This is a genomic window from Paenibacillus sp. UMB7766-LJ446, from assembly GCF_030226665.1.
GTDB classification, from domain to species: Bacteria; Bacillota; Bacilli; order Paenibacillales; family Paenibacillaceae; genus Paenibacillus; species Paenibacillus vandeheii.
In genome coordinates, this window is record NZ_JASOYM010000005.1 from 230687 (window position 1) to 346029 (window position 115343).

100 protein-coding genes, 1 tRNA gene and 1 pseudogene (2 of these 102 running past the window's edge) are annotated in these 115343 nt (G+C 48.0%); 60 read left to right on the forward strand and 42 right to left on the reverse strand.

What is annotated here, in order from left to right:
• The 3 genes from QP794_RS14945 to mglC form a co-directional block, all read left to right on the forward strand.
• A protein-coding gene (locus QP794_RS14945) for a galactose ABC transporter substrate-binding protein (RefSeq protein WP_285077826.1) crosses the window boundary here: on the forward strand, positions 1-505 show its 3' end. Its footprint begins 557 nt before the window's first position; 505 of the gene's 1062 nt are visible here — the last part of the coding sequence; its start codon lies beyond the left edge, outside the window; the stop codon is at positions 503-505.
• Between the two features lie 74 nt (positions 506-579).
• Positions 580-2085, forward strand: a complete 1506-nt coding sequence (locus QP794_RS14950) for a sugar ABC transporter ATP-binding protein (RefSeq protein WP_285077828.1) — start codon at positions 580-582, stop codon at positions 2083-2085.
• A 14-nt stretch (positions 2086-2099) separates the two neighbouring features.
• The gene (gene mglC / locus QP794_RS14955; RefSeq protein ID WP_024628818.1) at positions 2100-3119 is read left to right on the forward strand and encodes a galactose/methyl galactoside ABC transporter permease MglC; all 1020 of its coding nucleotides are present in this window, start codon (positions 2100-2102) and stop codon (positions 3117-3119) included.
• A 61-nt stretch (positions 3120-3180) separates the two neighbouring features.
• On the opposite strand, the gene QP794_RS14960 is transcribed toward mglC, so the two are convergent.
• Positions 3181-3516 (reverse strand): hypothetical protein, encoded by a 336-nt coding sequence (locus QP794_RS14960; RefSeq protein ID WP_285077829.1) that lies wholly within the window; start codon positions 3514-3516, stop codon positions 3181-3183.
• 259 nt (positions 3517-3775) lie between these two features.
• On the opposite strand from QP794_RS14960, the gene QP794_RS14965 reads away from it, so the two are divergent.
• A complete protein-coding gene (locus QP794_RS14965) occupies positions 3776-5347 on the forward strand; it encodes an ATP-binding protein (protein WP_285077830.1) in 1572 nt (523 codons plus the stop codon).
• A gap of 263 nt (positions 5348-5610) precedes the next feature.
• On the opposite strand, the gene QP794_RS14970 is transcribed toward QP794_RS14965, so the two are convergent.
• From QP794_RS14970 to QP794_RS14995, 6 genes are all read right to left on the reverse strand, one after another.
• Positions 5611-6558, reverse strand: a complete 948-nt coding sequence (locus tag QP794_RS14970; protein ID WP_285077831.1) for an iron-hydroxamate ABC transporter substrate-binding protein — start codon at positions 6556-6558, stop codon at positions 5611-5613.
• A gap of 89 nt (positions 6559-6647) precedes the next feature.
• Complete coding sequence (locus QP794_RS14975) at positions 6648-7664, reverse strand: FecCD family ABC transporter permease (protein ID WP_285077833.1); 1017 nt, start codon at positions 7662-7664, stop codon at positions 6648-6650.
• A 2-nt stretch (positions 7665-7666) separates the two neighbouring features.
• Positions 7667-8638 carry a FecCD family ABC transporter permease gene (locus tag QP794_RS14980; protein ID WP_052016823.1) on the reverse strand — a complete coding sequence of 324 codons (972 nt, stop codon included), beginning with the start codon at positions 8636-8638 and terminating at the stop codon, positions 7667-7669.
• A gap of 202 nt (positions 8639-8840) precedes the next feature.
• Complete coding sequence (locus tag QP794_RS14985; protein WP_285077834.1) at positions 8841-10559, reverse strand: helix-turn-helix domain-containing protein; 1719 nt, start codon at positions 10557-10559, stop codon at positions 8841-8843.
• Between the two features lie 33 nt (positions 10560-10592).
• A complete protein-coding gene (locus QP794_RS14990; protein ID WP_024633472.1) occupies positions 10593-11342 on the reverse strand; it encodes an ABC transporter permease in 750 nt (249 codons plus the stop codon).
• Complete coding sequence (locus tag QP794_RS14995) at positions 11324-12091, reverse strand: ABC transporter ATP-binding protein (RefSeq protein WP_285077835.1); 768 nt, start codon at positions 12089-12091, stop codon at positions 11324-11326. Before QP794_RS14995 ends, QP794_RS14990 begins: the two co-directional genes overlap by 19 nt.
• 227 nt (positions 12092-12318) lie before the next feature.
• Between QP794_RS14995 and QP794_RS15000 the strand changes: the two genes are divergently transcribed.
• Together QP794_RS15000 and QP794_RS15005 are read left to right on the forward strand one after the other, a co-directional pair.
• Positions 12319-13329, forward strand: a complete 1011-nt coding sequence (locus QP794_RS15000) for a Gfo/Idh/MocA family protein (protein ID WP_285077836.1) — start codon at positions 12319-12321, stop codon at positions 13327-13329.
• Positions 13330-13342: 13 nt separating this feature from the next.
• The gene (locus QP794_RS15005; protein ID WP_285077837.1) at positions 13343-13984 is read left to right on the forward strand and encodes a pyroglutamyl-peptidase I; all 642 of its coding nucleotides are present in this window, start codon (positions 13343-13345) and stop codon (positions 13982-13984) included.
• 62 nt (positions 13985-14046) lie between these two features.
• On the opposite strand, the pseudogene QP794_RS15010 reads toward QP794_RS15005, so the two are convergent.
• The 3 genes and pseudogenes from QP794_RS15010 to QP794_RS15020 form a co-directional block, all read right to left on the reverse strand.
• Positions 14047-14501, reverse strand: a pseudogene (locus QP794_RS15010) (IS3 family transposase); the annotation flags it as partial.
• Between the two features lie 11 nt (positions 14502-14512).
• Positions 14513-15094 (reverse strand): TetR/AcrR family transcriptional regulator, encoded by a 582-nt coding sequence (locus QP794_RS15015; protein WP_285077838.1) that lies wholly within the window; start codon positions 15092-15094, stop codon positions 14513-14515.
• 92 nt (positions 15095-15186) lie between these two features.
• Positions 15187-16197 carry a fumarylacetoacetate hydrolase family protein gene (locus tag QP794_RS15020; RefSeq protein ID WP_285077839.1) on the reverse strand — a complete coding sequence of 337 codons (1011 nt, stop codon included), beginning with the start codon at positions 16195-16197 and terminating at the stop codon, positions 15187-15189.
• Between the two features lie 165 nt (positions 16198-16362).
• Here QP794_RS15020 and QP794_RS15025 point away from each other — a divergent pair, with 165 nt between their 5' ends.
• Positions 16363-17385 carry an MBL fold metallo-hydrolase gene (locus tag QP794_RS15025; protein WP_285077840.1) on the forward strand — a complete coding sequence of 341 codons (1023 nt, stop codon included), beginning with the start codon at positions 16363-16365 and terminating at the stop codon, positions 17383-17385.
• A 222-nt stretch (positions 17386-17607) separates the two neighbouring features.
• Positions 17608-17736, forward strand: a complete 129-nt coding sequence (locus tag QP794_RS15030) for a hypothetical protein (protein WP_285077841.1) — start codon at positions 17608-17610, stop codon at positions 17734-17736.
• A 278-nt stretch (positions 17737-18014) separates the two neighbouring features.
• Here QP794_RS15030 and QP794_RS15035 read toward each other — a convergent pair whose 3' ends face one another.
• Both QP794_RS15035 and QP794_RS15040 read right to left on the reverse strand, forming a co-directional pair.
• Complete coding sequence (locus QP794_RS15035) at positions 18015-18857, reverse strand: 1,4-dihydroxy-6-naphtoate synthase (protein WP_285077842.1); 843 nt, start codon at positions 18855-18857, stop codon at positions 18015-18017.
• On the reverse strand, positions 18854-19627 hold the full coding sequence (locus QP794_RS15040) for a futalosine hydrolase (RefSeq protein ID WP_483311917.1): 774 nt from the start codon (positions 19625-19627) through the stop codon (positions 18854-18856). The genes QP794_RS15035 and QP794_RS15040 overlap by 4 nt, the downstream gene beginning before the upstream one ends.
• Before the next feature lie 590 nt (positions 19628-20217).
• Here QP794_RS15040 and QP794_RS15045 point away from each other — a divergent pair.
• From QP794_RS15045 to QP794_RS15090, 10 genes are all read left to right on the forward strand, one after another.
• Positions 20218-20607, forward strand: coding sequence for a GntR family transcriptional regulator (locus tag QP794_RS15045; protein WP_024633463.1), 390 nt, complete (start codon positions 20218-20220; stop codon positions 20605-20607).
• A complete protein-coding gene (locus QP794_RS15050; RefSeq protein WP_285077843.1) occupies positions 20600-21502 on the forward strand; it encodes an ABC transporter ATP-binding protein in 903 nt (300 codons plus the stop codon). Before QP794_RS15045 ends, QP794_RS15050 begins: the two co-directional genes overlap by 8 nt.
• Positions 21477-23498, forward strand: a complete 2022-nt coding sequence (locus QP794_RS15055; protein WP_079349844.1) for a hypothetical protein — start codon at positions 21477-21479, stop codon at positions 23496-23498. Before QP794_RS15050 ends, QP794_RS15055 begins: the two co-directional genes overlap by 26 nt.
• Positions 23499-24052: 554 nt before the next feature.
• Complete coding sequence (locus tag QP794_RS15060) at positions 24053-24847, forward strand: hypothetical protein (RefSeq protein WP_285077844.1); 795 nt, start codon at positions 24053-24055, stop codon at positions 24845-24847.
• A 162-nt stretch (positions 24848-25009) separates the two neighbouring features.
• Positions 25010-25522: a nickel-responsive transcriptional regulator NikR gene (nikR, locus tag QP794_RS15065; RefSeq protein WP_483311911.1), complete on the forward strand. Its 513-nt coding sequence runs from the start codon at positions 25010-25012 to the stop codon at positions 25520-25522.
• A gap of 317 nt (positions 25523-25839) precedes the next feature.
• Positions 25840-27483, forward strand: a complete 1644-nt coding sequence (locus tag QP794_RS15070) for an ABC transporter substrate-binding protein (RefSeq protein WP_285077845.1) — start codon at positions 25840-25842, stop codon at positions 27481-27483.
• A 41-nt stretch (positions 27484-27524) separates the two neighbouring features.
• A complete protein-coding gene (locus tag QP794_RS15075; RefSeq protein ID WP_285077846.1) occupies positions 27525-28520 on the forward strand; it encodes an ABC transporter permease in 996 nt (331 codons plus the stop codon).
• Positions 28517-29506, forward strand: coding sequence for an ABC transporter permease (locus tag QP794_RS15080; protein ID WP_285077847.1), 990 nt, complete (start codon positions 28517-28519; stop codon positions 29504-29506). The genes QP794_RS15075 and QP794_RS15080 overlap by 4 nt, the downstream gene beginning before the upstream one ends.
• A 1-nt stretch (position 29507) precedes the next feature.
• The gene (locus tag QP794_RS15085; protein ID WP_285077848.1) at positions 29508-30464 is read left to right on the forward strand and encodes an oligopeptide/dipeptide ABC transporter ATP-binding protein; all 957 of its coding nucleotides are present in this window, start codon (positions 29508-29510) and stop codon (positions 30462-30464) included.
• Positions 30454-31056, forward strand: a complete 603-nt coding sequence (locus QP794_RS15090; protein ID WP_285077849.1) for an ABC transporter ATP-binding protein — start codon at positions 30454-30456, stop codon at positions 31054-31056. Before QP794_RS15085 ends, QP794_RS15090 begins: the two co-directional genes overlap by 11 nt.
• Before the next feature lie 194 nt (positions 31057-31250).
• Here QP794_RS15090 and QP794_RS15095 read toward each other — a convergent pair whose 3' ends face one another.
• A complete protein-coding gene (locus QP794_RS15095) occupies positions 31251-32447 on the reverse strand; it encodes a MalY/PatB family protein (protein ID WP_285077850.1) in 1197 nt (398 codons plus the stop codon).
• 378 nt (positions 32448-32825) lie between these two features.
• Positions 32826-34826 (reverse strand): S9 family peptidase, encoded by a 2001-nt coding sequence (locus tag QP794_RS15100; protein ID WP_285077851.1) that lies wholly within the window; start codon positions 34824-34826, stop codon positions 32826-32828.
• 346 nt (positions 34827-35172) lie between these two features.
• Between QP794_RS15100 and QP794_RS15105 the strand changes: the two genes are divergently transcribed.
• The 6 genes from QP794_RS15105 to QP794_RS15130 all read left to right on the forward strand — a co-directional run bounded on the left by QP794_RS15105 (position 35173) and on the right by QP794_RS15130 (position 39303).
• Entirely contained in the window at positions 35173-35742 is a 570-nt protein-coding gene (locus QP794_RS15105) for an STM3941 family protein (RefSeq protein WP_285077853.1), read from the forward strand.
• 40 nt (positions 35743-35782) lie between these two features.
• Positions 35783-36649 (forward strand): aldo/keto reductase, encoded by an 867-nt coding sequence (locus QP794_RS15110; protein ID WP_285077854.1) that lies wholly within the window; start codon positions 35783-35785, stop codon positions 36647-36649.
• Positions 36650-36831: 182 nt separating this feature from the next.
• On the forward strand, positions 36832-37242 hold the full coding sequence (locus QP794_RS15115) for a GntR family transcriptional regulator (protein WP_079349832.1): 411 nt from the start codon (positions 36832-36834) through the stop codon (positions 37240-37242).
• On the forward strand, positions 37235-37933 hold the full coding sequence (locus QP794_RS15120) for an ABC transporter ATP-binding protein (RefSeq protein ID WP_285077856.1): 699 nt from the start codon (positions 37235-37237) through the stop codon (positions 37931-37933). Before QP794_RS15115 ends, QP794_RS15120 begins: the two co-directional genes overlap by 8 nt.
• A complete protein-coding gene (locus tag QP794_RS15125) occupies positions 37930-38670 on the forward strand; it encodes a hypothetical protein (RefSeq protein WP_285077857.1) in 741 nt (246 codons plus the stop codon). Before QP794_RS15120 ends, QP794_RS15125 begins: the two co-directional genes overlap by 4 nt.
• Before the next feature lie 135 nt (positions 38671-38805).
• Positions 38806-39303, forward strand: coding sequence for an LURP-one-related/scramblase family protein (locus tag QP794_RS15130; protein ID WP_285077859.1), 498 nt, complete (start codon positions 38806-38808; stop codon positions 39301-39303).
• Positions 39304-39483: 180 nt separating this feature from the next.
• Here the strand turns inward: QP794_RS15130 and QP794_RS15135 are convergent, their stop codons facing one another.
• Entirely contained in the window at positions 39484-40377 is an 894-nt protein-coding gene (locus QP794_RS15135) for a WYL domain-containing protein (RefSeq protein ID WP_285077860.1), read from the reverse strand.
• Positions 40325-41680 carry a helix-turn-helix transcriptional regulator gene (locus tag QP794_RS15140; protein WP_285077861.1) on the reverse strand — a complete coding sequence of 452 codons (1356 nt, stop codon included), beginning with the start codon at positions 41678-41680 and terminating at the stop codon, positions 40325-40327. Before QP794_RS15140 ends, QP794_RS15135 begins: the two co-directional genes overlap by 53 nt.
• A 240-nt stretch (positions 41681-41920) precedes the next feature.
• On the opposite strand from QP794_RS15140, the gene QP794_RS15145 reads away from it, so the two are divergent.
• From QP794_RS15145 to QP794_RS15170, 6 genes are all read left to right on the forward strand, one after another.
• A tRNA-OTHER gene (locus QP794_RS15145) sits at positions 41921-41989 on the forward strand.
• A gap of 6 nt (positions 41990-41995) precedes the next feature.
• The gene (locus QP794_RS15150; RefSeq protein ID WP_350338872.1) at positions 41996-42247 is read left to right on the forward strand and encodes a hypothetical protein; all 252 of its coding nucleotides are present in this window, start codon (positions 41996-41998) and stop codon (positions 42245-42247) included.
• 26 nt (positions 42248-42273) lie between these two features.
• Entirely contained in the window at positions 42274-43077 is an 804-nt protein-coding gene (locus tag QP794_RS15155) for a nucleotidyltransferase domain-containing protein (protein WP_285077862.1), read from the forward strand.
• 18 nt (positions 43078-43095) lie between these two features.
• Complete coding sequence (locus tag QP794_RS15160; RefSeq protein ID WP_285077863.1) at positions 43096-44553, forward strand: methyltransferase domain-containing protein; 1458 nt, start codon at positions 43096-43098, stop codon at positions 44551-44553.
• Entirely contained in the window at positions 44550-47228 is a 2679-nt protein-coding gene (locus QP794_RS15165; protein WP_285077865.1) for a polynucleotide kinase-phosphatase, read from the forward strand. The genes QP794_RS15160 and QP794_RS15165 overlap by 4 nt, the downstream gene beginning before the upstream one ends.
• Before the next feature lie 247 nt (positions 47229-47475).
• Positions 47476-47727 (forward strand): RNA-binding protein, encoded by a 252-nt coding sequence (locus QP794_RS15170; RefSeq protein WP_079349822.1) that lies wholly within the window; start codon positions 47476-47478, stop codon positions 47725-47727.
• A gap of 192 nt (positions 47728-47919) precedes the next feature.
• Here QP794_RS15170 and QP794_RS15175 read toward each other — a convergent pair whose 3' ends face one another.
• On the reverse strand, positions 47920-48840 hold the full coding sequence (locus QP794_RS15175) for an AEC family transporter (protein WP_024633438.1): 921 nt from the start codon (positions 48838-48840) through the stop codon (positions 47920-47922).
• A gap of 120 nt (positions 48841-48960) precedes the next feature.
• Here QP794_RS15175 and QP794_RS15180 point away from each other — a divergent pair, with 120 nt between their 5' ends.
• The 3 genes from QP794_RS15180 to QP794_RS15190 all read left to right on the forward strand — a co-directional run bounded on the left by QP794_RS15180 (position 48961) and on the right by QP794_RS15190 (position 51829).
• On the forward strand, positions 48961-49476 hold the full coding sequence (locus tag QP794_RS15180; protein ID WP_285077867.1) for a mismatch-specific DNA-glycosylase: 516 nt from the start codon (positions 48961-48963) through the stop codon (positions 49474-49476).
• Positions 49477-49674: 198 nt separating this feature from the next.
• The gene (locus QP794_RS15185) at positions 49675-50247 is read left to right on the forward strand and encodes an RNA polymerase sigma factor (RefSeq protein ID WP_079349820.1); all 573 of its coding nucleotides are present in this window, start codon (positions 49675-49677) and stop codon (positions 50245-50247) included.
• Positions 50228-51829, forward strand: a complete 1602-nt coding sequence (locus tag QP794_RS15190) for a DUF4179 domain-containing protein (RefSeq protein WP_285077868.1) — start codon at positions 50228-50230, stop codon at positions 51827-51829. Before QP794_RS15185 ends, QP794_RS15190 begins: the two co-directional genes overlap by 20 nt.
• Before the next feature lie 147 nt (positions 51830-51976).
• Here QP794_RS15190 and QP794_RS15195 read toward each other — a convergent pair whose 3' ends face one another.
• Positions 51977-53032, reverse strand: coding sequence for a LacI family DNA-binding transcriptional regulator (locus QP794_RS15195; protein ID WP_285077869.1), 1056 nt, complete (start codon positions 53030-53032; stop codon positions 51977-51979).
• Positions 53033-53516: 484 nt separating this feature from the next.
• Between QP794_RS15195 and QP794_RS15200 the strand changes: the two genes are divergently transcribed.
• Positions 53517-54836: a glycoside hydrolase family 125 protein gene (locus QP794_RS15200; RefSeq protein WP_285077870.1), complete on the forward strand. Its 1320-nt coding sequence runs from the start codon at positions 53517-53519 to the stop codon at positions 54834-54836.
• A gap of 306 nt (positions 54837-55142) precedes the next feature.
• On the opposite strand, the gene QP794_RS15205 is transcribed toward QP794_RS15200, so the two are convergent.
• Both QP794_RS15205 and QP794_RS15210 read right to left on the reverse strand, forming a co-directional pair.
• Positions 55143-56198, reverse strand: coding sequence for a Gfo/Idh/MocA family protein (locus QP794_RS15205; protein WP_285077871.1), 1056 nt, complete (start codon positions 56196-56198; stop codon positions 55143-55145).
• Between the two features lie 75 nt (positions 56199-56273).
• On the reverse strand, positions 56274-57161 hold the full coding sequence (locus tag QP794_RS15210) for a sugar phosphate isomerase/epimerase family protein (protein WP_285077872.1): 888 nt from the start codon (positions 57159-57161) through the stop codon (positions 56274-56276).
• 130 nt (positions 57162-57291) lie between these two features.
• On the opposite strand from QP794_RS15210, the gene QP794_RS15215 reads away from it, so the two are divergent.
• Positions 57292-58179, forward strand: a complete 888-nt coding sequence (locus QP794_RS15215) for a helix-turn-helix transcriptional regulator (RefSeq protein ID WP_285077874.1) — start codon at positions 57292-57294, stop codon at positions 58177-58179.
• Between the two features lie 124 nt (positions 58180-58303).
• On the opposite strand, the gene QP794_RS15220 is transcribed toward QP794_RS15215, so the two are convergent.
• Positions 58304-58987, reverse strand: coding sequence for a serine/threonine protein kinase (locus tag QP794_RS15220; protein ID WP_024632500.1), 684 nt, complete (start codon positions 58985-58987; stop codon positions 58304-58306).
• Between the two features lie 273 nt (positions 58988-59260).
• On the opposite strand from QP794_RS15220, the gene QP794_RS15225 reads away from it, so the two are divergent.
• On the forward strand, positions 59261-60178 hold the full coding sequence (locus QP794_RS15225; RefSeq protein WP_285077875.1) for a PD-(D/E)XK nuclease family protein: 918 nt from the start codon (positions 59261-59263) through the stop codon (positions 60176-60178).
• Between the two features lie 146 nt (positions 60179-60324).
• On the opposite strand, the gene ald is transcribed toward QP794_RS15225, so the two are convergent.
• Positions 60325-61458: an alanine dehydrogenase gene (gene ald / locus QP794_RS15230; protein WP_285077877.1), complete on the reverse strand. Its 1134-nt coding sequence runs from the start codon at positions 61456-61458 to the stop codon at positions 60325-60327.
• 190 nt (positions 61459-61648) lie between these two features.
• Here ald and QP794_RS15235 point away from each other — a divergent pair, with 190 nt between their 5' ends.
• The 4 genes from QP794_RS15235 to QP794_RS15250 all read left to right on the forward strand — a co-directional run bounded on the left by QP794_RS15235 (position 61649) and on the right by QP794_RS15250 (position 66085).
• Entirely contained in the window at positions 61649-63319 is a 1671-nt protein-coding gene (locus tag QP794_RS15235; RefSeq protein ID WP_285077878.1) for a PucR family transcriptional regulator, read from the forward strand.
• Between the two features lie 70 nt (positions 63320-63389).
• The gene (locus tag QP794_RS15240) at positions 63390-63581 is read left to right on the forward strand and encodes a hypothetical protein (protein ID WP_285077880.1); all 192 of its coding nucleotides are present in this window, start codon (positions 63390-63392) and stop codon (positions 63579-63581) included.
• Between the two features lie 129 nt (positions 63582-63710).
• Positions 63711-63851, forward strand: coding sequence for a hypothetical protein (locus QP794_RS15245; RefSeq protein WP_285077881.1), 141 nt, complete (start codon positions 63711-63713; stop codon positions 63849-63851).
• A 164-nt stretch (positions 63852-64015) separates the two neighbouring features.
• Entirely contained in the window at positions 64016-66085 is a 2070-nt protein-coding gene (locus QP794_RS15250) for an nSTAND1 domain-containing NTPase (protein ID WP_285077882.1), read from the forward strand.
• Positions 66086-66168: 83 nt separating this feature from the next.
• Here QP794_RS15250 and QP794_RS15255 read toward each other — a convergent pair whose 3' ends face one another.
• Both QP794_RS15255 and QP794_RS15260 read right to left on the reverse strand, forming a co-directional pair.
• Complete coding sequence (locus QP794_RS15255) at positions 66169-67863, reverse strand: sigma-54 interaction domain-containing protein (RefSeq protein ID WP_285077883.1); 1695 nt, start codon at positions 67861-67863, stop codon at positions 66169-66171.
• Positions 67864-68495: 632 nt separating this feature from the next.
• Positions 68496-69419 (reverse strand): proline dehydrogenase family protein, encoded by a 924-nt coding sequence (locus QP794_RS15260; RefSeq protein ID WP_285077884.1) that lies wholly within the window; start codon positions 69417-69419, stop codon positions 68496-68498.
• Positions 69420-69664: 245 nt separating this feature from the next.
• Between QP794_RS15260 and pruA the strand changes: the two genes are divergently transcribed.
• Positions 69665-71212 carry an L-glutamate gamma-semialdehyde dehydrogenase gene (pruA, locus tag QP794_RS15265; RefSeq protein ID WP_285077885.1) on the forward strand — a complete coding sequence of 516 codons (1548 nt, stop codon included), beginning with the start codon at positions 69665-69667 and terminating at the stop codon, positions 71210-71212.
• 122 nt (positions 71213-71334) lie between these two features.
• Positions 71335-72642, forward strand: a complete 1308-nt coding sequence (gene rpoN, locus QP794_RS15270) for an RNA polymerase factor sigma-54 (protein ID WP_285077886.1) — start codon at positions 71335-71337, stop codon at positions 72640-72642.
• 160 nt (positions 72643-72802) lie between these two features.
• Here the strand turns inward: rpoN and QP794_RS15275 are convergent, their stop codons facing one another.
• On the reverse strand, positions 72803-74236 hold the full coding sequence (locus tag QP794_RS15275) for an aspartate ammonia-lyase (RefSeq protein ID WP_285077887.1): 1434 nt from the start codon (positions 74234-74236) through the stop codon (positions 72803-72805).
• Positions 74237-74559: 323 nt separating this feature from the next.
• Between QP794_RS15275 and QP794_RS15280 the strand changes: the two genes are divergently transcribed.
• The 3 genes from QP794_RS15280 to QP794_RS15290 all read left to right on the forward strand — a co-directional run bounded on the left by QP794_RS15280 (position 74560) and on the right by QP794_RS15290 (position 77808).
• Entirely contained in the window at positions 74560-75837 is a 1278-nt protein-coding gene (locus QP794_RS15280; protein ID WP_024632490.1) for a methyl-accepting chemotaxis protein, read from the forward strand.
• 169 nt (positions 75838-76006) lie between these two features.
• Positions 76007-76852 (forward strand): hypothetical protein, encoded by an 846-nt coding sequence (locus QP794_RS15285; protein WP_285077888.1) that lies wholly within the window; start codon positions 76007-76009, stop codon positions 76850-76852.
• 248 nt (positions 76853-77100) lie between these two features.
• Positions 77101-77808: a stalk domain-containing protein gene (locus tag QP794_RS15290; RefSeq protein ID WP_285077889.1), complete on the forward strand. Its 708-nt coding sequence runs from the start codon at positions 77101-77103 to the stop codon at positions 77806-77808.
• 109 nt (positions 77809-77917) lie between these two features.
• Here the strand turns inward: QP794_RS15290 and QP794_RS15295 are convergent, their stop codons facing one another.
• On the reverse strand, positions 77918-78892 hold the full coding sequence (locus QP794_RS15295; protein ID WP_285077890.1) for a ring-cleaving dioxygenase: 975 nt from the start codon (positions 78890-78892) through the stop codon (positions 77918-77920).
• Positions 78893-79121: 229 nt separating this feature from the next.
• Between QP794_RS15295 and QP794_RS15300 the strand changes: the two genes are divergently transcribed.
• Positions 79122-79883 carry a YwaF family protein gene (locus tag QP794_RS15300; RefSeq protein WP_285077891.1) on the forward strand — a complete coding sequence of 254 codons (762 nt, stop codon included), beginning with the start codon at positions 79122-79124 and terminating at the stop codon, positions 79881-79883.
• A gap of 112 nt (positions 79884-79995) precedes the next feature.
• On the opposite strand, the gene QP794_RS15305 is transcribed toward QP794_RS15300, so the two are convergent.
• From QP794_RS15305 to QP794_RS15315, 3 genes are all read right to left on the reverse strand, one after another.
• On the reverse strand, positions 79996-80790 hold the full coding sequence (locus QP794_RS15305; RefSeq protein WP_285077892.1) for an SDR family oxidoreductase: 795 nt from the start codon (positions 80788-80790) through the stop codon (positions 79996-79998).
• A gap of 158 nt (positions 80791-80948) precedes the next feature.
• Entirely contained in the window at positions 80949-81206 is a 258-nt protein-coding gene (locus tag QP794_RS15310) for a YqkE family protein (protein WP_285077893.1), read from the reverse strand.
• A gap of 492 nt (positions 81207-81698) precedes the next feature.
• Complete coding sequence (locus QP794_RS15315) at positions 81699-82346, reverse strand: peptidylprolyl isomerase (RefSeq protein ID WP_285077895.1); 648 nt, start codon at positions 82344-82346, stop codon at positions 81699-81701.
• 257 nt (positions 82347-82603) lie between these two features.
• On the opposite strand from QP794_RS15315, the gene QP794_RS15320 reads away from it, so the two are divergent.
• Positions 82604-83815, forward strand: a complete 1212-nt coding sequence (locus QP794_RS15320) for an MFS transporter (RefSeq protein WP_285077896.1) — start codon at positions 82604-82606, stop codon at positions 83813-83815.
• Between the two features lie 169 nt (positions 83816-83984).
• On the opposite strand, the gene QP794_RS15325 is transcribed toward QP794_RS15320, so the two are convergent.
• The 3 genes from QP794_RS15325 to QP794_RS15335 form a co-directional block, all read right to left on the reverse strand.
• On the reverse strand, positions 83985-84188 hold the full coding sequence (locus tag QP794_RS15325; RefSeq protein ID WP_285077897.1) for a hypothetical protein: 204 nt from the start codon (positions 84186-84188) through the stop codon (positions 83985-83987).
• A 35-nt stretch (positions 84189-84223) separates the two neighbouring features.
• Positions 84224-84598, reverse strand: a complete 375-nt coding sequence (locus tag QP794_RS15330; RefSeq protein ID WP_285077898.1) for a hypothetical protein — start codon at positions 84596-84598, stop codon at positions 84224-84226.
• Positions 84599-84799: 201 nt separating this feature from the next.
• Entirely contained in the window at positions 84800-84961 is a 162-nt protein-coding gene (locus QP794_RS15335) for a hypothetical protein (RefSeq protein ID WP_285077899.1), read from the reverse strand.
• 146 nt (positions 84962-85107) lie between these two features.
• Here QP794_RS15335 and QP794_RS15340 point away from each other — a divergent pair, with 146 nt between their 5' ends.
• Positions 85108-85389 carry a hypothetical protein gene (locus QP794_RS15340; RefSeq protein WP_079349793.1) on the forward strand — a complete coding sequence of 94 codons (282 nt, stop codon included), beginning with the start codon at positions 85108-85110 and terminating at the stop codon, positions 85387-85389.
• A gap of 205 nt (positions 85390-85594) precedes the next feature.
• Positions 85595-87454, forward strand: a complete 1860-nt coding sequence (locus tag QP794_RS15345; protein ID WP_285077900.1) for a sensor histidine kinase — start codon at positions 85595-85597, stop codon at positions 87452-87454.
• A gap of 76 nt (positions 87455-87530) precedes the next feature.
• On the opposite strand, the gene QP794_RS15350 is transcribed toward QP794_RS15345, so the two are convergent.
• Together QP794_RS15350 and QP794_RS15355 are read right to left on the reverse strand one after the other, a co-directional pair.
• Positions 87531-87791, reverse strand: coding sequence for an NHLP leader peptide family RiPP precursor (locus tag QP794_RS15350; RefSeq protein WP_256984551.1), 261 nt, complete (start codon positions 87789-87791; stop codon positions 87531-87533).
• 36 nt (positions 87792-87827) lie between these two features.
• Positions 87828-88775, reverse strand: coding sequence for a hypothetical protein (locus tag QP794_RS15355; RefSeq protein WP_285077902.1), 948 nt, complete (start codon positions 88773-88775; stop codon positions 87828-87830).
• A 220-nt stretch (positions 88776-88995) separates the two neighbouring features.
• Here QP794_RS15355 and QP794_RS15360 point away from each other — a divergent pair, with 220 nt between their 5' ends.
• The gene (locus tag QP794_RS15360; RefSeq protein ID WP_285077903.1) at positions 88996-89730 is read left to right on the forward strand and encodes a hypothetical protein; all 735 of its coding nucleotides are present in this window, start codon (positions 88996-88998) and stop codon (positions 89728-89730) included.
• 41 nt (positions 89731-89771) lie between these two features.
• On the opposite strand, the gene QP794_RS15365 is transcribed toward QP794_RS15360, so the two are convergent.
• Entirely contained in the window at positions 89772-91034 is a 1263-nt protein-coding gene (locus QP794_RS15365; RefSeq protein ID WP_285077904.1) for an acyltransferase, read from the reverse strand.
• 156 nt (positions 91035-91190) lie between these two features.
• Entirely contained in the window at positions 91191-92180 is a 990-nt protein-coding gene (locus QP794_RS15370; protein ID WP_285077905.1) for an LCP family protein, read from the reverse strand.
• A gap of 184 nt (positions 92181-92364) precedes the next feature.
• On the opposite strand from QP794_RS15370, the gene QP794_RS15375 reads away from it, so the two are divergent.
• From QP794_RS15375 to QP794_RS15395, 5 genes are all read left to right on the forward strand, one after another.
• On the forward strand, positions 92365-92916 hold the full coding sequence (locus QP794_RS15375) for an undecaprenyl-diphosphatase (RefSeq protein ID WP_285077906.1): 552 nt from the start codon (positions 92365-92367) through the stop codon (positions 92914-92916).
• 202 nt (positions 92917-93118) lie between these two features.
• Positions 93119-94855, forward strand: a complete 1737-nt coding sequence (locus QP794_RS15380) for a methyl-accepting chemotaxis protein (protein ID WP_285077908.1) — start codon at positions 93119-93121, stop codon at positions 94853-94855.
• A gap of 332 nt (positions 94856-95187) precedes the next feature.
• The gene (locus QP794_RS15385) at positions 95188-98181 is read left to right on the forward strand and encodes a glycoside hydrolase family 9 protein (RefSeq protein ID WP_285078035.1); all 2994 of its coding nucleotides are present in this window, start codon (positions 95188-95190) and stop codon (positions 98179-98181) included.
• Between the two features lie 94 nt (positions 98182-98275).
• Entirely contained in the window at positions 98276-101551 is a 3276-nt protein-coding gene (locus tag QP794_RS15390; RefSeq protein WP_285077909.1) for a glycoside hydrolase family 48 protein, read from the forward strand.
• Positions 101552-101985: 434 nt separating this feature from the next.
• Positions 101986-102798, forward strand: a complete 813-nt coding sequence (locus QP794_RS15395; RefSeq protein WP_285077910.1) for a C40 family peptidase — start codon at positions 101986-101988, stop codon at positions 102796-102798.
• A gap of 106 nt (positions 102799-102904) precedes the next feature.
• On the opposite strand, the gene QP794_RS15400 is transcribed toward QP794_RS15395, so the two are convergent.
• Positions 102905-103813, reverse strand: coding sequence for an ArsR/SmtB family transcription factor (locus tag QP794_RS15400; RefSeq protein ID WP_285077911.1), 909 nt, complete (start codon positions 103811-103813; stop codon positions 102905-102907).
• Positions 103814-103992: 179 nt separating this feature from the next.
• Here QP794_RS15400 and arfA point away from each other — a divergent pair, with 179 nt between their 5' ends.
• Complete coding sequence (gene arfA / locus QP794_RS15405; protein ID WP_285077913.1) at positions 103993-105498, forward strand: arabinosylfuranosidase ArfA; 1506 nt, start codon at positions 103993-103995, stop codon at positions 105496-105498.
• A 387-nt stretch (positions 105499-105885) separates the two neighbouring features.
• On the opposite strand, the gene QP794_RS15410 is transcribed toward arfA, so the two are convergent.
• Positions 105886-106653: an MBL fold metallo-hydrolase gene (locus QP794_RS15410; RefSeq protein WP_285077914.1), complete on the reverse strand. Its 768-nt coding sequence runs from the start codon at positions 106651-106653 to the stop codon at positions 105886-105888.
• Positions 106654-106780: 127 nt separating this feature from the next.
• Here QP794_RS15410 and QP794_RS15415 point away from each other — a divergent pair, with 127 nt between their 5' ends.
• On the forward strand, positions 106781-107212 hold the full coding sequence (locus QP794_RS15415) for an Lrp/AsnC family transcriptional regulator (protein ID WP_090807961.1): 432 nt from the start codon (positions 106781-106783) through the stop codon (positions 107210-107212).
• Between the two features lie 13 nt (positions 107213-107225).
• Here the strand turns inward: QP794_RS15415 and QP794_RS15420 are convergent, their stop codons facing one another.
• The 3 genes from QP794_RS15420 to QP794_RS15430 all read right to left on the reverse strand — a co-directional run bounded on the left by QP794_RS15420 (position 107226) and on the right by QP794_RS15430 (position 111451).
• On the reverse strand, positions 107226-107741 hold the full coding sequence (locus QP794_RS15420; RefSeq protein WP_285077916.1) for a hypothetical protein: 516 nt from the start codon (positions 107739-107741) through the stop codon (positions 107226-107228).
• Between the two features lie 115 nt (positions 107742-107856).
• A complete protein-coding gene (locus QP794_RS15425; protein WP_483311912.1) occupies positions 107857-109716 on the reverse strand; it encodes an ABC transporter ATP-binding protein in 1860 nt (619 codons plus the stop codon).
• Positions 109709-111451: an ABC transporter ATP-binding protein gene (locus tag QP794_RS15430; protein ID WP_285077917.1), complete on the reverse strand. Its 1743-nt coding sequence runs from the start codon at positions 111449-111451 to the stop codon at positions 109709-109711. The genes QP794_RS15425 and QP794_RS15430 overlap by 8 nt, the downstream gene beginning before the upstream one ends.
• 357 nt (positions 111452-111808) lie before the next feature.
• Here QP794_RS15430 and QP794_RS15435 point away from each other — a divergent pair, with 357 nt between their 5' ends.
• Positions 111809-112732, forward strand: coding sequence for an S-layer homology domain-containing protein (locus QP794_RS15435; protein WP_285077918.1), 924 nt, complete (start codon positions 111809-111811; stop codon positions 112730-112732).
• A gap of 593 nt (positions 112733-113325) precedes the next feature.
• Here the strand turns inward: QP794_RS15435 and QP794_RS15440 are convergent.
• A complete protein-coding gene (locus QP794_RS15440) occupies positions 113326-113448 on the reverse strand; it encodes a hypothetical protein (RefSeq protein ID WP_285077919.1) in 123 nt (40 codons plus the stop codon).
• A gap of 401 nt (positions 113449-113849) precedes the next feature.
• Between QP794_RS15440 and QP794_RS15445 the strand changes: the two genes are divergently transcribed.
• Both QP794_RS15445 and QP794_RS15450 read left to right on the forward strand, forming a co-directional pair.
• A complete protein-coding gene (locus QP794_RS15445; protein WP_079351018.1) occupies positions 113850-114821 on the forward strand; it encodes an ABC transporter permease in 972 nt (323 codons plus the stop codon).
• 16 nt (positions 114822-114837) lie between these two features.
• A protein-coding gene (locus tag QP794_RS15450; protein WP_079351017.1) for a carbohydrate ABC transporter permease crosses the window boundary here: on the forward strand, positions 114838-115343 show its 5' portion. It continues 403 nt past the right edge of the window; 506 of the gene's 909 nt are visible here — the first part of the coding sequence; the start codon lies at positions 114838-114840; its stop codon lies off the right edge, out of view.

The following is a 115343-nucleotide window of genomic DNA, read 5'->3' on the forward strand; positions in this document are numbered from 1 at the left end:
GCTGAAAGGCGAACCGGGCCATCAGGATGCTGAGCTGCGGACCAAATATTCCGTTCAGGCCATCCAGGATGCAGGTATCGAAGTAGAGGCGCTGGCGGAAGATACGGCGATGTGGGATCGGGTCAAAGGCCAGGAAAAAATGCAGGCGTTCCTCGCCTCCCATGGAGACAAGATCGAAGCGGTACTGGCTAACAACGATGACATGGCACTTGGCGCCATTGAGGCGTTGAAAGCAGCCGGATACTTCAAGGACGGCAAAACGATGCCAGTTGTCGGTGTAGATGCGACCGCTCCAGCCATTCAGGCTCTTCAGGACGGAACGATGCTGGGTACGGTGTTGAATGATGCCAAGAACCAGGGCGCAGCAACGGTTGCACTCGCTTCCGTACTCGCGAAGGGTGAGACGCCAACGAAGGAAAATACGGGTTATGACATTACGGATGGCAAATACGTCTGGATTGCATACAAAAAAATTACGAAAGACAACATTGCCGACGCCCAATAACAGCAGCAAATAGGGACGTCCGTCATGAGATGGCGTCCTTTTTTTGCCGGGTTTACGGAAGGAGAGGATGAAAGATGGAATCACCTTACCTGCTGGAGATGGACGGAATATCCAAAGCATTTCCGGGTGTGCAGGCACTGAGTCAGGTCACATTGAAGGTAAAGCCGGGCACGGTACATGCGCTGATGGGAGAGAACGGAGCGGGCAAATCCACGCTAATGAAATGTCTGTTCGGTATGTATCGCCCGGATGAAGGAACGATTCGAATGGACGGCAATGAGGTGGAGATTCCGAGTTCGAAAGCGGCGCTTCAGCATGGCATATCGATGATTCATCAGGAGCTGAATCCGGTACCTTATCGACCGGTAATGGAGAACATTTGGCTCGGACGGTTTCCCAAGTGGGGACTGCTGGTGGATGAGAAACAAATGTATGCTGATACATTGAGCCTGTTCCAGGATCTCAATCTGGACATTGATCCCAAGGCTCTGGCCGGAACTCTATCCGTTTCCAAAATACAGTCGATGGAAATCGCCAAAGCGGTCTCTTTTCAATCCAAAGTCATCGTGATGGATGAGCCAACGTCCTCGCTCACGGGCAAGGAAGTGGACCAGCTCTTCGCCATTATTAATCAGCTGCGCAGTCGCGGCGTGTCCATTATCTACATTTCGCACAAGATGGAGGAAATTCTGACGATCTCGGATGAGGTCACGATTATGCGGGATGGCTTTGTGGTGGGTACTTGGGATGCTGCCGATTTAACGACGGATCTGATCATTACCCGCATGGTTGGACGTGATCTGGATGAACGGTTCCCGGAACGGACGAATGTACCTGGAGAAGTGATTTTGAAGGCAGAAGGCTTAACCTCCAGCCAGCCGAATTCATTCCGGGACGTGTCGTTTGAACTGAGAAAAGGCGAAGTGCTTGGAATCGGCGGCCTTGTTGGGGCACAGCGAACGGAATTGATTGAGTCGCTGTTTGGCTTACGTGGACTTGCTTCAGGAACGATATCAATTCATGGACGCAAGGTGAAGATCAAGTCGCCCGCCGCAGCGAAGAGGCATAACATAGCGCTGCTGACCGAGGAGCGAAGAGTCACGGGGATTTTTCCGGTGTTGTCTGTATATGAAAATACCATTATTGCGAGTCTTGGACGTTACCGGAATCGGATTGGTCTGTTAGATGAGAAGAAAGGCCGAGATGAGGCACGTGAGCAGACTCAGAAGTTCAGAACCAAAACGCCGTCGGTTAACACGCTAATTCGCAACCTTTCTGGCGGTAATCAGCAGAAGGTGCTTCTGGCTAGATGGTTGTTGACTGACCCGGAAATTCTATTGCTCGATGAACCTACACGCGGGATTGATGTGGGCGCGAAATTTGAAATCTACACCATTATTACGGAACTGGCCCGCCAGGGCAAAAGCATTGTTATGATCAGTTCGGAGATGCCCGAACTACTGGGCATGTCGGATCGAATTATGGTCATGAGCGAAGGACGGCTCACAGGAATCGTGGATGGAGCCGAGGCAACAGAGCAGGATATCATGAGGCTGGCCGCACAGCAGCGGATGGCTTAGTCAGGAGGGAATACATGAACACACAGGTTATCAATCAGGTGAAGCAGTATGTGGCGCAGCGCGCGATTTTTATTGTGCTGATCTTGCTCGTCATTGGTATTGCCATTGCCGATCCACACTTTCTTGCTTTCTCAACACTTCGGGATATATTACAACAGTCCTCCACACGGGCCATCATTGCGCTGGGTGCTGCGTTTATCCTGGTAACAGGTGGGGTTGATTTGTCGGCAGGACGGGTCGTAGGTCTAACCGCTGTTGTATCGGCATCCATGCTGCAAATCGACGAATATGCCAATCGGTTCTTTCCCGATCTGCCACACTTATGGGTGGGATTTCCGATCATCATCGGGATCATCGCTGGTCTGGCGGTTGGACTCGTTAATGGCATCATAGTAGCGAAACTACATGTTCCACCTTTTATTGCCACACTGGGTACGATGGTTGCGGTCTATGGTTTGAACTCGATTTATTTTGATACGGAGCCCAACCAGTCACAACCAATTGGTGGACTGAGACAGGATTTTACCGTTATCGGATCTGGTTACATTGATCTTGGTGGTGGTTATTCCATTCCGTATATCGTATTGATTGCCATAGCTGTTGCGCTGATCTGCTGGGTGGTCTTTAACAAGACTCGCCTCGGGAAGAACATGTATGCCATTGGTGGCAACATTCAGGCTGCACATGTGTCCGGCATTCATGTGGCACGCAACCTGATTGCGTTGTATGCCATTGCAGGTGCATTGTATGGACTGGGCGGTGTGCTGGAAGCCGCGCGTACGGGCGGGGCAACGAACAATTACGGCAACATGTATGAGCTGGATGCCATTGCCGCTTGTGTTGTGGGGGGCGTCTCCACTGCGGGTGGTATTGGTACGGTGCCTGGAGTTATGGCAGGGGTGCTGATCTTTGGGGTTATCAACTATGGTCTGACCTTTATTGGCGTAAGCCCTTACTGGCAGCTCATTATTAAAGGGTTGATTATTGTGGCCGCGGTGGCATTTGATATCCGTAAGTATATGGCAAAAAAATAGAAGTGTAGTAGTGGACATAAAGCCAGCACTCTGTCATGACCAGAGTGCTGGCTTCTTTATTTTATGAATTTACGAATCTATCTACAACATCAACCACAGGACCAACGATACAGAGGAGCAGCATAAACGCAGCTACGTTAAAAGTTACACTTGTACCATAATGCGAACGATACTTGCCTGCCATAATCACAGCAGGTATCCAGAAGATTGCTGCAGCTACAAAGGGGAAGTGAAGCCCCTGATCTCCGTTACTATAAATAGGTAAGTTCAGTTGTTCAAACAGGTAATAACCAAAACTGAAATTCTGTTCTCCCCAACCATAATTAAAAGCAAAGCCCAGAACAAGTACAAGCAAGGAAACTGTCCCGATGCCAATCGGTTTTCTTTGTTGTATCATTCAATCCCTCCATAACTAGTATGATATACCTAAATAAACCTATTAATGTATTGTAACATAGTGTTGGGCAATGTGATGTAAAATAGTTTCGTATTCTCCGTTTTCCTATAAACCGTTTGTCCTAATTTAATTATAAATTTATACATTCATGTGAATTTGACGAGTCTCCAAATATCGACAACATCAGCTAATCATAATCGATATAATACATGTAAATAGAATCCGGATGCGAGAATTATGTCAAAGGGGGCGTGGCTGTTTGCTGAGTTACACGATGAAAATGGTTATTTTCCCGCTAGGATGTCTGCTTGTAATGCTGTCCTCTTATTTTCTAGGGCTTACTTCCCATCTCGCGTTAATGATATGTGCTGGTGTGTTATTTGTAGCAAGTATATATGGGGAGAAACGTTATCCTGCACTGCGTAACGTCCACTGGGTCTTTCTTGGGATATTCCACTATTTCAGTGCATTGAACTGGTGCAATATGCTGTACTATCTGCTGATCATGTCGATGATTCAGGATAAACAACGCGTTGCCCAGACTTTGCCCATTTCGATGCTGCTTGTGCTCGAATATACAGTGATTCGGCTCACCTATGTACCGATAGCTACATATAATTTGCTGGTATCCCTGTTTGACATGTTAACTGCGATAGTCATTATATTTTTGTATCATACCTTAATTAACAGCGAGGCAGAGAAGCGCAGACTTCGAGAGAAAAATGATTTTCTGACCCTCCATGACCCACTCACCGGGCTGCTGAATTACGAAGGATACATGGATGCCCTTAATAAAACGGTGGAGGAGCACCGCTCCTTTTTGCTGATAATTCTGAATATTCAGAATCTCAACGGGTTTGACAAAGATGTCGAAGACAACTGGTGCAGCGTAATCAGAAATACGGGCGAGAGCATTACAAAACAATTTTCGGATTCGTACGGTATATCCCGCTATGCAGGAGATCGCTATGCAGTCATTTTGCCTGAGACACAAGACATTGAAGAACGCGTGACGTCACTCCTGTCAGGGGATTTGCGGGGGCTGCAGGTAAACTACAGTATTTCCCTCTATCCGGGAATGTCCGAGACGCTGCAGCACTTTATTACGGTGGCGGAGGACAGTTTATTCCAGCATCAGCGCAATAAATGGTTGAAAAACGAAGAGGAGGTCTTCCGTTCCGAAAGACTCCGGGCTGTTGGTGAACTGGCCGCTGGCATGGCTCACGAAATTCGCAACCCGCTGACGGCCATTCGCGGATTCCTGCAGCTGTCACGGGGGCAGGCCTTCAATATCGCTCCTTGGTATGAAGTCATTATGGGGGAGATCACACGGGTTACGGAACTGACGGCTGAGTTTTTGCAGTTTTCCAAACCACATACCAATCACATGAAACCTGAACGAGTGGGGCATTGTCTCGAACGAGTCATGTCGTTAACTGAGTCGGATGCAGCATCACGGGGCCATCGAATCACACTTGAAATGACCGGTGAGCCAGTCGTGGTCAACATGGATCGGGACAAGATCGTACAGGTCCTGATCAACCTGATCCGTAATGCTTTTGAAGCGATGACAGACCCGGGTGAGGTACATATTGATCTGTTGCATGATGGAGATAAGGCGCTTATCTCGATTAGCGATACGGGCAGCGGCATTCCGGAGAACTCTTTGGCCACGATCTTTAATCCATTCTATACAACTAAGGAAGAAGGTACAGGACTTGGACTGGCACTCTGTCAGAAAATCGCTCAGGATCATCATGGAAAAATTACCGTTCACAGTGAATTGGGGATTGGCTCTACGTTCACCCTTCATTTACCAATGGGAGCGTAATTCCAATCATAAAAAAACGCCGCATTCGGGTTCCAGAAGAACCGTTTGCGGCGTTTTTGGGTGTGTACTCTAATCAATCCATGAAGATGAACCCAATCAGCTAAGTTGACCCTGATGCAACTGATAATAAAAACCTTGCTGCTGCATCAAATACAAAAAACCTCTGCTTTGAGCGGGTGGAGAGAGCATGTTAGCTAACTCTGTTCCGATCTACAAAGAGAGGTTTTTTGATGTTTTATTATGGGTGGTGAGTAAGGATTATTTTATTTCTTGGAGAACATTTCTTTGGCTTCATCCATAGCCATTTTGTTGCCGATTGAAGAATAATCCAGCCAAGGCTGAGCACCGATCGGGTAGACATGGCCTGCTTTGACAGCCTTAAGCCCCTGCCAGATTGGATTGTTTTGCAGTTCTTTGAACATGTTCTGAGCTTCATCATCCGAGTTCACGACAACAAAGATCGCATCTGCATCAAAGTCGGGCAGCACTTCACGGGAAACGACCTGATAGGGTTTGGACGAATCGAATTCCTCAATGCCTTTAGCTGGGGTCAAGCCCAAATCCTCATACAAAATCGGTCCCATCGGACGGCGTTTACTGAACACACGCAATTCTTTGGCAGTAACACGGATAGCCATTACGGTGCCATCCCCAATGGTGTCATGGATTAGAGATTTCACTTCATCCGTTTCAGTCGCATAATCCTGAATGTATTGCTCGGCTTCCTTCTCACGGTTCACGAGTTTGCCAATGTCTTTCAAGTGGTCGCGCCACGTGCCATCATCTAGATTGAAGACGTGTACAGGAGCAATTTTCTCGAATTTGGCGATATCATCACCGGAAAATTCTTCGTCCAGGTAGATGACATCCGGTTTCAGGGCAAGCAAAGCTTCCATATCCGGGTCCTTAACGGGACCGAGCGGCGTTGTATTTTGAAGACGGTCAGCAACGTGGGACAGGAAGGCTTTGGCTTCCCCGCCGATTACCGAACCAACCGGAGTAATCCCGAGAGACAGCAGGTCATTGGTCAGATGGATCGACATGGATGCGATGCGTTGGTCTCCGGAAGCGGAATTGGTGTCCTGTGTAGCGTTCGAAGTGTCCGTAGTGGAACCTTCCGAAGCAGAGGATGAATTATTGGCGTTCCCGCAGGCTGCGAGTACAAGCACCAGACAGATGCTCATGAAGAGCATAAGGTTTTTCTTTAACATGGGTAATCTCAATCTCCTTGAACATCTCATGGATGTCGTTTTTATGTTGGGTATAGCGGTGGAATCATTGGAATGTTGCGGTAAAGCTATTACTTGGTTCGTACCAGCAGGTATAAAAAGTAAGGTGCACCTATCGCCGCGACCACGACGCCTGCTGGAATGGAATTGGGCTGAAAGATCGTTCGCCCGACCGTATCGGCAGCGACCAGAATAACCATACCGATGAGTCCGGCGGCTGGGATCAGATGGCGATGCATCGGGCCAACCAGTCTGCGGGCCAGATGAGGTGCCGCCAGACCAATGAATCCGATTCCACCGGCCATGGACACACTGACGGCAGATAATGCTACCGTGCACAATAGCAAAATAACACGTTGGGATCGGACGGGTGTACCAATACTGGTCGCGGCAGCATCTCCCAGATTAAAGGCATCCAGCGTTTTGGAGCGACTCCATATGTACGAGATGCAGAGTACAATCCATGGAAGCAGAGCCTGGACATGAACCCAGTCTCTGCCCCAGACGCTGCCTGCCAGCCAGCGAGCGGCGAAGGAATAGGTATCTTCATCCAAACGGAGGGACAAATACAGCGTCAAGGCATGAAATCCGGCCGCTACAGCAATGCCCACCAGAATAAGCTTAATGGGGGATACTCCGTTATGGCGATCATAGGATAGCAGCATGATAATTAGCGCCGCGGCGACACTGCCTGCAAAAGCAAACAACGGAATCAGCAAGGCCACCGAACCATTCATGGACTGGGAGAAACTTACAAATACCATCAATCCAAAAGCCGCTCCTGCATGCAAGCCGAGGATGCCCGGATCGGCTAATGGATTGCGTGTAATGCCTTGCAGTGCTGCACCAGCCACACCGAGACCCGCTCCGGCGAGTACAGTGACCAGAATACGTGGCAGTCGATAGTCGAACAATACAATCTGATCATCCGGCGTCCCATAGCCAAGCAGGGTGTGAAGCACGGCTATTGGTGACAGGCGAATTGTTCCCGAGTTGAGACTGATAACAATAACGGCACAGGCGATGCAGAGCAGCGTAACGCTGACCGCGATGGAACGTTTGCCTCGTGAGTGTGTATTGGAGTTCATCGCTACAAGGCCCTCCTTTCTTTACGGGCCAGATAGAGGAAGAAAGGTACACCGACAAAGGCGACCATAATGCCTACTGCCAATTCCTGAGGCGGATTCACAATGCGTGATCCCAGATCGGCGAGCACCAGCAAGACGGCTCCGAGCAGGGAGGACATCGGAATGATAAGTCGATAATCCACGCCAACCAATTTGCGAGAGATGTGTGGAATAACTAATCCAACGAAGCCGATCGAGCCTACAGCAGATACGGATACGCCAGCCAGCACTACAACCGCCGTCAGGGCAAACAGCCTGGTCCAGCGGAGGTTGATCCCGAGATTAATCGCAACTTCTTCCCCGAGCGACATAAGGGAGACACGACGGGCCATGGGCATGGTGAGCACGAGGGCAACCAGCAGCACAGGCAGAATCAGCTTCAGATGCCGCCATTCAATACCGCCGAAACCACCCGCATACCAGAAGGCCAAATCCTGACTCAGGTCAAAATATATGGCTACACCAGTGCTGAGCGAACTTAACATCGCTGCAATAACGGCACCCGCAACGGTAAGCCTTATCGACGTCAGTCCTCCGGGGGCGGCCATGCCCAATAGGAAAATGAGCAGAGTGCCCAGAACAGCCCCTGCAAATGACAGGAACATGATCCAGCCATAAGGTAATCCCGGCCAGAATGCGAAGCTGAGCGCCACGACAAAGGTAGCTCCTGCATTGATTCCCAGTATGCCAGTGTCTGCCAGCGGATTGCGTGTGATCCCCTGCATGAGCGCTCCGGCCACAGCAAAGGCGGCGCCAATGACAGCAGCAGCAATAACACGGGGCAGCCGCAGCTCGTGAATAATCTGATGCGGTGTCAAAGCCGGGTTGTACTGAAATATGGCAGTCCATACGGTCTCCAGTGTTAACCCCTTGGCCCCCAGAGAAATGGCGACAAACATACTAAGCAGCAGCGCGGCAATAGCCGCCAAAAACATCAAGCCCACCGTCACTGCGGATTTTTGTGATTTGGACGGACGTTGTGACAGTCCCGGATGTTGAATGAGGGTCACTCCTTTGTTACCAACAACACCTTGCTGTTGTTATTGATTATCATTATCAATTAGTGAACATTATAAAATCTTAATTCAGGCCCGTACATGGCATAAATTAAGATTATAGAGATGGACATTTTTTAGATTACAGAAATGAGGCTTTGTTCGTCAACATGGAGAGCGCTTCATCGAGCTGAATATTGATGGAATATGGAGCGTATACCACCCATGAATTCCAGTCTATGACATGCACGCGTCCGTTTTTTACTGCGGGATAATTTTTCCACAACGGATCTGTAGTAATCTGCTGCAGCAGGGCGCTCCGTTCATGCATGGATGTAACTGCAATCAGGAGCACATCTGCTTCCAGGCCATCCCATTCTCCAGGCGTGAAGGACATCCAGTTGAAACCTACACCGACAGGTTTGCCTGCCAACTCTCTCTGAATCCGATCGGGAGCGGCCAGTTGCAGGCTGCGATAAAATACATGGCCGAAGTTGCGATTGCTGTACATGCGTGGTCCTTTTGCAGTTAAAGTACAGACAGCGACGGTGACCTGACCTGCCGTTTCCCTGATCTTTTTGCGAGCCCGCTCCGCCTTGCGGTCATGCCGTTCCAGCCACTCTTTCGCCGCTTGAGTACGATCCACGATAGAGGCTATTTTCTGCAAATGACCGAAGATGTCTGTCTGATTCCAAGGAATGGTAATGATTGGGGCAACATCTCCGATATGTTCCATCGCAATAGCTGCTGCGTTATCCTTGGTTAGAATCAAATCGGGATTCACATCAAGGAATGCCTGGCGTCCCTGTTCCAAGGGTTCATAGGCATGGAACGGCAGCGTCAGCGATTTGGGAACATGGGGCAGATGGCCCTGGATCTGAGCCGCACATGGTGTGATGCCAAGCGTCATCAGGTGATCGGTGTATGGATAGGAGAGCGAAACGATATTTCGATGGACCTGCTTTGCATAGGAAGTTGGCGCATAACCGGCATGGTTCCTGAACCGTCGGCTGAAATAGAATTCGTCTCGATAGCCTACCTGGCGGGCCACATCACGAATACGCAGATCTGAAGTCATGAGCAGTTCCTTGGCCCGATTCATTCGTAAATGAGTGATATATTCGATTGGATTTTTCTGCATCCGGCTCTTGAACAGTTGTGAATAATACGACGGATGCATACCGGCCAATTCGGCCAGCTTCTCCAGCTTGATTTCGTTCATATAGTTTTCACGCATATACTGTAAGGTTGATCTGAGCCACTGTTCAGGCTCGTCCTGTCCTTCCGCATCCGACTGACCTTCCTGCGGCCAGAGCATATGAAGCAGATCGGTCAGGAGCAGCTGCACTTTCAAGCTGTTTTGTGAAGCTTCGGTTGTTAATTGTGCGGCAATTCGCTGTATCCCATAGTAAGGACCTTGAATCCACCCTGTTACAGGTGAACCAAGCTCTCGCTCATATATACGTCGTTCTTCCGTTTTCTCGGCAACCCGAAACAGATCGAAATGAATGATATATAGTTCAATTTCATGGTCAGCATCAGAGAAGAGCTCCAGAGAAGTTCCCGGAGTACACAGGAAGGCGGACTTGCGGGCAACAAGGGTTTCAATATCGTTCGCCACCAGTTTACCCGTGAATTTGTGCATGTAGACAAAGGTATGGTGAGGGAGCTCGATCTGACTCCATTGCCAATGCGTATTTATGGTGATCAACTCTGCCTGACGAAGTTCGAGCAGCGCATCGTTCAGAAAAGTACTCATTTCCGTTCGTGAAATGGATTCATCAGCGCGTTTCGGCTGATCCGGTTGGGTCAACATATGGGCGGTACTTGGGTTAGGGTTGTTGCTCGAATGAATTAACATGGTGAGACCTCCTTTCCTGACAGATTGGATGTATCATAGCGAGCGCAACCGCATATCCGATGTGAACCACTGTCGGTATGTCATCAGGCTGAGCAGGATGCTGGTAATAGCTGCTGAGCTGGTAAAAGCAAATACGATCAGAATCTGGTAACGAACGGCCTCAACCGGATCGGCACCCGCAATAATCATACCTGTCATCATGCCAGGAAGCTGTACGAGTCCTACCGTTTTCATCCCATCGATCGTGGGTATCATGCTGGATTTCACGGAACGTTTCAACACGTCCTGAAAAGCACGTCTTGGCGTTGCCCCCAATGCAAGCAGGGATTCAATCTCACCTTTGGAGGACTCGACCTCGCGTTTCATCTGGTTCAGAAACAGCCCGGACACCACCATGGCATTACCGATGGTCATGCCGCTCAATGGAATAATGTATTGGGGAGTAGGCTCCACAATACCCAGACCTAACAATAACCCCATCATGAGCAGCTCCGTAACCGTAATTGCAGCCGCAATATATAAGGAAATCCAGCGAAGTCCTTTTCCGCGTTTGCCGGCATTAATGGAAGCTACTGTAATCATGAATCCGACAATGGCAATAATCAGAGCGGGGTGGTCCGAGTTGAAAATAAATTGAAGTACATAGCCGACGAGCAACAGCTGTACAGCGGAACGAACAGTGCCTATGGCAATATCCTTCTCCAGATCAAGCTTCTGCCAGACCGAGATGAGCATGGTGAGCATTACAAATATAATGGTAAAACTCAGAGCGATGAGTGACATGAGTTCTCCTTATTCTGCCACAGGGCAGGACGCATAATGAATTGTCTGGCCAGTTCGGTGGCCGGATTGTCAAAAAAACGGGCTGTTGGCTGACGCTCCAGCAAGGTCTGGTTGCCCATGAACCAGGTGGTTGTACTGAACGATTGTGCCTGTTCCTGATCATGAGTAACCCAGACAAGAGAAGTGCCTTCCTGCTGGCTCCACCGGGTCAATTGTTCTTCCACGAGTCGAGCGTTAGTCCGGTCCAGGGAGGCAGTCACTTCGTCCAGCAGCAGCACCTCGGGCCGCAGCATCATGGAACGGATCAGGGCTATGCGCTGTTTCTCCCCACCGGAGAGCTCGCTGGCCCGCTTTTGAATATCAAGATCCTCCAATCCCATCCCTGCAAGCAGTCGTTGGGCCAAGTTCTGATCATAGGGCTGCCTGTGAAGCAAGTGCACCGTTTTCAGGTTATCTTCCACACTGCCTGCCAGCATAACAGCCTGTTGTGCCACATAAGTCATGCGCATACGCCAAGTACGTGGGTCCGAATCCCGGTAAGAGATTCCTTTCCAGATCAGGTCTCCTTCATCAGGAATATCCAGCAGGGCGAGGATGCGAAGCAATGTGCTTTTCCCCTGGCCGGATGCACCGAGTATGGCAATACGCTCTCCCTGATCCACTGCTGCGTTCACTTGTTCGAATAAAATACGCTGTTCGGTTATACCGAGACGTTTCACTAGCTTATTAATGGTTAAAAGTGTGGACAAAGTCGTGTCGTCCTTTCATCCGTGATCTGCAATTATCTTAGCAAAAATACGGAATAATTGAAATGAGAGTGGATCTCAATTCGTTTGTTGAATTTATATGATGGAATGGGGGAGATGAAACCGGTCTGACGCAAGCGGTTCTTTTTGGTAAAATAAAGAAGACTCCGTTTTGGCCTAATCAAGATCGTGATCTTTTTAAAATATTTGATATCAGGGGAGGCTTTACGATGACGAAAGTTGTTGGACGGGACAAAGTAAATTGGGGCATTATGGGCACAGGATGGATTGCATCTCAGTTCGCGCGGGATTTGGAGCATGCCGGGAACGCCGTAAAAGCAGCGGTAGGTTCACGAACAGCCGAAAGCGCAGAGAAGTTTGCAGCTGAATATGGTTTTGCACGCGCTTACGGTTCATATGATGAAATGCTGCAGGACCCTGAAGTGGATATTATTTATGTGGCAACCCCCCATCCGTTACATAAGGAAAATGTGCTTGACTGTCTGGAAGCGGGTAAAGCGGTACTCTGTGAGAAACCGTTTACGATGAATGCTCGTCAGCTGGAGCAATTGGTGGAGAAGGCGCGTGAGCGCAAGCTTTTTCTCATGGAAGGCATGTGGACACGCTTCCTGCCGCCGATCACTCAGGCCAGAGCATGGATTGCGGAAGGCAGAATCGGCGAGGTACGTCTGGTCAAAGCAGACTTTGGTTTCCGTGTAGGCTGGGAGCCGGAAGGCAGGTTGCTTAACCCGGATCTGGGTGGAGGTGCTTTGCTCGATGCAGGGGTATATCCGATTTCCTTTGCGTCCATGATTTTTGGCGAGCAGCCTCAGCATGTGTGGAGTACGGCCAACATTGGACAGACGGGTGTGGATGAACAGTTCTCCGTATTGTTGTCTTATTCCGAAGGTCGTTCTGCATCGCTGAATGGGGCCATTCGGCTTAACCTGAGTAACGAAGCGGTCATATATGGCACAGAAGGATACATTCGTTTGCCGCTCTTCCTGGCAGGCAAGGAAGCCTATCTGCACGTGAACGGTCAGGATGAACCGGAGAAATTTACCGATGACCGGACATGTATCGGATATGCGTTTGAAGCGGAGGAAGCAGGGCGCTGCATCTTGGAAGGACGTACAGAGAGTAGAACGATCCAACTGGACGAATCCCTGGAAATTATGAAGCTGATGGACACGATTCGTGGTCAGTGGGGCCTGCGTTACAAATCCGAAATAAATAGATAGGAGTGGAGAAGCGATGGTGAAAATTCTGATCTCCGGATTTGAACCTTTTGGCGGGGATGCGGTGAATCCGACAGGAGAACTGATGGAAGCACTTGCGCATGAAGTGATCGAGGGAGCGGAGTTTAAAACAGTGCTGCTGCCTGTGCACTTCGATGAATGTGCGGATCTGCTAATCGCAGAGATGGAATCCTATCAACCGGATGCCGTCATCGCCTGTGGACTGGCCAAAGGCAGGACGGCCATTACACCTGAACGGATTGCTGTCAATGTCAAAGACATTCCTCCTGGCTCCTTCGCGGACAACCAGGGCCAGCATCCCGTGGACGAGCTCATAGTAGAAGGCAGCCCGGACGGCCTATTCTCCACGCTGCCGATTCGTGCGATGGTGAATAACATGGGGGCAGCAGGCATCCCTGCTGCGGTGTCCAATACCGCAGGCACGTATATTTGCAACAATACGATGTATCGGGTGCTGGATCATATCCGCTTGAAACATCTTCCGATTCGTGCCGGATTTGTACATTTTCCGGCTTCAACAGAGATGGCTGTGCTTCAGCCTTCAGTGCCGTCACTGCCCATCCCCATGATGCTGGATGCTCTGAGAGTTATGATTCGCACGGTAGTGGCCCGAGTAATTAAGTTTGGATCGTTGTAAGACGAACGAATGAGATTACAACTGCACCCCGTCAAGTAGACAGTACAAAAAATAAAAGATAGTTAAGCGGCCTTGGTCCTAAATTCATTGGGACTGAGGCCATTTAGTTTCGCTGCAACCGTTCATAATTGTAAAAGTGTATGTGATCATCAATGTCTTTTTGGAGCTCTTTAAAGGTCCAGTAGGTATGCAAGTAGTACTTCTTACATTTGAGCGTTCCCCAGAAGGATTCCATGGGTCCGTTATCAATGCAACGGCCCACCCGGGACATACTTTGTGTGAGTTTCGCTTCATCCAACATCTCCTTAAAGCGTAAATAGGCCTTCTTTCCGTTGCCGCACTTGAATTCTGTGACATCGGTTAGCCATTTTTTATTTGGCATTTCCGCCTCAAATTTACGATTCAAGACGTTCTCTGCAACCTGCTGAGGCGTAGAGCCTACGTACTTCTTCCTCTTTCTTCGGGTGACAGACTGGATGCCCTGGAGTTTCATCAGACGGTGTACTCGCTTCGCGTTAACAACAAAGCTTATGACTGAGACAAAATTCCTTTAACAAACAATGAGACACTGTGCTTGTAGAACTCTTCCTCGGTGACGAGTTGGGACTGATATTGCCGGTGAATCAGCTCGCTCATCTGAAATCCGTAGCACATCGAGAGAAAAGACATGGCGACAAGACGCTCATTCTGTCTGGCTATAACTTTTTTCTTCTGCAAGCGTTCAAAATATTCAACCAGCAAGGAGTGAAGCTTCGCCGGCGGATCGGCCAGCACTCTGTCTAATTCGGGAAGCATTCCTTTGTCGCGGATGCCAATCAAAATGATGTCCGCATTTTTATGGAAAAATAAACGGTACTGCTGACTTACATTCAGCAGATCGACTTCCGGGTTATCGGTCGCGTCCTCTTTTAACAGCTTCTCAAATTGCGGGATATCCGAATGTCTTTCAATGATGGCTTCCAATATGCCTTGCTTGTTTCCAAATTGCCGGAAAATCGTAGATTCATTGACTTTAGCTTCCGTTGCAATGGCTTTGGTGCTTACTCCCCGATAGCCATTCATTTTGATGAGACGTGTCGCGGCTTCAATAATTCTGTCTGAAGTTTGCATTGTATTTCTCCTTTAGCATATGTTAAACCCATTTTACTACAAGTATTGCATATGCAGCAGGATCGGGGTTCATCATTTTCATAAACGTTTATTTAAGGCAAATCGCTTCTTTTTTCCCAGCGGCTTGGTTCCGTAATCTTGACATGATCAGGGACCAATTGCATGAGCGTGCCTAATTTATCAAATGTAATCTGGATTCGGTCAGAGGGTAACAGCCATTGTTCGGTCTCGATTGCGCAGCAATCCGGTATCGTCCCCATTCCTATAATCGTGCCCGGGAGCGGCGTGAAAACTTTGAGAACCTCCTCCATCACTTTTGCAGGGTGTGCAGAATACTCGGATGTGCTTCCCTTCCAGTGCAGTCTCTCCCCGATCCGTACATCCACATCCAGTGCCAGCGGATTGCCGATTTCATCGGGCGTAGCCAGAAATGGTCCTATTCCTTTGCTGCGATCAAAATCTTTGCAGCGCGTCGGTCCGGTCAGCGCCTGGAAATCCGGCCACTGCACATCGCGGAGAGTACTGTCGTTAAAAATAACATAACCTGCAATGCAGTTCCCCTTCCCTGTAACAAAGGCCAGTTCCGGCTCGATATCCAGGTAGGAAGAGTACGAAGGCCAATGAATCGTATCCCCATCGCCAATTAGTGCATTATGGTTGCACTTGTAATAACTGAAAATTACTTTATTCGGATCTTGCTGGAATTTTTCAGCAATTTTTCGTTTAAGCTCTTCTCTTTCCGGCCCTGTATATTCTCTTTGCAGCAGATTTACGCCAGCATTTCTTAGATGTCTTGGCGTCAGCCCGAAATCGATAAGCGCAGCCGGATTCGGAACTGGCGGCAGCAGTTTTACCGCTGCAATTGGGCAGATTTCATTTTCATTGAATTGATGCGACTGTTCGACAGCATATTGCATCAATTCCTTAGCGGCATCATAACTTGCCGGCAAATAATGAAGATAGCTGTCCATATTTTCAAGACTGTCAACGAATGTTCCCTGCATTTTCATGATTGCGGGAAAAGACACGACAAATTTCTCGTTAATTACAAGCCCAAACAAAGGTTCCTGGGATGTCTTGGTTTGAAAGGTTACTAGCTTCATGTTGCAGCGCCTCCATCCATGTAGTGTGATGTTGTTCTGTTACTATCGTATAGCATAGAGTATATGCATGCAAGTACTTGCTTGCATATATGTTTTCGATTCTCTATACTAAAGACATAATCAGTGTGCTTTACCCCAAAAACATATACGCAAAGGAGAATTTTCATGAAGTATGGACGTATTATCCAAAAACCTCGCGTTAAATTTTTTGAAGTCGCAAATGGCGTCTTTGCCGGTATTTCGCCGTATCGCGGCATCAGTTGGGCCAATGCCGGGTTCATCAACAAGGGTGGAGGGCTGGTGTATGACACGTTCTTCGATTTGTTCCATGCGCGGGAAATGCGGGAGGCTTTTATGGAAGTAAGCAACAGCGGCTCTCCTGCATATGTGGTGAATTCGCACTATAACAGTGACCATGCCTGGGGAAACAAAGTGTTTGAAGATGCTTGCATTATTATGCACAAGGAAGCGTCCAGAGAGCGTCTCACCGAAAATATCGCCTGGATGGACAGCGTCATCAGAAGAGGAAAGAATTCTCCGGAATCGACTTCGGGCGAGCGGTTTTTTGCAGCGGAATTTGAAGGATTCGACCTGGAAGGCGTAGAATGGGTGCTCCCGAATATTGAGATAAAGGACGATATCAACATCCGTCTTGGCGATACGGAAGTTATGATTTACAACGTAGCTCCGGCCCACTCTGACAGTGACTTGCTGCTGTGGATGCCAAAAGAAAAGGTGCTGTTCGCCGGCGATGTCGTGTTTAACGGTTGTACGGCATACAGCGAAGAGGGAACCCTCAATTGGGTTAAAGTGCTTGATCGGATTATTGATGAAATTAAACCCGAAATCGTTGTTCCAGGACATGGCACCATCTGCGGTCTGGACTTCGTGAAGGAGCAAAGAGACTACCTCCTGAACCTGATTAGCGAGTTTAACAAGCATTACAATGACGAAATTGATACCTTGTCCCTGACCAAGCAAATTGATATTTCCCGCTTCCTTCATTGGATTCAGCCAGAACGGTTGTATGTTACAGTGGATATCCTATTGAAAAGCAAACGAGGGTTACCACCCCTTCCAATTTGGAACGAGGTGCCTGCTAAGCTGGAAGACATGAAAGCTTTTTTGGCCGGAAAATATGGCGATCAGATCAAGCCATGGGACCCTATGAGTGTTTGGCAAGAATAGCAAGTTGAAGCTAGCGTACGAAAAACAAAAAACGGCCTTGTCGGAAATGATGCGAACAGCGGCCGTTTTTTTATTGTTCCACGGAATTATAATCGGCGCTTAGAACCGATTATGAAGAAAAATGGAAATGGACTTATGACTTACTAGTAGAACTCTTGCCAAACCAGCCTGCGGAAGAACGAAATAATCAACGAAGGAGTGAACGAAGACAGAAGCGATCTAATGGATCGGCCAACCAATCAACGTACCTACGGACCAATCGTTCCACATACTAACAAGCGAAGCGGCGAAATAACGAAGCTGCAGACGAGCGCTCCAGCCATCACATCTAACGAACTAGAGTCACGCTAATGAGCGGATTTTCATACCTGGAATCTAACGAATTTAAGGAGCGTTATTTCGCCGTTTCTTCTGTTTATTTTTTGTTTTCGCAGAGGTTTACCGGAATAACGTTACTGAGGTTCGTTAGTATCGCCATTCCGCTCGATCCTGCTTAATAAGGTGTTACCGATTCGTTAGCGCATTAGTCACGAAGATTATCAGCACGGAGACGGTACCCAACAGAAGTATAGGAACGAAATTTGGCACAGCCTCATTAATATTTTGCATTTCTGCCGGGCGAGCCAGAGTTAGATCCGCAATAAATCGAGATCAAACTCGGGAACAAGTCTTTCTTTCATCGCTCGTCCAAGCAACGCTGTAATTGCGCCGTAACCGTCATCGCCCAGGTTGGCACTGAACTCGTTAACATACAAGCCGATATGCTGCGCAGTTACATCAGGGTCCATCTCTTGTGCGTGTTCCATGACGTATGCTTTGGACTCTTCCGGATGTGCCCAAGCGTATTCCACCGAGGCACGTGCCCAACCTGCAAGAGCGTGAGCATCCAGGTTGCGACGGGCAATGATTGCTCCAAGCGGAATGGGCAGGCCTGTGTCGCTTTCCCACCAGTTACCGAGGTCTGTCATAAGCTTGAGATCATAGTTCTGGTACGTGAAGCGTGCCTCATGGATGACCAGTCCGGCATCAATTTTGCCATCACGGACAGCAGGCATAATTTGGTCGAATGGCATAACGACAATCTCGCCTACACCGCCGGGAACATTTTGTGCTGCCCAGAGACGGAACAGCAGGTAGGCTGTCGAACGTTCACTAGGTACGGCAACTCGGCGTCCCGAGAGGTACGCTGGATCGGTTGTGCCGTTAGCGGTCAGAACCAGTGGGCCGCATCCTCTGCCAAGTGCGCCGCCCGCAGGCAAGAGCGCATAATCATTCAGCACATAAGGCAGAGCTGCATAGGATATTTTCATGACTTCAGGTGTATCTGGTCCATCCGGATTAGCGGCAAGGCCGTTGGTAATATCGATGTCTGCATACCGGACATCCAGCTCAGGTGCACCTGGAATCAGTCCATGCACCCAGGCGTGAAAGATAAATGTATCGTTAGGACAAGGGGAAAAAGCAATTTTCATGATGTGAGTACCTCCCGTAAAATGGAACTTGCAGCCTGGAGCGCATCCAGGGCATCCTTGATGCGCCAGGCGTCGCGGTCGCGTGGACCGACCGCGTTGGATATGGCCCGCAGTTCGAGTGCAGGCACGCCGAACTGCTGGGCTGCGGTTGCCACGCCGAAGCCTTCCATGCCTTCGGCGGCGGCATCCGGCACGCGGCGCAGCAGCTCCGCGGCCGTCTCGGCAGTTCCGGTCGCCGTGGATACGGTGACCGCCGTGCCTCTGCTGACAGCGAGCCCTGCCCGCTGCAGCTCATGGCGCAGGCGCGCGGCAAGCGCCGCGTCCGCCGCCACTCGGGACGAGCCGAAGCCGAGCTCGTCCACGCTTAGGAAGCCGTCTGGCGTCTGCGAGCCCAGATCGGCGGCAACCATGGCGTCGGCTACCACGAGGGAGCCGACGTCCGCCCGGCCGGGGAACCCGCCGCCGATGCCGGCACTGACCACCAGCGTGTACGCTGGGGTCAGTCCGGTCCCGGCAAGGGGCCCCGGCCTTGAGAATGCGGCAGATGCCTGTGCCGCATCGGGTTCGCTTGGCGCGGCGGAGCCTTGCGCCAGCGCATTGGGGCCGGCCGCCGCTGAGGCAAATGCCAGCGCGGCAGCGGTCCCTGCTGCGGCAGAGGCAGGGCCTACGCCCGCAGCAATCACATCAAAGTGCGCAGCTTGGTCACCCAGGCCGCGCAGTACAGCCTCTTTTTCCGCATCAACGGCGGTTACGATTAATACACGCTTTATCGCAGCTGCTGATGCCGAGTATGTTTCTGGGCTGCTTGCCAAGCTTGCAGTTTCTTTGTGATTAAATTCTATAGAATCATTCTGTTTCTGTTCATTCATGCCGGATTCTCCCTTATGAAGTGTTAGATTCAAAGCTCTAATATACAATATGTACGCATATAGCGGACGCTGAGAGCACTGTACAGACAACAAGCGAAGCGAGCAAATGAACAAGCACATATTTCTTTTCCATCATACCGGAAGGGCAAAGATCAGAACAAGTTTTGAAGGTATTTAACCCGAAAAGCAGCTTAACTAACTGTAACAACATTCGGCATGACCATACCCGTCCCTCGAACTATTCTGACGCTTCACAATGGCCTGTTTTAATTGCAGAATGATTTGTTCCCTGTAGCTTATATGTCATTTCAATCATATATAAACCTAACGCGAAAAATACGATAAGTCAAAGTAAATGGTTGACAATCTGTATCAACTGTATTAATAATGGTAGTACAGTTAATACACCTTGGTGTTGGAACCAATACACTTCATATACAGTCATCGTTCATTGATAGGGTATTACAACATTTATAGAGAGGAGGTGCGGGATGTTCGAATTGGATGTACGCAGCCGTAAGGCGATCTATGAGCAACTGGTGGACAAAATCAAAGAAATGATCGTGTACGGTGTTCTCCAACCCGATGAGCAGCTGCCTTCCGTTCGCACGCTGTCCGGGCAGCTTACTGTTAATCCGAATACGATTCAGAAAGCGTACCGGGAACTTGAACGTGAAGGCTATATTTATTCATTACAGGGAAAAGGGAGCTTCGTATCATCGTCCGTGGAACATCCGAATGCAGCCATGAGAGATGAAATCAGAGCGGCTCTGGTGAAGCTGATTGCGGAAGCATCGTATTCCGGTTTGACCAAAGCCGATATGACGCTTTTATTTGAGGAAGCGATGGCCCGTATAGAAAAGGGGGAGCCGAATGATTGAGCTGAACCAGGTCATCAAAGCGTTTGAACAGGAAAAGGCAGTGGATGGTGTAACGTTGCAGGTACATAAGGGGTCCATCTATGGTTTGCTTGGTTCCAATGGGGCAGGCAAGACGTCGTTGCTCAAAATTATGGCAGGCATCTATCGACAGGACAGCGGCACGGTTCGCATGGATGGGCAAGAAATATATGAAAATATGGATCTCAAGGGCCGCACTATTTTTATGGCCGATTCCCCGTACTTTTTCCCACAATCGTCCATCCATCAGATGGCGGCCTTCTATCGTTCGGTATATCCGAGTTGGAATGAGGAGAGATTCGTACAGCTCAGCAGTGTATTTAAACTGGATGTCAAAAGAAAACTGCATCGCATGTCCAAAGGCATGCGTCGTCAGGCAGCCGTATGGCTTGGACTCAGCTGTATGCCTGAAGTGCTGCTCATGGATGAGCCGATCGATGGACTTGATCCCGTCATGCGGCAGCAGATCAAGAATCTGCTGTTCCAGGAAGCAGCGGAGCGTCAAGTGACGATTCTGATCTCGTCCCACAATTTGCGTGAGATTGAAGACCTGTGCGACCATGTTGCCATCATGCACAAAGGCCGGATTATCGTAGAGAAAGATCTGGATGATCTGAAGGCGGATACGCATAAAATTCAAGTGGCTTTCCGGCATCCAGATCATGCCAAGGCAATGGATGAACAGGTGAATATTTTACATGAGGAGAAGCGGGGGAGTGTATCCCTGTTTATTGTGAAGGGCAATCGCGAGGCTGTGACGGAACGATTCCGTGCATTGGATCCGTATCTGCTGGATGTGCTGCCGCTGACGCTGGAAGAAATATTTATCTATGAAATGGAGGATGCAGGATATGATATTCAACCGATTGTTCTGTAACCGGGGCATCCTGTTCCAAAATTTCAGGCAGCATGGGTGGATCGGCATCTTGTACCTGATCACGTTGTTATTTTCACTACCGCTTTATATCGCGACGGTATATCGGGAAGTACCTCAACAGATAACGAGTTTGTTTCAGGCGAATGGAGAAGTACAAATCCTGTTTGCTATTACGTTTCCGGTAGCTGCGGGCATATTTTTATTCCGTTATATGCAGTCCGGTCCGTCTTCGGATCTATTCCACAGTTTGCCGCTGCAACGAAAGCATCTACTCACGGTGAATCTGTTGACTGGGTTCGTCATGGTTTTGGTTCCGGTCTGGATTACCACGGCAATAACCGGCTGGGTATGGGCAGTACTGGATCAACCAGCCTATATTTTCGGTGGCAGTGAAATCTGGATGTGGGGCCTCAGTATGAGCATTTACTCGCTGTTTATGTTCATGATGACCGTAGTGGTAGGCATGTGCATTGGCCAGTCCGTATTACAGGGGCTTACCGTGTATGGGATTTTATTAGTGCCCGTCATTGTCTGGTTCATTTTCTCGCTGCATCTGCAAAACCATCTTCTCGGATATGCTTATGACGACGTTCGCTTTAATGCAGAGAAACTTTCACTTGTCCTGCGTATGGGTTCCATCAGCACGGCTCCTGTAATTCGTGCGGAACTTATCATTTATTCGGTTTTAGCCATTTTGTTCATCCCGTTAGCTTATGTATTTTATGCTAGAAGACAAGTGGAATCTGCCACTCAGGCAATCACATTCCCTATTGTAAAACCAATATTCCGTTTTGGATTTATGTTTACTCTTGTTCTAATCGGTGGGGCCTATTTCACTTCGATCGCGCCCAGGGCATCTGTTGGGTGGGACGTGTGTGGTTACATCCTTGGTGGAATTGTGGGCTATATTGGAGCCGAGATGATTATCCGCAAAACCTGGCTCATTTGGACCAGGAAGCTGGTCCCGAAATTGGTTCTATACGGCTTTGTGGCTGGTTTGCTATTATATGTACCTGTCGCTGATTGGAACGGATATGCCGCTCGAGTGCCTGATATAAGCAAGGTCAACAGTATTAAGCTTGGCGGAGATCGTTACATTTATAGCAATGGTATTAACCAGAAGGTGGATGATAGTTCATTCTATTCGAATGATCCGGAATATGTGGAAGCAATCATCAATCTTCATCAAAAAATTATTGATACCGATTTGCCTTTGAGAGATCCAGTTAATCCGGATGATGATTATGACGAGGTATTTATTAACTACAAATTGGAGAACGGCAGGGTGATGAAACGTAGATATAACATTCCCGAAACCGAATTCCACAAGGAATTGATGGCTGTAAAACAGACAGAGGACTACAAAAGGGTTGCCTACGATACGTTCAAATTGGATGAGGATGCGCTGAGTATTGGACTGCGCTCAAGTCTCAGTACATTTCGTAAGGTATACATTAGTAATCCCAAACAAGTCCGTGAGTTCAAGGAATTGTTGAAACAGGACATCTTGGATCAGACCTATGAAGAACAGAGCACTCCGTGGCAGCCAATTGTATACGCGGAAATGAATCAGAATTCAACATCTACCGATCCTTATCAATCGAAGGAGATGTGGAATTTTGACATTAAACCGAGTTATAAGCGAGTGCTGGCATGGTTGAAAGAGAACAACTTATACGACCAGCTTCAAGTTCCCGTAGACGAAATCGCTTCGGCGCAATTTGTGAAACAGGAGATTGATAGTCCGGGCAAGGCGAAGTGGGTTTACTCTGATTCGGATTATATCGAAGTGAATTCAAGCGGTAATAAACAGATCGCAACTAAAAACAAAAAAATAATAAGCGGTTTGCTTCAACGTCAACGATCCGGATATCGGACAGAGAAGGATACGGTCTATCATATCAAGCTTAATTTCATTCGTGGTGAAGATGTGTACATGATACTGAAAGAAGAAGACCTGACAGAAGAGATGAAAGCCATCCTGGTCGGACAGTAAGACAATCTTTAAGCGGGAAGGGTTCTCCCGATAAACATGTAGATTTCTCAATCTGACTTGACCAGATACACCGTATGGAATATATTAGAAAAAGGAACGATTCGATTCGAAATTGATGACTGTTTCAGCGAATCCCATATGGAACGGCTTATGAGGGAAGCACCCGTAAGAGCAGGCAATACGCCTGACTTGCGGGTGCTTTTTTTTGTTTTTGCCGACCATTACAGATTAAGGGGTTGTGATTGAATCATATCGAATCACCCTGCATAGACACATTCAGCAGGTTTCTAACTATCTATTCATATTGAAGGGAGCAGAAGAGAATGCAAAATGGAGTTTTGGAGGCCAATGCAAGTCATCAGTCGGGTCTTTGTTCGTGTTCAATACAAATCAGGGAACAGGGCATAATTGAGGCGGATGAAGACAAGCAACAGATTATGAATCAATCCCGAATGAGGAGCTTGAGCAATCATAGTTTCATGAGCAACCGATACGGGGCACGCCCTAACCTTCTTGCTAACATATGGACCCGTATGAGCTTGGGGCTCATAATCATGTTCAGTATGAGTGTGATTTATTATTCCTCCATTACTGAAGCGGCGGCGGGTCCTGAGCTTGGTGTAACCGCACAGAAAGCATGGGAGACCATTCTGAACAAGGCTGATTCACAGACCAAGTTGTCCCTGCAACGAGCGTACGAGAACGTAGGGAACTGGACGACGCAAGAGCAATCTTGGGAACAAAAGACAAAGACCATTCATGCCGCAAATACCAAGGAGCTGGAGCAATTACGTATAAATATAAGGCAAATCGATGATGTAAAGATCGCGGGTTTAGCCGAAAAGGTAAAACAAACCGAGGTCCGATATGAGCCTTTGTTTGCCTTGTACAGTTCAGTGAACAGGCAGCTCGACGCCGCCAAAGCGATCAAAAACAAGGAATGGAGTGCGGCTATTCGAACCCAAGCGGATACGTTGAAACCTGTTGTTCAGCTTGCCCGAGAAGACATTCGTTTCAAGAAAAAGGAGCTTGCCGAAGCTCGCAAACGGAAAAGCACAGAAGTGAAACGGCTGCGCGCTTTACTGGCTGGAGCCGATCAGGTGAAGAAGCAGATTCAAACGGGCAAAAAACAGGCGAGCCTGTCGAAAGAGCGATATTCAAACGCGTTGCAGAAGTTCAAACAGAGTACGAAGCAAGGCCAGTCGTCACGTGTATTAAGCTCGCTGAACTCCTTGGCTGCAGCGGCAGAGAAATGGGCAGTCTCCAAACAACATATTTATACACTGGAACAGAAGGTAAGTGCTACCTATGCGAAAGTCAGTCAGGAACTGACCAAGAGACCTAAATAAAGTACACCATATCAAAGCGCCATAAAAAAATCATCATAACAAACAACCTATCTCACCGCACTGTACTATAGTATCCTTTCTGCCACTACCGAGAATTAACAGTATAGTCGATGAGAAGACGGGACTATGATACACTCGAAGCAAACGAGGCGGCAGGAGGATATGATGGCGGACAAAGAAGATTTGACCCGGTTCGGTGTGGCATTTCCCACACCTCTGATTGAACAGTTTGACAGGTATATCGAAGAGCAGGGATACAAAAACCGTTCGGAAGCTTTCCGTGATTTGGTCCGCAAAACATTGCTGGAGCCTTCTGCATTGCATGCCGAGCAGGATGTAGCGGGAACTATTGTGATGGTGTATGACCACCATATCAGTGATCTCCCTATTCGGTTGATGGAGCTGCAGCATGAGGCGCATCATGACATCATCTCCAATATGCACGTACATCTGAACCATGATCAGTGTTTGGAGGTTATTGCGGTGCGGGGTAACTTAGGGCGATTGCGTCATCTGCATCAGCAGATCCAGGTTCAAAAAGGAGTACTGTATGCAGAGCTGTCCGTAACGTATGTGGATGAGCTTAACAAAATGGCAAGCCATCATAGTCACAATCATGATCACAGTCCAATTCAACAAAGTCCTCATCATCATTCTGATTCTTCATCGGAGTAACTTTGAATTTTCAACAAGCTATTCATTGGCTTTAGCCAGCTTTTTTCCCATAGCCCGTAATTAGAACAACAGATTATTGGTCCAACACCGATAACTGTTGTTTTTATTTTGTTACAATACCTCACTTCAAACGCTGAATCACCTTGCTAAAACCCATATCAACCCCTATGGATTTCATTTAAATCCCCTGTAAATGAAAATAAATGGATTTTGAAGTTAAGTTTGTTGACACAATAAAACTATTTTGTGCTACAATTTTCAAAAAAAGTAACACGGAATTGGATTGGATAGTGAAAAATAAAGGGGGAACAGCGTAGATGCGTGGATTTTCATGGGGGAAACGATCGGTTAGAGCGGGATTAGGCATTTTACTTATATGTACCGTTGGACTATCGGGATGTACACAGGGGACATCCTCAACAATAGAGAACGCCCAGCAGGCGGCTTCACTTCCCAAAGACGAATTGGTGCTGGCTGTTGGCACGGAACCGGAAGGTGGATTTGATCCAACGACGGGTTGGGGACAGTATGGTTCGCCGCTCTTCCAGAGTACCTTGCTGAAAAGGGATGCCAAGCTTCAACTGGTCAATGATTTGGCTACAGACCATGCCGTCAGTAAAGATGGACTGACTTGGACCGTCACATTACGGGATGATGTAAAGTTCTCCGATGGCGAGCCGCTGACGGCCGAAGATGTCAGGTTTACGTTTGAAACGGCTGCCAACAGCGGATCGGTCATCGATTTGACCAATATGGCTCATGTGGAAGCCCCAGATGCGACAACGGTCGTCTTCACCTTAAAGTCGCCTCAGTCCACATTTATCAGTCTTCTGACTACACTCGGTATTGTACCTGAGCACGCCTATGGTTCTGATTATGCCGAGCATCCGGTTGGGTCTGGTCCTTACAAGCTGGTTCAGTGGGATAAGGGTCAGCAGGCGATCGTTGAGGCGAACGAGCAATACTACGGGAAAAAGTCTACATTCCATAAACTGACGTTTCTTTATCTTGATGAGGATGCAGCTTTTGCGGCTGCTCAGGCCGGTACAGTGGATATCGCGGCTATCCCGGCGGCGTTCAGTAAGCAGCAGGTGAACGGAATGAAAATGGAATCGGTAAAAACAGTTGATAACCGGGGCATCATGTTCCCGATGCAACCCTCAGGCGCTAAGTCTGGTGACGGCCTGCCAGCAGGTAACGATGTTACATCCGACATCTCCATTCGCAAGGCGGTGAATGTGGTAATTGACCGAGCTTCTTTGGTAGAAGGAGTACTGGAGGGGCATGGTCGTCCGGCCTATTCGGTCAGTGATGATCTGCCTTGGGGCAATCCGGATTCTGTATTCGCAGATGCGGATGTGGCTGAAGCGAAGCAGATTTTGGCTGATGGCGGCTGGGTGGATACAGACGGTGATGGAATTGTGGAAAAGAACAGCACGAAGGCTGAGTTCAGTCTGCTTTATTTTGCAGGGGATTTAACGAGACAATCTCTGGCTCTGGCTGCTGCGGATATGGTAGCCCAGGCAGGGATCAAGATCAATGTGGAGGGCAAGAGCCGCGAAGAGACAAAAAAACTGGCCTACACCAATGCCGTATTATTTGGCTGGGGAAGTCATGATCCGCTGGAAACCTACAACCTCTACAGCAGTACCCATAAAGGCGAAGGGTATTACAACACTGGATTGTACAGTAATCCAACCGTGGACCACTGGATGCAGCAGGCCCTCCAAGCGACAACGGAAGAAGAAGCATTGCCCTTCTGGCAGAACGCGGAGTGGGATGGATCGACAGGATTCAGTTACCAGGGAGATGCGCCATGGGCATGGCTGGTGAACATTGATCATCTGTATCTGGTGAAGAATGGTCTGAATATCGGTGAACAGCAGATCCATCCACATGGTCAAGGCTGGCCGGTGACATCCAACCTGGAAGAATGGTCCTGGGATGACGATTTGAAATAGAAACTCTGTGGTAGTTTTAGCTTGGATTGGGGAGAGATTAGATGGAGGACAGGATGGGGTGGGCCAGATTTGTCGGATTTAAAATGCTGCGGCTTGTATCTTTGCTGGCAGGAGTCAGCGTGGTGTCTTTTATATTGATGCAATTCTCTCCAGTGGACCCGGTGGAGGCCTATATTGGTGGAGACATGATTAGGGTGAGTGCAGAGCAGCGCAGTCTGATTGAAGAACGTTGGGGGCTCAATGACTCACCACTAGAACGGCTGTTTACTTGGGGAAAGGCGCTCCTTCAGGGGGATCTGGGAACATCGATGATCTATAGGCAGCCGGTTGCAGACATCATCCAGGAACGGTTCATGAATTCTGTCGTTCTTATGGCAGTGGCATGGATGTTATCTGGTCTGATTGGTTTCGGCCTGGGTGTCGTTGCTGCCATGAGACGGGATTCGCGGCTGGATCGTCTGATCTGTTGGTACTGTTACACACTGGCCTCCACACCGGTATTCTGGATTGCGTTGTTACTGCTCATGGTATTCGGTGTATGGCTTGGCTGGTTGCCAATTGGACTTGGTGTACCTGCGGGTATGGCAGCAGATCAAGTGACGTGGGGGGATCGGGCCATACACATGATTCTGCCTGCGCTGACGTTGAGTCTGACGGGCGTCGCCGCCATTGCCTTGCATACCCGGCAGAAGCTGGTGGATGTGCTGGACTCGGATTATATTCTTTTTGCGAGGGCGCGAGGTGAGCGAGGTATGCAACTGTTTCGTCGTCATGGGTTCAGGCATGTCGTACTGCCAGCTCTGACGCTGCAATTGGCTTCATTTAGTGAATTGTTCGGTGGGGCTGTACTTGCGGAGCAGGTGTTTTCCTACCCCGGACTGGGGCAGGCCACGGTTCAGGCGGGATTGCGCGGCGATGTGCCGCTGCTGCTTGGACTTGTGTTGTGCAGTGCGATATTTGTGTTTACAGGCAATATGCTGGCTGATATTTTATACCGGTTCATTGATCCGCGCATGAAGGAGGAGACGATAGGATGAAGCAAACATTGGAACGTCCCTCCCGACCTGCGGCTCAGACTGCACAGCATCCGAAAGCTAACTCTGCCAAAAGTGAGGCGGGGAACAAGAGAAGTTGGAGGTCAGTACATCCACGTACCCATGGTCGGAAAGGATATCCCGATCCCGGCGTCAGCATTCCACGTTTCCGTAATCCGCGCAAATGGGCGCTCGTTTGGGGCAGCCTTGGCGTGATCTGGATTGCCATCGTGTGGCTGACAGGCAGACTGCTTCCCGCTGAATCGACGCTGACCTCCTTGATGGATCGGAATCTGGCCCCAACTTGGGCACATCCTTTTGGTACGGATTGGCTGGGACGTGATATGTTTATGCGCACCTTAAAAGGATTGGCAACGAGCATTCAGGTGGGATTGCTTGCGGCTTGCGGCGGCGGGTTTATCGCGCTGGTATTGGGTCTGGCTGCTGCTTTGGGAAAGACTGCTGATCGGGTCATCTCATGGATCATCGACCTCTTCCTGAGTGTTCCACATCTGGTCTCGCTGGTGATGCTGGCCTTTGTATTCGGTGGAGGTTTGCCTGGGGTAGCTTTAGCGATTGCCCTGACTCATTGGCCGAATCTGGCCCGGATTGTCCGGGCAGAGATGATTCAGCTGAAATCAGCAGAGTATATTCACATTTCACGCAGGCTGGGTCATTCGCGTATACGTATTGCGGTGCAGCACATGCTGCCGCATCTGATTCCGCAGCTGTTCGTGGGTGTGCTGCTGATCTTCCCTCATGCCATTCTGCATGAGGCAGCGATTACGTTTCTGGGGCTGGGGCTGTCGCCGCAGCAACCAGCGATCGGTATTATTTTGTCAGAGTCGATGAGATATTTGTCCGCAGGCATGTGGTGGCTGGCCTTTTTCCCGGGACTCGCATTGTTGTTGGTTGTTCGTGCGTTTGATGTACTGGGCGGCAGTCTGAAGACATTAACGGGTACCGGCAGTTCAAGGGAGGTAGGATAACATGGCTCTTCTGGAAGTGCAGGGCGTATCGGTTTCATTCCGACGTGCGCGGGGATGGTTTGGGCACGAGGAGAACCTTGTAATTCAGGATCTGGATCTGTCTGTGAATGAAGGCGAGATTGTAGCGGTCGTAGGGGCAAGTGGATCTGGCAAAAGTGTGTTGGCGCAGGCGATCATGGGCATTCTTCCTGCCAATGCCAAGCTGGAGGGCCGGATAAGCTATGCGGGCGAACCCTTAACCCTGGAGCGACAGCTTCATCTGCGTGGAGATGAACTGGTGTACATTCCGCAATCAGTCAGTTATTTGGACCCGTTATTGAAGGTAGGCAGGCAGGTTCATCCGGTAAGCCAAAAGTCAGGACGAAAGCATCGATCGACATCCCGATCCGTAATGCAAAAAGCAGAGCAGGAACTGACGGGACACTATGGATTACCACAGGGCACCTCGGGCAAATATCCGTTTGAATTATCAGGCGGCATGGCTCGTCGCGTGCTTATGGCAACAGCCACTTCGGGTGAGCCGAAATTGATTATTGCGGATGAGCCAACACCTGGCATTCATCCCGAAGTGCTGGCTGAAACGATGAAGCATTTTCGTCAATTGGCCAATGAAGGTGTTGGCATCCTTTGGATTACCCATGATATTACGACTGCCCTGACGGCAGTTGATCGCATATCCGTATTTTACGCAGGTTCCAATGTAGAGACGGCGCAGGTTTGTGATTTTACAGGTAAGGGTGAACGGTTGCGACATCCATACACGAAAGCGCTCTGGAGCGCTTTGCCGCAAAACGAATTTCAACCTCTGTCGGGTACCCAGCCTTTAGCAGGCCGGCAACGGATAGAAGGATGCTCATTTGCACCACGCTGCATCGGAGCGACCACGGCTTGCACAAACGAACGTCCTGAGCTGCGCAAGGTGCGCGGTGGGGAAGTGAGGTGCATTCATGCCACTTGAGGCTCGAAATACAAGTTATCGTTATAGTAAAGACGCTTGGGTATTTCAGAATATAAGTCTGGAAGTACAGCAGGGGGAAGTCGTTGGCTTGTGGGGGCCCAGTGGTTGTGGCAAAACAAGTCTGGGACGTATCCTTGCAGGTTATGTGGAACCGTTGGCAGGTCAAGTGCTGCTGGATGGGAAGCCGCTTCCCAAAACCGGCCCCTGTCCGGTGCAGCTTGTATTCCAGCATCCCGAGAAAGCGGTAAATCCTCGCTGGCGGATGCACCGTGTCTTGAAGGAAGCAGCGATTGAGGATGAGGGTCTGCTCGATGACTTGGGGATCCAAACGAATTGGCTGGAGCGGAGGCCCGGTGAATTGTCAGGCGGCGAATTGCAGCGCTTCTGTGTAGCGCGCGCACTCGGCTCAGCAACTCGATACGTGATTGCCGATGAGATGACCACCATGCTGGATGCGATCACCCAGGCACAGATCTGGCATAGCGTGATGAACATCGCGCGTCAGCGTAATCTGGGACTGCTGATTATCAGCCATGATCGGGAGTTACTGGACAGGTTATGTGATCGGATTATTCCAATGCCAACATCGTAGTTTGCTGGATATCAGTATTTTGCATCATTCAATTTCTATCACTAATGGGTACAAATTATAAAAGGGGTGTCCGGGTAGTCCATCATGACATTAATCATGAAAATGACTACGGGACACCCTCTTTACAATTTTAACGAACTATACAGGCTCTATTAGCTGAAATTTTGAAAATATAGCTTTGCACCTGATTGAACTCATTCCGCCGACAGCCTGCCCACCAGCACAGACAATCTGCGCATGGCTTCTTCTACTGTTGAACGTGGACAGGCCACATTCATGCGCATGAATCCTGTGCCTTCCACTCCGAAAATGCTCCCATCATTGAAGGCGAGTCCCGCTTCCTTGAGCAGCATCGTACACAGTTGCGCATGCGGGATATTCAGCTTCCGAAAATCCATCCACAGCAGGTAAGTTGCTTCTGGAAGCTGGATTCCGATTTGCGGCATATGCTCCGCGACGTATTCTTGCACGTATTCCATATTTCCACGGATATAGGCAAGACAGTCATCCAGCCATTCTTCAGCGCCATTGTAAGCCGCTTCGGCCGCCACTGCTCCGAGTGTGCTGATGTTGGCAAGCCCCATTGTTTTCACACCCTGCATGAATGATTCTCGCAGCTTGGCATTTGGAATGATGATATTGGAGGTACAGAGACCGGGAATGTTGAACGTTTTGCTTGGTGCTGTACAGATGATGCTGAGATCAGCGACAGCTTCGGAAATAAGAGCCAGTGGCGTATGTGCACCGTGTTGGTGTACCAGATCGGCATGAATCTCATCCGAAACGATGAGTATATCATATTGCACGCAGAGTGCAGCAAGGTTCTGAAGTTCTTCACGAGTCCATACCCGTCCAACCGGGTTGTGAGGACTGCACAGAATCAGCATTTTGACCCGACCCGTCTTCAGGCAAGATTCCAGATGCTCCAGATCCATAGCGTAATGTCCATCGTTCTCCACTAATGGATTGGTCATCAGCTCTCTGCCCTGACCGCGGACCACTTCATAGAAGGGGGCATATACCGGAGTCTGGATTACTACCGCATCTCCCGGTTCAGTGAAACGTTGTACAGCAATGCTGAGTGCAGGCACAATCCCCGGGGTGAATACGATCCATTCATCGTTAATACTCCAGTTGTGACGCCGATCCATCCATCCCGATAGCGCTGCGTGATACGCATCTGTTCTCACCGTGTAGCCAAAAATCCCATGCTCCATTCGAGTCTTTAGTGCCTGAATGACCGATGGTGGAGCGGCGAAATCCATATCGGCAACCCACATGGGGAGCGCATCTGCGACGCCAAAAATCTCTTGAAGCGCATCCCATTTCTCTGATCCTGTGGAGAGCCGACTAATCGGCTCGTCAAATGGTTGATTATTGTTCTTGCTCATGACTTGAATCCCCCCTTGATATCCGTTCCTTCGACTACAATCGACAGATTATTATCTAATAAATCGGCTGATTTCGCAACTTGTAACCAGCAGATAGATTCCATTTTGTAAGGGGTTATGTCCAGGACTTTTGTTCATGTAGAAACAATGATTTGAACGTGCAAAGGGATACCCCCACGGCAGTAACTATCCCATACCCAAATGTAAACACAGTAAAAACCACCAGAAAAGGTCAAGATGCTGACCCTTCTACTGATGGTTTTTTGCTGATCCAATGTTCTTCTTTCCTAGGAAGAGAATGAGTAGGGAGGAGGAGTTTATTTATTTATTTATTTATTTATTTTATTTCATTTCATATTAAGCGATCTTATGATGGCATTACAGATGCTCATTGAACCATCCAGCAATATGCTCCAGCCGACGTACCCTTAAGTGTGGGTGACCTCCACGGGACAACTCGTGATTGGCTCCCGGGAAACGAACAAACCGAGTGGTCTGTTTGCGTCGCTTCAAAGCAACATACAACTGTTCAGCCTGTTCAATCGGACAACGCAGATCCTGCTCACCATGCAAAATCAGGAGCGGGGTGTTGACGTTGCCGACATAGGCAAGCGGGGAGTGTTTCCATAACTTCTCAGTGTCATCCCACGCATTACCGCCAATCTGGTCCTCCGTGAAAAAGAATCCAATATCACTGACCCCGTAGAACGAGAGCCAGTTCGAGATCGAACGCTGAGTAACGGCTGCCTTGAAACGGTTGGTATGTCCAACGATCCAGTTGGTCATGAAGCCGCCATAACTGCCGCCAGTGACGCCAAGACGGGACTCGTCGATAAACGGATATCGGGATAACGCATAATCCATGGCTTCCATCAGATCACGATAATCCCCACCGCCATAGTCACCACGGCAGGCATTCACGAACTGCTGCCCGTATCCGAGGCCACCCCGAGGATTGATGTATACAACAGCGTATCCCTGTGCTGCGAGGATCTGGAACTCATGCATAAACGTGAACCCATACATCATATGTGGACCGCCATGAATTTCAAGGATGGTTGGGACTCTGACTCCTTCCACCATGCCAGCTGGTTTTAGCATCCAGCCTTGCAGTCGTAAGCCGTCAGAGGAATCGAACCAGAAGGTCTCTGGTGTGCTCAGCTGAATCTCTTCTTCCAGTTGGGGATTGCTATGGGTTAATTGTATAGGTTGGGCCCCTGTATCTTCAGGCTGAGTATATAGAAAGAGATCGCCAGGACTTAATACGTCTGCTAGGGCAGCCACAATCTGTCCATTTTCCATCTCGGCAAACTGATAGAACTCTTTCTCGTCCGGCAAGATATATTCGGCATGACTGCCGTCCCTTGCAAATCGGGCAATTCGTACACTGCCTTCAATAGTGGCAAGACAGAGAATGGATGAACCATCACGACTGAATACCGGACCCGTGTTGGTTAAGTGTGAGCGCATATCACCAACGAGGCTGTGATTCATCTGTACATCCCAATCCTTGCTCAGACATACGGGTTTGCCGCCTGAGATCGGAAGGGTGTAGAGCTTGACCAGCGTAGCATTTCCATAGGAGCGGTCGCTGGCAAGCAGCGCAAGGGATTGTCCATCAGGTGCGTACGTTAACCGACCAAAAGAGTATCCTTCCGGGGTCAACTGCTGCATGTCAGATCCGTCAGCCTTGGCACGATACACATGGTTCGTCAGGGTGTAATCGTTATGCTGCTCGCCCTCTTCAGGCATTTGAGCGATCCAGGCAATGGACTCACCGTCCGGCGACCACGCATAGTCCCCAACATCATAATGGCCTGTAGTTACAGGGACAGCCTCTCCGCCTTCGGTTGGAACACGGAAGAGATGGGTTCGTCTGCCATTCCACAGCCCGCCACTGTCGGACTTCATTCGAATACGATCCACAACAAGTTCTTGTAGCAGTTTTTTATCTGAATCTTCGATTTCATCTTCGTTTTTCTCGCTCATGTCCACCGATGATTTAACCAGTAAAGTAAGTCCATCCGGCGACCAGAGCAGGGAACTGACTCCATGCTTCAAATGGCTGATTTGCTGTGCTTCTCCACCATCTGAGGCGATCAGCCACACTTGTGTTTTGCCTTCATGCTCTCGTAAAAAAGCAAGCTGTGAGCCATCCGGTGACCATGCAGGAGCATGATCCTTATCTCCAGATGTGAAAGGCCTGTCCTTCTGGTTCTCCAGATGGAGGAGTCTCAGGTGAGAAGAGTAACCGTCCCGTGCTTCATTTGTTTTTCGGCTCACATATACCAGTTGTCCACCCTGAGGAGACGGAGTTGGATCATTAACCCATGTAATCTGAAAAAGATCTTCCGATGTTATGCCGCGCAGACTGTTCATTGTTTGTCCTCCCACCATGAATCAGAATATGTTAATTTCCTAACCTTTCCATTTATATTAACGGAAAGCATGAGGCAGGACAATACGATTATGAACGAACGTTTTCCTATTTCTTAACAATATCACTTGCACCGAAAAGGAATTATTGGAAGCATGACGAATCCTAATGTTGAATAGTTATGAAATGGACGAAATGTGTCAGAAAATGTTTTTTATTTAATTTAATTTAATTCTATTTAATGAACAATGCCATTTGAGTATATTTGGTAATCAGCTCATTCAATGAGCTGAACCCTGTTTATATAGATCATTCTTGTCTCAGTCACCATGAAGGAGGAGCATCACATTGTCCACATCCTATGATCAACAGCACGTGGAATACCCGAGCCGGAAACGCATGGCATGGCTTACAGTGGGGGCGGCACTTTTTGTAGCAGCCGGATTTTTTTTGATGTTTGATGATTCTTCAACCAAGGGATCCGCCATTTCTTCCGTTATAGGCTTGTTCTCCATTTTGTTTTTTGGGCTTTGTCTCTGCTATAGTCTGGTAAAGATGATTAAGAAGGAACCTTCCTTTGTTGTTGATGAGCATGGATTTGTGGATTTCTCTTCTTACACATCGGGAGGGCGAATTGCCTGGAAAGATGTTGAGAGTATTTTTATGTATGAATTCATGGGACAGAAGATGATTGGAGTTAAACTATGGGACGAAAATGCCTTTCTGGATCGCCAGAATGGGATGAAACGCAAATTAATGACGGTCAACAGTAGCATGGTCGATGCTACCGTAAGTATTGCCCAGAACAGCCTCACGTTACCGCTGGATCAGTTGTATACGATGATGGTGGAGCGTTGGAAGCGATCGAATGAAGGGGCGAATGAGGGCAATAGCTTTGATCTGCTTAATAATGAATAGATAGGGAAGAAGAGCATTCTCAGAGATTGGAGGAGTATAGATGAAACGAGGAAATCAAGCTCACACGATCCAGCTATCCGATGGAACAACACTGCCTGCAATTGGACAGGGAACCTGGTACATGGGTGAGAAGCAATCCAGTCGGAGAGAAGAAGTTCAGGCACTGCGTTATGGGATTGAACGTGGTATGACAGTGATTGACACGGCCGAGATGTATGCGGAAGGCGGGGCAGAAGAGGTTACTGGTGAGGCGATAACGGACTGTCGGGATGATGTATTTCTGGTATCCAAGGTGTATCCTCATCATGCGGATCGGAAGCAAATGATCACCGCTTGTGAGCGCAGCCTCTCACGTCTGGGTACAGATCGCCTGGACTTGTACTTGCTGCACTGGCGTGGGGGTGTACCGTTGCAAGAGACGGTCGAAGCGATGGAACAGCTGAAACAATCGGGTAAAATTCTGCGCTGGGGTGTCTCCAATCTGGACAAAGAGGACATGCAGGAACTATGGAACATTCCAGGGGGTAAACACTGTGCAGTGAATCAAGTTCTGTATCATGCGGCTTCCAGGGGGATTGAATACGATCTCCTTCCCTGGCTACGGGAACGTCATGTTCCTGTGATGGCGTATTGCCCGCTGGCTCAGGGTGGCAGGCTCCGGAAAGAGCTGCTGGAGCATCCAATCATCCTTGACATTGCTGGAGATCGGGGAGTTAGTCCATCGCAAATCGCGTTATCCTGGGTTATCAGGGATGGTGATGTACTTGCGATCCCGAAAGCTGTACAGTTGGATCATGTTGCAGAAAATGCGGCGGCGATGCAAGTTACTTTGACTCAAGATGAAGTGGTTCGATTAAATGAGGCATTCCCTGCACCTAAGGGCAAAGTGCCTTTGGATATTGTATAGATAACTTCTGATTAGGTTGGACACCTCATATCATGATCATAGTCAGAAGAATCAAGAGCAGATCTCAGGATCTGTTCTTTTTTTTGTGTGTAGAAGGCTATTTAAATAAATGGGCTTTACAACATCAAATCACTAGTGTACTATGTAACTAACACACAGATACAGAGAGGAGCGAGAATATTGTGAGCATCGAATTTGACAACAACTTGCCCATCTACCTGCAGATCATGCAGTACATCAAAAGACAGATCGTAACAGGCACTCTTAAGGCAGGCGATAAAATTCCTTCGGTTCGTGAATTGGCGGCCGAATTACAGATCAATCCCAATACGGTACAACGGACATTCCAGGAATTGGAGCGTGAAGAAGTGGTCGAAACCAAACGGGGTCTGGGCCGATATGTGACAAGTGAGGAGTCGAAAATTATGACGATCAAAAAAGAGATGGCTGGCGAATTGCTGGAGCGTTTTCTGACAGGAATGCAGGAGCTGGGCATTGATGAACAGGACATCGTAACCATCGTGGCAGATGCTGTTGCAGACGGTAAGCAGTCACTGGGTCGCGATGGAAGAGGAGGAACATTGAATGAGTAATATTCTTGAGCTGAACAATATAAACAAAACGTATGGCAGCAAGAAGGCCCTACATGACATCACATTGGATATCGCACCAGGCCGAATTGTAGGTTTGCTGGGCAGCAACGGAAGTGGCAAAAGTACCCTGATGAAGCTGGTTGCAGGTTTGCTGCACCCCAGCAGCGGAGACATTCGCGTAACCGGAAAACAGGTTGGATTGGAAACCAAGTCGCTGGTATCCTTTATGCCGGACCGGCCATTGACCGAGAATTGGATGAAGGTCCGGGATGCAATTGCGTACTACCGTGATTTCTATGCTGATTTTGATGAAGTTAAAGCCAGAGAGATGCTTGAATTTATGAAGCTTGAAGAGGGAGTGCGGGTACGGCATTTGTCGAAAGGCATGAATGAACGACTGCAACTAACACTGGCTCTTTCCCGTAAGGCTCGCCTCTATTTGCTGGATGAACCGATTGGCGGGGTAGACCCGGTTGCCCGGGGCAAAATTCTGGACGCCATTGTGAAGTTCTACGATGAAGACAGCAGTCTGATCATTTCTACGCATCTTGTAACGGATATCGAACGAATTTTTGATGAAGTAATCTTCATTCGTGAAGGTGAAATGGTGATGCGTGAAGAGGTTGAGACCCTGCGTCTCAAGTACGGAAAAAGTGTGGATGAAATGTTCAAGGAGGTCTATGCAGAATGATGACGTTACTGAAGTACGACTTTAGAAGGAATTGGAACACGCTGCTTGCCGGGCTGGCAGTATTGATTATCGTGCAAATTGGGCTGGCAATGTTCATGTCAGATATAACAGGCAGCGTTATAGGTGTTATGGCATATGTCGGTGTAGGCGTGTCTATTTATGTGAAGATGATTAAGACGTACTGGTCCAATATCCGTTCGTATAATCGCCGTCTCGTTCCCGTAACAGGACTGTCTCACGTTTTGTCTCCTATAATATTCGGAACGCTTTGTGGGCTGGGACTGATGGTTGTAGCTACCATTCATTACTTCATCTTCAGTGCAGCGCACACAGATATGAACTTGGTCAGTGCCATTAATATGTCGGGCATTCATGTTTCCGATATCATTTCTTTGCTGCTGTTTGTCTGGTGGGTAGTATTGTTCATAACCGTCATCATCTTTCTCTCCATATCCATTGGAGGCAGCTTCCGCTTTAAAACAGGGCCCTGGATTAGTATCATTGCATTCTTCGTATTAACCAATCTCATTAGCTGGTTGGAGAATATTATCTTCTCAGGTCGTTTTAACCCGAATGAATTATTTCAGGTCACGGAAAAAAGTACAGGGATCTCCATTACGTCCAATCGGATCTTGTGGTCACAGGGAACATGGTGGAGTGTTATATTCGAAATCATCGTGGCTGTGATTTTGGTTGCAGCTGCTGTATACCTGAATAATAAAAAAGTGGAAGTGTAAGTAAAAGTTCTGTCAGCTGCAGGTTGAGCTGACAGTTTTTTTATTTTGAAGCATTTCCCAGTTCTTATACGTAAATAGGGATATATGTCTTTTGCAATAAAGGAGAACATTTATTTCTTATGAGGGAGGAATTCCATGGAGCTCTATTTCAGAGATAATTTCTTTAATGCAGGGTACACCGAGATTATGAACCATGAACAGGAACAGGCAGGTCATCTCGATTTAAAAAGCGCCTTTGGCTCATCGCTTGATGTATTCAATAACTCGGGGCTGATCTGCAGCGGTAAATTTCGCATGTTAAGCAATCGTTGGGAGGTGACCTCAGGCGATGGAAGGGAATGGGGTGTCTTACGGGCGAGGATTAGCTTCTTCAGTAAAAATTATGAATACGATGCCGGACCGCGTGGTGTGTATGATGTCTCCGCTCCGGCGTTCTCACAGGAATATGATATTACCGGGATGGGGGGCAGAACAGTGGCCAGCTTCAGGCGTACAAGTGGCTGGTTCGGTTCTGGCGCGTTTGTGTTAGACAACCAATCAGAACATCTGGATACGTATGAATTGATTGCGGTTGTGATGGGTGTGCATGCGATTAACAAAAGAAGGAATTCAGCTGCCAGTAGCGGCACGTAGAAATAGACGAGTGGAGTGGGATCGTGCTAGGAACTCGAATAGAGCCTGCTCAGTTCGTTAAACGTTCGTATCGAAAATCATCAAAAGGGACCGCCACGTCATCTTCATGACTATGGGGAGCCCCTTTGTATATTGTGGAAATTTATCAACAGCTTATCGGCCACTCAGTTGACGTGCACGTTAGGCAGAGTCACTTCCGTCTACCTCGATGAAAGGCTCCTCCACATGCTGGCTCCGCACTCCTTCATAAGTTCGTTCAGGCTGTAATTCAGTCCCAGATTCCGCATAGCGTGCCAGCACTTTGGCGGCTGTCTCAGACATTCGCGCTCGAAGTGCAGCATTGTCTGCGATCCGTACCCGTTTGCCCAGAAAACGCATTTTGGACAGCACATAATCCATCTCATTCCGAGGAATCGTCAGCTCAATCCGATAGGTTTGTTGTTCTTCTTCATATTCAACCTGCTTCTCGAAGCAGGAGAAGGCGTACAGAATCCGCGACAACTCCTGGTTGAATTCAGGCAGTACTTCAATGGTCACGCTTGTCTTCCGATTCTCCGTCAAATTAGCGATTTTGGTAGCGTATCGAGAGGCTATCTCCGGTTCAACATACTGAGCCTGCACCGCAATAATGCTGTGCAGCTTGGTTGACATCAGCTTGCCGAAGCGTGGAGCATACCAGAGCACGTACCATTCCTTTTTGACCATGGAATATTCAAGCTTGTAGGGAAAACCGAACTGATCCTGGCTGATGCGTCCATTGCGGACACGCCCTGTCAAACGAAACCCCTGATGATGCAGAATCATCTGCCGTAACGGTTTGAGCAGCGGATGAAAGACGCTGTTTTCTTCACTTTTGGCCTTTTCGGTCAGATAATCCTGAAGGTCCAGATCCTGCTCCGCATCCAGCATGTCATGCATTTTGTGCAACGTGTCGGGGTTCAGCGCTTCCGGTGCGGCGGGGTGATTCAGCATCATGCGCAGCCAGGCTCGTTCCTGTGAGGTCCAGGTGAACAGTCCGGTTTCATTCAATCTCGTCATCATCTGATAGTTGAACATCTTCTCGAACAGATTCATAATATTGCGCAATCTCCTTCCATTCCTTAATCATCTCCTGACGCAGCCTTAGTGGAGCAATCACCTCGCAGCTTGAGCCAAAACTCCGAAGCCACGGCTTAATCTCGGTGGTACCGTTGACCTGAATTTCATACAGAAAGGTATGTTCCGTTTCGGGCGTAATCGTTCCCCATTGACCTTGCAAACGTACCCGATCCAGAATGAAGTTACGCTCACCATCCCGTGGATGGAAGAATCGGGCTTGAACCGTCACGGTGTTCCCCGTATCCACCAGCCAGCTGTAGCGGCTGATCTCGGCCCACTGCTGCTTCAATTCGAGCATATATTCTTCTTCAATTGCATCCTGTTCCTCCAGCTGCGTAATGCCTTCCATCCGAAATTTCACAAAGCCACGGCGCCCTTGATATCCAATGACATACCAGCGGCCATACTGATGATCATAGACCACTTCAAGGGGGATGATCCGGTTGGATCGACCGCCTGCTTCCCGTTCAAAGCGTGGATTCGTATTCTGCGAGCTGTAGCTGGACGGTTTTTTGGGTGAATAGTACAGGAACTGCACATGTTTTCGTTGTCGAATTGCACTAAGCAGGGTGTACAGATGCGCTTCGTCCAGAATGCGGGAATAATAGTGGTACTTGTATATAAATGGTTCGGTGGCTTCTTCCTGCGGATAACTTGTTGCAATGGCTTTTTTGAGACTGTCGCGTAATAAATACCCCTGTACGGAAGGAACCTGGGTGTTCGCCATAATATCCACAAAATCATACAGCTCCAGCTGTTCTTCCACGGTTAGCCCCGTAAGTACATCCTGCTGCAAAAGGTAACGATAAGGTCTACCGCCAGATTCCTTGCGGATCACTCCTACTTCTTCCAGATACTTCAGATCTGAACGAATTGTCTTTTCGTCAGGCAATGCCAGATCCTCCGGCAGATCAGCGCAGCAGGCATCCAGCAGTTCCATAGCGGTTAAAGCTTGATCCTGTAAGGTATGCAAAAGGACGGATAGACGCTGAACTTCAGTCTCTTTCATCGACTTGGCACGGAATAGGAAGAGCAGCATCGGTTCAGCGGATTCCCCATACTGGAAGCGTACAAGCTCTGCCATTTCTTTATTTTGTTCCGAACCGGTGCGTTGGTCCGCGACGGTTTGCATGATTTCTTTTAACCTGCGTTGGGTTTTATCAAAAGTATGTACGGATATACCGAGCCGCTCGGCGTATTGTTTACGGTTGTACGCGCCGCTTGTCAGGGACAACATGCGCAGAAATTGAATTTCTTTGTCAAAGCTCTCTTTAGCCATGAGCATTCACTCCTTGTTATCCCTTCATTGTATCAGGATGAGTGGCCGGTTTCATTTTAAACTTATGGAGGTTGAATCAATTTCATCATACCTTTAGCTGCTTCAATCGTTACAAAACGATCATTTAATGAGTTATGAAATGGATTCGTCGCCATACTTTTGCCATGTTCGCGTGCAAATGCATGAGGCATAATAAGGGTTGTGAAGCAGGGGAGCAACAAGCTCTGCGGATCAAGGTTCCGAGGCGCCAGGGAGGGTTACTTCGACTGTTAATCGACCAGGTCGTTGGTTCGAATCCAATCGCCTCAGATCATTATGATCACTGATGAACAGCAGAATGAAGGCAGTCCGTTATATGCCGAGCTTGAACGTTATCGCCGGATAATGAATCCAGAGTTGAAGGCCTTTATCGTGGATATTGCACCTTATCAGCAGGCAATGGTACCACCACGTGATGGTAAAACTTTTTATATCTATGGCTGGAGTGAAACGGTATTGACATATATTGCCGAGACTGTGGCGGGATATGATACACTCGCTAACCGGGTGCGGGCGATGGATATTTAAATTGGGAAGTGTGGAGGGCAATGAAGATGACTTATGTTCATGAAGAAATGAGAGATACGATTAGACAGCAGCTGAAGCAGATTGAACAGAAGGAGAACGTACGGATCATCTATGCCTGTGAATCGGGCAGCCGGGCGTGGGGTTTCCCTTCACAGGACAGCGATTACGATGTTCGTTTCTTGTATGTGAGACCGGTGGAATGGTACTTGTCCATTGAGGATAAAAGGGATGTCATCGAACGCCCGATCAGTGATCAGCTTGATATCAATGGTTGGGATTTGCGCAAAGCCCTGAAGCTGTTTCGCAAGTCGAATCCACCGCTGCTGGAGTGGTTGCAATCTCCGATTCAGTATGACGAACCGTACAGCGTGGCAGAGCATATTCGTGCACTGTCGCCCTTGACCTTCTCACCAAAGTCCTGTATGTACCATTATCTGAATATGGCGAAGGGAAACTTCCGGGATTATTTGCAGGGTGAGCAGGTGAAGATCAAAAAGTACTTCTATGTGCTGCGCCCACTGCTCGCCTGTGGCTGGATCGAACGTTATGATTCGATGCCGCCGATGGCATTCGAAGAGCTGGTGCAAGAGCTCGTTCCTCAGAGCGCGTCGCTCTATACGGAAATCCATGAACTGTTGCGCCGGAAAAAGGCAGGCGAGGAACTTGATCTGGAACCGCAGCTGCCGGCAATACAGGCTTTTTTGGCGGAGAAGATCGCGCATTTTGAACAAATGGCCACTCAGATGGAGAATGAGCAGGTTATTCGATATGAAGAATTGGACCGGATCTTCCGTTTTGCACTGCAAGAGGTGTGGGAGGTAAAGGTATAAGAAGAAGGAGGAGATCTGATGCATCTAATATTGAAAGCAAGAGGAGCAGGGGCAGGAGCTGTATCGCGCTTGTTGGCGAAGAATCCACATAACGTATATGACCGGACGGAAAAGGGTGCGCGTGTACGAATTGTTTATATCACTGATACAGAGAGCGAAACCGAAGTGTTGATTCATGCCGAGCCTGATCCTGTTGATCTGGTAAGAGGTACTCCGAACGGTTACGACATTACACAATATATTAACGACCGTGAATTTGTAACGAGCAGTTTGTTCTGCTCCTACATACGCTCTGCGCTGGGGACGGCGTTGAATGGTAAACCGAAGGAAGACTATTTGCAATGGGTGGAGCACCCGTTTGATATGGAGCTGTCATTTGGACCCGTGGCATCGGACCTCCCTGATCGGGTTGTGGAGGAACTATTCTCGTCACTAGGCTACACAATTACCCTTGAGCGTGATGAGTTGTCTTATACGTTTGATCTGAAAAAGAATAGTACTGTCCGCCATATCAGGCTGAGCGGACAGGTTACAGTACAAAATGCACTGCGTCAGTTATTTCTGCTAATTCCAGTGTTGGACAACTACAAACATTATTTCATTAGTGAAGATGAGATTGATAAGATCAAACGTTATGGCGAAGGATGGCTGGAAAACCATCCACTGAAAGAGCTTATTGTCCGACGCACACTGCGATTTTCCGAATTAATTCGGAAGTATGAGCACCAGGAAGGGAACCTGTCCGTCTCGGTTGAGCGGGCAGGTGGAGTGAATCAGATTTCAGATAAGGGAATCAATGAGAGTGATGAAGGGATTCAAGATACCTCTGCAGGTGAGCTTGAGCGATCTGAGTCACCAGTAAGGTTAAATGAACTGCGTTATCGAGCAATAGCGGAAGTAGTTGAAGCTCTTCCATCTAAGCGACGTATTGTCGATATGGGAGCCGGGGAAGGTAAACTTTCTGCCCGCTTGGCCTATATTTCGGGCGTGGAATCCATTCTGGCCGTTGAGCCATCAGGTCAGTCACGGCTTCGGGCCATGGAGCGCTTCGCGAAGCTGGAAGACCGAAGCGGGATCGTTGCTATGCCGGAGCCTGTGATCGGCTCGCTGTTTTATTTTGATGAACAGATGCAAAATCAGGATGTCATGATCCTGTGCGAAGTGATAGAGCATATCGAAGCGTATCGCTTGAACGGGATTATGGAAACCATTATGAGTGATTATCGACCCGATGTGTTGCTGGTGACAACTCCAAACAAAGAGTACAACGAAGTGTATGCGATGGAGCAGGATAGCTTTCGTCACCATGATCATCGTTTCGAGTGGACTCGGGCGGAATTGGCAGCCCAATGTGAAGAATGGGCACTCAAAGGAAATTATGACTTTGAAATAAGGGGTATTGGTGAGTGCGCAGAGGGATATGGACAACCTACACAACTGGTCATTTTTGAACGGAGAAAGGAGAATCAACTATGAAGAACAACAGGGAGCCTAAAGAAATAGAAGATACAGTCAGGCGCCAGGTCGATGGTGCGAAGGGTTTGGAACAAGTACAGCGTGAAATTCGCTTGCCGCATGCAGGCATCGTCGTTCTGGTAGGGCCCTCAAACAGTGGGAAAAGCACGTTGTTGGATCGTCTCGTTGTAGAAGGTGTCATCCGAAGAACCGAGGCGGTATCATCTGATCAATTCCGAATGCTAATTGGAGATGACGAGTATGTGGATTGGAAACATAGGCCCCGTAGCGAAGCAGATGTAATCTATGCCGAGTACCAGCAGGTATCGGCCAAGGCGTTTGAAGCAATGGAAGCCATGCTCGCGACCCGTTGCCGTCTGAACAAGCTGACCTGGGTTGATGCCACACATCTGTATCCGGAGGATCGTCAGCGGTTGATTCAACTGGCCAGAAAAGCTCATGTGCCCGTGATTGCTGTGGTGTTGGATATCCCTGAAAAAGAACTGCTCGAACGTGATGCTCAGCGAGAGTATCCGCGCGGACGTCAGCGGGTGAAACAACAGGTTCAGCAATTCAAACGCACACTACGCGCCATTCGTGAAGATGGCTTCGACGCTAATTATGTGCTGAAGCATCCGGAAGACATCTCGTTTGTCCGTACATCCAACCCACTTATAATCGACATGGGTACAGGTATCGATATTATTGGAGACATTCATGGCTGTTACGAGGAAATGATGGAATTAATTCTCCGACTCGGATATGTGGATAAGGATGGAAGCGGGCTATACCATCATCCAGAAGGAAGAAAGCTGGTCTCGGTTGGTGACGTAACCAGCCGGGGACCAGAATCGCTGAAGTGTCTGTTGTTCTGGCAGCGGAATTGTGCATCTGGACTCGCCTACATGATCGACAGCAATCATGGGTGGAAAATAGGACGCTATCTGGACGGTCGTGATGTTACATTGAGCCATGGCGATGAACATGTGGAGGCCGAGCTTATTCAGTTGGAGCAGGAGCAAGGTAAAGAAATGGCACAGAAAGTGCGAACAGAATTAAGGGCATTTCTGCTTGATGCACCATCTCATCTGATTTTTTCCCGAAATGGCGTACGTCAGGTGGTCGTAGCACATGCCGGGATTCGGGATCACTTTATCGGAAAACAGTCCAAACGCATTCAGGATTATTGCCGCTACGGCGATGTGGAGGGAACGGATGAACACGGAAGACCGATTCGCAAGGATTGGTACGTAGATCACGCTTCCGGTGAATGCATTGTCTGGGGACACGATCCGCATCCATATCCAACGATAGTGAATGATACGATCAATATTGACCAAGGCGTTGTCTTTGGGGGGATGCTCACGGCGTGGCGGATGCCGGAACGCGAGGCAATTAGTGTTCCAGCGAAGCAGGATTACGCTGAAGATCCGGACAGTCCGCTCAAACGATGGGAACGGCGGAGATTTGCTCCACCTAACTTGCGCAAGTTCAAGGAAGGATTCACAGTGCAAACCGGGTCCCGGATGGATGTATCCATTCATTCTGAGGTGGCAAAAACGGCGATCGATACCTTTTCCCATTTTACCGTACCGTTGGAGGAACTGGTTTATATCCCGCCCACGATGAGTCCACCACCAACAACTTCTTCGATAGAAGGATATTTGGAACATCCAAAGGATGCGTTTCAGTACTACCGGTCTCAGGGCGTTACTCGAATGGTAGCGGAGAAAAAACATATGGGAAGCCGTGCCATTGTGCTCCTGTTCCGGGACGAACAGGTAGCTGAGAAGCGAATAGGAAGACCAACGCTGGGGAACATTGTGACCCGGACGGGCCGCTCCTTTTTTGACAGGACAACTGAGAAGAATGTGTTATTAAGATTACACACGGATTTGATCGCAGCGGGCTATTTTGACCGTCACCAGACGGAGTTCGTATTACTCGATGCAGAGATCGTACCCTGGAATCTGAAAGCGCGGGAGCTAATCTCCTCGCAGTATGCACATGTAGCTGAGGCTTCGTTGATGGATCGGGAGTTGGTGCTTCGAAAGTTGCATGATGCTGAAGCAGCCGGCCGAAATGTGGAGGAGTGGTTGCAGGACACAGAACGTAAGCTCGCCAATGCTAGAACATTCCGCGATGTATTTCAGAAATATTGCTGGGATGTAAAGAATATCGGAGATATTCGTATTGCACCGTTTCATACCTTGGCACATAGCACTGGGGCGTTTTGGGATCAGACGCATGAGTGGCATATGGAGCAAAATCGTGAGTTCGCCCGGATGTCCACGATGATGATGGAAACGGAATACCGTGTAATCACCAGTAGTGCAGATGAAGAGGAAGTCATTCGTTGGTGGGATGAGATCACGGCTGAAGGACATGAGGGCATTGTCATCAAGCCGGAAACATTCCGTGTCTGGAACGCCAACAAAATGATCCAACCTGCGATTAAAGTACGAGGTCGTGCGTATTTGCACATCATTTATGGTATGGATTACCTCGCACCGGAAAATTTGTCCCGGCTCAGCAAACGCAAAACGTCCAAAAAAGAGCGCCACGCTCTGATGGAGAGTGCCTTGGGTATGGAGGGAATTGAGCGTTTTGTGCGCATGGAGCCTGTGGAAAGAATTCATGAATGCGTGCTGGCGACATTGGCTCTGGAGTCTGAACCGGTGGACCCACGTTTGTAACAGAAATGGTGAAACATGAGACTTCCGATTCCTTTGGATGAAAGGTAATTGGGCAGGTTTGGTACATCCAAGCCTGTTTTTGTTTATTTTTCGTCAAAATATTTCCATTAAGATAATTAAAATAAGGAGTTTTAACGTCAATATAAATAACTAAAGCCCTATATCCTTCCATTCTATTCTGGGTAATAATTAATAGTAAGCAAGTGGTCATCATAATCTCACAACGTAACGATAGGGGGTAACCTGTATGGCGTCATATGTACTGCTGGTGAAGCAGATGGAGGACGATGAAAAGGTTATTTATCGATTCGGACCGAATGAGCGGAAGATGGGACTCATTGAAATGAATAAGGTCAAGGAAAGTGTGAAGGAACTGGAACCTGTTCAGGTGGACGGGGTAAGTCCAAGTTTTTACTTCAATCGGGCCGCGCAGCGACTGGTGCGTTGTTTGTTCAGAGAAGGTGGCAAGTTCCCGGAACGGACGACGTTTGAATCTTAGTTCTCTTTAGACTGACAAGTCTACAACGGATTTGATCAGATGGAATATGCAGGTAACAAAAGAGGTTCAAGCGCACCCGGAGTATAGGGCGCGTTTGGACTTTTTTAAGTTGAGCTGTCATCAACCGCTTAACAAAAAAAGTTCACAGCTCCTTGTGGGAGAGTGAACTAGTCATTTTATAAAAGTATAAGGTCAGAATGTCTTTGCAAAAGAAATAAGTGCGGTAATCGTAATGATGTTAAGCAGCGTCGAGATCAGAACTGTCTGGGCGGCAAAATCCGGCTCGTTATCATATTCCTCCGCCAGAATGGACGCATTGACTCCGGTAGGCATGCCGGATGCAATAATGAGCGCCTGAGCAGCGATGCCTTGCAAACCGAGCAGCAGCACGATGGAAATCCCAATGGCTGGGCCAATCAGCAAACGCAAAAATGTGCTAATATACACATCAAGACGATACAGGCGGATCGGATATTTTACAATTTGCGCTCCGAGTGTTAATAGGGCTACAGCCACCATACTTTGCTGCGCATAGGTCAAAGGCATGGACAGGAAGGTTGGCAGTGGGATATTTCCCATATGAAACAAAATGCCGAGCAACAACGCATAAGGAACGGGCATTTTTAGAAATCCAATGATCACCGCACGGTAATTGCCTTTGAGCTTCGCACCCTGAATGGACAACACACCATAGGTAAAGGTCAGCAATGCCTGTAAAGACATGACCAATGCCTGGATGGAAGAGGCCAGTGGATCGCCACGGAATACCAGGGAGTTAATGGGCAGGCCATAATTGCCTGCGTTGTCCAGCATGATACTGTTGTTGAAGGCGGCCTTCATGCCTTTATTCATACGAAGCGAACGTGCGAACACAGACCCCACAATATAGAGAATAACTACATATAAAGCGTAAAAAAGCGTAACGGTTCCGAGCAATTCACCCGACATATCGGAGTGATACATGCTCATAAAGACGGCTGCGGGGGTAATACAATAGAAATTGATTTTGGCGAGGGTGTACAAGTCCAACTTGAACACCTTTTGCATCCAGGACCCGACGGCAATCAGGAGAAAGACGGGTAGGACGACTTCAAGCATGATGTCTGCAATCATCAGTTCAGCTTCCTTTTTCATGAAAATTTCAGTCCGATTCGAAAATACTTCAACCATTATATCATTTTATACACAGATGAAAGATGTAAATGACTAAAAAAGATAAGGAGGCTTTTCTTTATGATTCCAGATCATCTGGATTATGGTTTATCGATCTTATTTATCGGATTTAATCCCAGCATTACGTCTGGAGAGACAGGTCATCATTATGCTTACAAAGGAAATCGTTTCTGGCGCATTCTTGAACGCTCCGGATTGACCCCTCGTTTATATGATGCACAAGAAGATGGAGAGTTGCTGAAGCTGGGATATGGATTTACGAATATTGTGGCCCGGCCGACAAGGGGCATGGACGATATTACGAAGGAAGAATATGCAGAGGGACGGAAGACTTTACGGCAAAAGCTGGAGGAATACCGACCGGACATCGCCTGTTTCGTTGGAAAAGGGGTATACACTCAGTACAGCCAGCGTGCCAAAGCGGAATGGGGATTTCAGGACGACCCGGTCGTCAAAGAAATTCATGAATTTGTTGCCCCGTCATCCAGTGGATTGGTACGCATGTCGATGGACGAAATCGTAGCGATCTATTCACAGCTTAGTGATTTTGTCTCAGAGAAAAGCAGGGACGACTGAAGAAAGAAGCAAGGAAAGAACTTTGAATTACAGTCAGTGCAGCGTCACAAAGAACCAAGAATGGTTGTAGAGTTCGCCCATCCGGTTTTCATCTGGTGGCGCGAATTCTTTTTTTTGGATAAAGTGAGAGGTTTCGGGAAGTGCTTCCGTCTATATAGTACAGAACCATGCATGGAAGCTGTAGAGAAGGGGGATTACATGACTCAACAGATACCAGAGGAGGAGCTCATTCAGCGTATTATTGCGGGGGACAAACAGCTGTTTGCTGTGCTCGTGGATCGATATAAAAATAAAGTATTCGGCATTTTGCGCGGAATGGGTGCGAGTCATCAGGATGCACAGGATCTCGCTCAGGATACGTTTCTGCGAATTTACCGTTATCTTCCGACACGAAGGGAAGGAAGCAGTTTCTCATCCTGGGTGTACACCATCGTTGTTAATCGGATGCGGGATTTTATGCGGCAACAGAAACCCGTGATGACTGCTGTTCATACGGGCTTGGAACAGACCAATGGTGAAACGCCAGAGAAGCATGTGCTGCATAAGGAGATGCAGCGTGAAATCTATCGGCAGATGGAGCAACTGCCGGAATCGTATCGGCTTGTGCTGCTGCTTAAATATACGAATGAGTTGAGCTACGAAGAGATTGCAGATATCACGGACATGAGTGCCGCCCAAGTGCGTAATGCACTTTACCGGGGGAAGAAAACGTTGAAGAAACAAATGGAGCGCAAAGGAGGTTTATCAACGTATGAAGCCTATTCCAAATGATGAGGATCGATTGTGGGAACAGCATTTGTTCCGTGAGGAACCGGATGCGGACTTTACGCTTGAGGTGATGCGGAAGCTGGATGGCGTGTCTATGTTGAGCGCAGAAGACGAGAATCCGTTTACGAAAAAAGCCTCCAAGTCCCTTTGGATGCGCCGTACTGGAATCGCAGCGGCGGCAGTTGTAATCCTAGTGGGAGGGGCCTGGTTTGCTTTTGATCACACTGCAAAATCCAAACAACCCACGGTAAATGCCGTAAATCAGCGGCTTCCCGACATCCCTGTACCAGAAGAGATAAGATCTGGTTATCTGACGGATGATTACAAACGTCTGAAACCACTTGATCTTGTCATTAACCCGAAAATTCAAATTGTAGATCAGGGGTACACGCTCAAGATTAACGATGTCCTAGTGGATCGTTCACAAATTATTATTTTAACAGAACAAAGCAACCCTGAAGGCAGCTTGATACCGATTGTTTATCCGGAGGCGGAAAGAATTCATGTTACAGATGAAAAAGGGAATAGTGTTGCTTCCATGGCGGTAGATACGAGGCTTAGCAGTGGGAAGTATCAAAGATTCGTATTCCAACTTAATGATGATATTCCAGATCAAATATTTGTACGGGGAGAATTAAGTTATTTAAAAATCCCTGATCATTATAATATTGATACTGGAAAAATTACAGCAAGTAATACAACGGTCGATTGGAGCTTCCAATTCAGCATCGATATGACCAAAGCAAAATCAATGGCTGTTGAGGCTCCCATGAACAACACTTACACTACTCCAGAGGGCTTAAAACTGGATATGACCCAGCTTGTACGTACGCCAAACGGAACCCGGCTCGACATGAATGTGAGTCTGGATGATCAACTTCGTGCTAGAGTGGGAGAGAATTGGGCGGAAGATATGGACATCATTTATCATATCGAAATCCCGGAAACGAATGAGTATCGAATTTTTAACGAGAGCAGACCCAATGCCCGTCAAGCCAAATTCCGGCTCCGAGATATGAGTAGACTGAGTGAGAATAATGATGGTGAGATGAAGCTTTCTGAGACATGGGACCCTGCTTATGTTACGGTGGATGCGAAGAAGATTCGCTTTGTCCTAGATGGCTACACCATCCCGGTGTGGGAGGAGAAGTCCGTTGAAGTGGATCTGGAAAAGATGCGTAAGGATGCTGAAATTTACACCTACGTACTGCAATTTGAACAATATGGAGATGAAATTTTAGTTTCTGATTTCAATTACAAACCGGTGTGGGAATCCTATGACAAAAACTCCTCACTTGTGCTGGAGGGAAGAGGGATGTTCCAAAATGCTGTTAATGGCGATCGCTGGGTGGCCGTAGATTCGGAAGGAAAAGAGTATCCTGTTCAAGTAATCGGTTTTCCAGACCGGCCTAATAATAACGGAGAATACGTTGCAGACAATCTGAAATTGGTTATCCGTGGTTTTTACAAAGAAAACGGAACGAAATTCACCTTAAAAAGAACAGCAGTAATTAATCGAGAGTATCGTGATGTGAAATGGGAAGTAGATCTTCCGTCGTACACAAGCCTGCCTTGGCAGAAATAACAGTTATGAATGCAAAGAACGGAACGGAATAAGCTTGGATGAATAACAAGATAGTGATGAAAGGCCCCGCATAATAACTTGCGAGGCCTTTTTGGTATTCCAATAAAGTTAAGTTGTGCTGATGCTAAAGAAGTTGCGCACATTGAGTTAAGCCGATTCCCGTGGAATAAGGGCTGTGGATAACATCACCGTTTCCTTCGGTGTACCAGGGCGTTCAATCCGACGCTGCAAAGCCTCGATCGCGCGCTGACCGAGTTCCTCTTTGCAGAGATTGACTGTGGTCAGGGGAGGAGACGATGTAGCGGCGGCATGCACATTGTCGATACCGATGACAAGGCAATCCCCGGGCGTGGAGAAACCCATTTCCTGCAACTTATTCATCCACTGCAAGGCGATATCATCATTGACACCAATCCAGGCATCGGGTCGCTCGTCCTGCGGCATATTTTTGATGGTAGCAGCCAATTGATTGATCCATTCCCCGTTCTCATAAGGAATATTCCATTCTCTGAACGTGGTCATACGACTGCTGTCTGCGTGAAAATGGTTCAAGGCCAGCTCGATGCCGATCTTCCGCTGTGCGAAGCTGGCAGCCCGGCCATCATCTGTAATCAGACCGATGCGGCGGCACTGCATCGACATTAAATATCTCGCCACAGTAATGCCTGCTTCCAGGTTATCATGGCTGATGGTATCACAGTTCAACAGTGGCTCCTGATGATCCACGAGCACAATTGGACGACCTGTCTGAGCCAGTCGTTGCAGGACAGCATGGGGGAAAGCACCCATGACGATGACACCGGCACACCTTTCCCAGTCCAAGTGAGGAGCGATTGCCCGTTCAGGGGATGTGTGTTCATCAGCGACTCCCAGAGAGGGGGATACGATGGCATGATGCCATCCTCTTTCATTACAGGCAGAGATCATACCGGAGAGTACACGCTGCCAGTAGTGCGGTTCGCCCCGGTTGAGCTGATTCATGCAGATAAGAGCAAACGGCGGCTCAGATTGATCTTCATTTCCAGTGGGCACAGCGCTGCTGCCTGGGGTGCTTTGGCGATATCCCAAGGCGCGGGCTAATTCCAGCACACGGGCACGAGTCGCTTCACTTACGCCTGTTTTGCCGCTGAGCGCTCGGGAGACAGCATATTTGGATAATCCAAGCTGGTCAGCCAGCGACTGGATGGATACTTTACGTGACATTTCATTACTCCTTCATATGTAAACAATTTGCATAAAGCCAACGAGCCATTTCAATCTATATAAATTGAACAAAACATTTACACGATAACGGAGAGGACAGAAATAACCTGAAGAAGCGGAGCTAAAAGCTTTCTGAAAGAAAGCTGCATCGGAAGCATACGCTCCGCCTTTATCCCCGGATTTTTCCCTTTGAAAAAGGGAATCCAAAAAAATCTGGGGATAACAGCGATCGGAAGTTTGTTCTGTCATCGGAGTGGCAGGTGTAAATATTCTTTAGTTCAATTTATATATACAAGATATAATCGAATTTATTTTTTCGATGAACCATCCGTTATGAATTGACGATCATGCTCCGGCACAGTACACTTACAAATAATAATGTTATTATAAATTATCATAACGAAAATAACAATAAAGCGCAAACTGTTGAATACATTCAATGAAACCATTTTTGGAAAACTTCATCTCAAAGGAGACGACATCCATGGAACAGTTCAGATTACCGAAAATCCCCATGCCGCATCTGGAATTGCCGCAAGCTGTGCAGAACATTCTCGCCGAGGCCGAGGAACAGCTTCAACATAGACCGAGATTGCTGGCACAGTTCCGTAACTGTTTTCCCAACACGTTGGAAACGACGACAAAGCTATTGGATGATGGAACAACCTTTGTAATTACAGGGGATATCCCGGCCATGTGGCTGCGTGATTCAGTGGAGCAGGTGATGCACTACGTACCGCTGGCAAAGGAAGACGAACAGCTGCAACGCATTATTGGGGGGCTGATCAAACGGCATACGTTCTATGCGGACATCGATATCTATGCCAATGCGTTCAATGAAACGGCTAATGGATGGCATTGGGATGCAAATGATGAGACAGAGATGTCGCCTTGGGTGTGGGAGCGCAAGTTTGAGCTGGATTCACTTTGTTTCTCTATGCGGCTCGCCTATGCGTATTGGCGTGAGACGGAATTGACGGATATATTTGACGAGCGTTTCAAGAGGGTGATGGAGAGTGTGTTACATCTGTGGAAAACGGAGCAGCGTCATGGTGAGCAGTCTCCATATCGCTTTATGCGCCGGAATTGTCCAGCCCATGATACGCTCCGCAACGACGGATTAGGGATGCCTGTAAACTATACCGGGATGATCTGGTCCGGCTTCCGCCCCAGCGATGATGCATGTGATTTTCATTATAATATCCCGGCAAATATGTTTGCAGCGGTGACTCTACGCCAAATGGGGGAGATTGCAAGGTGGGTATTTCGAGATGAGAAGCTGGTCAGCGAGATGGCGCATCTGGAAGAAGAAATACGACACGGTATTTCCTTATACGGTACTTACCGTCACCCCGAGCATGGGCAGATCTATGCCTATGAGACGGATGGTTACGGCAACTTTTGCCTCATGGATGATGCAGGTACGCCGGGGCTTATGTCTATTCCGTATTTCGAGTATGCTTCCACAGAGGATATCGTGTACCAGAATACACGCCGCTTTATTTTGAGCAAGGAAAATCCATTCTATTATGAAGGACAAGTCGCCAAAGGCATCGGCAGCCCCCATACACCTCCAGGATACATCTGGCACATGGCGCTTTCCATGCAGGGTCTCACTGCAGATAATGATAAGGAAATGCTGGAGATGATTGAGCTGTTGGAGAACACGGATGCAGGCACCGGGTACATGCATGAAGGCTTTCATTCGGATGATCCAAACACGTTCACACGTCCCTGGTTTGCTTGGTCCAACAGCCTATTCTCGCAACTAGTGTACAAAGCAATGAAAAAAGGAATTCTATAAAAATAATGTAATGTCAAAAAAATAACTGTCTGCAAAGCAGCCGTTCCGGTTACGAATCGTTCTTTCGATCGCTGTTATCCCCGGATTTCCTGATCGCCTTTTTGCAAAGTCGAAATCCGGTGATAAAGGCGAACACTTCGTTTCTCCAGAATCGATTTCGTCCCCTGCACTACTTCGCGTTTTGTCAGAAACTAATTTTTTGCACCTTGTATAGGAAAGGGAAGTAGGTAAAAAACAACAACAAAACCCAAACTGTTGAATTTTTGCAGTTTGGGCTTTGTTTAATATGAAATAAGAGGTACTTCGTTATACAGTCTTCATCAAATCAGCAATGAACACCTTTTGACCTGTGCGGGCACTTTCAAGAGATGCGAGGACCATGGCCATGCTGAACTGGTTGTCACTGCAATCGGTCTCAGGCCGTTGCCCGGACTCCAGCGCTGCGAACATGTCTTCGAGGCACCCGTGATGTCCTGTTTTCTCCATGACAGGCTGCTCTCCTTCAATCCGCTCACACGGTTGGAAAAAGGAAGGCTTGCCTTCTGCATCCAGATGCTGTGCAGAAACGACTTCAGCATAAATGTCATCATGCCCATCCCAGATTGCGGTTCCTTTTTCTCCTGTTACACGCCAGGATGCTTCCCATGAAGTAGGAACACCTTCTGTACACCAGGACCCGCGATAGTTAAACACGGAGCCATCTGACATCTCAAAGATGCACAATGCCATCGCATTTCCTTTATACCACGACCCTGGAGGATTGAATTCGTGGCAGTAGACCGAGACCGGATTCGCACCGAGAATATATCGTGCCTGGTCGAAGGTGTGAATCGCCATATCCAGCAGCAGTGGACTATCCATTAGATCGCGAAAGCCTCCAAAATGCGGTCCAAGGAAGAAGTCTGCCCCTGCAAAACCGACCTGACCAATCGTTCCATCGGAAATCAACTGCCGGTAGGCGCGAATACTCGGATCGAAACGGCGATTTTGCATCACTGCCTGAATGTTACCTGTACGGCGTGCAGTCTGGACAATGTCTTCACAGTCAGAAAAGGATTCCGCAAGAGGTTTTTCGCCGAAAACATGACATCCTTGTTGTAACGCCGTCATAGCAATATCGTGATGGCTCGCTGGAATGGTGACATCAAATACGATGTTGGCTTCTGTTGCTCGAATGGCCTCACTGATATCCGTAAACGTGGGACAGGAAAGGCCGTGTCGTGCAGCGAGTGCGACAGCAGTCTGTTCATACAGATCGACAAGCCCTACAATTTCCGTGTCCGGCCTTTGCATGGCGTAATCGACCCAGGTGTTAGACATGGCCCCACAGCCTGCCACAATCACCCGATAAGGATGACTCATCCTATCATCTCCTTTTGCTTTTCATTTTCTTTGTTCTTGCAATGGATATCATGTAACTCAATGTTATTCCCGTTTCTATACCGGATTGGGAACAAAATCCCCACCGCGACATTGTTTTAAATACCTTAGTGCGTGTACCTGTCCGGTCATTTCGAGTTCGTCTTTGTAGACAGGATCATGCCAGCCTTCAATATCGATTGTTCCCTGATACCCGTTTTGTCGCAAAATCGTAATGATGTCAGACCAGTTGGTATCGCCGAAGCCGGGCGTACGGTGCCATACAAATTCACGTGGGCCGTGAACGCCATATTCTTTGACGATGTCCCAGGCGATGGTGGCATCTTTGCCATGCACATGGAACACTTTAGGCGCCCACTTGCGCAGCTGCGGAATAGGGTCAATCAGGCTGGACATTTGATGGCATGGCTCCCATTCCAATCCGATGTTTTCAGCGGGTACCGCATCGAACATCATCTCCCAGGCGGTTGGATTATGTGCAATGTTCCAGTCGCCCGTCTGCCATGTACCACCCATATCACAGTTTTCAAAAGCAATGCGCACACCCCGGTCCGCTGCCCGGTGTGCCAGTTCTCCAAACACTTCCTTGAACCGTGGAATCGATTGGTCAATCGGCTGATCGGTGAGTCGTCCAGTGAACCCGGAGACGATGTCCGCTCCGAAGAGCTGGGCATGGTCAATAGCCCGTTCCCAGCTGGCCAGTGTGTCGGCGTTATCCCCGGTTCCAGTAAGCGGATTGCCAAATACACTTACTGCAGAGATGATAATTCCCTGTTCGTCGACGATTTCACGGACACGTTTCGCTGTTTCGGCGAGGTCCAGATCACCCGTCGTTTGCCAGAAGGTCAGATTGAAGGATTCGAAGCCGTGTTTCATGATCTGTGGAATGACGCGGACTGCGTCGTGGCCACCTACGAGGGTGCCTATGCGTAACGGATTATTCATGGTTGTATTTCACTCCAATATTGGCTTATAGTACTTCGTGACACACTCATTATAGCCGGGCGTCTGCCGGATGGCTCTATACAATCTTGTGCAATATTAGTCTGATCTTGTGGGGGAAGGGGGGGAATGTATGCTGGATCTGAAAGCGCTTCACGAAAATACCCGCATTGACCATAAATCTCATCCATTTCAGCTGTTCCAGAATCGTTGTCAGGGGATGAAAACGGAAGAATGCATTCTGTATTTGCACTGGCATGAACACTTTGAACTGATTTTTATGCGAAAGGGCAGTGCACTGTTTCATATCGACAGCAGGCCCTATGTCGCCCAAGCAGGTGAGGTTATTATCATTCCTGGAGGGGCACTGCATGTCGGGTATGCACTGGAGGAAGGGGATATCAACTATGATTCAGTCGTGCTCAACAGCGCATTATTTCATGATTTTACCCATGATCCCGTTCACTTGAAATATGTTGCGCCATATCTGGAGGGAAAGGTAAGGTTCCCGGTAAAACCGGCGGAGCAGAACATAGTCTGTCAGGGCTATTATTCCCTGTTGGATGAAGCTATTGAGGAGATGGCCTCACAGCCGCCAGCCTACCAACTGGTTGTGAAGTCCAAGCTGCATGCCTTGTTCACCCTGCTTGCACGAACATTTATGCCACATCAACTTTCTGATAAAACAGCCCAATCCTATTTTCCCAATCGGGAACGATTCAAACATTTGATTGAGCAGATTGAAGCGGAGCCGACAGGAAAAATGTCTGTTACCGAGGCAGCGGGCCAGGTGGGGCTGAACACGTATCATTTTTGCAAAATGTTTAAAAAACTGACCGGACGCACCTTCGTGGAATATGTGAATGGATGTCGAATGACAAAAGCCGAACAGCTGCTGCAGGAGAGCAGTATGACCATTACCGAGATCGCTGCTCAGGTTGGCTGCGAGAACGCCAACTATTTTACAAAGCTGTATAAACAATATAAAGGGATGACACCCTCCCAGGGGCGGTTGAAATGAGAGTCCTAGTGTCAACATCGTCAACATTGAACATACAAAAATCCGGATACTCGCGCATTTCTGGCGGTGATCCGGATTTATTTTATGAATATCAGAACTACACTTGATCTGTTTATGAAGATGCTTATTTCATGAATTTGGAGAATAGTCGGTTAGCCTTTTTGGAGAGGTCGTCCATTTTGACGTTGGCCTGATCCAGTTGATTATATCCCCATTTGATCGTTTGCAGCATGCGTGGGGATATGGGCGTACCTTTGATCCGTGGATAAATGTTGTGATAGGCCCAGACGAGATGCTCCCAGCGATTATCATTGCCGTCCTGAATATACTCCGATACGTCGATGACTTTCCCGCGTCCATTCTGGAGAATTACATTTTTCAGGTGAATGTCCCGTGGGTTCAGGCCGCGGCTGCGTACGGCTTCACGCGCTTCGTCTACATCGAGCATGACCTGCTCGGGCACCGGGATTCCCTTTTCCAGACATTCAAGCAAGGTATCTCCCGCTTCAAAACTGATCACAAGAATATTCCGGCCGCTGCCGTAATAGGTAGGGAAATAAGGCAGGCCTTTGAGCTGTTCATAAACCTGTTTTTCATTTTCGAGTTTGTCCAGGGCATGATCTGAGTACATCTTGAAGGCATACTGCGGCAATCCGTCATACGTAAATACCGCCGCATCCGTTCCTGTGCCAATGCAATTCAATCCTTCTACATGGCCTATGATGTTCACGAGCTCATTCCGGTCGCTTCCGATGACTTGGATTTGTTGTAATGCTTCTTCCGCCTGGAACCAATCCGGTCGATTCATGGGTGGTGCCTCCTTTTAGGATATGCCTGTACGATTCATCTGTCTAATTGCAAAATCCTGTACTCTATTTAGTATAGTATGCGTTCTGCGCTGTCATTTCATCTTTTGGTGATGTTACTATATAAACGTTACGCATTGAATCGGAAACGGTTGCGGTTAGAAGAAAATAACGGAAGGGTGCTTGCGGCGTTTTTGCCCTTTCCTATATACTGTGAGCATTAAGGAATGCTAGAAACATGCAGAAATCCGGCATACAGAAAGGCAGAATATCTTATGGCACAATACCCGCAGTGGTCTTATTCGCAGTCGCGGGCGAGTATGTTCGATGAGTGCCTGCGCAAATATTATTATCATTATTACGGAGCCCATAACGGCTGGAAGGCAGAGTCGGCGGATGAGATGCAGGTACGTCTGTATCGGTTGAAGCAACTCAGTAATCTATACCTTGTATTCGGTGATCTCGCGCACCGGATGTGTGAATCGGCGGTACGCAGCAGGGAGGAAGGTAAGGATAAACCTCGTGAACACTTTCTGGAACAGACGATGCGCAAGCTGCTGAATCAGGCTTATATGGAATCAATGGATCAGGATCAGTGGCGGCTGGACCCCAAGAATCGGGTGATGTTGTCCGAGATGTATTATGGAGACGACACGTTGAATGACCGAATTGCCACGATCAAAGAGCGAGCTTCGGCCTGTGTCAGCAATCTGTATCAGACGCTCACGTGGGAGGATCTGTCCCGTGCGAGTACGGATATTTTGGAGATTGAGAAATGGGATACCATGATGCTGCACGATACACGGGTGTATGTGAAGATGGACTTGTTATATCGTCGCAGCAACGGCAATATCGTCATTGTGGACTGGAAGACGGGCAAGGAGGATGACTTCTCGGATCAGTTGATGCTGTACGCATCCTATGTGAGGGAGCATTACCGAGTACCGCTGGAGCAGATTGAGCTGCGGGTGGAGTACCTGTTAACCGGGACACACCGAGAGTTTACAGCGACGGAAGAGGATATCCTGAAGGTGGAGGAGAACGTGGGGCGGTATATTGCGGAGATGCGCTCCTGTGTGGATGATGAATATTACAACCGTCCCAAAGACGTCTCCTATTTCACGCCGATGCCTTCGCGCCGCGCCTGTCGGGACTGTAACTTCCGCGAGGTGTGCAGTGAACGTGCAGTATAGCGAGCCACCCGAAGCCTACTCGGATCTCATCCCTTTTCGGGAAAAAAACAAGAAGCGCCAGCCTGGACAGGATCTGCCCGACTGGCGCTTCTGTTTCGTTCCACAGGCCGGGCAACAAGGCGCCGGGTGGAACGATCATTTCCAAATTACTGGACCGCGGCGGTATTCTCCAGCGCCTGTCCTGCGGGAACATAGGCATGCCCGAGATCCCGGGCAACCGCCTCATACGTGATATGTCCATTCAGCACGTTTACCGCGCTGCGAATGGACGAACTGCCGCGAATCGCGGCGGCTGCACCGTGGTTCGCCAGCTGCATCGCGTAAGGCATGGTGGCGTTGGTCAGCGCCACCGTAGACGTGCGCGGCACCGCGCCTGGCATGTTCGCTACCGCGTAATGAACAACACCATGCTTCACGTAGGTCGGTTCATCATGGGTCGTGATATGATCAATGGTCTCCACGATTCCGCCCTGATCAATGGCCACATCCACAATGACCGAACCGGGTGCCATGGTGGTAACCATCTGCTCGCTGACAAGGGTTGGCGCTTTGGCGCCCGGAATCAGCACCGCACAGATCAGCAGATCGGCAGCAGCTACAGCTGCCGCAATATTGGATGGACTCGATACCAGCGTATGAATCTGATTGCCAAAAATATCATCCAGCTGGCGCAGACGATTCAGATTCAAATCGAGGATGGTCACATCGGCACCCAGACCAATCGCAATTTTGGCGGCATTCGTACCCACCGTGCCCCCACCAATAACCACGACCTTGCCACGGCTAACGCCGGGTACACCGGATAACAGAATGCCTTTGCCGCCTTCCGTTTTCTCCAGCAGCTGAGCTCCAATTTGCGCCGACATACGTCCGGCAACTTCACTCATCGGGGTGAGCAGAGGCAGCGTACCATTGACCTCCAGTGTTTCATATGCAATGGCGGTTACCCGGCTTTCAATCAGTGCCTTCGCCAATGCAGGCTCCGCTGCGAGGTGCAGGTAAGTGAAGAGAATCAAGCCAGGACGAAAATAGGTGTATTCGCTGGTAAGGGGTTCTTTTACCTTGATGATCATATCTGCGTCTGACCATACGGATGCAGCTGTACCCCGAAGCTCCGCTCCGGCCGATTGATACTCGCTGTCCGTGAATCCACTGCCGAGTCCCGCGCCTTGTTCAATCATGACCTGATGTCCGGCTCTGACAAAATCAGCAGTTCCAGCCGGGGTCAGTGCTATACGGTTTTCATTGTTTTTAATTTCTTTCGGAATTCCGATTCTCATCGCCATGCACCTCGTCCATTTAATGGTTGTTAGCTTATACTACAAGTTTATGACCTGAATAACAGATTTGCACCTTACCTAATGTCTATGTTTTGAAGAATCGTATCAACATAATGTCGAGAAAAGACTATTCAGGACATTTATCCATAGCTTATAATGTAAGAAAAAATGACATTATGAGGGATCGATATTGAGAAATGACCGCGTGTTTACGATAAAGGATATTCTGGCTCGCCCCGTCTTTGCCAAAGCCCGGCTTGCTGCGGGGATAGAGGGAACATCCCGTCAGGTCGGATGGGTCCATGTGTTGGAGATCACGAATGTCTCTCCATTTGTAAGTCCTCATGATCTTATTTTATCCACAGGGCTATGGCTTCAATCGGAAGAAGGGCGTGAAGAATATCTGCTCCAGTTAATTCGGAGCGAAGCTGCCGGGCTATGCGTGGAGTTTGGCACGAGCATTCATGGCATCCCCGAAGAATTGATTGAACTGGCTGACAGGCATCAATTCCCGCTTATCGTGTTTGAGCAACCGGTCCGGTTCGTTGAGATTACGCAAGATATTCATGCTTTGCTTATTAATCATCAACACCAGCTGCTGAAGAGTCTAGAAACCTATTCCCGTCAGCTTCAGCAGCGAACATTACAGAGTACAGACATGTCGGCAGTGCTTAACCTTCTGCATGAATACGCGGCCAAGCCGGTGGTGTATATCTCGTCCATGGAACCGGGCAGTTTTGTGCCGGAGCTGCCATCGGAGTCGCAGCAAGCGATCTACACATGGTACGAGCAGGAGGTCGAGCATCTGGATCTTAATGATTCAGACACCGAGTTATGGTTCCATCTGGATGAGGAGCAGGTGTTACTGTGTCACCCGGTCGTATGTTTTGGTCAGGTTTTTTCGGCAGTCGGCATGGTTGTACATCCTTCAGCACCCGTCGAGTATCTCAAGCTATTGCTTGATTATACAGCGAAGGCAGCTGCGGCACTGACTTTGCGCTCCCAGTTTCTGGAGGAGAAAATGGTACGCAACCAGAATGAGCTGCTCCAGGATCTGATGAACGGTAACATTCTGCATGAGGAGCAGGCCCAGACCCGAATGGGACTCCGTCTGCTGGTGAAGGGACAGTATTGGTTTGCAGGCGGGGTTATTGAGATGGAGCACCGTCTGAAAGGGATCGGCCGTGAGCGTATGGAAACCAACCATCAGGATATTTTGGTGCTGCTGCGTTCCTTGCTCAAAAAGAACAATCTGTCCAGCCTCATCATGCTGAAAAATAATCAGGTATATGTATGCTGTGCCAAGGAGGAGAGCAAGACATCCACACGAAAACAACTGGTAAAATCGCTGGAAAGCATTGTTGGTGATGTGAAGCGATTTGCGAGTCGCAACCTGAAGCAGGTAGTGATTCATGCCGGATTTGGCAAGGTGCGCAACCGTTTAACAGGCATGCCGGACAGTCTGCGGGAAGCATATCAGGTCATCGAGGTTTCACGATCTATAGATCGGCTGGAACATATTCATTTTTACGAACACATGGGTATATATCAAATGTTAAAAGCATTACCTCAATCGTTCCTTCAGCCTTTTGTGAATGACCATCTGGGCGTTCTGATTGAATATGATCAGACACACCATCTAAGGTTGGTGGAGACATTGGATGCCTTTCTACAAAACTTCGGTTCCAAGCGGGATGCGGCTGCCCAATTGTTCATACATCGACAGACCTTATATAATAGACTGGAGAAATTAGAAGAATTAATGGGACCTGACTTTATGGATCAGGAGAGAAGAATCTGCCTGGAGATGGCACTGCTTGCTCATGCTATGATCGAGGAGGAACAGGATTTTCCAACTTGATAGACCAGGCTGGAAGAAAGCCCAGACTGTGCATCATTGAAAGATGTGCACAGTCTAGCAATTTTTACTGATGCGACGAGAGAGTCGCAATGCTCTTGGTAATACGGGAGTGTTAGAAGCAGAACGGCGGCCGCGAAACAGTCTGGGGTGGCCGGAGGAAGGTGCAAGGGATAACGAGGTAGGAGCGGCCAAGCGATATGGCGAGGAATTTCGCTCCGGAAGAGTTCCCGTATCCAGCTTTTTGAATGAAACACCGCTTTGACACAACCACTCATCAAGTTGTTCACGAGTGATTCCTAATTGTCCGCTCAAATTACAGATGTCGAGATTTTTTCTCACACAAATCCGCCTTTCCTTAAATATCGGGCTGTATTAGTTATGAAATGGAAGCATGGAGCATGAAGTTGGAAATGGATTGGTGCTCAATGGACTTCAGCAATTTGCATCACGCAAAATGCCCAATGGATTGGTTTGCCCGATCGGCGGAATAATCGATTATGATGATCCAGCGGTGTGGGAATGGTCTGTGTAAACCGGTTAAATGTTTGTTACCGCTGTTTTGTGTTTTTTTTTCTATAATTTGGCTTTTAACTAAATTTTATCACTTCATATGTAACTGTGCGTCTCAATATAGTCTCAACTTTGGGAGAAAATTAAGGTTATCGAAAGTACCAGTATCTAGTACGGAGGACACTGATGGGAAACAGTAGTGAGGTTCAATACGACAGATATTATGGTCATGGAAAACGTTTCGTGGGTCGAGCCAAGGAACTGATGATGTTGGACCGATGGTTCAGCAATCCAGAAGCACCTTTAACCTTTTTTTCAGTTACGGGCATGGGGGGGATCGGCAAATCCTCTTTACTGTCCGAGATGTTATCCGTTGCTCGCAACCAGGGAGCGACCGCCATATGGATGGATGGCAGATCCTGTGGCTCGACACCGTCGGTCTTTTTGGAATATTTGTCCTCTACACTGGAGCTGGAGACCATGGGTAGTGACGGTAACCCTCGGCCATTAAGCCTTCTGAGTGAGACTTCAGTACAAAGGCGACTGGTCCTTGCTGTGGATAATTATGAAGAGCTGGCTTTACTGGAGAGTTGGTTTATGGAAGTTTTCGTATCCAAGCTCCCGTTATACGGTGTGCTCATCATTCTGGCCTCACGACCGGAGCCTGCTTCAGCGTGGCGGACTCATCCAAGGTTGCAGCAGCGCCTCGTGCAGATGCCTCTTAAGCATTTTACGTGTGAAGAAGTGTCTGAATATATTGCAGGGGCAGGGTCATTAAACAAGAGCATGGCTGGTACGATTGCACGTATGACGGATGGGCATCCGCTGGGATTGGCACTTGCCGTGGAGGCAGCAGATCAGCGCAGGAATTTTCCCCTTTCCGATTGGACTGAATTGTCACAAATGATTAGCGCCAGGTTGCTGCTTGAATTGACGCTTCCCCGCCTGCATCCGATGGTTGAGGTATTAACTTTGCTGGAAACAGCGAACCAGGAATTGCTGGCATCCGTGCTGCAAACAGAGGTGACGCTTGAAGAATACAATTTCCTGAGGCGTATGTCGTTCATTCGTTCCGGTCCTAATGGTCTGGGGCTGCATGATATGGCCAGAGTACATCTGCTTCGGGATTTTCGTCAACGTGAACCACAGCGTCTGCAAGCCATGCGTGTACGAATTGCGGAGCTGCTCAAGCCGCTCCATGAACAGGCGGGTCCACATGAGAGACGCCAGATCGCCCGAAAAATGCTCCTGTTGTGTCAGGAATCTATGCTCCAGCACCGAAAATACGCTGATGTCTCGGCTGATTCACTGTTCTCTCCAATGGAAGTGATGCGAGCGGAGGACTTGCCTGCGCTGCACAAATTGCTCCGACAGTGGTGTGAGTATAGTGTGGAGCCCTGGCAGGCGCCATCATATCCTGCTTTTTTGGATGAGCTTGCACACCGTTATCCTGAGGGGATTGTATTGATGCGGGACAAGGTTGGCGAGCCGATCGCGATGTTCATTACGGTGCTCGTACACCAGGAGAGCAGTGGGATGCTGTCGAACTATTTTCCGGCCGAAATGCAGGAATGTTTCACACCGGAAGAGCTGGATTGCGATCCGAATCAAACGGATACTCACTTTGCGGTGCTCGCTGCGGCGAGGGACGATATACCGGGCTACAAACGTGAGGAACTTGTGGGTTATATGTCGCTGGATCGGTTGTCACTGCTCGGAGAAGGCGCCAGAGTCATACTGGTCGCGACTAATCCACATCTGAAGCTGTTTTTGCAGAGCATTGGTTTTCGGAGTAGAAAAGCACGTACACGTTTATGTGACCTGTATACAGATCAGGCAAGTGTGCTGGATCTGGATTTGCGCAGTGGACAATTCGGTGACTGGGTGATGTCCCTTCTGGGTCTGGATATGAAGAGCGGCCGATTACAACAGAGGACATCTGGCGTGAGTCGGATACCCTGGTCCGAACAGGATGTGCGCAAAATGCTGACTCATCTGCATTCTCCCGGAGAATTGCATGAGTACGCAGCACGAGTGAAGGGTATGACGGATGGAATTCATCTACAGAAGCATATCCTGGATTTGCTGGAGGGCCGAATTCATGGGATCTCCCAGCAAGATCAGATGCTGTTATACGCGGCCTATTGGACACATGATGGCAATCCAACTGCCGCAGCAGAGGCATGCTCGATGAGTCGGGCCACATTCTATCGGCATCTGCGAGCCGCTTTGATCCGACTGGCGAGAGTGCTATAGGTACATAGAAGGAATCATTCATCGAGGCTTAACAATACGCTGGATCATTCATTATAACGACAAGAAAAGAAAGAAGAGGCTGGTCATAGACCGAGCCTCTTCATGCGGTTATAGAGCGTGGCTCTGGAGATGCCAAGCTGCCGGGCAAGCGTTCTTTTGTTGCCTCCGGCGGCTTTCAGATAGTGCAGCAGGAGCTCCGACTCGTAGATGTCCAACCTCTGTTGATAGGATAGGTTGGAAGAATCAGTAGATTCGTCTATTTCGCTTTTATCGGATGGAGCAAATGTGTCCGTGCTTCTGGAGATAGGAGACAAGCTCGATTCCAGCTCAGTCTGTGAATGAAGCTGTACCGTCTCCTGCAATATGGATTGTTCCTGCTCCATAGGTGACATGAAGGTGTCAGGGAGATATTCAGGCTTAACCTCGCCATCCGTGGTGAGAATGGTGATCCGCTCAATCACATTTCTTAATTCTCGTACGTTGCCTGGCCAGTCATAGTGAAATAGCAGCTTGAACACCTCGGGAGGAACGAGTTCAATATGACGATTATAGAGCAAGGAGAACTCTTGCAGGAAGGTCTGTGTCAGCTCGTAAATGTCTTCCTTGCGCATACGCAGGGGAGGGATGACGAGATTAATGACATTCAATCGATAGTAGAGATCCTCCCGGAACTGATTGCGGGCAATCATGCCCAGCAGATTCTGATTGGTTGCGGCGATAATGCGGCAATTTGCCTGTTTCATGCGTGTTCCTCCAACAGGAAAGTAACTTTTCTCCTGCAATACACGCAGTAACTTCACTTGAAGTTCCAGCGGCATTTCGCCTATTTCATCCAAAAAGAGCGTGCCGCCTTCGGCGAGTTCGATTTTCCCCTTTTTCCCCTTTGGATCAGCCCCTGAAAATGCCCCCTTCTCGTAGCCAAATAACTCACTCTCAAATAATGAACCAGGAATAGCTCCGCAGTTAATGGCGATAAACGGCGCTGTCTGTGGTTCGCGCAGGTCATGGATGGCTTTGGCAAATAGTTCTTTCCCCGTTCCGCTCTCTCCGAGAATGAGCACGGTAGCTGAGGTGGTACTGATCTTGCGAATAGTTTCCAGACACTGGTTAATCACTGGGCTACTGCCTTTGATTCTGGCGAACGGATCAGAATCCGGGCGTAGACGGGCAACGGCTTTCTCCAGATGCTGGACTTTGGATGTCATATGTAATAACTCTTGATGAAGACGAATTTCGGTTGTTATATCCACTTCGGCGGCAACCGCACCTACAATGCGTCCATCGAGCTGCACCGGACGTGCATTAATCAGTGCGAACAGATCAGGTCTTGGTTGGTGCTGCTTTCGGTACACGGTTTCCCCTGTATATAACGTTTTGAGCGATTGAAGGCGATCAGGGGGAAAGAAATCCGCTGCCGGTTTCCCAATGATATCTTTTTTGTTAATTGAAAAAACATGCTCCGCACCCGATGTCCAGTAGGTCACCTTTGCATCTTCGTTAATCAATGTCAGAGCTGAGCCTGCCGTCTCCAGTGTTGTCTCGAAATAAGCTTCCATAAGTCGATGAGCATGCATCATTTCTTGCAGAACATCGGATACAGCGATATAGCCCAACGAGGGTCCATCATCCTGAATTAACAGATAAGGACTGGTATTAAATAGCGGGATGGCGTCTGCCAGCCCTGTTGTTGAAGGGATGACGGGCATGCAGAGTCCCGAATCCAGGATACTCATATCTGTACGTAATAAGGACATCAAATCTGGAAGTAAATGTTTCATCGGAATCACCTCAGCTAGAGCATAACTTTCGGAAACCAAGTCAGTTACATGAGCCACATACAAGTGGTCTGCAAATGAAATGATTGGAATAATGATGGTTACCCATATTATAGCTTTCCAAATGAAGTGTGTATATATTTTTTGACATGAAGCATACATGTTATCGGGGTGGAAGAGAGGAGGATGGATTATTCAATTTTATTATGCGCTTTCATTTCTATAGTCTAGGAATAATTGTTAATTCGTAAAGACGAATCAGAAATTTAGGTTAGATCCGAGTCATTAAAACTGACATTTATAATGAGACTTTACTCTTTTATCTCACTCTATAATACCGGGCAGAGCCAGAATGTTCTATGTGGCAGTTCCGAGCAATTAGGTTCTGAATGAGTGAAGTTCACTTGTGAACAGCAAAAGGGGTGTCCAGAAAATTAGACATTTTAAATTGGGGATGCAAATTTTTTAGACATTAAGAGCTGAGCCGAGCCAAGCCAAGCCAAGCCGAGTAGAGGGAAAAGTGGGATGCTCCGGGATGCTTTGCAAATATAAAAAACCATGTGCCCTCAAAGAAGGTGGCAGCATGGTTTTTGTTCTTATCGTTGTATTTTATATATGTTGACCCAGCTGGAAAATTATCTGAACATGTTTTTCAGCACCATCCAGAGATTTGCTGGTTTCTCGGCCAGACGACGGGTGTAGTATGGGTACCACATGGTTCCGTAGGGAACATAACAACGAATACGATATCCTTCCCTCGCCAGGCGTTCCTGTTCGTTCATGCGCAAACCGTACAACATTTGAAACTCAAACGCATCCGGGGAAATTCCCCGATCCTTCGCGTATTGCTTGGTCCAGGAGATAATGTGGTCATCATGTGAAGCAACCGCAGTGTATACGCCTTGATCAAGGTGATTGCGAATCATCGTTTTGAATTGATCAATCACTTCGGAAGTGTTCTGATAAGCTACGGATGCAGGTTCCTTGTAAGCACCTTTGACCAGACGCAGCCGGATTCCTTCCCGAATCATATCACGTGTATCTTCTACGGTACGATGCAAGTAGGCTTGCAGCACCGTACCTGTATTATCCAGTCCTTCCGAATGTAAACGGCGCACAATATCCAAAGTCGCTTGGGTGAACGGGCTGTCCTCCATATCAATCCGCACAAACAGATTATGGAGCTTCGCTTGAGTGGCAACCGCACGTATATTTCGATATCCCTCTTCAGGGTCCAGCGCGAGTCCCATTTGAGTTGGTTTTAGGGAGACATTGGAGTCTGCACCCTGCCGGGCAATGCCTTCCACCAGACGTACATACTCATCCCGGTACAACGCGGCTTCTTTTAAATGAGTAATACCCTCACCAAGATGATCCAGTGTAGCCATAATGCCCTTGTTGTTGAGTACCCGAATCTCTTCGAGAGCCTCTTCCAGTGTATTGCCTGCGATAAACTTGCCAGCCAGCTTTTTGCCGTATTTAATGGAGAGATTCTCCACAGCTTTATTACCTGCGACGGTTAGCAGCGTTTTACGGTACATTTCCGTTCCGATACTCATCGGGTTTCCTCCTTATGGATCATGCTTCTTTATAACAGAGTTATCAAGCAATAATCATGCCAAGGTTGATCTGCACAGAAAAAAACGGGCGGTGCTTTGAAATAAAATATTTTTTTGCAAAAAATATTCATTCTTCATCCGGAGTTGGCACGGATCTTGCTACATATATTGGGTGATGAGTAAAATGCATGGCACAACTCAGGCAAACAGCCAGCGAACCCCCACATCTGAAGGAGGAATCATTCATGAATATCCCTTTTGTTAACGAACCATTCACATCCTTTGCAGTCCCGGCCAACCGGGAAGCTTTTGAGAACGCGCTTCGCAAGGTGGAGGCTGAACTTGGCCAGGAATACGCTATTATTATCGGCGGACTAAAAATAACGAGCGCCCGCACGTTGTCTTCCGTAAACCCTGCGTCCAAAAATCAGGTCGTCGGAACGATCTATCAGGCGGATCAGGAACTTGCCGAGCAGGCAATCCAGACCGCTGCAGAAACATTCCACACCTGGAAGCATACGGACCCGAATGAACGTGCCCGTTATTTGTACAAAGCGGCAGCGCTTATGCGGCGGCGCAAGCATGAATTCTCCGCCTGGATGGTATATGAAGCAGGCAAAACATGGCCGGAGGCGGATGCAGACACAGCCGAAGCGATTGATTTTATGGAGTTTTATGCCCGTGAGATGCAGCGTCTGAGTGAGCCGCAACCGCTCACACGAATTGCAGGCGAAGATAATGAATTGAGTTATATTCCGCTTGGTGTGGGGATTGTCATTCCGCCATGGAACTTCCCACTCGCGATTATGGCCGGCATGACCTCGGCAGCATTAGTATCCGGCAACACGGTTGTATTAAAGCCAGCCAGCACAACACCGGTGATTGCCGCCAAATTCATGGAGCTGCTTGCAGAAGTGGGTGTGCCGGATGGCGTAGTGAACTATTTGCCAGGACCAGGCAATGAGGTTGGCGATTATCTGGTGGACCATGCGCTCACGCGTTTTATTAGCTTCACCGGCTCCAGAGATGTTGGTCTGCGAATTAATGAACGTGCAGCACGTACCGCACCGGGACAGAAATGGATTAAACGGGTCATTGCTGAAATGGGCGGCAAGGATTCGATCGTTGTGGATAGCGACAGTGATCTGGAACTGGCTGCGGAATCGATTACGGCTTCGGCGTTTGGTTTCTCCGGACAGAAGTGTTCCGCGTGTTCCCGTGCCATTATTCATAAAGATGTATATGACGAGGTATTGCAAAAAGTGATTGAACGAACCAAGCAGCTGAGCATGGGCAGTCCGCTTGAAGTTGGAAGCCAGGTTGGACCAGTTGTCGATGACAAGGCGTATGCCAAGATCACGGAATATATTGAAATCGGCAAGAGTGAGGGTCGCCTTGTACTCGGTGGGGGTACAGGGAACGAAGAAGGATACTTCATTGAACCGACGATTATTGCCGATGTGGATCCACAGGCACGGATTTCACAGGAAGAGATTTTTGGACCGGTGCTGGCTTTTATCAAGGCAGAGTCCTTCGGGGAAGCACTGGATATTGCCAATAATACCGATTATGGCCTGACGGGTGCGGTAATCTCGCGCAATCGAGAACATCTGGAACAAGCCAGACGGGAATTTTTTGCGGGTAACCTGTACTTTAACCGTAAATGCACAGGTGCACTGGTGGGTACACATCCATTTGGCGGATTTAACATGTCGGGGACTGATTCCAAGGCAGGTGGAAGAGACTATTTGCTGCTGTTCACCCAAGCGAAATTGGTATCCGAGAAATATTAAGTTGAAAAATGGGGTTGGGGCCCGCTGACAATCGCTTGGTTTTTATGCTATCATTTCCTGAAAATAGTCTTTGTTCGTCAGTTTACTGGAGTTGCTTGAGCAGCACTTAAGGGGGGAGACGGATGTTAGGATTTCAGTTGGTGCAGGAGGAGCGTATTCGATTATCCATTACGCCGGAGATGAAGCAATCCATTCATCTGCTGACCTTGTCGGGTCAGGAATTGGCTCGTTATTTGCAGGAGGCAGCAGAAGAAAACCCGGTGCTTGAGCTAGAAGAGCCCTCTGCCCTGCGCACCCGTCTTTCCCGACGATTACATGTGGGGAGTTTCTCTTCTCATGATCCTCTGTTACAGGTAAAAGGGGCCGAACCTACCCTTGAACATCTGTTAATATCCCAGCTTCGGTTGCAGAGTCTCCCGCCTTCTTTGGAGAAAACAGCTATATTTTTGGCTGGCTGTGTCAATGAGGATGGCTATCTGACGATGGATTTGACTGAGGTTATGTCGGCAAGGGAGGTATCCATGCCGGAGGCTGAAGCAGCTCTGGATATCCTTCAGTCGTTAGACCCTGCAGGTGTAGGCGCACGAAATTTGCGTGAATGCTTGTTGCTTCAGATTAGGCGTGATCCATTGGGTAACGAGCATGCGGAGCATATGGTGGAGGAAGGTTTGGAGGAACTGGTTCGTTTCCATCCGGGCAGGGCGGGAACAAGGCTGGGGCTTACTTCACAGCAGGCTCAGGCAGCCTATGATTATATTTCACGTTTGGACCCGAAACCGTGCCGATCCATGGGGTATACGGAACGTCCGCATTACATCGTACCCGATGCTGTTGTGCAAATAAGGAACAATGAGGTTTCACTACGGTTAAACTCGGCGGGTGTGCCGCGGGTATCCCTGAACGAAGCTTGTTGCCGCTGGATCAGGGAAATTGATGCTGACGAGGTCTGGTCAGGTCGGGCAGCTGAGGCGAGGGCGATTATTCGCAGCGTACGCATGCGTCGACGAACGCTGATGCGTGTCCTGGCTGCGACCATGACTGAACAGGAAGCTTTTCTGCGTGAAGGACCTGCCGGTTTGAAGCCGCTCAATCTGGCGGTTATTGCCGAGGCCATCGGCATGCATGAGTCGACGGTGAGCCGTACGGTCACTGGCAAATATGTTCAGACACCGCATGGTGTATTTGAACTTAAGGCTTTTTTTGCCTCAGGTCTTGAAACAACGAACGGAGAGATGGCCTCGGCGCCGGCGGTGAAGATCAGACTGAAAGAGCTGATTCGTTCTGAACGGGCGGAACGCCCTTATTCGGACAGTCAACTCACGGCATTACTGGCGAAGGAAGGTATCGTTATCTCCCGCAGAACCGTTGCGAAATACAGGGAAGAGCTTCAGATTTTGCCTTCACTTGAGCGTAAACGTTGGGGAAAATGACCCTGTGGTTCATTTACACAACATAATGTATGAACAAACAACCCCCGCAGACCATTAAACTCGGTTTGCGGGGGTTGTTCGTTCCGATTTAACAGCGATCAGAAGGTTGTTCTGTCATCAGAGTGTCAGTGTAAGTATTCATTAGTTGAACTTAATCAACCTACAAGCGTTCCATATTACGCAGGAAGTGCTCGCCTGCAATCCCTGGAGTAGTCATCTGCTCCGGGTGCAAAATTTCTTCCAGTTCTTCCGGTGTCAGCAGACCCCGTTCCAGAATAATCTCCTGCAAGGAGTTCCCGGTTTTCAGTGCTTCCTTCACAATGGAAGCTGCCACATCATAGCCAAGATGCGGATTCAGCGCCGTAATTACACTGAAGCTCTGCTTCATGATTAACGCACAACGCTCACGGTTCGCTTCCATCTCTTCAACGGCATAACGAGTGAAGACGTCGATGCCATTGTTCATGATTTTAAGCGATTGCAGCAAGTTGAACGCGATAACCGGACCCATGACGTTCAATTCAAATTGACCAGCTTCACAGGCCATGCAAATCGTATGGTCATTCCCCATAACCTGGAAGGATACCTGATTGATCACTTCAGCCATAACCGGGTTCACTTTGCCCGGCATAATGGACGAACCTGGCTGACGTGGTGGAAGCCGCAGCTCATTGAATCCTGCACGTGGACCGGAAGCCATCATCCGAATATCGTTACAGATTTTGGACAGACTGACAGCACATACTTTCAGAGCAGCCGACAATTCCAGATAGGCATCCGTATTTTGTGTGGCATCCACGAGGTCCTCAGCCGTTTGCAAATTCAATCCTGTCACATCAGACAGATGCTCCGTGACTTTGACAATGTATTCCGGTTTGGCGTTGAGACCTGTACCTACAGCCGTCGCTCCCAGGTTAATGGTGAGCAGGCGACGATTGGCGAACTCGAGACGTTCAATATCACGTCCAATAACGCGTGCATAAGCACCGAACTCTTGTCCAAGGCGAATAGGCACAGCATCCTGAAGGTGTGTCCGGCCTACTTTGACTACGTCGTTGAATTCCTGTTCTTTTTTGCGGAATGCATCCTGCAGACGTTTCATCGTATCCAGCAACGTTTCAGACAACCGATACGCAGCAATACGCAGTGCAGTTGGGATTACGTCATTGGTGGATTGGGACATGTTCACATGGTTATTCGGGTTACAGTGGAAATAGTCACCCTTGTTCTGCAATAACAGCTCCAGCCCACGATTGGCCAAAATTTCGTTCATATTCATATTCATGGAGGTGCCTGCACCGCCCTGAATGGAGTCAACAATAAAATGATCCAGATGATGGCCTTTCATCATTTCTTCCGCAGCCATGACGATGACATCGCCAATTTTGCGTGGCAGCATTTTCAGCTCCATATTCGTGATTGCCGCAGCCTTTTTCACCGCAGCCAGAGCTGTAACCAGCTCCCGGTGTACAGGAACGCCAGTGATTGGGAAGTTCTCTACAGCCCGAACCGTCTGTATTCCGTAATAAGCATAAGCAGGAATTTCTTTTTCTCCAATAAAATCTTTCTCCGTCCTTGTGGACATTGTAGACATTTCGTTCGCCTCCAGTGGCATCCAAAAATAGGTCAGCTCCGGCAATGCCGAAGCGCACTCAGTATATCATTTAAGCAAAATGGATGCCAAGCTAAATCATTTCACCCTTCTTACCGATAAATAATTTAAATTCAGGATATCACCTTGGCAAAACGATTCTCAACTCAACTCGGGCATTGTTGTCTTATCCATTATGCTCCACTGGAATGAAGTCATGCATGAACGTTTACACAATGATTAATTTGTCGTTTTCAGTGATCTAAATCACATGTGATTTGGTTATCTACTGGTAAAATAGGAAAAAAGGACTATGAGGTGTGAAGATGAAATGGACTTTAGGCGCAAAAACTGTCGCAGGTTTGGTACTGATTTCACTGATTACGTACGGAACTAGCGGCTTTTTTATATTTTTCCTTCAGGACTGGCTCTCGTTCTCTATGCCAAGCTGGCTGTACATTTCCATCGTACTCATCATGGGTGTGTGCTGGAACGCGATTCTGGGTTGGTTTGCCTCCCGTTGGCTGACTCGTCCAATTGTACATTTGTCCCGTGCGGCACAACAAATCTCATCGGGGGATTTGACGGCTGAAGTTCCAGAGCGGCGTACACAGGATGAAATTACTGTATTATATGATGCTTTTCGCGTAATGGTTTTCAATCTGAGAAGTATTGTAAACGATATTACAGATAGTACACGCACAACCTCGCAGAACGCCCAGTCACTCAGTGAAGCAATTGCCCAGGCAGCAGAGCAGATCGAGATGATGTCTGATGCGGTGGATCATATTGCGGTGGGTGTAGAAGAGCAGAAAACGACTTCACATCAGTCGCTGATTACAGCAGATGAAATGTTGAACGATTTTCAGCGTATGCACAGTCAGTCGATCGGTATGACAGAGATGTCCGGCCAGATGGAGCGCTCGGTAGATCATACGAAGCAAACCTTCTCTTCTCTGATGAAAGGAATGGACGAGCTGACCGAATCCCACAATCGTTCCCGTGACATCATGGTGCTGCTCGAGAAGGAAGCCTCGGATATTGAAGCCATTACTCAATCCGTCAAAAACATTGCAGAGGAAACAGGCCTGCTTGCCCTGAATGCTTCCATTGAGGCTGCACGTGCGGGAGAAGAGGGAGCGGGCTTTGCTGTGGTGGCACAGCAGATTCGCAAGCTGGCAGACGAGAGCAAACAATCGGTGCATCGGATTAATGAGCTGATCAGCCGCGTACAGCAGCGAATTAAGGATACAGCTCAACTGATTCATGAACAGCACGGTTTGGTTGTGAACGAATCCGAGCGTACGATCTCTGTTGATCAGACCTTACAGGAGCTTACAGGTACGGTGGAAGTGTTCATGAAGGGCGCTCATGAAATCGGAGCCAAAATTGGGGAGCAGACCAGCCGTGTAGAACAAACGCATGGTCATGTGAAGAAGATTCAGGGGAAAGCCGGATCGTTCTCGGATGAGGCGAGACGGATTATGGATGCGGCACATGAAGAGACGGCAATCATGCAGGAGATTTCATCCTCAGCGGAAGAGTTGAGACAGTTAACAGATCGATTGATGGACAAAACGAAAGCATTTCGGATGCAGCCTTGAGCTGTTTCCGGGGTGTTTTTTTGCTTATTATGGTTAAAGCCGAACATTCTTTCGTAAAAACTGAAATATGTAAAGATTTTTTTATGAAACATTAACAAATTCGCAACGCTTGGGCGATAAATGAAGATATAATGGTAGTATTCCACTACAGATTAAGGAGCCCAGCATATTGAAAACTTGGACAGGTATCCTGCTGATGATTATTTTGGCGGTAGCTACGATTAGTACAACGTCGTCTGCCAGAACCATGAATGAATCGCAAAAACAGCTTAACATAGATGATCAATCCAGCCAGACCTCAGCGGTCGCGGCCTCCAATATGGAAACAATGAATGAAGCAGCGTTTACAACGAAGGAATCGATCCCTGTTAAGGGAGAGTACGTTTCAGTTGCTCCGGAAAATGAGAACGTAAGACTGTACCCCATGAAAGTCGAAGGCTCTGGATATATATATAACGGAATGGTGTTGGAAGTGAACGGCAACAAACGAGAATTCGGTAAGTGGCAAGGAGAAGGCGGCTCTTACAAACCGGAAGTACACGAACTGGATCTGAATGGAGATGGCCAGAAGGAGATTGTTGTATTGTTTACAGCCGGTCATGGAACAGGGATCTATCTGGGCGAGGCTCATATTATCGATCCAAATACGTTGGAAGAGATGAAGATGCAATCGTTGGATGAGATTGTGAAGCAGCATGTAAATTCGAAAGTCAGTGTTACACCAGGTCAGGTTACGATCAACGTTACCGTTGATGGTGTTCATGCAGAGCCTTCTCTGATGGAGGAAGACACAAGCGAGGGAGTGTATAACGAGGAGCTCAAGTTCGGCGGTGTTGTTTATTACAGTGTGGAAAATGGCAAGTTGGTGGTGTCAGCATCTGGTGCATACGGTATGGGTTTATATGACGGTGATCTGAACTTTACCTATGAACTTAAGGATGGTGAGTGGCAGGCTGTTGAATTGAAGTACAGCACGGAAGAGTATGAAGAGGAGTATTATGAATCTTTTGATTGAATTGATTAATTAGCGAAGAGCGGAATTACGGGTAGTTATGACAAAAAAATATACCCCCATTGTCTTAATGACACAGGGAAACGAGTGAGGCTGAAAAAAATAATGAAACTTTAGCCTCATTTTGTGCTGTCCGAATACAGAAGGTATTCCAATAATTTACCAAGAAAGAATTGACATTAGCCCTTTAATGGTTTAATTGTATAAAGGATAAAAGGAATCTTATTTCATACTTTCAGGAGGGATATTTAATGAAGAAAAAGGTGGTACTGGGTTTAATGGTGGGTACACTTACGCTCGGAATCGGTACTGGGGCACTGGCGGCAACCGGACTGGAGCCAATCAAAGCGTATCTGAACAGCAAGATATCTCTGAAAATGGATGGAGCAACGGTAACAGCCAAGGATGCAAATGGAAAGACCGTTTTGCCGATTACGTACAATGGAACAACTTATCTGCCTGTACGTGCAGTAGGTAATCTGTTGGGTGCTGAGATCAGTTATGACAGTGCCAGTTCCTCCGTTATTATTGGCGGCAGTAATGGATCGGCTCCAACGGAAACGAACAAACTGACATTGAGTTCGCTCGGAGAAACCGTGATGGGAACGTCTGATTGGCATACGAAAGACCCCGCCGATACTTCTTATAAGGGCAAGGATTACAAAGATGTTTATTTCCATAATGATTCGGTCAAGCTGGGAAACAGCTTCCAAATCATGACGAAGAAAAAATATTCCAAATTACATCTGGAGCTGGCAGCAGTAGGTGGTTCCCAGGAAATTAAAGTCATGGATGGCAATAATACAACTCTGAAATCTATATCGCTTGCTGCGGAAGATGGTTTGATTGGTATTGATGTGGATGTATCCAAAACGGATTTTGTGGTTATAGAGATTGTGGAAGAGACGCCTGGTTCTTCCTTGTTTGTACCCCTGACTACATCTTATCTGACCAAATAAAATGACTTTATGGAATGTGAAAAACGATTATCGTCTGGAGCATCAGCCGGGTCTCTCGGGATGATGCACAGCGATAATCGTTTATTTTTTTCTATGATGTCAGCGTTGCTTATCGAATCATGGTATCCAATGGTTTCAGTTTGGATTCAATCTCTGCCCGGCGACCTTCAAGGAATGGAGGCAAAGCCAGGGACTCGCCAAGATGAGCCAGTTCTTCATCCGTATCGAAGCGGGGACCGTCAGTTGCAAGCTCGAACAGGATACCATTAGGTTCACGGAAATACAGGGAGCGGAAGTAGAAACGGTCTACGAAACCAGAGTTCGGGAACCGGAAGTTATGCACGCGTTCCACCCATTGCTTCAGTTCTTCCTCGTTATCTACACGGAAGGCCACATGGTGCACGCTGCCACGTCCCGGGCGTTCCTGAGCAAGGTCAGTTCGTTCTTCGACATGCACCTCGGAGCCGCTGCCACCTTCACCGGATTCAAAGACGAGCACATCGGGTTGGCCAGCGACAAAAGCAGGATAAGTTCCTCTTTGACGGAAGCCGAGCAGTTCGGTAAGGACTGGTGTGGTGAGGGATGCATCTCTAACGGTAAGATGAACCGGACCTAATCCCACAATGCCATACTCGGCAGGCACAGGGCTTTGATCCCAAGGTTTTCCGCCTGCAACACCTGAATTGTGTTCATCGGAGACGAGAATCAGACGTTGTCCTTCAAAGTCCGTAAAAGCGAGAGTAGCGCGTCCACCGCGTTCGGTGATTTCTCCATGAGGGACTTCAAATTCGTCAAAACGCTGTTGCCAGTACGTAAGGGCTGCATCGCTAGGCACACGAAGGGACGTTGCTGAGATGCTGTTCACGCCTTCGCGTGTTTGTCCCGCCATCGGAATTTCAAAGAAGGTAAGTTCAGTACCCGGATACCCTTTTTCATCTCCATAGAAGAGGTGATAGACCGAAACATCATCCTGGTTGACTGTTTTTTTGATCAGTCGGAGTCCCATAACATTGGTGTAGAACCGATAGTTCTCAGTGGCGTGAGCAGTGAGTGCAGATACATGGTGAAGTCCTTTGATTTGCATTATAAATACCTCCTGATAGTTTAATTCTATTTTTATAATATTCTCTTTAAGAAAGTTACTAACTTTTAGTGTGTTTTGTTCTTGGATTTATCTTAACATAAAGATATTTAAAATACAATCCTAATTTAGAATTCCATCTGGACAGTCTACTCATTCAATGCCAAAATGAAAAAGTTAACATTATAGAGATATTTTGTGTTTGTGTAACGAGAAGGAGAGAAGAGGTGCAATGGCATATCCCCAGTGGCTAGACCCTTATGATGCGGAACCTTTTATACTGTTTTCAACTTCACACCTGTGGGCGATCGGTCTGATTGCTGCACTGATTATATTGATGTTCCTGTTACGAAACTGGCTACGCTCATCGTCATCCAACCTACGCCGAACCTTTCGCATTGCTCTGGCCTGTGTCATGTTCGGCTGCGAGATTGTGCTTCAACTATGGTACGTGTATGGAGGCGTGTGGAGCCTGCAGACTTCATTGCCGTTGGAGTTATGCAGTCTGTCACTATTATTATCGGCGCTGCTATTATTGACACGTAGTCGACTGCTGCATTCTGCATTGCTGTTCGCAGGAATAGCAGGAGCCTTGATGGCAATCGTAACGCCTAATCTCGGTTATGCTTATGCCCATTTTCGTTTCATTCAATTTTTTACTGCTCATGCTTGTATTATTCTGGCGTTGCTCTATATGACTTGGGTAGAACAGCTTCGTCCAAGCTGGAGAACTGTGTTGGGTTCAATGATATTTGTGAATGTGGCAGCGTTGGTCGTGTACGGTGTGGATGTTCTGCTTGACGCCAATTATATGTTCCTGAGACACAAACCGGATACCCCTTCAGTGCTCGACCTGTTGGGCCCTTATCCCTTGTACATTCTTGGGGAAGAGGTGTTGGCAGCAGTGATGTTTTCCCTGATGTACGTCCTGCTATTTGCCATTCCGGAGCAGCTGAATAACCAAGTGAAGAGAGGAAAGAGTTCAGCGCTCTAGTTAAAAGGGAATTCGAACCAATGGGAAAGCCAAACATCCCGCAGCAGTCTGGAAATCCAGTCCGTTTGCGGGATGTTTGGCTGTTGACTGCTCATTGAGCATGATATAAGTATTATCCGCGGAGCAAAGATTCCGCACCGTCCACGTAGATCCGAGTACCTGTCACATGGGAAGATTCGTCGGAAGCGAGGAAGAGCACCAGATTGGCGACCTGCTTCGGCGTTCCTGGTTCACCCTTGAGCGGGTGTTCATGCCCCTCCGGGAATTCAACCGGGATCTGTACTTCTTTTAGATCGTCCGAAGGATAGGTGTTGTCATCGATATTCGTATCAATGGCTCCCGGACAGACGGCGTTGACACGGATCTTGTAACGGGCCAGTTCCAATGCAGCCATCTTCGTAAAAGCCGTTTGACCCGCTTTGCTGGAAGCGTATGCAGAGAAGCCGATGCCAGAGAATACGCGGTTACCGTTAATGGAGCTTGTAATAATAATGCTTCCTCCGCGATCTTTCAAATGGGGAATGGCGTATTTCACGGTTGCGAACGTGCCGCGCATATTAATTCCCATCGTCTGATCCCAGTCCTCAGGTTCCATCGTTTCAATTGGAGCCATCGTACCGTTGATACCCGCATTGGCAAACACAATATCCAGCTGTCCAGCTTGCTCTGCTGCCTGATTGATGGCCTTTTGCACGTTGTCCGGTTTGGATACATCACATTCAATGACATGGGCTTCTCCGCCTGCGTTCTCAATTGTCTTTTTGGTTTCCTCTGCATTCTCCGGGGTCCGGTCCAGCAAGAACACTTTGGCCCCATGTTCAGCGAAACGAATGGCTGTTGCCTGACCAATTCCTGAGCCACCTCCGGTTACAATCGCGACTTTCCCTTGCAAACGTTGTTCAGTCATCCTGATCCCTCCGTATCGTATAGATTGTCAGTATACTCTCTATTTCTACATACCCGACTAAAGAGTGATGAATCATATGTACTATACAAAAAAACAGGACCGTTGAACGGCCCTGTATCGGTAATGTAGATATCATGATAATCTGGATTGCTGCAAAGTTATTTATGTTTCTTCCAGTCCATCGAACTGTTATTCAACAGGTACTCAAAATCATTATCTTTCCGCTTCTGTTCCGCTTTACGAGCTTCTTCCGCCCGCAGGCGCTCCTGCTCTTTGCGGTCTGCCTCGGCCGCCTTGGCTTCATCTGCCTGTGCTTTCAGTTTCTCAAGCACGTCACTGCTTAGCAGATCCTTTAATGTGGTCGGTTTATCCTGTGCTGCTTTGGGAGCAGGGGTGTGTTTTTTGGATTTTGCCATGGAATAATCTCCTTTCAAAAACATAAATCAGCTTCCTTTATCGTTCAGTATTCATATTATATCAGGTTCACCCAACCCATTCCATGAAACGGCGGAACAAAAGCAGGATATAGAGGGTTCCGTGACGAATGAAAACGGGTATAAATTCATATATTATTACCGATACTGCGACTATTCCCTGGAGAAAGGAGTCGTTGTTCGTGGAAGTAAACCGCAGTTTACTGAAAGGGCTTGCATGGGGTGTTGCTTTCAGCTGTCCGTTATGGATTGCGATCATCGGTTGGTTACGTTTGATGGGATGGATGTATTGAGAACAGCGGGTTGCAGAGCTGCTGCATATAGAATCGTGCCAGAAGAGGGCATTTTTTATAAAGTCATTTATGTAAACGCTAACATTAAATAAAGCTCTGTCTGGCGAGAATCGCACAGGACAGAGCTTTTGTTTGTCTTACATAGGATGAGTCAGAACGACGACTCGTTCAGTTCCACAGGTTAAGGCATTTTTACAGGTTCTGGATACTCCAGACCATGAGTGTCGACAGTGACTTTTTTCATTACTTGATCGGTGACTGGTTTATCGTTTTCACCTATTTGTTGAGCCGCAATGCCGTCAACGACATCCATACCTTCTGTGACTTTGCCAAAGGTAGCATAAGCGTTATCCAGGTAATCAGCATCCGCTAACATGATGAAAAATTGGGAGCCTGCGGAGTCCAAATCATTTGTGCGGGCCATGGAAATGACCCCACGGGTATGATTCAGGTGGTTTTTGTGACCATTGGATGTAAATTCACCCTTGATGGTATATCCTGGTCCACCTTTACCGTTGCCATCTGGATCGCCACCCTGAATCATAAAGCCTGGAATGACGCGGTGAAAGATCAGGCCGTCATAGAAACCCTTATTGGCGAGTGAGATAAAATTGTTCACTGTGTTTGGAGCGATCTCTGGATAGAGCTCGATGACGATTTTCTGACCATCTGACATTTCAATGGTGGCTACAGGATTTGGACCAGTAGGTTCCGCTGGAGCCGGTGTTTCCGTCGCGCCGCTTGTAGGGCGCCCACAACCACTAATGACGATAAGCAGCATCGCTAGAACCAGCGAAACAGCTGTTGTTTTTTTCCACCGAAAAGACATGAGAACGTTCCCCCTTGCATCTCTGCATAATATATTTAGTCAGAATTATTTTCGGATAATCCTTCAACTATCATACCGTTTTTGCGGACAACATGGCAATGCAAGGCAGGATATTATGGGTAATAAGGGATGGTGTAAATGCTTACAGAGGTGTAAAATAAGGAAAATGCTTCCGCAGTCAGGGACGTACGGGTCTGTTCCGTCCGCTCCAATACACGGCAGTCCCGTCGTCAGTAACGGAAAGGGCGTGCGGGTATATGGACTTCTCGTGGAAGCGTAATCTGGTGATTTTGTGGATAGGTGTGTTTTTCTGCAGCACCGCTTATTCAATCTCCATCCCATTTCTGCCTTTGTTTCTGAGTGGCGATCTGGGCGTTCGTAATCACCTGGAGTTCTGGTCAGGGCTTGCCTTTGGCATCACGTTTCTGGCAAGTGCCCTGGTGTCTCCCTTCTGGGGATCACTGGCTGACAAATACGGGCGCAAGCCAATGCTGATCCGGTCGGGATACAGCCTTGCGGTTTTGTATTTGATCAATTATTTTGTGCAGGACCCATATTCACTAATCGTGGTTCGTTTGTTTCAGGGATTGCTCGCCGGCTTTGTACCGGCAGCGATTGCACTGGTCGGTACGAACACACCGGAAGAGAAGACGGGGTATGCGCTTGGCATCATGTCTACCGCCGGGGCAACAGGAGGAATAATCGGCCCATTAATTGGCGGGGTAGTAAGCCATTATTACGGCAACCGGAATGCGTTTTTATTTTCCAGTATCGTTGTATTGGTCTCTGCGTTGATTGCAACCTTCTGGGTAAAAGAAGAGAACTTCAACCGGAACAAGGCTCGTTCTCATGTGATGGATGACATCCGTGAAGCCCGGGCCAATCGATTGTTTATTACGGTGCTTGGCATGATGGGTATATGTACCTTCTCCGTCATGATTCTGGAGCCATTATTGACCGTGTACGTGATGGAAATGGGCATTCAGCCTGATCGTGCTTCTCTCAGCTCGGGAATTATTTTCTCCGCAGTTGGTGTAGCTACGGTCATTATGGCACCGCGTTGGGGTAAAATTGGTTCGCGAATTGGATATGGCAAAGTGCTGATTATTGGCCTTGTGGGAGGGGCAATTGGTAACCTCCTGCAGTTCTTCACCACAGGTTATATAGGCTTCGGCATATTGCGATTTGTGTATGGATTGTTCTTCGCTGCGGTGTTCCCGGCGATCAATGCGATGATTGTGCAAGTGACTGAACCCGGCTTCCGGGGGAGAGCATTCAGCCTGAATCAGTCGGCTTCCCAGATTGGTACGATGGCGGGACCAATTATCGGTGGTGTTCTGGGTGGCTGGTTACCGATTCGCTGGATTTTTATCATCAACGGAGTTGCGCTTCTGATTACCGCCATTGTGGCGAAATGGTCCAGACTGGAACAGAGGTTGCCGGGATCGGGCAAACCTTTGGCGAAGTAGACGAAATGGTTAAATGACTAATCGGATAACAGAGAAATGGGATGGCACTGTAGAGATACGGTGGCCATCTCTTTTTCGGATGAACGCTTTGTCATTTTGAAAAGCACAGCAAAAAGAAACCTCTTGGCGAAGAGGTTTCCTATACGCTCATTGAATGGGTGATACGATCCTATTGATCCTCAGATGTATGTGAATCTTTCCGGTTAACATTCTCCTTCGGAATAGCATGTTCAACAGCATCAAGCTGATCTTCATCCGCTAGAGCTTCTGGAAAGGAATCTTCTGTGAACAATCCAAAATTCGGATCAATATCTCGTTCGGTTACCAGATTTTCAGGCTCATGTACGTGTCGTTTGTGATCATCCTTCATCATGTTTGCACCTCCTAATCAGGCTGTAGCATGAGGATTTAACGTCGTGGTGGAATATCGTTCTCCGGTTTGGCATCCGCTCCGGCGCCGTTCAGCAAGTCCGTTCCGTGAAGGGCATTGGGGTCGGGTGCGGCGGGATCTACTGGACTATTCGGTTGAATAAGATCAGCATCCGGTACGGATTCGAGTGAAGGCTCCGCTGTCCGTGATTCCAGTTGGGGTTCTTCTGCAGCCGTTAAAGCTACAATGGGTGGGTTAACTGTATCTTCGGTTTCGATACGTCTTCCGGTAACTTCATCAAAAGTGTCTATGTCACCTTCAGGGACTTCGGTTTCCTGTGGAATATCACGGGACCTCTGATAACGGTCGTAGTAACGTTCACTCTCTTCATTGCTAATCGGTCTGTCTGACATAAGTAACACTCCGTTTCAGTGAAATTATATTTGATGGTTGTTTGTGTAATTGGGTAGTCATCTTGAAAAGGTTCTTATTCCGTAGTTACCCAAAGGGTTGATGTTGTAATCCCGCATCCAATAGGATTCCCTTGTGTTCCCTAAATATGATTACAAATGAAAGTGAAAGATGTACAGATGACAAATTCAACTTAATATGCTTTAAAATTTGGGGAATACATATTTGACCAGAAAGTACAGGAATCCAAAGAAAATAATGATATAAGCCGCATATTTGATAAACGTGGAAGCAACCTTACTTGAATCCGATTTATGCTGGACATCCTTATGCTCTACCTCTATTGTTTTGTGTGGCTCATTCATTCCAATCATCTCCTTAAGGGTAATTGTTTGCTTTGAGGAACCATTACACCCGGCAGGGACAATTGAATCGCACACACCAATTTTACAGCTTTTCATCTTTTGCGTATGTTATGATGAAACATGGATATATGAGGGAGGAATTCCAATTGGATTGGTTTACGTTGGGGAATATGATCACTCGAATCCGAATCGGGCAAAAAGCGTCTACGCCTGGGTTTTCACGTACGGTTATTCGCCGTCCGGACGGGCTGTTCTGGGTAGGTGGGATATGGTCAGGACAGATTGTCCAGTTGAGGGACTATCTTTTCTCAGATATATGGACCATATATGACGATGAGGAAACGGAGCAGTGGTTGGAGTATCGCACACAGATCGAACAGAAAGAGCGCGAAATGATTGTGAACCAGTTCGAAGATCTGCGGGAATAACCGACAAAACACTTCGGTTTCAACAATAAAATGGAAATAAAACTATAAATCTACTAAATTGTGAATTTTCATTTTCTTCCAAGAAGGTGACACGTTAAACTGTGGCGAATGATAAATGAGAGAACTTTGGGATAGAGAAAATAAGAACTTTGAGGTGCTGTGAATGAAAAATGTGCCCAAAGCTATCATCATCTTATGGATAAGTATGTTGAATATTCTCTGCTTGCCGCATGACTTCGTTTCAGCGACTGCTGGAGAAGTTGACAGACCTGTATCCATAACGGGATGGGAAGTAAAATGGGGGAACGTGCACGATCAGGGATTCATCAGTGAGGTTCAAGGTTCGGAGGAGATCTGGGAGAGACAAGGTGCAGAAAAGCTGGAATACAGCAGTGTTGAAGCTCCTACAGGCTCCTTGTGGACTCGTGTGACCATTCCTACAATAAGCGAAGATAGCTCGGCAATCCGTTTTGAAAATATTAAAGGAAATCACATTGTAATCTATCTGGAAGATCGTAAGGTGTATGAGAATTATCATTACAATTATGATAATAACGCGGTGTTGTTACCTTTATCGAGTGAGAATTCAGGTGGTAAACTCTATATATGGTCCGAGAATGAGAAAGGCAGACTTGGCATCTACGGAATGGTTCAGGTTGGGTCTTATGCTACCTTACAGGAAAAGTACATTCACAATGGTCTGCTTGATGTGATACTGGGAGCGACTTTTGTATTCACGGCTCTAACGATGCTGAGCTGCACATTTTTCCTAGGCAAGTTCCATAAAGGAATGTGGATTTCGCTATGTATCGTGATGGGTTCTATCGGAACGATGATTATCACCTATTCGCAATTTTTATATACGTTTTACCAGGTTTACGGGAATCTGTATTCCGTATTGTTTGATCTGGCGATGCTCATGGGCATGCCTGCACTCTGTTATTTTTTTGAACAAATTATCGGACCAGGTCGTTATGGCATCTTTACCAAACTAAGAAAATTTCAAGTCATCTATTCTGGAGTAGCTGTAGCTGCCCTGATGATCGATTTTATTTCAGGCGGTCAATGGGACATGCTCTACAGTTTGTTGTTTCAGAACGTGATTGGATTCATTCTCGTAATCTTGTTAAGCATCTTAATGATCGGTACCATCTCCAAAGCGCTTCAACGGAGCAGGGAAGCTCTATTGCTGGCTACAGGATTCGGCACATTTGCCTTAATCAGTGTTGCTGAACTACTGTGGTATTACCAGCGTAATGGAACATATCATCTGATATGGTGGAAATGGTCGATGGTTGCTTTTATTATCTCACTTATTGCCATACTGGGAAGCCGATTTGCTGAAAAACATACCAAAGTGCTTGAATACTCGAAAGAGTTGGAATTGTTCAATAATGAATTGCAGCGATCCGAGAAAATGGAGATTATTAGCGAACTGGCAGCGTCGGTTGCTCATGAGGTTCGTAATCCGCTGCAGGTGACACGAGGATTCCTTCAGCTTATGACTGAGCAGGAGGACAACAAAAACAAGGGGTACGTGCGGATTGCTCTGGAGGAGCTTGATCGGGCTTCCGGCATTATTACCGACTTCCTGACGTTCGCCAAACCAGAGTTTGATCATATTATCTCCCTGAATATCGCAGATGAATTTAACCATATTGAAGGTATTCTTGTACCGATGGCTAATCTCGAAGGGGGTAAAATAACAACCGACATTCCGCCAGATCTATGGATTAGAGGGAACTCTTCCAAGTTCAAACAGGCCTTTATTAATATTATTAAGAACAGTATTGAAGCTCTGCAAGGACAGGGCCAGATTGATATTTGGGCTTATGCCCAGGATGGGGTCATTAAGGTACATGTTAGAGATAACGGAGAAGGCATGGATGAGGAAGCGTTGGTCCGCCTTGGTGAGCCTTATTTCTCGAACAAAATTAAGGGGACAGGCCTTGGCATGATGGTGACCTTCCGAATCGTTGAAGCCATGCATGGGCAGATCAGCTTTACAAGCACAAAAGGGGTAGGAACAGAAGCTGTTGTATCTTTTGCCGCGTTCGTCGAATGACGAGCGGCAGAAGTGTACAATGGCTTTTTTGTTCGCTACCCCTTCTGATTCAATTCACATATTCAATCTAATTCGTTTAGCTTCTCCACGGTCCGCAATTCACATCATATTGTACTTTGGATGGATTGGGAGGAATTACGAGAACATAGTCGTTCTGTTGTTCTTCAACGGTACGGACTTGAACGTGCTCAGGAATATCAATGCCAAATGCTTCACGAAGCGCTTGCTTCGGGTTGGAGTGCAGTTGTTGTCTGAAGTGCTCATCTGTCCAGGCCTTTTCAATAATATCCTCGTGCAACGTTTTCTCTGATACCATCATCGTCAACATTCCCTTCATATTTAAAATTCAACTGTACCAGCTCTTCAATTATGATTAGGACAAATGTTGTTTCTCGCTGATCCAGTAATGAAACCCGCCTTGAAGAAGCATTTTTTTGTGCTGCTCAATGTCCTGAACAGCTTGTCCCAGAATGTCGCATAAGTAGGAATTAAACGCTTCAAGATGCGAAAAACCAGAGTTAGAAGATGTTAGTCTGAGGTTATATTGCTGAGCAATGTCTACATAGGAGTTCATGAATTGAGTATTGTATACATTGTCATGTACACGTTCGCTTACAGGATGAACCGGATAGTTATGTTCCAGTGCTGCGGATATGTGGGAGAGGAAGCTGTTGTAATTTCCATGCACAGCATCTTGTTTCGTGTCTGTAAAGTCATCTGTCATCTGGAGAGTCATCAGCGCAATGTTGACGGCAGAACATACCGGAGTAATGCGATGCTTCTGTTCCAAAAGAAGCAGTGAGCCAGCAGCTCCAAGCTGAAGTGGGGCGGCTTTTTGGGCAATTAAAAGCGGGCTTCTCTTGAAATAATCGATGGAGTTCTCACCGGTGACGCTCATGGCCCAATCCTCGACATACTGTCTGAAATACGTCCAGAACGGGGAAGAAAGACTGAATAGCTCTGAATAGGCACAGATGGCATCGACGTAATACAGATTACCCAGTGACAATTTCAGTGTCACATCTTCGGGACGTTCGTCCATAACTTCATCCTGATTCAAAAAATATAACATATGCATGAGGCAGGCAGTACTCAGTTTGTGTGCTTTCTCTGGAGGTAGTCCATCCGAGAGCTGCAACCACAACGGAATAATGTAGCCGATGTAGCTGTGACCCGAATCTCGTAACAAAGGATTGACCAAATGAATTTGTTCTAGTGCATGTTCTGACATTGGTTCAGGATATTTCTGTACCAGCTGCTCTGCCGCAGCGAACACCACCTCCACATCGGATCTAAACGGATCAAACCATTCTCTCCGCATCGTTTGGTTACGCCCTTCCCGTGATAAAGTGATTAAGGACTATTTGACTAGATCATGAAGTTACTTTCAGTATACCGGAAAAGAATAGAAAAAAATAGGAGGTTTTGTGATGAATTGTGAAAAAAACAATGACATTTTGTATTTTTATGGCATAAAAAAGCGGAAGTTAGGCTCAAACTAAGAAAGCACAGGATTTTGACATACGAAAGGAAGAAGAGAAATGAAATACAATTGGAAGAAATGGATGGCGGCCGGACTGGCAGCCGTATTTATAACAGCAGCAACCGGCTATACGGCATTCGCTGATCCAAATGGATCTGTTGAAGATCATACGGCGACACCATCCTCCTCCACGAATCAGACCAAGCCATGTATGCAGGCAGGTCACGGCCTGTTTATGATTGGAGAAACCGCAGATCTGCTCGGCATTGGGCTCCGGGACTTAAAGGAACAGATGGAGCTTGGCAAAACGCTGACTCAAATTGCCAAGGAACGCAAGGGACTTAGTGAAGATCAATTGTTGGAGAAGCTGAAGCCTTCCCTCTCTCAGCGATTGGATAAAGCAGCCGAAGAAGGCTGTCTCACGAAGGAGCAGGCAGCAGCAGCCAAAGCGGGTATGGATACCAAGCTGAAAAAGGTAATCAATACACCACTGCGGGAATTAAGACGTGATTTTGCTCACCATGGTAACAGACGTCCGATGATGGACAAGGGCGCTATTGCCCGCTTTATCGGCATCACCCCGGAACAGCTCCATCAGCAGCTCCAGAGCGGGAAGTCCCTGGCTGAAATTGCTCAGGCAAAAGGTATTAGCGAAACGCAGCTGGTTGACAAGCTGAAGGAGCAATTGACAGGTGACCTGAAAAGATTCGTTAACCAGAAGGGCAATGCACACCAAGCCCCTGGTCCTCACGAACCTGTACCGGGAAAATCCGCTTCTACAGAAGTGAAGTAAAAAAGAGCGTCTTCCACAAGGGAGACGCTTTTTCTATACGACTAAGACTGGCTGGTTTCCGGACTGCGATTGGCGCTGGCTGACGGATTGCGCTCGGGTGAACTTGTTCTGCCCGTGCCCGGAATAACAGTATGATGCAAGCGACGACCTGGGCGTTTCTTCCGTTGTAATCCTACGGTAAAGCGAGAACCAGGAAGTTTGGACAGTCCCCAGCTGATGGCAAGAGCCGTCGCCACTGTGACGAGAAACGACAACAATGTTACGGGCAGATGCCATTCCGTTAGCGTAAGTGGCCGGGTAATATACGCGATGCAGTAGAGAACCAGTGCATGAACAAGATAGCCTCCAAACGAATATCGGCCAATCCACGTCAGGAGACGCTGAAATGGGGTATCTTTGCCTCGCAGCAGTACCAGGAACCCATAGAACATAAACATCTGAGCCATGATGATAATAAATGTCGTCGGTTTAAGATAGGTTGAGATATTCAGGTTAACAACATCCCCCGATCCCCGCAGCACATCGTATCCAAGCCAGATGTACATTCCGATAAACAGACAGACCATCCAGGGCAATGCCCTCGCAGTCCAACCCCTCCAGCTATCCACGGACCACGCGCATACTGCACCCAGCAAAAAGTAGAACCAGTACATAATCCATGAATAGGATCGATACTGAAGCATGTCTGCCCAGGGCTGTGGCAGAGATGCTGTCCATCCTGCCATATCGTAGTAGGACCATTTCATAAGCAATGTGTATAATGCCATTCCAATGAGAACCAACGTAATAATCGATTGCATCGGGGTGAAACGAGTCACTTTTTCAATACGTCTTTGAATGAACTTGGCTCCCGACAGAAACAGGGGGAACAAAATATAGAACTGAAACACCATAATCACAAACCACAGATGATATCCCGTCTGGGGAAGGAACAGTTCACGAACGAGACTACGGAAGTCCGGCATACCCGAAAGCCAGAACTCAGGGGTAAATACCCGGACAAACAACCAGTAGATGAACGTCCATACCACAAAGGGCACATAAATATCTCCAAACCGTTTGCGGATAAACCGGGGGTAATCCGGTTTGGTGTGACTGTGATGGTAGAAGAGCATTACACCGGACAGAAAGACGAATGTCGGGGTACCAAAACGAGTCAGGTGATAAATCATGGTCAGCATGACGGAGTCAGGTTGTTCAATATCGGCGCGATATATATATTCCGCGATGTTATGCTGCATCACAATGGCGAGAAATGCAAGGCCGCGCAGTTGTGTCCATTCCACGATTCGCGGTTTATTCACGTGTAATCCTCCTTATGTAACCGGAATTCATCATTTAAGGGTACATGCTGAACATTAAGGCTGCATTAAATGGGGGAAATAGGTACAAAAAAAGACGGCGTTCGCCGTCTTTTAATCAAATTAGCATATGCTATCATTGCTTCATTTTCATTTAATTCAGTGTAAGTCCTGTACCTTCGTTGAATCATCCTCTGAAGATGTGGCATCTTCCTCAAACAGATTCTGAATGTATGCCTGGAGCTTCGGTTTATTCACACCGAGTACCTGAGCAGAACCTGCAAGCTCATTGGTTAGCAGCTTGTTAGGAGGAATCTGCTGTTTATCAATTTCATTCACATTAATATCAAATCCGAGCGAAGCCAGTTTTAACATTTGTGTTGGACTGAGGTCTGTCTCGATATATGGAGCGACAGCTTCCAATATATCAGGGATTTTGAAGAGCGAAGTGGTGCTTTGCATCTTCTTGGCCAGCTCAGTCATGAAAATCCGCTGCCGTTCGGTACGCGTAAAGTCCGAGGTGGCATCGTGCCGGAACCGGACATATTGCAGGGCAGTCTTGCCATCCATATGCTGAAGTCCTTTTTTGAGGTCAATATCGTACATATGTTTATCTGCCTTGCTGGTATAATACATGTCTTTCTCCACATCAATGTCGATCCCGTCCACAGCATCAACCAGCGCCATGAATCCGATAAAATCGGTATACACGTAATGCTGTATAGGGATGCCAAGCAAGTCACCGACCGTTTGTTTAGTTAATTCCGCACCACCGTAGGAGAAGGCTGCATTGAGTCTGCTCTTGCCATGTCCAGGAATCTCAACATATGTATCCCGCAGTATAGAGAAAAGATGGGCTTTCTTGGATACCGGATCAATGGACGCAACCATGACTGAGTCTGAACGGCCCGGATCATCTCCTCTGGTGTCACCTCCAAGCAGCAAAATGTTAACTCGTTCCTTTCCTTCCCATTTGGGAACAGGGGGAGTTGGGGTGTCTGTATTTTTGTTTTTGTCAGAAGAGGAGGTGTCCGAAGCGGTTGAGATGCTATTAGCAAAATGAACGATCGAGTATCCGTAATATACAATGACACCTGCTATGGCAAGTGCCAGGGTTAGGGATGTCCCCCATAACCATTTCTTAAGCATAATCTTCACCTTTCTATGAATGAACTATTATGTAACCCAAACTAGTTTAACAAAAAGTAAGAGAAATGTCCTCTTTGATTTCGAAAGTTCGGCTACCAGGCGATATATTTGACAAATAGTTAGTGTATATTTATTATGTAAAAAATAATCGTGTTTTGTGTAATGGAGGTATTAAACGACTGTTATGAATCAATCTGTATTTAATTGGATCAACCAGTTTGCAGACCGAATTCCGTTTCTGGACTGGTTTATGATTACATCGGCTGAATATGCGGTCTGGGTTATGATAGGACTGCTTGTGATTGTGTGGTTTCTTGGTAATCCGTCTAAGCAACGAATTGTGTTTTATGCGTGTGTAGCTTCAATAATAGCGCTGGGTCTGGCAAAATGGGGAATTTCACCTGCGGTTGGTCATCCAAGGCCGTTTGTAGAAGGCACCGTGAATCAACTGGTTCCGCATGTGCCAGATCTATCTTTTCCAAGTAAACATGCTTCCTTTGTATTCGCGCTCGCTGCAGCTTCGTTTTTTATCGGTCGACGATTCGGAGCATGGATGCTGTTGCTTGCTGTGTTGACAGGAGTCTCGCGTGTCTACGTAGGTGTACATTATCCTGGGGATATTCTGGGCGGATTCATTCTGGGTAGTCTGGTCAGTGTAATCCTGATTGCTACGCGTAATTATACCAAGTCGATTCCCGATTTCTTCATTAACATTCATCGGCGGGTGTTTCGTTAGTTCTGGAACGTATACGTTTGAGATGAGAGGTACATTCATATAGAGTCCCAAGTTCCTTGGCATAGCCAAAGAGTTGGGGCTTTTTTGCGTTAATTTCGGAGTTACATGAAATTTCTGAAAATCGAATTCGGATATCTACAATTCATGACGATAGGTGTCGATATATTATATAGTTATGCGCTAAAGCTAAGGAGTGGGGAATATGAAAGGTTCGCGGGGAAACGTGATGGGGAAGTTTAGATTTACAATTCGGATGAAGTTACTGACTGGATTTTTAATGGTTGTGGCGTTGCTTGCTTTTGTCAGCATATATGCGCTCACCCAAATCCATGGTATGTCAAACAAAGCCGATGATGTGGACAAGACATGGATGCCCAGTGTATCTTTGTTGGGCCAGATGAATGGGGACATATCCGATGTGGAGCGGCTTGCTCTGGCCATCATTGTTGAACAGGATGAAAATGAAACTGCCAAGATGAATGAAGCTCTGGAGCAGCTCCTGGTCAAGATTGAGGATGAACGTAAACAGCTGCTAGTCTTCATTGAAGACAATGCAGAGGCAATGAAACTTTACAATGAGTTCAGTACGAACTACGAGAGCTATATCGCAAAAATGCCCGCATTCATTGAATTAGGCTTGAATAACAATTACAACGAAGCCAGCAAACTACACACTGCGGCATATTCATTATGGTATTCAGCCAACGATACTATTGCCCAATTGATTGTAATGGGGAATGAAGGATCAGATTCGGCTACGAATGCATCGGTTGATTTGGCCGAAAAAGCATTTAATATTATTTTGGGAGTAACCATTGTTGCTTTCCTGATGGCTATGTTTATTGCCTTCTTTATTGCAAGCATCATCTCACGTCCAATTCAGAAGATGAATGCAGCGGCGATGTTGATTGCAGGTGGGGATCTGACTAGTGAGAAGATCGTTCTCAAGAACAAGGATGAACTGGGAACGCTGGCTGATTCCTTCAATACGATGACAGGCAACCTGCGGGAGATGATTCAATCTGTATCGATGACATCCGAACAGGTAGCCGCTTCCTCGGAAGAACTACTGGCAAGTGCAGAACAGAACACCAGAGCATCGGAACAGATCTCCGAAACGGTTGAAGAATTGGCCGTGGGTACATCCGATCAAGTAGATATGGTGAAGCGTTCTTCCCAGGCGATGAGTGAAATGGCTCTTGGTTCGGAACAAATTGCCGAGCTTGCTCAAAGTGTATCCGTATCTGCTGTTGATGCAGCGAATCAGTCTGCCGAAGGAAATATGATTATTCAGCAGGCTGTTGAACAGATGGGTTCTGTTCGTAATTCCATTGCCTCACTGACAGAACTGGTTACAGGGCTGGGAGAACGTTCCGCAGAGATTGGTACGATTACCGAGGTTATCAACAATATTGCTCGTCAGACCAATCTTCTTGCATTGAATGCAGCGATTGAAGCGGCACGTGCAGGTGAGCACGGGCGTGGTTTTGCGGTCGTAGCTGGAGAAGTGCGGAAGCTGGCAGAGGAGTCCTCTACATCTGCACAACGGATTACGGATCTTGTGCAATTAATTCAAAAGGATACGGATCATGCCGTGCAGGCTGTGAAAGTGAACAGCAATGAAACGGAGGCCGGAATTGAGATTGTAACCGCGGCAGGACAAGCATTTGAGCAAATTTCAAACGTAGTGAACAAGGTTGCTGGTGAAATTCAGGAAGTATCCGCAGGTTCGGAGGAAATGTCAGCAAGTACGAATGAAGTTGTAGGGTACGTGGATCAGATCTCCAACATTGCTGGGGAAGCAGCAGGTGGCGTGCATAATGTATCTGCGGCAACCCAGCAGCAGCTGGCTTCGATGGAAGAGATTGCTTCATCCGCGGGCTCTTTGTCCAAAATGGCAGAAGAGTTGCAGGAGCAAATCAACAAGTTTAGAGTGTAGACGATCCAAAAGACGGGTGTTCAGACTGAATAATGGAATTGATCATAATTCAGCCTGTACCAAGGGTGATACGAATTATCAGGACTGTTTCTCATATCGCGTTCATGCGATATGAGAAGCGGTCTTTTTTTTGTCATATCACTGCCCGAACATGTCACAACAATGTTATTTCAGAAGTCACCAGCGCTGATATTGCAACTGAAACAAAAGACTATAATGGTAATTAATGGTGGAAATACATGGAGTCACACCATAGAAAGGAGCGGGTTATTACATCAGTGTAATTGGAAAATGACGAGATAACGATTGCAAAAGGAGATGAATGGTTGAAGATGAAGGGAAGCTGGTGGAGACGAGTCGCTATTTTCGCGTTATCGACAGGGCTGCTGGCAGGAAGTACATCCATACAGGCATGGAATGGCAAGGCAGATGCGGCTGCCGGGAACCATAACTATGCGGAAGCATTGCAGAAGGCGGTTTATTTCTATGAAACCCAGCGTTCCGGGAAATTGCCGGAGGACAACCGAGTTGAATGGCGTGGTGATTCCGGCTTAAATGACGGATCGGATGTTGGGGTTGATTTGACCGGAGGGTGGTACGATGCTGGAGATCATGTGAAATTCGGTCTGCCTATGGCCTATTCTGCTACGATGCTTGCCTGGTCTGTTGTGGAATACCGTGAAGGGTATGAACAGGCAGGACAATTGGAAGAGATTAAGGATAATTTGAAATGGGCGACAGATTATTTTGTGAAAGCGCACACGAAACCAAATGAATTATGGGGACAGGTCGGAGCGGGCAATACGGACCATGCCTGGTGGGGACCGGCTGAAGTGATGCAGATGAGTCGTCCTGCATTTAAGATTGATGCATCCTGTCCGGGAAGTGAGCTTGCGGGAGAAACCGCAGCGGCACTCGCTTCTTCATCCATCGTGTTCCGGGACAGTGACCCGGCGTATGCCAACAAGCTGCTCAAGCATGCCAAGGAGCTGTACAGCTTTGCCGATACGTATCGAGGCAAATATTCGGATTGCATTACAGATGCCCAATCGTTCTACAATTCATGGACAGGTTACTATGATGAACTCGCCTGGGCTGCAACATGGTTATATATGGCGACAAATGACAGCGCTTACTTGTCCAAGGCGATTGCTACGGCGAATCTGTGGCAGGCGGATGGACAGAACGGGAATTGGGCTTATACATGGACCCAAGGCTGGGATGACAAACATTACGGTGCCCAGATTCTATTGGCTCGCATTACGTCGAGTCTGAACATGCCTGAAGCGACACGGTTCATTCAATCAACAGAACGCAATCTGGATTATTGGTCCGTAGGCACGAATGGACAACGAATCAAGTATACACCGGGCGGGCTTGCCTGGCTTGATACATGGGGATCGCTCCGTTATGCAGCGAATGCATCCTTTATTGCTTTTGTGTATTCCGACTGGGTCAGTGATCCGGTGAAGAAAGCAAGGTATCAGGATTTTGCCGTCTCTCAAATGAACTATATTCTGGGGGAAAATCCTCGCCAGAGCAGCTATGTGGTCGGTTATGGACAGAATCCGCCTAAACACCCACATCACCGGACCTCCCACAGTTCATGGACGAACAATGAAAATGTACCTTCCGAGCATCGTCACACGTTGTACGGCGCGATGGTTGGTGGACCGGATGCCTCGGATGCCTATACCGATTCTATTGGTGACTATGTCAGCAATGAGGTGGCGACCGATTACAATGCAGGATTTACAGGCGCGTTAGCCAAGATGAATCTGCTGTTCGGCCAGCATGATCAGCCCATTGCGAATTTCCCGGCTCCCGAGGTGAAGACGGATGAGTTCTTTGTCGAAGCTGCCGTGAAAGCGTCCGGTTCCAATTACACGGAAATCAAGGCTCAACTGAACAACCGTTCGGGTTGGCCTGCGCGAATGGGGGATAAGTTGTCCTTTCGTTATTTCCTGGATCTGAGTGAAGTATACGCTGCAGGATATACCGTTTCCGATGTCCATGTTACAACCTCATATGCCGAGGGAGCGACTGTATCCCAACCGGTTGTGGTTGATGCAGCGAAACGAATTTATGCGGTTACTGCGGACTTTACCGGGACTAAGATCTATCCAGGCGGGGAAGGACATTATCGCAAAGAGGTTCAGTTCCGCATTACCGGCCCGCAAGGCGCATGGAATGTAAATAATGATCATTCATTCCAGGGCTTGGGCACAGGCAATGTGGCGAAGAGCACATATCTTCCGGTCTACGATGCCGGAATACGGATATACGGCCAGGAGCCCGGTGTCACACCAGTTGTTACACCTACTGCACCTTCGGGGGTGCAGGCTGTATCAGGGAGCGCTCAGGTAACATTGAACTGGATAGCATCACCTGGGGCAGAATCGTACACGGTGAAGCGTGCCGAGGTGAGTGGTGGGCCATATACTTCTGTCGCGACAGGTGTACATGGATTGATATATACGAACACAGGGCTGACGAATGGAAGAACCTATTATTATGTGGTGACGGCTGTGAATTCAGCAGGGGAATCGCCCGGATCTGCACAAGTCTCTGCCACGCCGCAGGCTGGAATGTCTCTGCCGGGGATGCTGACATTAAACGGGACAGCAGGCAATGCACAAGTGGTTCTGACCTGGACGGCAGCAACGGGAGCTGTGAGTTATAAGGTACAGCGCTCCGTTGTGGGCGGCGTATATGCCGATGTGGCAACTGGATTGGCAGTGCTGAATTACACCGATGAAACAGCGGTAAATGGCACGGCGTACAGTTATCGAATTGCCGCGGTGAATGCGAGCGGACAGACGTTGTCCAATATCGTGACGTTGACACCGAATGTGCCTCCGGCAACGACAGGCACGCTTGAGGTGCAGTATCGTAATGGAGGATCAGGTGCTTACGGCAATGCGGTGACTCCGCAGTTTAATTTGAAAAACACAGGGACTCAACCGATCGATTTGAGTACTGTGAAGCTGCGGTATTATTTTACGAAGGACGGCACAGGGGATCTGACCTTCTGGTGTGATTATGCCCAGATCGGCAGTGCCAATATTGAAGGCAAATTTGTCACGCTGAATCCGGCAAAGGGAACAGCCGATACGGTTCTTGAGATCAGCTTCAAATCCGGGGCTGGAAGCCTGGCTGCCGGAGCGGAGACGGGCGTGATCCAGGGGCGCTTTTCCAAGAACAATTGGAGCAATTTCGATCAGAGGAACGACTATTCCTATGATGCAACCAAGACGGCTTTCACTGCCTGGAATCAGATAACGGGATATCAGGGAGGTACGAAGGTATGGGGCATCGAGCCGTAACTTTAAAGGTAGATCAATATAACAAATCAGATCAACAGCATGTGCAGACCCAGAGTAATTCAAATTGAATTCACCATTCCAGGGAGGTATATACATGTTGAAATCAGCTGCCAAAAAAAGCTTGTCTGCCATGCTTGTAGGGACCGTTATGCTGACCGGGTACACCGGTTTGTGGGTAGGTCCCCAAACGGTTTATGCCGAGGAGCAGACCGTTGATGCTCAGGCGGACGGAATCAATGAAGCGCGATTTTTGCAATTGTATGATCAGCTGAAAGATCCGGCAAACGGTTATTTTTCTCCAGAGGGCATTCCCTATCATTCCATTGAAACACTGATGAGTGAAGCACCGGATTATGGGCACATGACGACATCCGAGGCGTACAGTTACTGGCTCTGGCTGGAAACGATGTACGGTCACTATACGGGCGATTGGTCCAAACTGGAAGCGGCCTGGGACAGCATGGAGAAATACATCATCCCTGTCAATGAAGGCGACGGCAAGGAAGAGCAGCCTACGATGAGTTATTACAATCCGAACAGCCCGGCCACTTATGCAGCGGAAAAACCTTTTCCGGATCAATATCCTTCAGCTATTAACGGGCAGTATGCAGCCGGGAAAGACCCGCTGGATGCCGAGCTGAAAGCTTCCTATGGCAACAATCAGACGTACCTGATGCACTGGCTGCTGGATGTGGATAACTGGTACGGATATGGTAATCTGCTGAATCCGAATCATACAGCGGCTTACGTGAATACGTTCCAGCGTGGAGAGCAGGAGTCCGTATGGGAAGCCATTCCACACCCGTCTCAGGACAATAAAACGTTTGGCAAAACGGGCGAAGGTTTCATGAGCCTGTTCACCAAGGAGACCCAGGCACCGGCAGCCCAGTGGCGTTATACCAACGCAACGGATGCTGACGCACGTGCAGTGCAGGTACTGTATTGGGCGAAGGAGATGGGCTACACCAATACAGCGTATCTGGATAAAGCGAAGAAGATGGGTGACTATCTGCGCTATGGGATGCACGACAAGTACTTCCAGAAGATCGGAAGTGCCAAGAACGGCACACCGACGGCCGGTACGGGCAAAGATTCCAATATGTATCTCATGGCGTGGTATACCTCATGGGGCGGCGGACTTGGTGAGGGCGGCAACTGGGCTTGGCGGATTGGCGCCAGTCATACACATCAGGCATACCAGAATCCGGTGGCAGCTTATGCCTTGTCTGATCCGGCAGGTGGCCTGATTCCCAAATCGACAACAGCCAAGGCCGATTGGAATGCATCGCTGAAGCGCCAATTGGAATTCTACACCTGGTTACAGTCTCACGAAGGGGCGATTGGCGGCGGAGCGACGAACAGTTTTGATGGTTCCTACAAAGCGTATCCTGCCGGAACCAGTACGTTCTACGACATGGCTTATCAGGAAGCTCCGGTATATCGTGATCCCGACTCCAACACGTGGTTCGGATTCCAAGCCTGGTCGCTGGAACGTGTAGCGGAGATGTATTACATTCTTGCCGAGAGCGGAGACCTCAGCTCTGAGAACTTCCAGATGGCCAAAAAAGTCATCACCAAGTGGGTTGACTGGGCCAAGGATTATGTATTCGTAGATGAGCGTCCGGTGACGGATGCACAAGGATATTATTTGAATGCGGCGGGCCAACGGATTCTTGGCGGTACCAACGCACAGGTTGCCACTACACCTGCACCGGGCGAATTCTGGATTCCAGGCAGCCAGGAATGGCAGGGGCAGCCGGACAAGTGGAATGGGTTCAGTTCCTTTACGAACAATCCGAATTTCCATGTGGTTACCAAAGATCCTGCTCAGGATACAGGTGTGCTGGGGAGCTATATCAAAGCATTGACGTTCTTTGCTGCGGGGACTCAGGCGGAAAGCGGCGTACTCAGTAACAAAGGACAGGAAGCCAAAGATATGGCCGAGAAACTGCTGAATACAGCATGGGATTACAATGATGGTGTGGGGATCGTGACCGAGGAAGTCCGTAAAGACTACTTCCGCTTCTTCGCCAAAGAGATTTACATTCCGGCAAACTGGACGGGAACCTTCGGGCAGGGCAACACCATTCCGGGCACGGCAGGTGTACCTTCCGATCCAGCCAAGGGGGGGAATGGCGTATACATTGGCTATTCTGACCTGCGTCCAGCCATCAAGCAAGATCCGGCATGGGCTTATCTGGATAACCTGTACAAAACGTCTTATAATCCAACAACGAAAAAATGGGAAAACGGCGCACCAACCTTTACGTATCACCGCTTCTGGTCACAGGTGGATATGGCTACGGCATATGGCGAATATGATCGTCTCCTCGGGGACGCAGGAGGTCCAGTGATCCAAGTGCCAGCAGCTCCGGCGGGGCTGACAGCGGCAGCAGGCAGTGAGCAGGCTGTTCTGAACTGGAATGCTGTACCGGGTGCCACTTCTTACACGGTAAAACGTGCAGAGGTGAACGGTGGCCCGTATACTTCCGTAGCAACGGGGGTAACCGGTTCGACCTTCACAAATACAGGACTGACCAATGGCAAAACGTACTATTATGTGGTGACCGCAGTGAATACGGCAGGTGAATCGGCGCCGTCTGCTCAAGCATCCGCTACTCCACAAGCGGGAACGTCCGTACCGGGAGTATTAACCCTTACGGGAACCGCAGGCAATAATCAGGCTGCACTGACATGGACCGCTTCGACCGGAGCTGCAAGTTACAAGGTACAACGCTCGGTAGCAGGTGGAGCCTACGCCGATCTGGCTGCAGGACTGACGGCACTAACGTACACCGATGCCACGGCAGTGAACGGTACCGCATACAATTACCGAGTGGTGGCCGTAAATGCAAGCGGGCAGACCTTGTCCAATGTCGTGACGGTGACCCCAACAGCGCCTCCTGTAACAACAGGTGCACTTGAAGTGCAATACCGCAATGGAGGTTCAGGGACGTCAGGCAATGCGGTGACCCCGCAGTTCAATATCAAGAACACAGGCACGACAGCAGTGGAGTTAAGCCAGGTGAAGGTGCGGTATTACTTTACGAAGGATAGTGCATCCGATCTGAGTTTCTGGTGTGATTACGCTCAGATTGGCAGTGCCAACGTTGAAGCTCATTTTGTGACGGTAGATCCGGCAAAAGGGACAGCGGATACGTATCTGGAGATTGGTTTTAAATCCGGGGCAGGCAGTCTGGCAGCGGGGGCGGAGACGGGAATTATCCAAGGTCGCTTCTCGAAGAACAACTGGACGAATTTTGATCAGACCAATGACTACTCTTTCGATGCTGCCAAAACGGCCTTCACTGCCTGGAACAAGGTGACCGCTTATATTGGCGGAGTCAACGCATGGGGCATTGAGCCATAATCAACTCATATTGAAACAGAGTACAGCCGGGGAGAAATCTCCGGCTTTTTGCATGTTGGAGGCGTTTAAGTTCTTCATGTAAGCAACTGGATCGAGAAATGAACCATAGTAATGTTTACCATTTATAGAATTTAAATATTAAAATATAGGTCATATGACACATGTCCTAAGTGATGCGAGGCTTAAGCTACTTTTCTGCGTAAAACGAAGCACAGCAAATAGTTACAATAATTTAACCTTTGAAAAAGAAGTGATTAACGGTAGTTTTAGCCAACTGGTGTGAGATGTTTCCCTGATTCTTAGTGCTCTAGCCTGCCAGATCGAATACAGGACTTTGGGCTGATGATCGTTATGGACAGCCCGTTTTACAATGGGGCAAGCCCGGCAAATGAGGCCAGGTTAAAATTCTGTAACATCAGGGGGAACACGACATCATGAACTGGAAAAGCAAGATCATTACTGCGAGTGTAACAGCAACGATGCTGATGGGAAGTCTGACAGCAGGAGCATTAATGACACCGGCATCGGCAGCCGCAGTTGAGAATTCAAAAGTTAAAGTCATCTGGGGAGTAAACCTGCGTACATCACCATCTTCTTCCGCAAGCATTGTTCGTTTGGTGCCAAAAGGAGAAACGGTAACGGTAACTCAAAATTCCGGCTCAGGCTGGTATAAAGTAAAGGATTCCGGCAACCGGACAGGATACATATCTTCTTCTTCAAAATATACACAAGCCGTGAAAGGCAGCACGACCACAGGAAGTGGCAGCACAAGCGGGTCCGGATCAAGCGGTTCGTCTGTTACAGGCAGTGCTTCTGTGGAGAAAGTGATTGCGGCAGGCATGAAATATAGGGGGACACCCTACGAGTTTGGAGCTAGTCGTACCAGTACAGCTACGTTCGACTGTTCAAGCTTTGTACGTCAGGCATTTATTGATGCACTCGGAATCAAGCTTCCGTCCGATTCACGTAAGCAAGGAGCATATGTGAAAGCTAATGGAACTGTTAAGACCAATTGGAAAAATCTGAAACGCGGTGATCTGATGTACTTTATGTCCTATAAAGGCACCTCGGCATCATCGTACTCCAGTGTGAACAAATCCACTGCGACCATTACCCACACGGGAATTTATCTGGGTGACGGCAAAATTCTGCACACGTATTCCAACGCTGGCGGCGGTGTAACCATCAGCGATATCTCCGGCAAACACTGGGAGTACCGTTTCCTGTTTGGTGGAAGTGCGCTCTAAGTCGTGCGTATAATACAAGCCTGATACACCTGAAAAACATATAAAGGAACCTTCGATCTCTGCCTAATGCGGCGGGATAGAAGGTTCTTTTTGTTTTGTTGTTCATTCAGTCCTGGTAATAAAGCCGGAAAAGAATATCCTGATCATAGTTGCCGAATCCCTGACCATACAATGTTAGCCCGCCAACATGCTGCGCATCTTCCTCCACGGAGAGGCGTAATGTCCACTGGTTCCGTTCCACGGGAATATCCGCAAGCGTAACTTCGGACATGTGCTGTCCATCAATGAATGTGCCCTCATGCGTAATTCGCAGCACCTTGAGCATGCCATATTGATTGACACTGTCGCTCCACCATTCCGGGGTGAACATGCCGCGTCCATTTCCTGAATCTCCAGGACTGGTCCATTCACCGAGATGAATTCCATTGAGCATAAAGGTAATGTCCGAAGGCCAGTTCGGGTTGACTGAAGGTGCCTCTGAACCGATCTCAAGTGACAATTCAATGGCGCTGATTTGTTGGCCAGACAAGATATAGTTTGGAATCTTGTATTCCACGAATCCACGTCCAAACCAGAGAATATGGGCATGCATCCGCTCGGGATCCAGAAAATAGCGTGGGTCATCATACTGTCCAATAACCTGATTGGACGTAGCCAGGCCACAAGTTGGATACACATCAAAATGGGTGTAATGCCCGACAGGGATTGCCACTTCATGAAGCTTACGGGAGGCTCCCGTTTCCTGTGGCATGGAGATGCCAATCCAATCGACGGCCAGGCTGTTCATTTTGTGCGTACCGCCGTCCTTGCGAATCATTTTGGATTGAATGATGCCCACATCCTGAAGTTTGCGAACATGCATGGTTACGATGGCACTGCTTAGGCCGAGTGAGGCGGCAATGTCCCTCACGTTCATTGGAGTCTCCGCAACAAGCCTGATAATCTGTAGACGGACCTCACTCGCGAGTGCCTCGTATAGGGGCAGCCATTCTGTATCGGTATTTGCTCTGATCACATCTGTTCCTCCATTTTTGCTTTATAGAATTAAGTTAAACATAAATCCAGCCAAAAGAATAACATTTTGCAAAATTCAGGTTGAAATTGCTGCCATAATCGATTTTAATATAAATATGAACGTTGATCCATAGATTATCAATTAATTTTTATATTAATCTTAGGGAGCTGAACTTCACGATGGAAAAAGCAAAAATGACGGTAGACAAGGATTTCACAATTGGCGTAGTTGACAAACGTTTATACGGTTCATTTATTGAACATCTGGGACGTGCCGTATACGGTGGAATATATGAGCCGGGTCATCCTACAGCGAACGAAGCGGGATTCCGTGGAGATGTGTTGGAGATGGTGAAGGAGCTGCAGGTTCCGATTGTACGGTATCCTGGTGGTAATTTTGTATCCGGTTACAATTGGGAGGATTCCGTTGGGCCTGTGTCTGAACGCAAACGCAGACTTGAATTGGCCTGGAGAACCATCGAGACCAATGAATTCGGGTTCAACGAATTTGTGGATTGGTCCAAACAGGCGAATTCAGAAGTGATGATGGCCGTCAATTTGGGAACACGGGGGGTAGACGCAGCCCGCAACATCGTGGAGTACAGCAACCATCCGAAAGGTTCCTATTATAGTGATTTGCGGATTAAACATGGATACAAGGAGCCTCATGCTATCAAAACCTGGTGTCTTGGCAACGAAATGGACGGTCCGTGGCAGATTGGTCACAAAACAGCAGAAGAGTATGGACGGATTGCACTTGAAGCGGCAAAAGTAATGAAGTGGACTGATCCAACGATTGAGCTGGTCGCTTGCGGAAGTTCATCCTTGGGTATGCCATCCTTCCCGGAATGGGAAGCGACGGTGCTGGATCACACGTATGATCATGTTGAATATCTATCTCTACATCAGTATTACGGCAATCAGGAGAATGACACACCAACCTTCCTTGCACGCTCATTGGAGATGGATCGTTTCATTGATACGGTGAAAGCGACTTGCGATTATATCAAAGCGAAGAAACGCAGCAAAAAAACGATGTATCTGTCCTTCGATGAGTGGAATGTATGGTATCACTCTCATGAGAACGACTCCAAAATGGACCCATGGCAGATTGCTCCGCCGCAGCTGGAGGACGTATACAACCATGAAGATGCACTGCTTGTGGGTTGTATGCTGATTAGCATGCTTAAACATACGGACCGTGTCAAAATGGCGTGTTTGGCACAGCTCGTCAACGTTATCGCTCCAATCATGACGGATAATGGTGGTGCAGCGTGGAGACAGACGATCTTCTATCCGTTCATGCATGCTTCCGTGTTTGGACGTGGAACAGCACTTGTGCCGTTGATCCAGTCACCGAAATATGACACCAAACAAATTACGGATGTTCCTTATCTGGAGGGCATTGCGGTGCATAATGAGGAGCAGGGTGAAGTGACTGTTTTCGCTGTAAACCGTCATCTGGAAGAATCACTTCCGCTTGAAGTGGATCTGCGCAGCTTTGGGAAATGCCGCTTAATTGAGCATATTGTGCTGGAGAGTGATGACCTCAAAGCAGCCAATACTGCCGCACAGCCGAATCGCGTCGCTCCTCATAATCGTGGTGATGCAGAGGTATCGGATACGCTGATCACGGCAAGCCTGGCCAAAGCTTCATGGAACGTGATCCGATTGAAAGTTCAGTAATAAAATCATTCGGTTGGACGGGGAACACAGGGCTCGCAGGAACATGGGCACTCCGGTGGCTGAACAATCGCCGAATTTCTGATACTTCCGATTAAGAAAAAAAGGCTGGATGCGAGTTTATACGCATTCAGCCTTTTTCGTAGTGCAGTGGGCTCCAGCCTCTAACGAATCGTGTGTGCCTTATTGTGCAGATTAGTGTGGTACAGCAAATCTAACGAACTCAGGAATCGCTACTTCGATGAAAATCTGCGATAGCGAGTGTATAGAGGGTGCAAAAGGGAAAATAAGACGTCTGCAATTCGTTAGAATGGCGAACTTATGCTATTTCGCCATATAGAGTATCCCAGATTCGTTAGATGTTTGGACAAACCGTAAATAAATGTTACTTCAACCCGGGCCCGGTCCAAACTCAAAGCTCTCTCCATCGCGTGGAATGAGTACTTGTCCGTCCAACTGCTCGGAGGTCAGGTAACTGGCGAGGTCCACGCGGGACATCATGCAATGGTTAATGGCATCCATATGCACAGCGATCACATGTGCATCCGGTGCATGGCGTTTCACGGCAGCTACGTCAGGTCCGTCCATCGTGATCGGATCTCCTTGCAGGAAGCGGGCACCGCCAGCATTTACCACAATCACCTCAGGCTGATATTGACGAATGGCTTCGGCTGGCTCTTCACACCAGATGGTATCACCAGCGATATACGAGACAGGTTCTCCGTCCGCTTCCAATACAAAACCAGACACCTTGCCCATACGCTTGCCGATTTCCCCGGTTCCGTGATGTCCCGAAGTACGGGCAAAACGTACGGAGTGATACTCATGTTTGTCATCCACGGCGGTAACGTTGGTAAATCCGGCTCCTGTGAACACGGCCTCATCTCCTGGCTGGCACAGCAGAGGTACATCTTTGCGGAGCTGCTTCGCTGCTGCTTCATCCCAGTGATCAGGGTGTGTATGCGTAACGATCAGCAGATCGGGATTCATATAATCCGTTTCCGTCTCGGGTAATGAGACTCTTGGATTGCGTAATTCATTGGGCGTGTTCGGAAAAGCAGGCATCACTTCTTTATCCATCAACATGGGATCGACCAGTATATTCAGACCCCCATATTCCAACCATAATGTAGCATTACGAATCAATTGAATTTTCATTGAACCTGCACTCCTTCTGGAATTAATGTTATTATCCTATATGTTATACAACCCGTTTATCGGCGTAAATAACACACTGAAAGAAAACAGACCACTTTAATTTCAAGTTGAAAGGATTGCAAAATAGATGAATGAGACGATTGATGATACAGATATACGTATACTGAAAAGCCTGATCCGGGACTCCAAACGCTCCCACAAAGAGATCGGGGAAGAGGTGCATTTGACCGGACAAGCTGTAGGTGCGAGAGTACGCAAGCTGCATGATCTGGGTGTTATTGAAGGGTATACGGTAAAATGGAACCCGGAACGCCTCGGCTTGGGCCTGCAGGCATTTGTAACGATTTTTCTGAATTCCGGCGACAGGCATGCCGCCTTCCGTGAATTTATGGCTGCACGTGAAGACATCGTGGAGGTTCACCGTGTCAGCGGAGAGGGCTGCTATCTGATGATAGTACGCACAGGAACAATGGAGCAGCTTGGTAGCTTGCTGGAAGCCATTTTGCCGTATGGAAATTATAGAATGAACCTGTCTGTTGGTATCGAAAAATCGGAATGATGTGAGATGGATTTCAGAGGTCCTGTTGCTGTTTCTCGCGCAGCGTCTCCTGCAAAAGGACAACTGCTCGGCTGAGCTCTTTTTTGGTTAGCAAATGATCGGTCTGGATATGACGCCGGGTGCCGTCGTTCAGATACAGGGCAATCATGGGCGATGAGGACAATATCCATTTGCTAAATGCGGGAGAGCTAAGCTCAATTTTACGAATTTCATCCCGGGGAATGGTCCGCTTTAGGGTATGAAGCCCTTCATCATTCCAGGATAATAACACGGTAGAACTCGCGATTGCCCGGGACAGAAACATAAAAAATAAAGGCCCGATAAACCACATACCAAGAATGGCTGCGATGGAATAATACAAAGTCTCCAGTTGTCCAGCGCGCTCGTCATATATAATCCATAACAGGGTCACACATAACAGCAAGAACAGAAGACACAGTGCTCCTTTCCATATAGCCGTAAAACGGCGGTAGCCCATCTGCCGATGCTCAAGCTCCGCCTCCGATGATGTATGTAATTCAGGTTTCATAAGTACGCCTCCTTATCATTTCCCAGAAAATATACCAAACATGCCGCCTGCATCGCAGAGCGGCACATTCAACGTTTATTTAACCCCACGTGGTCCAGATCCAGATTCAGATCCACTACCCAGAGATAGCTGAATCATTACCGGCTTCACGCGCATGGGTGTAGAGATCAGCATATACCCCTTCTGCATCAATCAGCTTCTGATGGGAGCCTTCCTCGACAATCTCACCGTTCTCCATAACGAGAATCCGATCTGCATGCATGACCGTAGATAGACGATGCGCAATGACAATCGTTGTTCTTCCCTGAGAGACGGATTCAAGCGCCTGTTGAACCAATTGTTCGGTATGTGAATCCAGATTTGCGGTTGCTTCATCCAGAATAAGCACTCGGGGCTGAAAGACCACGATTCGGGCAAACGATATCAGTTGACGCTCGCCGGCGGACAGACCGCTTCCGCGTTCGGAAAGCCGTGTATCATAGCCTTGCGGCAAACGTGAAATCATCGCATGTGCTCCGACAAATCGGCAGGCCTGAATAGCCTGCTCCCTTGTAATATCTTCGCGAAACATTCGAACATTGTCAATGATGGAGCCCGAGAAGAGGAACGGTTCCTGCTGGATCAGACCAACAATCCGGTGAAGATTGGCCTGAGGGAAATGACGAATGTCTATTCCATCGATTTCAATGCTGCCCTGATTCACATCGTAGAAGCGATTGAGCAGGGAGATCAGTGTACTTTTGCCTGCTCCTGTAGTTCCTACAATGCCCACCATTTCTCCGGGATAGAGATGCAGATTCATATGCTGAATCAGAGGACGGTCTGCGCGATAACCGAACGATACATCATTAAAATCAATCTGCCCCATCACATGCCGTGGTTCAAGTGTGGAGGCCGTCCCGGGTTTCGGGTCAGCGACTTCCGGACGGGTACTTAGAATGTTCCAGATCCGATCCATGGATACGGTAGTTGACTGAAACGTGTTCCACTGCATGGTGATCTGGTTAATCGGCTGGAAGAACTGACGAATGTAACTGATAAACGCATAGAGCACACCCACCTGCAATGATTCACCCAGCACGGCACGTCCCCCAAGCCAAACCATCATGACGAGCGCGGCATTACCTAGGATATCAAACGTTCGGTTGAAAATAACATTGGACCGGGCCTGCGCGATATTGGCCTTTAGGTGAAGCGTGTTCTGCTCCTTGAATCTTTTCTTCTGTTCTTCTTCTTGATGGAAAGCCTGGATCAGAAACATACCGGACAGGTTCTCTGCCGTGAACGCAATCAGACGGGAGAGGCGAGTGCGGGCATTCTGATAAGCTCTGCGCAGTCGACATCGGAACAATGCAGCCACAATGGCGATTACAGGCAAGACGATAAGAGAATACCCTGCAAGTACCGGATCGAGCTGGAACATAAAGACGATAATAAGCACCAGCATCATGCCATCCCGGATAAGACTAAGCAGCACCTGGGTGAAGAAACTGCTGATTGTTTCTGTATCACTGGATACATTCGTAACCAGACTGCCGATATGGAAGCGATCGAAGAAAGACATCGACATTTTGGAGATATGCTTGAACAGGTCTTTCCGGATACGAGAGACGATGTTCTGACCAACATGTTGCAGCAGATTGTTTTGTACATAGGTGAAAATAAAGCTGATTACAGCCAACCCCAGAAAGATGGCTGCCAGTTGGATAAGGAAGCCTACACTGGTCTGACCGATTGCCAGATGATCATCGATTGCAATCTTCACCAGATAAGGCTGAAGCAGATCTGCGGAAATACCGAGCAGTGAGCAGAAAAAGATACCTGCAAAGGCCCATTTATGAGGCAGGGCGTAGGACATCATCGCTTTGAACGAGGTACGTTTACTCTGGTCTGCGCCTGCATCGGAACCGGACCCATGCTCTGACGGTGCCTGTGCTCCCGCATCTGAACGAACTTCTGCGTTACGGTCAGTCATGATGTAATCCCTCCTCCTGCAAACGATAGGTTGCAGCATATAACCCTTTTGCGTTCATCAGCTCGGTGTGCGTTCCCTGTTCAACGATTCGGCCTTCATCCAGCACGATAATTTCGTCGGCATGACGGACTGCGCTGATCCGGTGAGAGATGATCAGCGTTGTTTTACCTTTGCCAATCTCACGCAGGCTGCGCAGAATGCCACTTTCGGTGACGGCATCTACAGCACTCATGCTGTCATCCAGAATGAGTACCTGAGCTTTTTTGATCAATCCCCGTGCCAGACTGGTGCGCTGACGCTGACCGCCAGACAACGTGAGTCCGCGTTCACCCAGCAAGGTTTCGAACTGATCGGGGAACCGAATAATGTTTTCGTATATCATCGCTTGTCTTGCACTATGCTCTACGGTGTCCAACGGAACTTCCCGGTTGCTAAAAGCGATGTTGTCCCGAATGGTTGTACTGAACAGGAACCCATCTTGGGGAACATAGGCAATACGGGACCGCAGGCCCTCCAGCGACAGCTGCCGAATATCGGTACCGTTAATGCGAATCGTGCCTTCAGGCGGCTCATATGTACGCAGCAATAGTTTGACAAAGGTACTTTTACCCGAACCTGTTTTACCCACAATCCCCACGGTTCGTCCTGCCTCGATGTTCAGACTGATGTTTTTGAGCGCAGGGGATGAACTGTTGGGATAGGAAAAGGACAGATTTTCAATTGTAATGTCATTCACCGATTGAAGTCTTGTTGCGTTGGGAAGCTCACGTACATCAGGCACTTCTGTCAGCAAATCATTTACCCGCTCCAATGACGCTCCAGAACGCTGCATGGTATTGATCACATTACCGATTTGTTGAAGCGGGCCCATGATGATCCGCAAATATAACGTCAATGCCACAAAACTTCCGAGTGTAATGGAATTTTGCATCGTCAAAATTCCGCCGACAAGCAGGGAGACAACCAGTGAAATGGCACCCAGCAGCGGTAGCAGGGCCTGAAATAAAGAGGACAGACGAACGAGACGCAGCTGCTTGCTTTTGATCGCATCTACTGTGATCCCAAATCGCTCACGAGCGCTGTCTTCAATGGCAAATGTTTTGGTTACACGAATGCCGCCCAGCTGCTCTTCTGCCGATTCCGTCATCGTTGCAAGAGCATCCTGTACATCACGAGAGCGCTTGCGAATTCGCGGACCGAAAAAAACGACCAGAAAGGGAATGGCCAGCAAAGGCACAATACTGATCAGAATGAGTCTCATCGGGATTCCACTGAGCAGCATCATCACGATGCAGGATAATAATAGAAATGTTGCATTGGTCATCATAGTGACGCCGTTGGAGATGGCTTCACGTACAGAAGTGACATCATTCATGACGTAACTGAGCAGTTTCCCATTTCCCTGTTTGGAGAAATAGTGCTCGCTCAGCTCGGAAAATTTACCGAAAATACGCTCACGTGTCATGAATTCGAAGCGGCGTCCAAGCTTCATGATCATGAATTGTCCGGTACCGAATAACAGGTTATAAGCGATGGCTATGGCTAATAGCGACAGGCTGTACCGGATGACTGTATTCATCTGAAGCGTGTTCTGCATGAGCTGATCCGTAAAGCTGCCCAGAATTCGGGGCAAGGACGCCTGACCCACATTGGAGGCAATAATCAGTAGTACAGCGAACAGATATACGGGCCAGTTGGCAATGACATAGCCTCGTAGTAATCCTTTCTTGGACATAGATTTGTTCTCCTTTGTTCGGGGTGGAATTTGGTCGCAAGCGGAGTCAAGAAAAGGGCCGACACCTGATAATAGCGCGTCGTGCCCTCTTACTTTATGCGATCCGGTTTGCTGTTTATCCGTCATTCGATAGAATTCTCTATTCTTATTTTTGCGCTTATCGATAAGGATGTCAACGAAGCAAGTAAGCATTCATGGAAGATAGCAGATCAGCGCCCGCAGCGAAAGTGATATATGCGGTATATTCGTCATTTATTCACCAGATGTCGATTTTACTGAAACATTTCCAGAGGGTCTCCCGTCTGTAGGGTTGAAGAGGTCAAAAATTGGGTTTACTAACTATGGAGGTGCCACGAAATGAAACATAAAAAAGGATTGGCTGCAACGCTTGCGCTCTGCGTTTCTTTGACTGCAGGAGGTGCATCGGTACTTGCTTTTTCGGATGTAAAAGATGAAGGGCAAAAAACGATTGTAGACTCGTTACATTCCAAGGGTATTGTTAATGGAGTAACGGCGGATCTGTTTCGTCCGGATGTCGCATTGTCCGAGCCACAGGGTGTTCAATTGATCGTGAACGCTTTTGGTCTGAAAAATGAATACGCTGCCGCTTCGGCACAAAATAAAATTAGTCCAACGACCTGGTACGCCGATGCAGTTCAGGCTGCAACACAGAATGGCCTATCCATTCCGGTGGAATTGAATCCGCAAGGGAAGATGACGCGTGAGCAGTTTGCTATCTTGCTCCTTGAAGGGATTAATACAACCGGGGAATATCCGGTAATCATGCTGTATAATGATATTAAGGACGAAAATAAAATCGGTAAGGACGCCAAATCTGCGGTCCAGAACCTGCTGAACAGGGACATCATTGAACTGGATAAGGACGGAAACTTCCGTCCAGATCAGTCGCTTACCCGTATGGAGGCTGCAAGCATGATCTTCAATGCACTTGAATTTGTGGATAAGCACGGCAATGGTGGATCGACAGAACCGACTCCAACGAACCCAGGCGAAGGCCAACAGGCGATTGTACCTACCGTGACTTCAACCAAGGTGGATGACAAGACGGTCAAAGTCAAACTGTCCGCGCAAATGCCTCATCCTGGCTATGGATTGAAGATTGAAGATGTGAAGCTGGAGAAGGATGGACGTGCCATCGTGTTGTATACCATTATCCAACCTGATCCGGACATGATGTATCCAATGGTTATCACCAATGTTACGGCTGAGACAGATATTCCAACAGGGTACACTGCGGAAGCGCAGCCTTCTGGAAAGTAAGCAAACCATGCCAGCGTGCTTCGATCCCTGATCGAAGCACGCTTTTTTTTGAGTTTTTCTTGAGAGTGATGATCTTTATGAAGTGAGTTGGTTGGCAAGATTGTCTGCCTTCTAGTCCGATCGTTCGTAGTAGGTCTGAGATTGTTTTTTTTATACGGAAGTATATATTACATTTCGGGATATCCCAACAATTATTAAGTTAATTTAAATAACATGAATATGTTATTTATTAGTTAGAAATCGATATTCACATAGGTAGAAGGGCTGCTCTGATTTAAATAGAGCGGCTTTTTTTCTGAAGTTATCCTGAAATTATCAATGATTCCAGACTTCCATGTCATGCACAAAATCAACATATATGACTTGATATTCCCAGTGTTTATCTGGGTTTGTTTGGCTTCTAGTCCAGGATAAAAACGACATATTTACGAAGCAGGGAAGGAACTCATAGAATAAAGCCAAGCAATAAGGGAGCTTGAAGCAGATGGTGAATATATGATAGATAATATTACATTAATGTGATTGAATTAAATCTATCCTGGAAAGACAAACGTATGAGGAGGGGAGTGGAGCAGCAGTAACGAAGGGCATCTCTATCTCATTTTGGATTGAGATGCGTTGAACATGACAAGACCTTGCGACTTGACTAGGATCATGGAACTGCCCAGAATCCCCACGATGATGTCTGCAACCATGGATATCTTTTTCCAAAACATATGTGGGTTTTGACTTTAAGGTTTGTTTCTCAACTTTTGTTCAGATCTGGCATCTGTCAAGTTCATGCGAAGATACCCCTTATGACAACTTCAGGACGAAAATAAGTCAAATTCCACATGTTTTACTTCTCCAAAATGACAATGACAAGCTGTAATCAAAAGTGTAAACCCCCGTTGTAGCAGCACTTTCCTGGTTTTTGGGAGGGAAGATCGAAATAGCATATTTACGAATTCAAAATTGATCCATAAACTCAGTATGTAAGCGTTACCAAATTGAGAGGGAGCAAAAGCTTCCCATGATCGAAATGTGGTCCGGGACTCATTCCTTACAATTGAACAGGAGTGTTTCGCTCTTCTTACAAAACGGACGGATTTTCATTTAGAAAAGGAGGAAACAACTGATGCAGCCAGAAGGGAAGTCCGCCTTGTCGCAAAACCTATCGGTGCACACGATTCCGAACCGCAAGAAAAATAAATTAGGGAGAAGGATGATTCGAAACTGGGAGTTGTATCTGTTTATCGCGCCGGCATTTCTATACTTTCTGATTTTCCATTACGGGCCGATGTACGGCATACAAATCGCATTCAAAAACTTTATCCCGACGCTTGGTGTCACGGGAAGCCCGTGGGTAGGGTTCGATCATTTCATCCGCTTCTTTAATTCGTATTATTTCTGGGATTTGTTATGGAATACCCTCAGCATCAGCTTGTATGAGCTGGCTATAGGTTTTCCGCTACCGATCATTCTGGCGTTAGCCTTCAATGAAGTAAAGGACTCCTTTTTCAAACGTACCGTGCAGACGGTCACGTATGCTCCACATTTTATTTCGGTCGTTGTAATGTCGGGTATGATCATCACCTTCTTGTCGCCTTCGTCAGGTATGATTGTCAATTTGGTGGAGGCTCTTGGATTCCAAGCCCCTCAATTCCTGACGGACCCTGCGTGGTTCAAGACGGTGTACGTGTTGTCGGGTGTCTGGCAGAGTGCAGGGTGGGGTACCATTATATACCTTGCAGCCCTCTCGGGAGTGGACCCGCAACTGCATGAAGCTGCCGTGGTGGATGGTGCGAGCCGGTTTAAACGGATTCTGCATATTAACATTCCAGCGATCATCCCTACGATCACCATTTTGTTAATTCTGAATATGGGCAGTATTCTGGGCGTCGGATTTGAAAAAATCTTACTGCTGCAAAATCCGTTGAATATGGGTTCATCGGATGTCATCTCGACATTTGTCTATCGGTCCGGTCTGGTCGATGCGCAGTACAGTTTCTCAACAGCTGTAGGATTGTTCAACTCGGTAGTTAATGCAATTCTGCTGATTACAGTGAACCAAATTGCACGTCGCACCAGTGAAAACAGCTTGTGGTAAAAGGAGGGGAAAACACATGTCATCCGCGGTTAAGGAAAGCAGAAGCGACAAATTGTTCTTATGGTGCAACTACATCTATCTGACGATAGCGCTCGTCATTGTGCTTTACCCGCTGTTATACATCATTAGCGCCTCAATCAGTGATCCCAAATTTGTAAGCTCCGGTGAGATGTGGCTGCTGCCCAAAGGCATTACCTTTGAAGGTTATGCCCGCGTGTTTGAGAACACCAATATCTGGATCGGGTACAAAAATACAATTATCTATACCGTCGTAGGTACACTCGTCAACCTGATGGTCACTCTTCCGGCAGCCTACGCACTTAGCCGTTCTGATTTTGTGGGACGCGGATTCTTCATGGCGATGTTTATGGTAACGATGTTTTTCAGCGGAGGGCTTGTCCCGAGCTACTTGCTGGTTAAGGATCTTGGTATGGTGAACAGTATGTGGGCGCTTATTCTCCCAGGAGCTGCATCCATCTGGAATATTATCGTATGCCGTACGTTCTTCCAATCGACTATTCC

Bases quoted from the DNA above. Each gene is read 5' to 3' on its own strand.
- QP794_RS14950 (WP_285077828.1), top strand. From the start codon at position 580: ATGGAATCACCTTACCTGCTGGAGATGGACGGAATATCCAAAGCATTT.
- mglC (WP_024628818.1), top strand. From the start codon at position 2,100: ATGAACACACAGGTTATCAATCAGGTGAAGCAGTATGTGGCGCAGCGC.
- QP794_RS14960 (WP_285077829.1), bottom strand. From the start codon at position 3,516: ATGATACAACAAAGAAAACCGATTGGCATCGGGACAGTTTCCTTGCTT.
- QP794_RS14970 (WP_285077831.1), bottom strand. From the start codon at position 6,558: ATGTTAAAGAAAAACCTTATGCTCTTCATGAGCATCTGTCTGGTGCTT.
- QP794_RS14975 (WP_285077833.1), bottom strand. From the start codon at position 7,664: ATGAACTCCAATACACACTCACGAGGCAAACGTTCCATCGCGGTCAGC.
- QP794_RS14980 (WP_052016823.1), bottom strand. From the start codon at position 8,638: ATGTTTTTGGCGGCTATTGCCGCGCTGCTGCTTAGTATGTTTGTCGCC.
- QP794_RS14985 (WP_285077834.1), bottom strand. From the start codon at position 10,559: ATGTTAATTCATTCGAGCAACAACCCTAACCCAAGTACCGCCCATATG.
- QP794_RS14990 (WP_024633472.1), bottom strand. From the start codon at position 11,342: ATGTCACTCATCGCTCTGAGTTTTACCATTATATTTGTAATGCTCACC.
- QP794_RS15000 (WP_285077836.1), top strand. From the start codon at position 12,319: ATGACGAAAGTTGTTGGACGGGACAAAGTAAATTGGGGCATTATGGGC.
- QP794_RS15005 (WP_285077837.1), top strand. From the start codon at position 13,343: ATGGTGAAAATTCTGATCTCCGGATTTGAACCTTTTGGCGGGGATGCG.
- QP794_RS15015 (WP_285077838.1), bottom strand. From the start codon at position 15,094: ATGCAAACTTCAGACAGAATTATTGAAGCCGCGACACGTCTCATCAAA.
- QP794_RS15020 (WP_285077839.1), bottom strand. From the start codon at position 16,197: ATGAAGCTAGTAACCTTTCAAACCAAGACATCCCAGGAACCTTTGTTT.
- QP794_RS15025 (WP_285077840.1), top strand. From the start codon at position 16,363: ATGAAGTATGGACGTATTATCCAAAAACCTCGCGTTAAATTTTTTGAA.
- QP794_RS15030 (WP_285077841.1), top strand. From the start codon at position 17,608: ATGGATCGGCCAACCAATCAACGTACCTACGGACCAATCGTTCCACAT.
- QP794_RS15035 (WP_285077842.1), bottom strand. From the start codon at position 18,857: ATGAAAATTGCTTTTTCCCCTTGTCCTAACGATACATTTATCTTTCAC.
- QP794_RS15045 (WP_024633463.1), top strand. From the start codon at position 20,218: ATGTTCGAATTGGATGTACGCAGCCGTAAGGCGATCTATGAGCAACTG.
- QP794_RS15050 (WP_285077843.1), top strand. From the start codon at position 20,600: ATGATTGAGCTGAACCAGGTCATCAAAGCGTTTGAACAGGAAAAGGCA.
- QP794_RS15055 (WP_079349844.1), top strand. From the start codon at position 21,477: ATGATATTCAACCGATTGTTCTGTAACCGGGGCATCCTGTTCCAAAAT.
- QP794_RS15060 (WP_285077844.1), top strand. From the start codon at position 24,053: ATGTTCAGTATGAGTGTGATTTATTATTCCTCCATTACTGAAGCGGCG.
- nikR (WP_483311911.1), top strand. From the start codon at position 25,010: ATGATGGCGGACAAAGAAGATTTGACCCGGTTCGGTGTGGCATTTCCC.
- QP794_RS15070 (WP_285077845.1), top strand. From the start codon at position 25,840: ATGCGTGGATTTTCATGGGGGAAACGATCGGTTAGAGCGGGATTAGGC.
- QP794_RS15075 (WP_285077846.1), top strand. From the start codon at position 27,525: ATGGAGGACAGGATGGGGTGGGCCAGATTTGTCGGATTTAAAATGCTG.
- QP794_RS15080 (WP_285077847.1), top strand. From the start codon at position 28,517: ATGAAGCAAACATTGGAACGTCCCTCCCGACCTGCGGCTCAGACTGCA.
- QP794_RS15085 (WP_285077848.1), top strand. From the start codon at position 29,508: ATGGCTCTTCTGGAAGTGCAGGGCGTATCGGTTTCATTCCGACGTGCG.
- QP794_RS15090 (WP_285077849.1), top strand. From the start codon at position 30,454: ATGCCACTTGAGGCTCGAAATACAAGTTATCGTTATAGTAAAGACGCT.
- QP794_RS15095 (WP_285077850.1), bottom strand. From the start codon at position 32,447: ATGAGCAAGAACAATAATCAACCATTTGACGAGCCGATTAGTCGGCTC.
- QP794_RS15100 (WP_285077851.1), bottom strand. From the start codon at position 34,826: ATGAACAGTCTGCGCGGCATAACATCGGAAGATCTTTTTCAGATTACA.
- QP794_RS15110 (WP_285077854.1), top strand. From the start codon at position 35,783: ATGAAACGAGGAAATCAAGCTCACACGATCCAGCTATCCGATGGAACA.
- QP794_RS15120 (WP_285077856.1), top strand. From the start codon at position 37,235: ATGAGTAATATTCTTGAGCTGAACAATATAAACAAAACGTATGGCAGC.
- QP794_RS15125 (WP_285077857.1), top strand. From the start codon at position 37,930: ATGATGACGTTACTGAAGTACGACTTTAGAAGGAATTGGAACACGCTG.
- QP794_RS15130 (WP_285077859.1), top strand. From the start codon at position 38,806: ATGGAGCTCTATTTCAGAGATAATTTCTTTAATGCAGGGTACACCGAG.
- QP794_RS15135 (WP_285077860.1), bottom strand. From the start codon at position 40,377: ATGAATCTGTTCGAGAAGATGTTCAACTATCAGATGATGACGAGATTG.
- QP794_RS15140 (WP_285077861.1), bottom strand. From the start codon at position 41,680: ATGGCTAAAGAGAGCTTTGACAAAGAAATTCAATTTCTGCGCATGTTG.
- QP794_RS15150 (WP_350338872.1), top strand. From the start codon at position 41,996: ATGATCACTGATGAACAGCAGAATGAAGGCAGTCCGTTATATGCCGAG.
- QP794_RS15155 (WP_285077862.1), top strand. From the start codon at position 42,274: ATGACTTATGTTCATGAAGAAATGAGAGATACGATTAGACAGCAGCTG.
- QP794_RS15160 (WP_285077863.1), top strand. From the start codon at position 43,096: ATGCATCTAATATTGAAAGCAAGAGGAGCAGGGGCAGGAGCTGTATCG.
- QP794_RS15165 (WP_285077865.1), top strand. From the start codon at position 44,550: ATGAAGAACAACAGGGAGCCTAAAGAAATAGAAGATACAGTCAGGCGC.
- QP794_RS15170 (WP_079349822.1), top strand. From the start codon at position 47,476: ATGGCGTCATATGTACTGCTGGTGAAGCAGATGGAGGACGATGAAAAG.
- QP794_RS15175 (WP_024633438.1), bottom strand. From the start codon at position 48,840: ATGATTGCAGACATCATGCTTGAAGTCGTCCTACCCGTCTTTCTCCTG.
- QP794_RS15180 (WP_285077867.1), top strand. From the start codon at position 48,961: ATGATTCCAGATCATCTGGATTATGGTTTATCGATCTTATTTATCGGA.
- QP794_RS15185 (WP_079349820.1), top strand. From the start codon at position 49,675: ATGACTCAACAGATACCAGAGGAGGAGCTCATTCAGCGTATTATTGCG.
- QP794_RS15190 (WP_285077868.1), top strand. From the start codon at position 50,228: ATGAAGCCTATTCCAAATGATGAGGATCGATTGTGGGAACAGCATTTG.
- QP794_RS15195 (WP_285077869.1), bottom strand. From the start codon at position 53,032: ATGTCACGTAAAGTATCCATCCAGTCGCTGGCTGACCAGCTTGGATTA.
- QP794_RS15200 (WP_285077870.1), top strand. From the start codon at position 53,517: ATGGAACAGTTCAGATTACCGAAAATCCCCATGCCGCATCTGGAATTG.
- QP794_RS15205 (WP_285077871.1), bottom strand. From the start codon at position 56,198: ATGAGTCATCCTTATCGGGTGATTGTGGCAGGCTGTGGGGCCATGTCT.
- QP794_RS15210 (WP_285077872.1), bottom strand. From the start codon at position 57,161: ATGAATAATCCGTTACGCATAGGCACCCTCGTAGGTGGCCACGACGCA.
- QP794_RS15215 (WP_285077874.1), top strand. From the start codon at position 57,292: ATGCTGGATCTGAAAGCGCTTCACGAAAATACCCGCATTGACCATAAA.
- QP794_RS15220 (WP_024632500.1), bottom strand. From the start codon at position 58,987: ATGAATCGACCGGATTGGTTCCAGGCGGAAGAAGCATTACAACAAATC.
- QP794_RS15225 (WP_285077875.1), top strand. From the start codon at position 59,261: ATGGCACAATACCCGCAGTGGTCTTATTCGCAGTCGCGGGCGAGTATG.
- ald (WP_285077877.1), bottom strand. From the start codon at position 61,458: ATGAGAATCGGAATTCCGAAAGAAATTAAAAACAATGAAAACCGTATA.
- QP794_RS15240 (WP_285077880.1), top strand. From the start codon at position 63,390: ATGCGACGAGAGAGTCGCAATGCTCTTGGTAATACGGGAGTGTTAGAA.
- QP794_RS15245 (WP_285077881.1), top strand. From the start codon at position 63,711: ATGGAGCATGAAGTTGGAAATGGATTGGTGCTCAATGGACTTCAGCAA.
- QP794_RS15250 (WP_285077882.1), top strand. From the start codon at position 64,016: ATGGGAAACAGTAGTGAGGTTCAATACGACAGATATTATGGTCATGGA.
- QP794_RS15255 (WP_285077883.1), bottom strand. From the start codon at position 67,863: ATGAAACATTTACTTCCAGATTTGATGTCCTTATTACGTACAGATATG.
- QP794_RS15260 (WP_285077884.1), bottom strand. From the start codon at position 69,419: ATGAGTATCGGAACGGAAATGTACCGTAAAACGCTGCTAACCGTCGCA.
- pruA (WP_285077885.1), top strand. From the start codon at position 69,665: ATGAATATCCCTTTTGTTAACGAACCATTCACATCCTTTGCAGTCCCG.
- rpoN (WP_285077886.1), top strand. From the start codon at position 71,335: ATGTTAGGATTTCAGTTGGTGCAGGAGGAGCGTATTCGATTATCCATT.
- QP794_RS15275 (WP_285077887.1), bottom strand. From the start codon at position 74,236: ATGTCTACAATGTCCACAAGGACGGAGAAAGATTTTATTGGAGAAAAA.
- QP794_RS15280 (WP_024632490.1), top strand. From the start codon at position 74,560: ATGAAATGGACTTTAGGCGCAAAAACTGTCGCAGGTTTGGTACTGATT.
- QP794_RS15290 (WP_285077889.1), top strand. From the start codon at position 77,101: ATGAAGAAAAAGGTGGTACTGGGTTTAATGGTGGGTACACTTACGCTC.
- QP794_RS15295 (WP_285077890.1), bottom strand. From the start codon at position 78,892: ATGCAAATCAAAGGACTTCACCATGTATCTGCACTCACTGCTCACGCC.
- QP794_RS15300 (WP_285077891.1), top strand. From the start codon at position 79,122: ATGGCATATCCCCAGTGGCTAGACCCTTATGATGCGGAACCTTTTATA.
- QP794_RS15305 (WP_285077892.1), bottom strand. From the start codon at position 80,790: ATGACTGAACAACGTTTGCAAGGGAAAGTCGCGATTGTAACCGGAGGT.
- QP794_RS15310 (WP_285077893.1), bottom strand. From the start codon at position 81,206: ATGGCAAAATCCAAAAAACACACCCCTGCTCCCAAAGCAGCACAGGAT.
- QP794_RS15315 (WP_285077895.1), bottom strand. From the start codon at position 82,346: ATGTCTTTTCGGTGGAAAAAAACAACAGCTGTTTCGCTGGTTCTAGCG.
- QP794_RS15320 (WP_285077896.1), top strand. From the start codon at position 82,604: ATGGACTTCTCGTGGAAGCGTAATCTGGTGATTTTGTGGATAGGTGTG.
- QP794_RS15325 (WP_285077897.1), bottom strand. From the start codon at position 84,188: ATGATGAAGGATGATCACAAACGACACGTACATGAGCCTGAAAATCTG.
- QP794_RS15330 (WP_285077898.1), bottom strand. From the start codon at position 84,598: ATGTCAGACAGACCGATTAGCAATGAAGAGAGTGAACGTTACTACGAC.
- QP794_RS15335 (WP_285077899.1), bottom strand. From the start codon at position 84,961: ATGAATGAGCCACACAAAACAATAGAGGTAGAGCATAAGGATGTCCAG.
- QP794_RS15345 (WP_285077900.1), top strand. From the start codon at position 85,595: ATGTTGAATATTCTCTGCTTGCCGCATGACTTCGTTTCAGCGACTGCT.
- QP794_RS15350 (WP_256984551.1), bottom strand. From the start codon at position 87,791: ATGAAGGGAATGTTGACGATGATGGTATCAGAGAAAACGTTGCACGAG.
- QP794_RS15355 (WP_285077902.1), bottom strand. From the start codon at position 88,775: ATGCGGAGAGAATGGTTTGATCCGTTTAGATCCGATGTGGAGGTGGTG.
- QP794_RS15360 (WP_285077903.1), top strand. From the start codon at position 88,996: ATGAAATACAATTGGAAGAAATGGATGGCGGCCGGACTGGCAGCCGTA.
- QP794_RS15370 (WP_285077905.1), bottom strand. From the start codon at position 92,180: ATGCTTAAGAAATGGTTATGGGGGACATCCCTAACCCTGGCACTTGCC.
- QP794_RS15375 (WP_285077906.1), top strand. From the start codon at position 92,365: ATGAATCAATCTGTATTTAATTGGATCAACCAGTTTGCAGACCGAATT.
- QP794_RS15380 (WP_285077908.1), top strand. From the start codon at position 93,119: ATGAAAGGTTCGCGGGGAAACGTGATGGGGAAGTTTAGATTTACAATT.
- QP794_RS15385 (WP_285078035.1), top strand. From the start codon at position 95,188: ATGAAGGGAAGCTGGTGGAGACGAGTCGCTATTTTCGCGTTATCGACA.
- QP794_RS15390 (WP_285077909.1), top strand. From the start codon at position 98,276: ATGTTGAAATCAGCTGCCAAAAAAAGCTTGTCTGCCATGCTTGTAGGG.
- QP794_RS15395 (WP_285077910.1), top strand. From the start codon at position 101,986: ATGAACTGGAAAAGCAAGATCATTACTGCGAGTGTAACAGCAACGATG.
- arfA (WP_285077913.1), top strand. From the start codon at position 103,993: ATGGAAAAAGCAAAAATGACGGTAGACAAGGATTTCACAATTGGCGTA.
- QP794_RS15410 (WP_285077914.1), bottom strand. From the start codon at position 106,653: ATGAAAATTCAATTGATTCGTAATGCTACATTATGGTTGGAATATGGG.
- QP794_RS15415 (WP_090807961.1), top strand. From the start codon at position 106,781: ATGAATGAGACGATTGATGATACAGATATACGTATACTGAAAAGCCTG.
- QP794_RS15420 (WP_285077916.1), bottom strand. From the start codon at position 107,741: ATGAAACCTGAATTACATACATCATCGGAGGCGGAGCTTGAGCATCGG.
- QP794_RS15425 (WP_483311912.1), bottom strand. From the start codon at position 109,716: ATGACTGACCGTAACGCAGAAGTTCGTTCAGATGCGGGAGCACAGGCA.
- QP794_RS15430 (WP_285077917.1), bottom strand. From the start codon at position 111,451: ATGTCCAAGAAAGGATTACTACGAGGCTATGTCATTGCCAACTGGCCC.
- QP794_RS15435 (WP_285077918.1), top strand. From the start codon at position 111,809: ATGAAACATAAAAAAGGATTGGCTGCAACGCTTGCGCTCTGCGTTTCT.
- QP794_RS15440 (WP_285077919.1), bottom strand. From the start codon at position 113,448: ATGTTTTGGAAAAAGATATCCATGGTTGCAGACATCATCGTGGGGATT.
- QP794_RS15445 (WP_079351018.1), top strand. From the start codon at position 113,850: ATGCAGCCAGAAGGGAAGTCCGCCTTGTCGCAAAACCTATCGGTGCAC.